General features: G+C 64.6%; 101 protein-coding genes and 2 pseudogenes (2 of these 103 only partly in view). 41 read left to right on the top strand and 62 right to left on the bottom strand.

What is annotated here, in order from left to right; all coding sequences use genetic code 11:
* Positions 1–1,462 (bottom strand): annotated as a pseudogene (locus tag CIT39_RS11320) (acyl-CoA synthetase); it reaches 82 nt to the left of the window's first position.
* 140 nt (positions 1,463–1,602) lie between these two features.
* Complete coding sequence (locus CIT39_RS11315; protein WP_094975277.1) at positions 1,603–2,412, bottom strand: crotonase/enoyl-CoA hydratase family protein; 810 nt, start codon at positions 2,410–2,412, stop codon at positions 1,603–1,605.
* Between the two features lie 106 nt (positions 2,413–2,518).
* On the opposite strand from CIT39_RS11315, the gene CIT39_RS11310 reads away from it, so the two are divergent.
* Both CIT39_RS11310 and CIT39_RS11305 read left to right on the top strand, forming a co-directional pair.
* On the top strand, positions 2,519–3,391 hold the full coding sequence (locus tag CIT39_RS11310; protein ID WP_094975278.1) for an SDR family oxidoreductase: 873 nt from the start codon (positions 2,519–2,521) through the stop codon (positions 3,389–3,391).
* A gap of 80 nt (positions 3,392–3,471) precedes the next feature.
* Complete coding sequence (locus CIT39_RS11305; protein ID WP_094975279.1) at positions 3,472–5,049, top strand: fatty acid--CoA ligase; 1,578 nt, start codon at positions 3,472–3,474, stop codon at positions 5,047–5,049.
* 136 nt (positions 5,050–5,185) lie between these two features.
* Here CIT39_RS11305 and CIT39_RS11300 read toward each other — a convergent pair whose 3' ends face one another.
* Positions 5,186–6,460 carry an acyl-CoA dehydrogenase family protein gene (locus tag CIT39_RS11300; RefSeq protein ID WP_094975280.1) on the bottom strand — a complete coding sequence of 425 codons (1,275 nt, stop codon included), beginning with the start codon at positions 6,458–6,460 and terminating at the stop codon, positions 5,186–5,188.
* Between the two features lie 213 nt (positions 6,461–6,673).
* Between CIT39_RS11300 and CIT39_RS11295 the strand changes: the two genes are divergently transcribed.
* Positions 6,674–7,453, top strand: coding sequence for an enoyl-CoA hydratase-related protein (locus CIT39_RS11295; RefSeq protein WP_094975281.1), 780 nt, complete (start codon positions 6,674–6,676; stop codon positions 7,451–7,453).
* 157 nt (positions 7,454–7,610) lie between these two features.
* On the opposite strand, the gene CIT39_RS11290 is transcribed toward CIT39_RS11295, so the two are convergent.
* From CIT39_RS11290 to CIT39_RS11280, 3 genes are read right to left on the bottom strand one after another with little or no spacing between them, the layout of a single operon-like run.
* Positions 7,611–7,988 (bottom strand): DUF6285 domain-containing protein, encoded by a 378-nt coding sequence (locus tag CIT39_RS11290; protein WP_094975282.1) that lies wholly within the window; start codon positions 7,986–7,988, stop codon positions 7,611–7,613.
* Between the two features lie 3 nt (positions 7,989–7,991).
* A complete protein-coding gene (locus CIT39_RS11285) occupies positions 7,992–8,978 on the bottom strand; it encodes a phosphotransferase family protein (protein WP_094975283.1) in 987 nt (328 codons plus the stop codon).
* Positions 8,975–9,763 carry an enoyl-CoA hydratase/isomerase gene (locus tag CIT39_RS11280; protein WP_094975828.1) on the bottom strand — a complete coding sequence of 263 codons (789 nt, stop codon included), beginning with the start codon at positions 9,761–9,763 and terminating at the stop codon, positions 8,975–8,977. The genes CIT39_RS11285 and CIT39_RS11280 overlap by 4 nt, the downstream gene beginning before the upstream one ends.
* Positions 9,764–9,930: 167 nt before the next feature.
* Here CIT39_RS11280 and CIT39_RS11275 point away from each other — a divergent pair, with 167 nt between their 5' ends.
* The 6 genes and pseudogenes from CIT39_RS11275 (at position 9,931) to CIT39_RS11250 (ending at position 14,288) form a co-directional block, all read left to right on the top strand.
* Entirely contained in the window at positions 9,931–10,710 is a 780-nt protein-coding gene (locus CIT39_RS11275) for an SDR family NAD(P)-dependent oxidoreductase (protein WP_094975284.1), read from the top strand.
* Between the two features lie 133 nt (positions 10,711–10,843).
* Positions 10,844–11,224 (top strand): VOC family protein, encoded by a 381-nt coding sequence (locus CIT39_RS11270; RefSeq protein WP_094975285.1) that lies wholly within the window; start codon positions 10,844–10,846, stop codon positions 11,222–11,224.
* A gap of 290 nt (positions 11,225–11,514) precedes the next feature.
* Complete coding sequence (locus CIT39_RS11265) at positions 11,515–12,792, top strand: acyl-CoA dehydrogenase family protein (RefSeq protein ID WP_094975286.1); 1,278 nt, start codon at positions 11,515–11,517, stop codon at positions 12,790–12,792.
* 132 nt (positions 12,793–12,924) lie between these two features.
* The gene (locus tag CIT39_RS11260; RefSeq protein WP_094975287.1) at positions 12,925–13,542 is read left to right on the top strand and encodes a flavin reductase family protein; all 618 of its coding nucleotides are present in this window, start codon (positions 12,925–12,927) and stop codon (positions 13,540–13,542) included.
* Positions 13,543–13,559: 17 nt separating this feature from the next.
* A pseudogene (locus tag CIT39_RS11255) lies at positions 13,560–13,769 on the top strand (GNAT family N-acetyltransferase); the annotation flags it as partial.
* A gap of 156 nt (positions 13,770–13,925) precedes the next feature.
* Complete coding sequence (locus CIT39_RS11250) at positions 13,926–14,288, top strand: GFA family protein (protein ID WP_244607620.1); 363 nt, start codon at positions 13,926–13,928, stop codon at positions 14,286–14,288.
* Positions 14,289–14,518: 230 nt separating this feature from the next.
* Here CIT39_RS11250 and yghU read toward each other — a convergent pair whose 3' ends face one another.
* On the bottom strand, positions 14,519–15,394 hold the full coding sequence (yghU, locus tag CIT39_RS11245; protein WP_094975288.1) for a glutathione-dependent disulfide-bond oxidoreductase: 876 nt from the start codon (positions 15,392–15,394) through the stop codon (positions 14,519–14,521).
* A gap of 263 nt (positions 15,395–15,657) precedes the next feature.
* Between yghU and CIT39_RS11240 the strand changes: the two genes are divergently transcribed.
* The gene (locus CIT39_RS11240; RefSeq protein WP_094975289.1) at positions 15,658–16,791 is read left to right on the top strand and encodes a nitronate monooxygenase; all 1,134 of its coding nucleotides are present in this window, start codon (positions 15,658–15,660) and stop codon (positions 16,789–16,791) included.
* Between the two features lie 139 nt (positions 16,792–16,930).
* A complete protein-coding gene (locus CIT39_RS11235; RefSeq protein ID WP_094975290.1) occupies positions 16,931–18,439 on the top strand; it encodes an acetyl-CoA acetyltransferase in 1,509 nt (502 codons plus the stop codon).
* Between the two features lie 123 nt (positions 18,440–18,562).
* Here the strand turns inward: CIT39_RS11235 and CIT39_RS11230 are convergent, their stop codons facing one another.
* The 8 genes from CIT39_RS11230 to ltnD all read right to left on the bottom strand — a co-directional run bounded on the left by CIT39_RS11230 (position 18,563) and on the right by ltnD (position 31,979).
* Entirely contained in the window at positions 18,563–19,759 is a 1,197-nt protein-coding gene (locus CIT39_RS11230; RefSeq protein ID WP_094975291.1) for an efflux RND transporter periplasmic adaptor subunit, read from the bottom strand.
* On the bottom strand, positions 19,746–22,925 hold the full coding sequence (locus CIT39_RS11225; RefSeq protein WP_094975292.1) for an efflux RND transporter permease subunit: 3,180 nt from the start codon (positions 22,923–22,925) through the stop codon (positions 19,746–19,748). Before CIT39_RS11225 ends, CIT39_RS11230 begins: the two co-directional genes overlap by 14 nt.
* A gap of 226 nt (positions 22,926–23,151) precedes the next feature.
* Positions 23,152–24,846: a methyl-accepting chemotaxis protein gene (locus CIT39_RS11220; RefSeq protein ID WP_094975293.1), complete on the bottom strand. Its 1,695-nt coding sequence runs from the start codon at positions 24,844–24,846 to the stop codon at positions 23,152–23,154.
* Between the two features lie 245 nt (positions 24,847–25,091).
* Positions 25,092–26,780, bottom strand: a complete 1,689-nt coding sequence (locus CIT39_RS11215; RefSeq protein WP_094975294.1) for a methyl-accepting chemotaxis protein — start codon at positions 26,778–26,780, stop codon at positions 25,092–25,094.
* A 341-nt stretch (positions 26,781–27,121) separates the two neighbouring features.
* Complete coding sequence (locus CIT39_RS11210) at positions 27,122–28,813, bottom strand: methyl-accepting chemotaxis protein (protein WP_094975295.1); 1,692 nt, start codon at positions 28,811–28,813, stop codon at positions 27,122–27,124.
* A gap of 169 nt (positions 28,814–28,982) precedes the next feature.
* Entirely contained in the window at positions 28,983–30,269 is a 1,287-nt protein-coding gene (otnK, locus tag CIT39_RS11205) for a 3-oxo-tetronate kinase (RefSeq protein ID WP_094975296.1), read from the bottom strand.
* Positions 30,266–31,048 (bottom strand): 2-oxo-tetronate isomerase, encoded by a 783-nt coding sequence (otnI, locus tag CIT39_RS11200; RefSeq protein WP_094975297.1) that lies wholly within the window; start codon positions 31,046–31,048, stop codon positions 30,266–30,268. Before otnI ends, otnK begins: the two co-directional genes overlap by 4 nt.
* 13 nt (positions 31,049–31,061) lie before the next feature.
* A complete protein-coding gene (ltnD, locus tag CIT39_RS11195; protein ID WP_094975298.1) occupies positions 31,062–31,979 on the bottom strand; it encodes an L-threonate dehydrogenase in 918 nt (305 codons plus the stop codon).
* A 104-nt stretch (positions 31,980–32,083) separates the two neighbouring features.
* Here ltnD and otnC point away from each other — a divergent pair, with 104 nt between their 5' ends.
* The gene (otnC, locus tag CIT39_RS11190) at positions 32,084–32,770 is read left to right on the top strand and encodes a 3-oxo-tetronate 4-phosphate decarboxylase (RefSeq protein ID WP_162308448.1); all 687 of its coding nucleotides are present in this window, start codon (positions 32,084–32,086) and stop codon (positions 32,768–32,770) included.
* 179 nt (positions 32,771–32,949) lie between these two features.
* On the opposite strand, the gene CIT39_RS11185 is transcribed toward otnC, so the two are convergent.
* The 6 genes from CIT39_RS11185 to CIT39_RS11160 form a co-directional block, all read right to left on the bottom strand.
* Positions 32,950–33,654 carry an ABC transporter ATP-binding protein gene (locus CIT39_RS11185; RefSeq protein ID WP_094975300.1) on the bottom strand — a complete coding sequence of 235 codons (705 nt, stop codon included), beginning with the start codon at positions 33,652–33,654 and terminating at the stop codon, positions 32,950–32,952.
* Entirely contained in the window at positions 33,638–34,369 is a 732-nt protein-coding gene (locus CIT39_RS11180; protein WP_094975301.1) for an ABC transporter ATP-binding protein, read from the bottom strand. Before CIT39_RS11180 ends, CIT39_RS11185 begins: the two co-directional genes overlap by 17 nt.
* Positions 34,366–35,349 (bottom strand): branched-chain amino acid ABC transporter permease, encoded by a 984-nt coding sequence (locus CIT39_RS11175; RefSeq protein WP_094975302.1) that lies wholly within the window; start codon positions 35,347–35,349, stop codon positions 34,366–34,368. Before CIT39_RS11175 ends, CIT39_RS11180 begins: the two co-directional genes overlap by 4 nt.
* The gene (locus tag CIT39_RS11170; protein WP_244607619.1) at positions 35,349–36,182 is read right to left on the bottom strand and encodes a branched-chain amino acid ABC transporter permease; all 834 of its coding nucleotides are present in this window, start codon (positions 36,180–36,182) and stop codon (positions 35,349–35,351) included. The genes CIT39_RS11175 and CIT39_RS11170 overlap by 1 nt, the downstream gene beginning before the upstream one ends.
* 197 nt (positions 36,183–36,379) lie before the next feature.
* Positions 36,380–37,624 carry an ABC transporter substrate-binding protein gene (locus CIT39_RS11165; protein WP_094975304.1) on the bottom strand — a complete coding sequence of 415 codons (1,245 nt, stop codon included), beginning with the start codon at positions 37,622–37,624 and terminating at the stop codon, positions 36,380–36,382.
* Between the two features lie 89 nt (positions 37,625–37,713).
* Positions 37,714–38,529, bottom strand: a complete 816-nt coding sequence (locus CIT39_RS11160; protein ID WP_094975305.1) for a putative hydro-lyase — start codon at positions 38,527–38,529, stop codon at positions 37,714–37,716.
* A gap of 119 nt (positions 38,530–38,648) precedes the next feature.
* On the opposite strand from CIT39_RS11160, the gene CIT39_RS11155 reads away from it, so the two are divergent.
* From CIT39_RS11155 to CIT39_RS11140, 4 genes are read left to right on the top strand one after another with little or no spacing between them, the layout of a single operon-like run.
* A complete protein-coding gene (locus tag CIT39_RS11155) occupies positions 38,649–39,566 on the top strand; it encodes a LysR family transcriptional regulator (protein WP_094975306.1) in 918 nt (305 codons plus the stop codon).
* A gap of 32 nt (positions 39,567–39,598) precedes the next feature.
* On the top strand, positions 39,599–40,849 hold the full coding sequence (locus CIT39_RS11150) for a Zn-dependent hydrolase (protein WP_094975307.1): 1,251 nt from the start codon (positions 39,599–39,601) through the stop codon (positions 40,847–40,849).
* 12 nt (positions 40,850–40,861) lie between these two features.
* Positions 40,862–41,773 (top strand): NAD(P)-dependent oxidoreductase, encoded by a 912-nt coding sequence (locus tag CIT39_RS11145; RefSeq protein ID WP_094975308.1) that lies wholly within the window; start codon positions 40,862–40,864, stop codon positions 41,771–41,773.
* A gap of 11 nt (positions 41,774–41,784) precedes the next feature.
* Entirely contained in the window at positions 41,785–42,858 is a 1,074-nt protein-coding gene (locus tag CIT39_RS11140) for a malate/lactate/ureidoglycolate dehydrogenase (RefSeq protein ID WP_094975309.1), read from the top strand.
* Between the two features lie 118 nt (positions 42,859–42,976).
* On the opposite strand, the gene CIT39_RS11135 is transcribed toward CIT39_RS11140, so the two are convergent.
* Positions 42,977–44,050 (bottom strand): tartrate dehydrogenase, encoded by a 1,074-nt coding sequence (locus CIT39_RS11135; RefSeq protein ID WP_094975310.1) that lies wholly within the window; start codon positions 44,048–44,050, stop codon positions 42,977–42,979.
* Between the two features lie 156 nt (positions 44,051–44,206).
* On the opposite strand from CIT39_RS11135, the gene CIT39_RS11130 reads away from it, so the two are divergent.
* On the top strand, positions 44,207–44,983 hold the full coding sequence (locus CIT39_RS11130; RefSeq protein ID WP_094975311.1) for an SDR family oxidoreductase: 777 nt from the start codon (positions 44,207–44,209) through the stop codon (positions 44,981–44,983).
* A 121-nt stretch (positions 44,984–45,104) separates the two neighbouring features.
* Positions 45,105–46,523: an amidase gene (locus CIT39_RS11125; protein WP_094975312.1), complete on the top strand. Its 1,419-nt coding sequence runs from the start codon at positions 45,105–45,107 to the stop codon at positions 46,521–46,523.
* Between the two features lie 150 nt (positions 46,524–46,673).
* Here the strand turns inward: CIT39_RS11125 and CIT39_RS11120 are convergent, their stop codons facing one another.
* Together CIT39_RS11120 and CIT39_RS11115 are read right to left on the bottom strand one after the other, a co-directional pair.
* Positions 46,674–47,780, bottom strand: a complete 1,107-nt coding sequence (locus CIT39_RS11120) for an amino acid ABC transporter permease (RefSeq protein ID WP_094975313.1) — start codon at positions 47,778–47,780, stop codon at positions 46,674–46,676.
* 2 nt (positions 47,781–47,782) lie between these two features.
* Positions 47,783–48,970: an amino acid ABC transporter permease gene (locus CIT39_RS11115; protein WP_094975830.1), complete on the bottom strand. Its 1,188-nt coding sequence runs from the start codon at positions 48,968–48,970 to the stop codon at positions 47,783–47,785.
* An 89-nt stretch (positions 48,971–49,059) separates the two neighbouring features.
* Between CIT39_RS11115 and CIT39_RS11110 the strand changes: the two genes are divergently transcribed.
* The 4 genes from CIT39_RS11110 to CIT39_RS11095 all read left to right on the top strand — a co-directional run bounded on the left by CIT39_RS11110 (position 49,060) and on the right by CIT39_RS11095 (position 53,129).
* Entirely contained in the window at positions 49,060–49,932 is an 873-nt protein-coding gene (locus tag CIT39_RS11110; RefSeq protein ID WP_094975314.1) for a MurR/RpiR family transcriptional regulator, read from the top strand.
* A 3-nt stretch (positions 49,933–49,935) separates the two neighbouring features.
* The gene (locus tag CIT39_RS11105; protein WP_094975315.1) at positions 49,936–51,285 is read left to right on the top strand and encodes an aspartate aminotransferase family protein; all 1,350 of its coding nucleotides are present in this window, start codon (positions 49,936–49,938) and stop codon (positions 51,283–51,285) included.
* 10 nt (positions 51,286–51,295) lie between these two features.
* The gene (locus tag CIT39_RS11100) at positions 51,296–52,309 is read left to right on the top strand and encodes an amino acid ABC transporter substrate-binding protein (protein WP_094975316.1); all 1,014 of its coding nucleotides are present in this window, start codon (positions 51,296–51,298) and stop codon (positions 52,307–52,309) included.
* Positions 52,310–52,478: 169 nt separating this feature from the next.
* On the top strand, positions 52,479–53,129 hold the full coding sequence (locus CIT39_RS11095) for an aspartate/glutamate racemase family protein (RefSeq protein ID WP_094975317.1): 651 nt from the start codon (positions 52,479–52,481) through the stop codon (positions 53,127–53,129).
* Here CIT39_RS11095 and CIT39_RS11090 read toward each other — a convergent pair.
* Positions 53,126–53,773, bottom strand: coding sequence for a TetR/AcrR family transcriptional regulator (locus CIT39_RS11090; RefSeq protein ID WP_094975318.1), 648 nt, complete (start codon positions 53,771–53,773; stop codon positions 53,126–53,128). The two genes, CIT39_RS11095 and CIT39_RS11090, sit on opposite strands and share 4 nt — an antisense overlap.
* Before the next feature lie 159 nt (positions 53,774–53,932).
* Between CIT39_RS11090 and CIT39_RS11085 the strand changes: the two genes are divergently transcribed.
* The 5 genes from CIT39_RS11085 to CIT39_RS11065 all read left to right on the top strand — a co-directional run bounded on the left by CIT39_RS11085 (position 53,933) and on the right by CIT39_RS11065 (position 58,712).
* Positions 53,933–54,142, top strand: a complete 210-nt coding sequence (locus CIT39_RS11085; protein WP_007607931.1) for a ferredoxin — start codon at positions 53,933–53,935, stop codon at positions 54,140–54,142.
* 79 nt (positions 54,143–54,221) lie between these two features.
* Positions 54,222–55,442 carry a cytochrome P450 gene (locus tag CIT39_RS11080; protein WP_094975319.1) on the top strand — a complete coding sequence of 407 codons (1,221 nt, stop codon included), beginning with the start codon at positions 54,222–54,224 and terminating at the stop codon, positions 55,440–55,442.
* A gap of 33 nt (positions 55,443–55,475) precedes the next feature.
* Entirely contained in the window at positions 55,476–56,798 is a 1,323-nt protein-coding gene (locus tag CIT39_RS11075; protein ID WP_094975320.1) for an MFS transporter, read from the top strand.
* Between the two features lie 3 nt (positions 56,799–56,801).
* Positions 56,802–57,461, top strand: coding sequence for a sulfite oxidase-like oxidoreductase (locus tag CIT39_RS11070; protein WP_094975321.1), 660 nt, complete (start codon positions 56,802–56,804; stop codon positions 57,459–57,461).
* 27 nt (positions 57,462–57,488) lie between these two features.
* Complete coding sequence (locus CIT39_RS11065; RefSeq protein WP_094975322.1) at positions 57,489–58,712, top strand: bifunctional alpha/beta hydrolase/OsmC family protein; 1,224 nt, start codon at positions 57,489–57,491, stop codon at positions 58,710–58,712.
* Here the strand turns inward: CIT39_RS11065 and CIT39_RS11060 are convergent, their stop codons facing one another.
* The 16 genes from CIT39_RS11060 to CIT39_RS10985 all read right to left on the bottom strand — a co-directional run bounded on the left by CIT39_RS11060 (position 58,713) and on the right by CIT39_RS10985 (position 72,825).
* Positions 58,713–59,792 carry a YeeE/YedE family protein gene (locus CIT39_RS11060; protein ID WP_094975323.1) on the bottom strand — a complete coding sequence of 360 codons (1,080 nt, stop codon included), beginning with the start codon at positions 59,790–59,792 and terminating at the stop codon, positions 58,713–58,715.
* Between the two features lie 2 nt (positions 59,793–59,794).
* Positions 59,795–60,799 (bottom strand): quinone oxidoreductase family protein, encoded by a 1,005-nt coding sequence (locus CIT39_RS11055; protein WP_094975324.1) that lies wholly within the window; start codon positions 60,797–60,799, stop codon positions 59,795–59,797.
* A 64-nt stretch (positions 60,800–60,863) separates the two neighbouring features.
* A complete protein-coding gene (gene paaK, locus CIT39_RS11050) occupies positions 60,864–62,195 on the bottom strand; it encodes a phenylacetate--CoA ligase PaaK (protein WP_094975325.1) in 1,332 nt (443 codons plus the stop codon).
* Positions 62,196–62,224: 29 nt separating this feature from the next.
* Positions 62,225–62,674, bottom strand: coding sequence for a hydroxyphenylacetyl-CoA thioesterase PaaI (gene paaI / locus CIT39_RS11045; protein ID WP_094975326.1), 450 nt, complete (start codon positions 62,672–62,674; stop codon positions 62,225–62,227).
* A gap of 101 nt (positions 62,675–62,775) precedes the next feature.
* Positions 62,776–63,858, bottom strand: coding sequence for a 1,2-phenylacetyl-CoA epoxidase subunit PaaE (gene paaE / locus CIT39_RS11040; protein ID WP_162308447.1), 1,083 nt, complete (start codon positions 63,856–63,858; stop codon positions 62,776–62,778).
* 2 nt (positions 63,859–63,860) lie between these two features.
* Positions 63,861–64,364, bottom strand: a complete 504-nt coding sequence (gene paaD, locus CIT39_RS11035; protein ID WP_094975328.1) for a 1,2-phenylacetyl-CoA epoxidase subunit PaaD — start codon at positions 64,362–64,364, stop codon at positions 63,861–63,863.
* Positions 64,358–65,134 carry a 1,2-phenylacetyl-CoA epoxidase subunit PaaC gene (gene paaC / locus CIT39_RS11030; RefSeq protein WP_162308446.1) on the bottom strand — a complete coding sequence of 259 codons (777 nt, stop codon included), beginning with the start codon at positions 65,132–65,134 and terminating at the stop codon, positions 64,358–64,360. Before paaC ends, paaD begins: the two co-directional genes overlap by 7 nt.
* A complete protein-coding gene (paaB, locus tag CIT39_RS11025) occupies positions 65,134–65,421 on the bottom strand; it encodes a 1,2-phenylacetyl-CoA epoxidase subunit PaaB (RefSeq protein ID WP_015687593.1) in 288 nt (95 codons plus the stop codon). Before paaB ends, paaC begins: the two co-directional genes overlap by 1 nt.
* A 9-nt stretch (positions 65,422–65,430) precedes the next feature.
* A complete protein-coding gene (gene paaA, locus CIT39_RS11020; protein ID WP_094975330.1) occupies positions 65,431–66,423 on the bottom strand; it encodes a 1,2-phenylacetyl-CoA epoxidase subunit PaaA in 993 nt (330 codons plus the stop codon).
* A gap of 76 nt (positions 66,424–66,499) precedes the next feature.
* Positions 66,500–67,366: a phenylacetic acid degradation operon negative regulatory protein PaaX gene (gene paaX, locus CIT39_RS11015; protein ID WP_094975331.1), complete on the bottom strand. Its 867-nt coding sequence runs from the start codon at positions 67,364–67,366 to the stop codon at positions 66,500–66,502.
* Positions 67,367–67,663: 297 nt separating this feature from the next.
* The gene (locus tag CIT39_RS11010; RefSeq protein WP_094975332.1) at positions 67,664–68,434 is read right to left on the bottom strand and encodes an esterase/lipase family protein; all 771 of its coding nucleotides are present in this window, start codon (positions 68,432–68,434) and stop codon (positions 67,664–67,666) included.
* Positions 68,435–68,623: 189 nt separating this feature from the next.
* Positions 68,624–69,907 (bottom strand): DUF445 domain-containing protein, encoded by a 1,284-nt coding sequence (locus CIT39_RS11005; RefSeq protein WP_094975333.1) that lies wholly within the window; start codon positions 69,905–69,907, stop codon positions 68,624–68,626.
* Between the two features lie 224 nt (positions 69,908–70,131).
* The gene (locus CIT39_RS11000; RefSeq protein ID WP_094975334.1) at positions 70,132–70,587 is read right to left on the bottom strand and encodes a phasin; all 456 of its coding nucleotides are present in this window, start codon (positions 70,585–70,587) and stop codon (positions 70,132–70,134) included.
* Between the two features lie 188 nt (positions 70,588–70,775).
* Positions 70,776–71,369 (bottom strand): GNAT family N-acetyltransferase, encoded by a 594-nt coding sequence (locus tag CIT39_RS10995; protein WP_162308445.1) that lies wholly within the window; start codon positions 71,367–71,369, stop codon positions 70,776–70,778.
* On the bottom strand, positions 71,366–72,448 hold the full coding sequence (locus tag CIT39_RS10990) for a PHA/PHB synthase family protein (RefSeq protein WP_094975336.1): 1,083 nt from the start codon (positions 72,446–72,448) through the stop codon (positions 71,366–71,368). Before CIT39_RS10990 ends, CIT39_RS10995 begins: the two co-directional genes overlap by 4 nt.
* The gene (locus tag CIT39_RS10985) at positions 72,445–72,825 is read right to left on the bottom strand and encodes a hypothetical protein (RefSeq protein WP_094975337.1); all 381 of its coding nucleotides are present in this window, start codon (positions 72,823–72,825) and stop codon (positions 72,445–72,447) included. Before CIT39_RS10985 ends, CIT39_RS10990 begins: the two co-directional genes overlap by 4 nt.
* A 163-nt stretch (positions 72,826–72,988) precedes the next feature.
* Here CIT39_RS10985 and CIT39_RS10980 point away from each other — a divergent pair, with 163 nt between their 5' ends.
* Entirely contained in the window at positions 72,989–73,903 is a 915-nt protein-coding gene (locus CIT39_RS10980; RefSeq protein WP_094975338.1) for an alpha/beta fold hydrolase, read from the top strand.
* Here CIT39_RS10980 and CIT39_RS10975 read toward each other — a convergent pair.
* From CIT39_RS10975 to CIT39_RS10950, 6 genes are all read right to left on the bottom strand, one after another.
* The gene (locus tag CIT39_RS10975) at positions 73,900–74,574 is read right to left on the bottom strand and encodes a spermidine synthase (protein ID WP_094975339.1); all 675 of its coding nucleotides are present in this window, start codon (positions 74,572–74,574) and stop codon (positions 73,900–73,902) included. The genes CIT39_RS10980 and CIT39_RS10975 overlap by 4 nt on opposite strands.
* A gap of 119 nt (positions 74,575–74,693) precedes the next feature.
* Positions 74,694–77,930 (bottom strand): bifunctional cytochrome P450/NADPH--P450 reductase, encoded by a 3,237-nt coding sequence (locus CIT39_RS10970; RefSeq protein ID WP_094975340.1) that lies wholly within the window; start codon positions 77,928–77,930, stop codon positions 74,694–74,696.
* A 34-nt stretch (positions 77,931–77,964) separates the two neighbouring features.
* Positions 77,965–78,960, bottom strand: a complete 996-nt coding sequence (locus tag CIT39_RS10965) for an alpha/beta fold hydrolase (RefSeq protein ID WP_094975341.1) — start codon at positions 78,958–78,960, stop codon at positions 77,965–77,967.
* A gap of 10 nt (positions 78,961–78,970) precedes the next feature.
* A complete protein-coding gene (locus tag CIT39_RS10960; RefSeq protein WP_094975342.1) occupies positions 78,971–80,521 on the bottom strand; it encodes a WS/DGAT/MGAT family O-acyltransferase in 1,551 nt (516 codons plus the stop codon).
* Between the two features lie 46 nt (positions 80,522–80,567).
* Positions 80,568–81,368: an alpha/beta hydrolase family protein gene (locus CIT39_RS10955; RefSeq protein ID WP_094975343.1), complete on the bottom strand. Its 801-nt coding sequence runs from the start codon at positions 81,366–81,368 to the stop codon at positions 80,568–80,570.
* Positions 81,368–81,625 carry a DUF6489 family protein gene (locus tag CIT39_RS10950; protein WP_094975344.1) on the bottom strand — a complete coding sequence of 86 codons (258 nt, stop codon included), beginning with the start codon at positions 81,623–81,625 and terminating at the stop codon, positions 81,368–81,370. The genes CIT39_RS10955 and CIT39_RS10950 overlap by 1 nt, the downstream gene beginning before the upstream one ends.
* A 374-nt stretch (positions 81,626–81,999) precedes the next feature.
* Between CIT39_RS10950 and CIT39_RS10945 the strand changes: the two genes are divergently transcribed.
* The 12 genes from CIT39_RS10945 (at position 82,000) to CIT39_RS10890 (ending at position 95,767) form a co-directional block, all read left to right on the top strand.
* Complete coding sequence (locus CIT39_RS10945) at positions 82,000–83,595, top strand: ABC transporter substrate-binding protein (RefSeq protein WP_094975345.1); 1,596 nt, start codon at positions 82,000–82,002, stop codon at positions 83,593–83,595.
* Positions 83,596–83,698: 103 nt separating this feature from the next.
* A complete protein-coding gene (locus CIT39_RS10940) occupies positions 83,699–84,679 on the top strand; it encodes an ABC transporter permease (protein WP_094975346.1) in 981 nt (326 codons plus the stop codon).
* 9 nt (positions 84,680–84,688) lie between these two features.
* Entirely contained in the window at positions 84,689–85,660 is a 972-nt protein-coding gene (locus tag CIT39_RS10935; protein WP_094975347.1) for an ABC transporter permease, read from the top strand.
* A gap of 28 nt (positions 85,661–85,688) precedes the next feature.
* Complete coding sequence (locus CIT39_RS10930) at positions 85,689–86,675, top strand: ABC transporter ATP-binding protein (protein WP_094975348.1); 987 nt, start codon at positions 85,689–85,691, stop codon at positions 86,673–86,675.
* Positions 86,672–87,661 carry an ABC transporter ATP-binding protein gene (locus tag CIT39_RS10925; RefSeq protein WP_094975349.1) on the top strand — a complete coding sequence of 330 codons (990 nt, stop codon included), beginning with the start codon at positions 86,672–86,674 and terminating at the stop codon, positions 87,659–87,661. Before CIT39_RS10930 ends, CIT39_RS10925 begins: the two co-directional genes overlap by 4 nt.
* Before the next feature lie 82 nt (positions 87,662–87,743).
* Positions 87,744–89,549 carry a gamma-glutamyltransferase family protein gene (locus CIT39_RS10920; RefSeq protein WP_094975350.1) on the top strand — a complete coding sequence of 602 codons (1,806 nt, stop codon included), beginning with the start codon at positions 87,744–87,746 and terminating at the stop codon, positions 89,547–89,549.
* A 10-nt stretch (positions 89,550–89,559) separates the two neighbouring features.
* Positions 89,560–90,270, top strand: a complete 711-nt coding sequence (locus tag CIT39_RS10915) for a DUF1028 domain-containing protein (RefSeq protein ID WP_094975351.1) — start codon at positions 89,560–89,562, stop codon at positions 90,268–90,270.
* Positions 90,267–91,256 carry an ABC transporter ATP-binding protein gene (locus tag CIT39_RS10910; protein WP_094975352.1) on the top strand — a complete coding sequence of 330 codons (990 nt, stop codon included), beginning with the start codon at positions 90,267–90,269 and terminating at the stop codon, positions 91,254–91,256. The genes CIT39_RS10915 and CIT39_RS10910 overlap by 4 nt, the downstream gene beginning before the upstream one ends.
* Positions 91,256–92,356, top strand: coding sequence for an ABC transporter ATP-binding protein (locus CIT39_RS10905; protein WP_162308444.1), 1,101 nt, complete (start codon positions 91,256–91,258; stop codon positions 92,354–92,356). Before CIT39_RS10910 ends, CIT39_RS10905 begins: the two co-directional genes overlap by 1 nt.
* Before the next feature lie 23 nt (positions 92,357–92,379).
* Positions 92,380–93,903, top strand: a complete 1,524-nt coding sequence (locus tag CIT39_RS10900) for an ABC transporter substrate-binding protein (RefSeq protein ID WP_094975354.1) — start codon at positions 92,380–92,382, stop codon at positions 93,901–93,903.
* Between the two features lie 31 nt (positions 93,904–93,934).
* Entirely contained in the window at positions 93,935–94,876 is a 942-nt protein-coding gene (locus tag CIT39_RS10895) for an ABC transporter permease (RefSeq protein WP_094975355.1), read from the top strand.
* Between the two features lie 3 nt (positions 94,877–94,879).
* Complete coding sequence (locus tag CIT39_RS10890; RefSeq protein ID WP_094975356.1) at positions 94,880–95,767, top strand: ABC transporter permease; 888 nt, start codon at positions 94,880–94,882, stop codon at positions 95,765–95,767.
* On the opposite strand, the gene cnbZ is transcribed toward CIT39_RS10890, so the two are convergent.
* The 9 genes from cnbZ to CIT39_RS10845 form a co-directional block, all read right to left on the bottom strand.
* The gene (cnbZ, locus tag CIT39_RS10885; RefSeq protein WP_094975357.1) at positions 95,764–96,510 is read right to left on the bottom strand and encodes a 2-amino-5-chloromuconate deaminase CnbZ; all 747 of its coding nucleotides are present in this window, start codon (positions 96,508–96,510) and stop codon (positions 95,764–95,766) included. The genes CIT39_RS10890 and cnbZ overlap by 4 nt on opposite strands.
* 9 nt (positions 96,511–96,519) lie before the next feature.
* The gene (locus CIT39_RS10880; protein WP_094975358.1) at positions 96,520–97,770 is read right to left on the bottom strand and encodes an adenylate/guanylate cyclase domain-containing protein; all 1,251 of its coding nucleotides are present in this window, start codon (positions 97,768–97,770) and stop codon (positions 96,520–96,522) included.
* Entirely contained in the window at positions 97,767–98,156 is a 390-nt protein-coding gene (locus CIT39_RS10875) for a response regulator (RefSeq protein WP_018315558.1), read from the bottom strand. The genes CIT39_RS10880 and CIT39_RS10875 overlap by 4 nt, the downstream gene beginning before the upstream one ends.
* Entirely contained in the window at positions 98,153–100,735 is a 2,583-nt protein-coding gene (locus tag CIT39_RS10870) for a sensor histidine kinase (RefSeq protein WP_094975359.1), read from the bottom strand. Before CIT39_RS10870 ends, CIT39_RS10875 begins: the two co-directional genes overlap by 4 nt.
* 154 nt (positions 100,736–100,889) lie before the next feature.
* The gene (locus tag CIT39_RS10865; RefSeq protein WP_094975360.1) at positions 100,890–103,985 is read right to left on the bottom strand and encodes a MexW/MexI family multidrug efflux RND transporter permease subunit; all 3,096 of its coding nucleotides are present in this window, start codon (positions 103,983–103,985) and stop codon (positions 100,890–100,892) included.
* Positions 103,986–104,053: 68 nt separating this feature from the next.
* Positions 104,054–105,247: an efflux RND transporter periplasmic adaptor subunit gene (locus CIT39_RS10860; RefSeq protein WP_162308443.1), complete on the bottom strand. Its 1,194-nt coding sequence runs from the start codon at positions 105,245–105,247 to the stop codon at positions 104,054–104,056.
* A 1-nt stretch (position 105,248) separates the two neighbouring features.
* The gene (locus CIT39_RS10855) at positions 105,249–105,950 is read right to left on the bottom strand and encodes a TetR/AcrR family transcriptional regulator (RefSeq protein WP_094975362.1); all 702 of its coding nucleotides are present in this window, start codon (positions 105,948–105,950) and stop codon (positions 105,249–105,251) included.
* 146 nt (positions 105,951–106,096) lie between these two features.
* Entirely contained in the window at positions 106,097–106,687 is a 591-nt protein-coding gene (locus tag CIT39_RS10850; RefSeq protein ID WP_094975363.1) for a thiamine pyrophosphate-dependent enzyme, read from the bottom strand.
* Positions 106,684–107,226 carry a phosphonopyruvate decarboxylase gene (locus CIT39_RS10845; RefSeq protein WP_162308442.1) on the bottom strand — a complete coding sequence of 181 codons (543 nt, stop codon included), beginning with the start codon at positions 107,224–107,226 and terminating at the stop codon, positions 106,684–106,686. The genes CIT39_RS10850 and CIT39_RS10845 overlap by 4 nt, the downstream gene beginning before the upstream one ends.
* 105 nt (positions 107,227–107,331) lie before the next feature.
* Between CIT39_RS10845 and CIT39_RS10840 the strand changes: the two genes are divergently transcribed.
* Positions 107,332–108,552 carry a cytochrome P450 gene (locus CIT39_RS10840; RefSeq protein ID WP_094975365.1) on the top strand — a complete coding sequence of 407 codons (1,221 nt, stop codon included), beginning with the start codon at positions 107,332–107,334 and terminating at the stop codon, positions 108,550–108,552.
* Between the two features lie 102 nt (positions 108,553–108,654).
* Here CIT39_RS10840 and CIT39_RS10835 read toward each other — a convergent pair whose 3' ends face one another.
* The 6 genes from CIT39_RS10835 to CIT39_RS10810 form a co-directional block, all read right to left on the bottom strand.
* Positions 108,655–109,518 (bottom strand): sugar phosphate isomerase/epimerase family protein, encoded by an 864-nt coding sequence (locus CIT39_RS10835; RefSeq protein WP_094975366.1) that lies wholly within the window; start codon positions 109,516–109,518, stop codon positions 108,655–108,657.
* Positions 109,518–110,708, bottom strand: coding sequence for a dihydrodipicolinate synthase family protein (locus tag CIT39_RS10830; protein ID WP_094975367.1), 1,191 nt, complete (start codon positions 110,706–110,708; stop codon positions 109,518–109,520). Before CIT39_RS10830 ends, CIT39_RS10835 begins: the two co-directional genes overlap by 1 nt.
* Positions 110,709–110,718: 10 nt before the next feature.
* The gene (locus tag CIT39_RS10825) at positions 110,719–111,870 is read right to left on the bottom strand and encodes a Gfo/Idh/MocA family protein (protein WP_094975368.1); all 1,152 of its coding nucleotides are present in this window, start codon (positions 111,868–111,870) and stop codon (positions 110,719–110,721) included.
* On the bottom strand, positions 111,867–113,264 hold the full coding sequence (locus tag CIT39_RS10820) for an enolase-like domain-containing protein (protein WP_094975831.1): 1,398 nt from the start codon (positions 113,262–113,264) through the stop codon (positions 111,867–111,869). Before CIT39_RS10820 ends, CIT39_RS10825 begins: the two co-directional genes overlap by 4 nt.
* Positions 113,265–113,507: 243 nt before the next feature.
* A complete protein-coding gene (locus tag CIT39_RS10815) occupies positions 113,508–114,338 on the bottom strand; it encodes an ABC transporter ATP-binding protein (protein ID WP_162308880.1) in 831 nt (276 codons plus the stop codon).
* Positions 114,339–114,352: 14 nt separating this feature from the next.
* Positions 114,353–115,343, bottom strand: partial view of an ABC transporter substrate-binding protein gene (locus tag CIT39_RS10810; RefSeq protein WP_162308441.1) — the 3' portion only. 2 nt of this gene lie beyond the right edge of the window; only the last 991 of its 993 coding nucleotides appear in the window; the start codon is cut by the window's right edge — 1 of its three bases falls inside, at position 115,343; the stop codon is at positions 114,353–114,355.

Genomic DNA, 115,343 nt, shown 5'->3' with positions numbered 1-115,343 from the left:
CCGCTGCGGATCTCGATGTGTTTTGGAACTTTGTAATCGGCGAGCGAGCTCTTCAGCCTTGCGCGGATGCCGGCGGCATCGAGCGTGATTCCGGCTTGCGGCTCCACCACGGCCATCAGCGCCTCGCCGAACTCGGCATCGGGGATGCCGAACACCGCGCAATCGTGCACGCCCGGCACGGCATGCAGGACGGACTCTATTTCGGCCGGGTAGATGTTGACGCCGCCCGAGATCACCATGTCGCGCTTGCGGTCGCAGATGAAGACGTAGCCGTCCTCGTCGATGTAGCCGACGTCGCCCGAGGTGATGAAACCGTCGCGGTCGATCTCGGCGCGTTTCTCCGGCTTGTTGTGGTAGGTGAAATCGGCCATTGCAGGCATGCGGGAATAGATCTCGCCGATCTCGCCGGCCGGCAGCACGCGGCCGTCCTCGCCGAGGAAGCGCAGCTCCGCACCGGGCGAAATCTTGCCGACGGTGCCGGGCTTCTTCAGCGCGTCCTCCGAGGTGGCGAAGGTGACCGCGCTGGATTCGGTCGAGCCGTAGAATTCGTAGATCACCGGCCCCACCATTCGATCATGGCGCGCTTGACGTCGGCCGGGCACGGCGCGGCGGCGTGGATGACGTGGCGCAGCGAGGAGACGTCGTACGTCTTGCGCACCGCCTCCGGCAGCTTCATCAGGCGGATGAACATGGTCGGCACCATGAAGATGGTGTCGATCTTGTATCGCTCTATCAGCTCCAGGAACTCCTCGGCTTCGAAGCGCGGCATCAGCACCAGCGCGCCACCGAGCTTGCCGGCGCGAATACCGAACGAGTTCGGTGCGGAATGATACAGCGGTCCCGGCAGGATCGCGCGGGCGCCGGGCTTGAGGCCATAGATCATCGCACGCATGCGCTCGCCGGCCGCCTGCTGCTCCGGCGTCGGCGCGTTGCGGCGGACGCCCTTGGGATGGCCCGTGGTGCCCGAGGTGTAGATCATGTTCATCGGCTGCGGCACGACCGGCCCGTCATAGGGCTGGAATTGCTCGAGCCAGGATTCGAAATCGATGGCGAAGTCCGGCGTCGTCAGATGATCGGGATCGATCCTGTAATTGGACAGGATCTCCGGCGGCGTCGGCACGCTGAGCACGGTGACGCCTGCCGGAATCGCGTCGCGCAGGGCGTGCAGCATGTCGGCATGTCCGATCAGCACGGACGTGCCGGTGTCGTTCAGGATGTAGTTGATCTCTTCCGGCTTGAAGTGCCAGTTGATCGGCACGCCATAGGCCCCGAGCCGCATCGCGGCATAGGCGGCCTCGAGGAAGGCGATGTCGTTGCGCATTAGCATGCAAACGCAATCGCCCTGGCGGACGCCGATCCTGGCGAGGCCGGACGCAATGCGGTCGGCGCGGGTTGCGACCTCGGTGTGGGAGCGGCGGCGATCGCCGGAGACGATGCCGAGGAAGCTGGACGTTTCGCTCATTGTTATTTTTCTTTGTTGTTTGGCGACGGTCTTAGCTAGTCGTCATCACCGGGCTTGTCCCGGTGATCCACGTTCTTGCTTCGTCGCCTCGACCAAGAACGTGGATCACCGGGACAAGCCCGGCCATGACGGAGAGACAATCAATCCGCATAGTTCGCTGCGCGCTTCTCCAGATTGGAGCGCACCGCCTCGGTCTGGTTCGCGCTGCCGATCAGCTTCTGCTGCTCGACGGACTCAGCCAGCAGCGCCGGACCCGGATCGACCGAGAGATTGTTCAGCAGCCGCTTGGCGGCACGGATCGCATCGGGGCTCTTGCCGGCGATCTCGCGCGCGACCTCCAGCGCGGTCGCGCGCGGATCGTCGCAGATGCGCGTGGCGAGGCCATAGGACATCGCCTCCTGCGCGGAGAAGATGCGACCGGTGTAAGTGAGATCGCGCAGGATGTCGTCGCGCACCAGCGAAGCCAGGATCGGCGTGCCCGCCATGTCGGGCACGAGGCCCCATTTGATCTCCATGATCGACATCCGCGCATCGGGCGTGAGGAAGCGCATGTCAGCACCGAGTGCGAGCTGGAAGCCACCGCCGAACGCAACGCCCTGGATCGCGGCGATCACCGGAACCGGAAGCTGGCGCCAGCCCCACACCGCCTGTTGCGGGAAGTTCGCCTGTCCGTGCGTCCGCTTGGTGAGATCGCGATTTTCGCCACCCGGAATTCCGTTGCCGCCCTTCTCCTTCATGGCGGCAAAACGTCCCATGTCGAGCCCGGCACAGAAGGCACGGCCATCGCCGGAGAGCACGGCCGCGCGCACGCTCTTGTCCTTCGAAAGCCGGTCGGTCGCGGCGACAAGGGCCTCGAACATCGCCTGATCCAGCGCGTTCATCTTGTCGGCGCGCACCAGGCGCACCTCGGCCACGCCTTCCGAGATCGAGATCGAGACGCGATCTTCCATGGACGAATTCTCCCCTGTTCGTGACCGGTTGCGACTTTACAGGACGCCGCCAGCCGGTTTTAGTCAATCGACCAATTAACTGACAATCCGTACGGGAGAAACAGCCATGTTCAAGGAAAATCTTCTGGCCGGGCGGCGCATTCTCGTAACCGGCGGCGGCACGGGTCTCGGCAAGTCGATGGCGGCGCGCTTCCTCCAGCTCGGCGCCGAAGTGCATATCTGCGGCCGGCGCAAGATCGTGTGCGACGAGACCGCGACCGAGCTGATGGCCGAGTACGGCGGCCGCGTCACCAGCCACGGCGTCGACATCCGCAACGCGCTCGCGGTCGAAGAGATGGTCGAGACCATCTTCCGCGACGGCGGCCTCACCGACCTCATCAACAACGCCGCCGGCAATTTCATCTCGCGCACCGAGGAGCTGTCGCCACGCGGCTTCGATGCAGTCGCCAACATCGTCATGCACGGCACGTTCTACGTGACGCAGGCCGTCGGCAAGCGCTGGATCGCGGACAAGCAACCGGGCAACGTCGTCTCCATCACCGTGACCTGGGTGCGCAACGGCTCGCCTTACGTGGTGCCGTCGGCGATGAGCAAGTCGGCGATCCACGCCATGACGATGTCGCTCGCCACCGAATGGGGCCGCTACGGCATCCGCCTCAACACCATCGCGCCCGGCGAAATCCCGACCGAGGGCATGAGCAAGCGCATCAAGCCGGGCGACGAGGCCGGCGCGCGCACCAAGGCGATGAACCCGATGGGCCGCGTCGGCTCCATGGAGGAGTTGCAGAACCTCGCGGTGTTCCTGATCTCCGGCGGCTGCGACTGGATCAACGGCGAGACTATCGCCATGGACGGCGCCCAGGCGCTCGCCATGGGCGGCAATTTCTACCAGCTCCGCGACTGGAGCGACGACGACTGGAAGACCGCGCGCGAGAGCATCATGGCGCAGAACGAGAAGGATCGCGCGAAGCGGGGGTAGCGCGCCCTCCCCCGTATTGTCTTTGGCCCCGGATGACGCCACACTCCCAAGCATAAAAACAAAACGCCCACGGGAGAAACATGTCCACACAGCCATTGGCAACTCTCGCCGACATGGTGCGCGAGCGCGCCGGGAGCCGCGGCGATGCCATCGCCTATGAATTCGAAGGCCGTGCCACCAGCTTTGCCGAATTCGACGTCAAGACGAACAAGGTCGCGAACGCCCTGATTGCGATGGGCGTCAGACACGGCGACCGCATCGCCTATCTCGGCAAGAACAGCGATCTCTATTTCGAGCTGCTGATGGGCGCGATGAAGGCCGGCGTGGTGATGGCCCCGGTGAACTGGCGGCTCGCCGGGCCCGAGGTCGCCTTCATCGTTACGGATTGCAAGGCGCCTGTGCTGTTCGTCGGGCCGGAGTTCGTCACCCAGGTCCGCCAGATCAAGGATCAGCTGCCGGGCGTACGCACCGTCATCACCACCGAAGGCGGCGCGCCGGAATGGCAGGATTATTCAGCCTGGCGCGATGCGCGGAGCAGCGACGATCCCAGGGTGCCGATCGACACAAGCGACATCGCGATCCAGCTCTACACGTCGGGCACCACCGGCAAGCCGAAGGGCGCGATGTTGAGCCACGCGAACTTCCTCAACCTGGTGCAGACAGGCAATGCCGAAGACAAGCCGGAGTGGAACCGGTGGTCGACCGACGACGTGTCGCTGGTGGCGATGCCGATCTTCCATATCGGCGGCTCCGGCTGGGGCGTGATGGGGCTCTACCACGGCGCCCGCGGCGTGATCGCGCGCGAGTTCGACCCGACCAAGGTGCTGGATTTCTTCGAGCAATCGGGCATCACGAAACTGTTCATGGTGCCGGCGGCGATGCAGTTCGTGGTACGGCAGCCGCGCGCCAGGACCGTGGACTTTTCACGATTGAAATACATGCTGTACGGCGCTTCGCCGATACCGGCGGCGCTGCTGAAGGAGTGCATCGAGGTCTTCAAATGCGGCTTCGTGCAGATGTACGGCATGACCGAGACCACCGGCACGATCGTCGCGCTGCCGCCGGAGGATCACGTCGAGGGGCTGGAGCGGATGCGCTCGGCGGGCAAGGCGCTGCCCGGCATCGAGCTGGCAATCCTGGATGTGGACGGCAAGCCGCTGCCGCCGCGCGAGGTCGGCGAGATCGCCACGCGCTCGGGCTCCAACATGGCGGGCTATTGGAACCTGCCGGAGGCGACCGCCGCGACGCTGCGCAGTGACGGCTGGCTGCGCACCGGCGATGCCGGCTACATGGACGAGGACGGCTATCTCTACATCCACGACCGCATCAAGGACATGATCATCTCCGGCGGCGAGAACATCTATCCCGCCGAGGTCGAGAGCGCGCTGTGCGATCATCCCGACGTTGCCGAGGCCGCCGTGATCGGCGTGCCCGATGACAAATGGGGCGAGGCCGTGAAGGCGGTCGTGGTGATGAAGCCGGGCAAGGAAGCGACTGCTACCGACATCATCAGCTTCGCCCGGACGCGCATCGCCGGGTTCAAGACGCCGAAGAGCGTGGAGTTTCTGCCGGCGCTGCCGAGAAATCCGTCGGGCAAGATTTTGCGGCGGCAGCTACGCGAGCCGTATTGGGCGGGGAAAGACCGACGGGTGAATTGATCGCGTAGGGTGGGTTAGCCGTAGGCGTAACCCACCGCTTTGCTATCCACGCGGGTGAAGGTTGGTGGGTTACGCCCTGCGATCGCGCTTCGCGCAATCGCAGCGCTAACCCACCCTACGACAACGGTGCAAGCCGTCAGTGCTTCCCCGGCCCCATATACCCGAACAAGAATCCCGCCACCTTGCGCATCTGGATCTCCTCGCTCCCTTCGGTGATGCGATAGCGGCGGTGATGGCGGTAGATATGCTCGAACGGCTTGTGGCGTGAGTAGCCCATGCCGCCATGGACCTGCATGGCGCGATCGGCGGATTCGCAGCAGAGGCGGTTTGCCCAGTAATTGCACATCGAGACGCGGTCGGAGAGCGTGCGCTCGACCTGCTCCTCAGTGAGTTGATCCATCTCCCAGGCGGTCTTGCGGATCAGAAGGCGCAGCATCTCGGCCTGCGTGGCGAGTTCGACCAGCGGGAATTGGATCGCCTGATTCTCGGCGAGCGCCCGGCCGAACGGCTTCCGCTCACGCGCATACTTCACGCTTTCGTTGATGCAGTAGACGGCGGCGCCGAGCGAGCTCGCGGCCTGCCTGATGCGGTTCTGATGGACAAAACATTGCGCCAGCGACAGGCCGCGGCCGACCTCGCCGAACAGCGCATCTTCCGGGACGAACACATCCGTAAAACTGACGCGCGGATGGTCGGTCGGCATGTTGAAGGTCCACATGTACTCCTCGACCTTGACGCCGTGGCTCTTGGCCGGCACCAGGAAGCAGGTAATGCCGCGCGCATCGCCGTCATTGCCGCTGGTGCGCGCGAACAGCGCGCAATGCGTGGCGACGTGCATGCCTGTCGTCCACATCTTCTCGCCGTTGATGATCCAGCCCTTGACGTTGTCGCGGGTCGCAGGCACCGCGCGCGTCTCCATGTGGGTGGCGTCGGAGCCGTGATTGGGCTCGGTCAGACCAAAGGTGATGCGGTACTTGCCCTTGATCGAGCCGTCGATCATCGCCTTCTGGTCGTCGCGGCCGTAGCGGTCGAGCATGGTCGCCACGGGAAAATTTCCGACGATGGAATGCTCGTTCTGGAGGTCGTTGTGCAGGCCAAGACCCTTTGCGGCAAAATGCTCGCGGATCACGGCCATCCAGAGGTTCGAGCCGTCCTTGCCGCCATATTGCTTCGGCACGGGAAAGCGCAGATGACCGGCGGCATCCGCCAGGTCCTTGGCCTTGCGCAGCAGCTGCTCCCATTCGTGCCGCGGCAGGCCGCCGTTCTCGAAATCGGTGCGCGCCCATTCGCGGCGATGATCGAAGAAGCGGATATTGTCGTCGACCTGTTCCAGCGGCTTGATCTCGCGTTCGATGAAACGGTCGAGCTCTCCGAGATAGGCGACGAGATCGGCAGGCAGTGAGAAATCCACAGGTTCTCTCCCGGATTGATTTTGTCGTTTTGCGTTAAGGCGCTAGGCGCGTTTCCGCTTCGTGCGATTAAGCTGAGAAGAGCGCGCGCAAGTCAAGCGAAGCGAGACGTGTGGCACACGCAAGGCCCGTCGGCGCAATTCGATAGTGCGCAGGCATTGGCGCGCGGTAGTATGACGTCAATATTCCTTCACGAGAAAATGCGGGAGCGCGCGATGGAGCTGAAATTTTCGAAGGTGGAACGCAAGGGGCCGATCACGATCGTGACGCTGTCGCGGCCCGAGGTCTACAACGCGCTGCACACCGATGCGCATTTCGAGCTGCAGAAAGTGTTCGACGATTTCTCTGGAGATCCCGAGCAATGGATCGCTGTTATCACCGGCGCCGGCGACAAGGCGTTCTGTGCCGGCAACGACCTGAAATGGCAGGCGGCCGGCGGCAAGCGCGGCTGGGACAAGGGCGGCTTTGCCGGCCTTACCTCGCGGTTCGACTGCGACAAGCCGATCATCGCCGCTGTGAACGGCGTCGCCATGGGCGGCGGCTTCGAGATCGCGCTCGCCTGTGATCTCATCATTGCCTCGGAGAATGCGACCTTCGCCCTGCCCGAGCCGCGCGTGGGCCTTGCCGCACTCGCCGGCGGCCTGCACCGGCTGCCGCGGCAGATCGGCCTGAAGCGCGCCATGGGCATGATCCTCACGGCGCGCCACGTCAGCGCCAAGGAGGGTCTCGAGCTCGGCTTCGTCAACGAGGTGGTGCCGCAGGGCGAGGCGCTGTCGGGCGCGCTGCGCTGGGCGGAGATGATCACCAAGAACTCGCCGATGTCGATCCGGGCCTCGAAGCAGGCGATCCAGAAGGGGCTCGGCGTCTCGCTGGAGCAGGCGATCGCGGAGCAGCGGGACTATCCGGCGGTGCAGGCGATGGTGGCGTCGCAGGATTACATCGAAGGTCCGAAGGCGTTCTCGGAGAAGCGGTCGCCGAAATGGGTGGGGAAGTAGGCCAGGCTGTCATTCCGGGGCGCGCCCTCTTGGGCGCGAGCTACGATGCGCAATTGCGCATCTGAGAATCCATTGGGCCACAGAAATCGTAGATGAATGGATTCCGGGCTCGTCGCTACGCGACGCCCCGGAATGACAGCGGAAGATGTGGCCGCGCCTACCCGCCTCGCCCCAACTCGCGCTTGTACGACGCGTAATTCGGCTGATCGACTGCGAGTTTGTCCATCGTTGTCGCCCACAGATGCTCGGCAAGGCCCGGCGTTGCGAGGTCGACTTCGCCCTTCGCTATTCGCTGGGCGAGCGCGCGGTTGAGGTCGGTGACCGAGCCGTCCATCCCGAGCAGCGCGCGCAGACGCGCCACTTCCGCAGCATCGCTCCCCTCCTCCCGCGTCAGCTGCCGCGTGACGAGGTCGAGGATGTTGATGGCGACGCGCAGCTTGAAGGCCTGGTGGCCGGAGATCAACGGCGCGATGTCGTTGCGCAAGAAATCGGCGACTGATTTGGTCAGCTCGATCGGGGTCGGCTCGTCCTGCATGTGTCAGCTCCCGCGCGGCGCCAAGAGCCGCAACAGATCGATCTCGGTTTCGCTGGCGCGGCGGCCGATCATGGCGCGTTCCATGGAATGGTCGGGCCCCTCGCGAAACCGCTGCATCATGCCGCCGCACATGATGCCCCAGCGCAGCGTGCCCATTACTTCCCAGAATTTGACGCGTTCCGGATCGACCTTGCGGCCTGCCGCTTCATAACCCGCGAACAATTCCTCGCGCGTGCCAAAACCGCCGACGGGCCTGTCGATCTCGCCGAAGCGCCAGGAATTGACGCAGACCCAGCCGAGATCCTCCATGGGATCGCCGAGATGGGCAAGCTCCCAGTCCAGCACAGCGCGAACGCCGTCGGCGCCGATGATGAGATTGCCGTTGCGGAAATCGCCGTGCACCAGCGTGGTCTCGGTTGACGGGCCGGGATCGTGGTCGCGCAGCCAGCGCAGCGCCAGCTCGAACACGGGCTTGGGCCAGTTCAGGCTGCGATAATCGCGCTCGAACTCGGAAATCTCCTGCGTGGCGCCGCGGCTGCGCAGCTCCGGCAGCCGGTTTTTTGGCAGTCGATGGAGACCTGCGAGAATGCCGCCGATCTGCCGCGCCAGATGCGGCCGCGCCGCCTTATATTGGTCATCGCGAAGAATCTTGCGCGCGATGGTCTCGCCCTCGACCCTTTGCATGATGAAACCGGTGCCGAGATCATCCTCCGGCACCAGCACATGCATCACGCGCGGCGACGGCACGCCGGCCTCGAAGGCGAGCTGCATCAGCTGCGCTTCGGCCGCAAGACCCGCCGCGCGCGTGGGCGCCGCGCCATATCCCTTCGGCGAGCGGCGCAGGATCGCGCCGATCTCACCATCGGGATGCGTAATGTCGAAGCGCCAGGTTTCCTGGCTGGCGCCGCCCGACAGCTTGGCCGCGCCGGTGACGCCGGTCGCGCCCTTGCACCAGCGCCGGACGCTGCGTGAAAGCTCGGCCTCGATCATTTGCCTTTGAACTGCGCGGGCCGCTTCTCCAGGAACGCGCCGACGCCCTCTCGGAAATCCTGGGTGTCGCCGGCGCGGAGCTGGCACTGGAATTCCAGGTTGAGCTGATCCTCGAAGGAATTCTCCGGGCTGTCCCAATAGAGCTTGCGGATCAGCGACAGCGCCACCGTCGGGCCGCTGGCGAGATCGCGCGCGAGCTTCATCGCTTCCTCCATCAGCGCGCCGTCGTCATAGACGCGGTTGACGAGGCCCCATTCCAGCGCCTTCTCAGCCGGCAGCCGCTCGCCCATCAGCGACAATTCGATCGAACGGGCGCGGCCGACGAGGCGCGGCAACAGCCAGGTCGAGCCGCAATCCGGCACGAGACCGATGCGGCGGAAAGCCTGCAGGAAGTAGGAGGACCGCGCGCACAGGATCATGTCGCCGAGCAGCGCGAAGCTCATGCCGGCGCCTGCGGCCGGGCCGTTGACGGCGGTGACGATCGGGCAGTGCAGATTGCGGATGCGGCGCAGGAAGGGATGAAAGCCGGTCTCGAGCGTCATTCCGGCCTTGGTCTTCTTCGACTGGTTGTTACGGCCTTGCAGGTTGGCACCGGTGCAGAAGGCGCGACCCGCGCCTGTCAGCACGACGCAGCGCACCTCGTCCTTCTTCTCCTCGATCGCATCGAGTGCTTCGGAAAGGCCGCCCAGCATGTCCACGGAGACCGCATTCATCACCTCCTGATGGTCGAGCTTGAGGATCGCGACCGCGCCATCGAAATCGAGCGTGACGTGTTTGAACTGCATGGTTTCCTCGTGCGTTGCGGCCCGCGTCAGTTTCGCAGACCGGAATTCCTTTTGCCGGGGCGCATATTTGATTTTTGGCGCGGTCTTGTCCATGGTGATCAGAGCATAGCAAGCAATCTTGCGCGCAGCGGCTGATGCGCCGCAGACGTAAAGACAGGAAACGCGCCATGAACCTTTTCGACCTCTCCGGCCGCGTGGCCGTGATCACTGGCGGCAATGGCGGGATCGGCCTCGGCATCGCGCAGGCGCTCGCCGCCCAGGGCTGCAATGTCTCGATCTGGGGCCGCAATGCGGACAAGAACAAGGCGGCTGCCGCAAGCATGGCTGGCCTGTCGGGCAAGGTCGATGCCCGCGTCTGCGACGTCACCGATCCGGCTTCGGTCAATACCGCGATGAAGGCGACGCTCGACACCTTCGGCCGGGTCGATGGCTGCTTCGCCAATGCCGGCATCGGCGGCGGCGGCCGCAGGTCCTTCATCGAGCGCACCGAGGAGGAATGGCGCACGATGTTCGCGACCAATCTCGACGGCGTGTTCCACGCGTTCCAGGCCGCGGCCAAGCACATGACCGAGCGCGCCAATGCCGGAGATCCCTTCGGCCGGCTGGTCGCGACCTCGAGCCTGGCGTCGATCTTCGGCACCGCCCGCAACGAGCATTATGCGGCGACCAAGGCCGCGATCAACGCGCTGGTCCGCGCGCTCGGCGTCGAGCTGGCGCGCCACGGCGTCACCGCGAATGCGATCCTGCCCGGCTGGATCAAGAGCGACATGACGTCAGGCCTGATGGCCAACGAAAAATTCGTCGCCAACGTGATGCCGCGGATACCGATGCGGCGCTTCGGCGAGGCGTCCGATTTCGGCGGCATCGCCGTGTATCTGATGAGCAAGGCGTCGTCGTATCACACCGCCGATACGTTCGTGATCGACGGCGGCTATACCGCGTTCTGAGGCTTCGTAGGGTGGGCAAAGGCGCGCTTGCGCCGTGCCCACCTTGAGCACTTTTCGAATGTCGTGGTGGGCACGCTGCGCTTTGCCCACCCTACGGCTTCTCGTTTTGTCAGCGCAGAAGGGAAATGGGCAAATGTTCTCGCACATCATGATCGGCACCAACGATCTCGACAAGGCCAAGACGTTCTACGACAATCTGCTGAGCACGATCGAGGTTCGTCCGGCCAGGGTCGACGGCCACCGCATCTTCTACATCACCAAGACCGGCGTGTTCTCGGTGTCGAAGCCGATCAACGGCGAGCCGGCGACCTGCGCGAATGGCGGCACCATCGGCTTTGCGTGCAATTCGCCCGAGCAGGTCGATGCGTGGCACGCGGCTGGCCTCGCGGCCGGCGCAAAATCGATCGAGGATCCGCCGGGCGTGCGCCAGGGTCCCGGCGGCAAGCTCTATCTCGCTTATCTGCGCGACCTCGACGGCAACAAGATCTGCGCGATGCATCGGATGGCGAACTGACGTAACCACCGCTGTCATTCCCCGCGCAAGCGGGGAATCCAGTACGCCGCGGGCTCTCGGTTCAATCACGACCTTCTCGGAGTACTGGATCGCCCGCCTTCGCGGGCGATGACAGCTGAGAGTGGGCGTGCCGTCAGCGAATCCTCACACCGCCATTCAAACAACATTTCAAACACCTCGCGATATTCCATCGCGTGGCATGGCTGCGCGTGAAAAATGCGCGCTCGCACTTTGGCCGGGCTGCGACTATTCTCCCGACCAGAACGATCTCAGCGTCCCCGGGAGGAACAATGACAAAACACAGCTACATTCCCCGTACCACCAACTACACCCTCAATCCCGGCGACGAGCTGAACGACCTCCGCATGTCGGACCAGGTCCGGCCGCTCTATGACCACGTCAGGAAATTCATCCGCGACACCGTCGAGCCGATGTCGATCGAGTTCGCCAAGGCCGGCGAGGGCAAGGAGGACCGCTGGAGCTTCACTCCGAAGCAGCTCGAGGTGCTGGAGAAGGCCAAGAACAAGGCCAAGCAGGAAGGCCTCTGGAACTTCTTCCTGCCCGACGACGAGACCGGACAGGGCCTGAAGAACCTCGACTACGCCTATATCGCATCCGAGCTCGGCAAGAGCCCGCTGGCATCCGAGACCATGAACTGCTCGGCGCCTGATACCGGCAACATGGAGGTGCTGGAGCGCGTCGGGACCAAGGAGCAGAAGGAGAAGTGGCTGAAGCCGCTGATGAACGGCGAGATCCGCTCGGCCTATGTCATGACCGAGCCGAACGTCGCCTCCTCCGACGCCAAGAACATCTCGACGACCGCGAAACTGGTCGGCGACGAATGGGTGATCAACGGCGAGAAGTACTACATTTCCGGCGTCGGCGATCCCCGCTGCAAGATCCTCATCGTGATGGTGAAGACCAATCCGGACGCGGCGCCGAGCAAGCAGCAGTCGCAGATCCTGGTGCCGCGCGACACGCCCGGCGTTGAGGTGCTCGGGCCCATGTATGTGTTCGGCCAGGACCACGCCCCGCGCGGCCACATGCACATGCGCTTCAACAATGTCCGCGTCCCCAAGGAGAACATCTTGCTCGGCGAAGGCCGCGGCTTCGAGATCTCCCAGCTCCGCCTCGGCCCGGGCCGTATCCATCACTGCATGCGCACCATCGGCAAGGCCGAGAAGGCGCTCGATTTGATGGTGCAGCGCGGCCTCACCCGCGAGGCCTTCGGCAAGAAGATCGCACATCTCGGCGGCAACATGCAGATCATCGCGCAGGCGCGCTGCGAGATCGAGGCGATGCGGCTGATGGTGCTGAAGGCGGCCAAGGCGATGGACGTGCTCGGCAACAAGGAGGCCCGCGTCTGGGTTTCCATGGTCAAGGCCATGGTGCCCGAGCGCGCCTGCAAGATCATCGACCAGTCGATCCAGATGCACGGCGCCACCGGCATCTCGCACTGGACCCCGCTCGCCGAGATGTACCAGGACGTGCGCCATTTGCGCTTCGCGGATGGTCCGGACGAGGTGCATTGGATGGTGGTCGGACGCCACGAGCTGAGCATGGCATGAACCACGAGATGCCGTAGGGTGGGCAAAGGCGCGCTCTTCGCGCGCCGTGCCCACCATCGCGGCTTCGCAAGGAATGGTGGGCACGCTTTCGCTTTGCCCACCCTACGAAGCTTTCCTACCCAAGGAGCCTTCATGGAGTACGCCACCAGCGACCTGACGCCACGCGAGCGCTACAAGGTGCTGACGTCCTTCATCCTGCCGCGGCCGATCGCGTGGGTAACCTCGATCGGGCCAACCGGCGTGGTCAACGCCGCCCCGTTCAGCTTCTTCAACGCCTTCTGCGAGGATCCGCCGCTCTGCATGTTCGCGGCCAACCGCAAGCCCGATGGCCAGGACAAGGACACGTTTCTCAACATCCAGCGAACCGGCGAGTTCGTGGTCAACATCGCCGACGAGCCGCTGGCGAAAGCGATGCACGACAGCAGCGGCGATTTTCCGCCCGAGATCGGTGAGCCCGATTATCTCGGCCTCAAGCTTGCTCCCTCCGCGAAGATTGTGGTGCCGCGGCTCGCCGACGCGCCCTGGGCGATGGAGTGCAAGCTCTGGAAACTGATCGACGTCAACGACGATCGCCGGTTGATCATGGGGGAAGGCATCCATTTCCACATCCGCGACGAGCTCTGGGACGACAAGGCCATGCGGGTGCACATGGACCGCTATCACCCGATCGGCCGCATGTTCGCCGATCGCTACTGCCGCACCGATGACCGCGTGGTGTTTCCAGCGGCGGAAGGTGTGAAGACCAAATAGCCGAACCAGGGAGCGAGATGATGCCCGAAGCCTTTCGCGACAACGAGGAACGCAGCCGGTTCGAACTCGACGTCGACGGGCCCATCGCCTTGGTCACATACCGCAAGACCGATGGCGCGATCACGCTGGTGCATACCGAGGTGCCGCCGGAGCTCGGCGGCCGCGGCATCGGCTCGAAGCTCGGCCGCGCCACGCTGGATGCGGTACGGGCGCAGGGGCGCAGGCTCTCGGTCGAGTGCGACTTCATCCGCAACTTCATGCGCAAGAATCCGGAATACGACGATCTCCTCGCCGCGGGTGAGAACGCCCATGCGGAGCCGCAGGCGAGCTATCGCGCCGGCTGCTTCTGCGGAGCCGTCGAGGTCGAGGTCACGGGCAAGCCCATGTTTTCAGGCTATTGCCATTGCGCCGACTGCCAGGCGTGGTCGGCGGCGCCGATCAACGCCTTCAGCCTGTGGAAGTCGGACAGTGTGCGCATCATCAGGGGCGAGGCAGAACTCGGGACGTTCAACAAGACGGAGCATTCCTACCGAAAGTTCTGCAAACGCTGCGGCGGCCACGTCATGACCGAGCATCCGCGGATGCGACTGATCGACGTCTACGCCAATCTGCTCAGGGGTTACCGGCACCAACCGACGCTGCATGCGAACTACGCGAGCAAGATGGTGTCGGTCCGTGATGGCTTGCCGAAATATTCGGACCTGCCGGCGGAGCTCGGCGGCTCCGGCGAGATGCTGCCGGATTGAGGCGAAGCTCGCCGCGCCAACTCCTACTCGCCCCGCTTGCGACTGGGCTAAGGCATATGACTCGTTGCAGCGGTCTGCGCACACGCCTCGTCCTTCGAGACGGCGCTTACGCGCCTTCTCAGGATGAGGCTCATCAGCGTCGCGCCCGTTGAAACTGCATCTGCGCACTCCTCACCTCATCCTGAGGAGCCCGCCGAAGGCGGGCGTCTCGAAGGATGGCCGCAGAGAAATCAGGTCGCCGGCGCGATCTTGTCCTGCGTCTTCGTGTCGAAATCGCCGGCGTCGTGGCGCTCGTGGAGCTGGCTGGCAGGATCGCCGGAGACGCGGTTGACCATGCGGCCGCGCTTCACGGCGGGGCGCTGCGCGATCTGGTCGGTCCAGCGCTGCACGTTCTTGTAGTCCTGCACCGAGAGAAATTCGCCGGCGCCATACACCAGCCCCTTGGCGAGCGCGCCGTACCAGGGCCACACCGCCATGTCGGCGATCGTGTATTCCTTGCCCGCGAGATATTCGTTGTCGGCAAGGCGCCGGTCGAGCACGTCGAGCTGGCGCTTGACCTCCATCGCGAAACGATCGATGGCGTATTCGATCTTGAACGGCGCGTAGGCGTAGAAATGGCCAAAGCCGCCGCCGAGATAGGGCGCGCTGCCCATCTGCCAGAACAGCCAGGACATCGCCTCGGTACGGGCCTTGATGTCCTTCGGCAGGAAGGCGCCGAACTTCTCGGCGAGGTAAAAAAGGATCGAGCCGGATTCGAACACGCGGACCGGCTCGGGCCCGGAACGATCCATCAGCGCAGGAATTTTGGAGTTCGGGTTGATATCGACGAAACCGCTGCCGAACTGGTCGCCATTGCCGATCTTGATCAGCCAGGCGTCATATTCGGCGCCCTTGTGGCCGAGCGCCAGAAGCTCCTCCAGCATCACCGTGACCTTCACCCCGTTCGGCGTCGCCAGCGAATAGAGCTGGAAGGGATGCTTGCCGACCGGGAGCTCCTTGTCGTGGGTGGGACCGGCGATCGGACGATTGATGTTGGCGAACTGCCCGCCATTTTCCTTGTTCCAGGTCCAGACTTTGGGCGGCACGTAGGCGGGGGTGTCGGTCATGAGAGGGGGCTCCGGCGGAAAGATGCGCCTGCATTAATTAGCCCTGGGATGGCCGATGACAAGGGCGCCCAGCGCATTGACCGGCGCGACAACGCCACTTTTTCGTCATGGCAGCCCCTCACCCGGGGCGCCGCGACCCGTGGGCAGCGCGCGACGCCTACACACAAGATGCCTTGCCGAATCCGGCATGTCATCGATCGGCCAGCGCCACTTTGCTTCGCCAGCGAAAGCAACGAGAACGCGGAGGCCGCCGGGAGAGAGCCATGAAATCGCCGATCTGCGACATGCTGGGCATAGAGTTCCCGCTGCTGGCTTTCAGCCATTGCCGCGATGTCGTCGCCGCCGTCAGCCGCGCGGGCGGCTTTGGCGTGCTGGGCGCCACCGTGCACACACCCGATACGCTCGAGCGCGAGCTGAAATGGATCGACGACCACGTCGACGGCAGGCCATATGGCATCGACGTGCTCATTCCGGAAAACATCTCGACCTCGGGCGAGAAGGACGTCACCTGGAAGAGCCTGGAAGCGCGCGTGCCGCAGGAGCATCGCACCTATACGCGCGAGCTCCTGAAGAAATACGATATCGAGCTGACGACCACGGAGGTCGCGGCCGATCAGCCGCAGCCGTTCGACGGAAAGACAGCGCTGCAATTGCTCGAGGTCGCCTTCAATCATCCGATCCGCCTGATCGCCAATGCGCTGGGCGTACCGCCGAAGGCCATGATCGAGATGGGCAAGACACACGGTGTGCCCGTGGCCGCCCTCGTCGGCGCCAAGGAGCACGCGCTGCGTCAGGTCGCAGCCGGCATCGACATTCTCGTGGTGCAGGGCACCGAGGCCGGTGGCCATTGCGGCGAGGTCTCGACCATGGTGCTGGTGCCCGAGGTGATCAAGGCGATCAAGCCGATCCGCGACGTCCCGGTGCTGGCGGCCGGCGGCATCATGACGGGGCGGCAGATGGCGGCCTGCATGGCGATGGGCGCGGCCGGCGCCTGGACCGGTTCGGTGTGGCTTGCGACGGTGGAAGCCGAGACCAGCGAGATTTTTCGCGAGAAGATGATCGCGGCGTCCTCGCGCGACGCGGTGCGCTCGAAGGGGCGCACCGGCAAGCCGGCCCGGCAGCTTCGCTCGGTCTGGACCGATGCCTGGGACCGCGCAGCCGAAAGCCCGGGCGCGCTGCCGATGCCGCTGCAAAGCATCATCAGCCGCGACGCCTTCAACTCGATCGATCGTGCGGCTGCAACGGGCAACGCCAAGGCGCGCGATCTCGTCAGCTATTTCGTCGGCCAGGGCGTGGGCCTGATCGACAGCGTGAAGTCGGCGGGCGCCGTGGTGCAGGAGTTCAAGGAAGAGTTCGCCGAAGCCGTCGAGCACATGAATGCGCTGGTGGCGGATTAGGTGTAGACCCTCATGGTGAGGAGGCGCGCAAGCGCCGCCTCGAACCATGAGAGCCCGCGGCCCATCCTTCGAGACGCCTGCTTCGCAGGCTCCTCAGGATGAGGTCGGAGATATCCGAGAGAGCAAAGAAGCAAGAAAAATGACGACCGTTTCCCCTGACCGCATCCCCGTCATCGTCGGCATCGGCGAGATCGTCGATCGCCCAAATGAAATCACCGAGGGCCTCGAGCCGCTCGATCTGCTCGAACACGCGCTGCGGCGCGCCGAGCAGGACGCCGGGGCCAAGCTGCTCAGTGAGGTGCAATCGCTCGACGTCGTCAACTTCCTGAGCTGGCGCTATCGCGATCCCGAGAAGCTGTTGGCGCAGCGCTTCGGCATCACGCCCGTGCATTGCTATTACGGCCCGGTCGGCGGCGAGAGCCCGATCCGCTACATCCACGAAGCCGCCAAGCGCATTGCGCGCGGCGAATGCACCGTCGCTGCCGTGTGCGGTGCCGAGGCGCAGTCGACCGCGACCAAGGCGGAGCGCGCCGGTGTCACGCTGCCATGGACGCCGTTCGCCCATGACGTGGAGGAGCCCAAGCGCGGCGCGGCGTTCCAGAAGCCGCTGGCCGTGAAGCTCGGCGTGTTCCGGCCTGTTACGGTCTATCCGTTCTACGAGGCGGCCTCCTCCGCGCATTGGGGCCAGACGCCGCGGGAGGCGATGGCGGAATCAGGCACCTTGTGGGCGCGCTATTCCGAAGCCGCCGCGCAAAATCCCAATGCCTGGCTGAAGCGGCGCTATGCGCCGGACGAGATCACGACGCCGACGGCCGACAACCGTCTGATCGCGTGGCCGTACAACAAGCTGATGGTCGCGAATCCTAGCGTCAACATGGGCGGCGCGCTGCTGCTCACGAGCCTTGCCAAGGCACGTGCGGCCGGGATCGCGGAGGACAAATTAGTCTATCCGCTCGGCGGCGCCTCGGCGGAAGAACCGCGCGACTATCTCTTGCGCGACCAGTTCTACGAAAGCCATCCGCAGAACGCCGTGCTCAGAAGGGTGATGGATCTCGCCGGCGGCGACGGCAAGAAGTTTGACGCGATCGAACTCTACAGCTGCTTCCCCTGCGTGCCCAAGATGGCGCGGCGAACGCTGGGCCTTGGCGCCGACGTGCAGCCGACGGTGACCGGCGGCCTCACGTTCTTCGGCGCACCGCTCAACACCTACATGACGCATGCGGCCTGCGCGATGGTGCGGCGGGTGCGCGACGGCGCGAAGCTCGGCCTGCTCTACGGCCAGGGCGGCTTCGTCACCAAGCATCACGCGCTGGTGGTGGCGAAGGTGCCGCCGCGCGAGACGATGGCGCAGGAGACGAGCGTGCAAGCAGAGGCCGACCGCAACAAGCACGCGGTGCCGGAGTTCACCGCGGAGGCCTCGGGCAAGGGCAAGGTCGAGAGTTTTACGGTGCTCTATGGCCGCGGCGGCGAGGTCGAGCATGGCGTGGTGATGCTGCGCACGGCGGATGACCGGCGCACATTGGCGCGGATTGCGGCAAGCGATAGCGCGACGCTGGCGCATCTGCTCAGCATGGATCGCACGCCGGTGGGTTCGATTGGCGAGATCGCGATGGCCGCGGATGGCGTGCCGGAGTGGCGGGTCGCGTGATCTCGTAGGGTGGGCAAAGCGAAGCGTGCCCACCATCTTCATGTGATCCGGAAAGATTCGTGGGCACGGCGCAAGAGCGCCTTTGCCCACCCTACGAGACCGGCGTCGTGGCGAGAGACCGCCTCACCCCTTCGGCGGCTGCTTCTCCGACGCGGTCGCCGGCTTGGCCTTGGCGCCGACCACGCGCACCGCATCGCCGTCCGACAGACCGTCCGGCGGTGCGGTGATGACGCGATCGTCCGCTGCGATCCCCGAGGCCAGCTCGATCTCGCGGCCGAGGTCGCGGGCAATCGTCACCGGCTTGAACAGCACCTTGTCATCGGCACCGACGGTCGCGACACGCAGGCCGTTGCTGTTGAAGATCAAGGCGCTGGCGGGAATGCTGAGCGGGGCGGAATCGCGCTGCAGGTTGAGCTTCACGCTGGCATAGCCGCCGGGCATCAGCTCGCCTGAGGAATTGTCGAGCCCGAGCTGCATGCGCGTGGTGCCCGAGGCGACGTCGACGGCCTGCGAGGAGGCCTCCACCGTCGCCTGGAAGGTCCGGTTCGGATATTCCGGCATCACGAGGGTGGCCTTGGCGCCGATCTTGATCGCCGGCACGTAATTCTGGGGCACGTTGACATAGACACGCAGCTTGGTGATGTCGGAGACCACGAACATCGCAGGTCCCGAGCCGCCGCCGGCATTGATCAGCGCGCCAACATCGGTATCGCGCGCGGTGACGACCCCGTCGAACGGAGCCGTGATCTTCTTGTAGCCGGCAAGCGCTTCCAGCCGCTCGACATTGGCCTGGCCCGAGCGAACCGCCGCGTTCTTGTTGGAGAGATCGGCGGTGCGCTCGTCGATTTCCTGCGCGGAGACGAAGTTGGAGGCGACCAGGGTCTTGCGGCGATTGAGAGTCGCTTCCGACAACCTCGCACTGGCCTGCTGGCTGGCGAGGTCGGCTCTAGCCTGCAGCAGTTGCTGGTCGAGGTCGGGCGCCTCGATCTCGGCGATCACTTGACCGGCCTTCACGCGCGCACCGATATCGGCGCTCCAGCTCTTGAGATAGCCGGGGACGCGGGCAAAGATCGGAGCGCGATAATAGGCTTCCAGCCGGCCCGGCAGATCGAGGGTGGCGTTGAGTGCCTTGGCGCTGGGCTGGGTCACCGCGACGCTGGGAACGGCCTGATCATCGGTCCATTCCTTCAATTTGGAGTCCTGCTCCTCGCGGGCGCGGATGCCGGTGCCGACGACGAGGCCGGCCGCGATCAGCGCCACCACGCCGAAGATGCCCAGTTTCCGGTGCGACACCGGCGAGCGGGGTTCAGTGGGCGACATGCGGGGTCTCCGAGGAGGCGGCGACTTTGGCGCCTTGTTTCTTGTGGACCATGCTGAATACCACGGGAACGAACATCAGCGTGGCAAAGGTTGCAAAGATCAGGCCGCCGATCACGGCGCGGCCGAGTGGCGCATTCTGCTCGCCGCCCTCGCCCAGGCCCAGCGCCATCGGCGCCATGCCGATGATCATGGCGAGCGCGGTCATCAGCACCGGGCGGAACCGGACGAAGCCCGCTTCCAGCGCCGCCGCGACGGGATCGCCGAGCTCCTCGTAGCGCTCGCGCGCGAACGAGATCACCAGCACGCTGTTGGCGGTGGCAACACCCATGCACATGATGGCGCCGGTGAGCGCGGGGACCGACAGCGTGGTCCCGGTCGCGAACAGCATCCAGACGATGCCGGCGAGCGCGGCCGGGAGCGCCGTGATGATCACGAACGGATCGGACCAGGACTGGAAGTTCACCACGATCAGGAAATAGATCAGCACGACAGCGCCAAGCAGGCCGAACAACAGGCCGGTGAAGGCGCTGTTCATGGTCTGCACCTGGCCGAGCAGCACCACGGAGGAACCCTTCGGCACCTCCTTGGCGGTGTCGGCGATCACCTGTCGGATGTCGGCCGCGACTGCGCCGAGATCGCGGCCCGAGGTCGTCGCAAAGATCTGCACCATCGACTGGATGTCGTATTGCGAGACCACAGCGCTCGAGCTCGATCGCCTGATGTCGGCGATGCCGCCGAGGATCGGCGACTGCCCATTGCCGGCCGCGGTGATCGGCAGCGTCTGCAGCGCACTGAGCGAATCCATCTGGTACTGCGGCGTCTGCATCACGATCGAATAGGACACGCCGTTGTCGGGGTTGAGATAATAGGTCGGCGCGACCTGCGAAGAGCCGGCGAGATTGACCACGAGGCTGTTGGTGACGTCGCGCTCGGTCAGGCCGACATATTGCGCGCGGGTGCGGTCGACGTCGATGTTGAAGGTCGGAGCGTTCGGCGATTGCTGGATGCGCGCATCGGCAACGCCGGGAATCCGGCGGACCTTGGCCAGCAGATTGTTGGCGTAGACGAAATTCGCACTGAGATTGGCGCCGCGGATCTGCAGGTCGATCGGCGCGGGCGCGCCGAAATTCAGGATCTGACTGACGATGTCGGCGGGGAGGAAGGCGAAGCTGACGCCGGGGAACAACCGCGGCAGCTGCTCGCGCAGCACCTTCACGTGCTCCTCGGTCGGCTTGTGGCTCTCTTTCAGCTTGATCTGGATGTCGCCGTCCTGCGGGCCGATCACGCCGGTGTTGTTGTAGGTCATGTTGATGCCGGAGATCGGCATGCCGATGTTGTCGGTCATGGTCTCGATCTCGCCGGGAATCAGCTTGCGGACCGCCTTCTGCACGTCGGCGAGCTGATTGGCGGTCTCCTCGACACGGGTTCCGACCTGGGTGCGGACATGCATCAGGATATTGCCCGCGTCGACGGCGGGAAAGAAGTTGCGTCCCAGGAACGGCACCAGCGCGAAGGATACGCCGACCACGCAGATGAAGCCGATCACGAACACGGCGCGATGCGCCAGCGCCAGCCCGAGGAAGCCATGGTAGCCGCCGCGGACGCGCTCGAACCGCGCCTCGAAACCACGCTGGAACCAGACCAGCGGATTGCGCGATTTCGGTGGCCCGCCTTCGTGATGGACATGCGCCTGCAGCAGATAGTTCGCCATGGTCGGCACCAGCGTGCGCGACAGGATGAAGGACCAGATCATCGCGAACATCACGGCTTCCGCCATCGGCACGAACAGGAAGCGCGCGACGCCCGAGAGGAAGAACATCGGCACGAACACGATGCAGATGCACAGCAGCGACACGAAGGCCGGCGTCACGATCTGGTTGGCGCCGTCGAGGATCGACTGCTCGACCGGCTTGCCTTGCTCCAGATGGTAATTGATGTTCTCGATGGTCACGGTGGCGTCGTCGACCAGGATGCCGACCGCGAGCGCAAGGCCGCCGAGCGTCATGATGTTGAGCGTCTCGCCGATCGCCGACAGCATGATGATGGCGCCCAGCACCGACAGCGGGATCGAGACCGCGATGATGACGGTCGAGCGCCAGCTGCCGAGGAACAACAGGATCATGACACTGGTGAGCAGCGCGGCGATCACGCCCTCGACGGCGACGCCCTGGATCGCGCCGCGGACGAACACCGACTGATCGCCGATGAAGCCGATCTTGAGCGCGTCGGGGAGCTGGTCCTTGACGTCGATGACCTTCTGCTTGATGCCGGCGATGATGTCGAGGGTCGAGGTCGCGCCCGCCTTCAGCACCATCATCAGCACCGAGCGGTTGCCGTCGACATGGACGATGTTGGTCTGCGGCGGATTGCCGTCTCTGACGGTTGCGACGTCGCGCACGTAGACCATGGCGCCGTTGACGGTCTTGATCGGGAGGTTGCCGAGCTCGTCGATCCTGAGCGGCGAGTTGTTGAGCTGGATGTTGTACTCGAATTGGCCGATCTTCTGGGTGCCGACCGGCGTGATCAGGTTCTGCGCGGCGAGCGCATTGGCGACGTCCTGGCCGGACAGGCCGCGGGCCTGGAGCGCGGTGGGATCGAGGTCGATCTGGACCTGGCGCAGCTTGCCACCGAAGGGGTATGGGATCGCCGCGCCGGGCACGGTGACCAGCGGCGTACGCAGATTGTTGATGCCGATGTCGGCGAGGTTCTGCTCGGTCAGGCCATCGCCCGACAGCGCCACCTGGATGATCGGCACGGTCGAGGCGGAGTAGTTCAGGATCAAGGGCGGCGTCGCGCCGGGCGGCATCTGCTTGATCAGCGTCTGCGAGATCGCGGTGACTTGCGCGTTGGCGGTGCGGATATCGACGTTGGGCTGGAAGAAGATCTTGATGATGCCAAAACCGTTGTAGGAATTGGCCGTGATGTGCTCGATGTCATTGACCGTCGTCGTCAGCGCGCGCTGGAACGGCGTGGTGATGCGGCCGGACATCTGGTCCGGCGGCAGGCCGGTGTACTGCCAGACCACGCCGATCACGGGGATGCGGATGTCCGGGAAGATGTCGGTCGGGGTCCGCAGCGCCGCAAGCGGTCCGATGATCAGCAGCAGGATCGCGAGCACGACAAACGTGTAGGGCCGGCTCAGGGCAATACGAACCAGAGCAATCATTCTTCGGGTAATTCCAGATCCGGGGCAAGGGAACACGCCCCCCGCGGTTCCCCTCTCTGATTACCCCAACACCGCTCAAATGGCCAACGACGGCGCGTCGCAGGCGGTCAATTCCCTGCTACCGCACAGCGAATTCGCATTCCAGATATGCAGCCTCTGCCCGAACATTGCAGAAACAGCCGAAAGCGGCGCCCCGAAGGGCGCCGCTTTCGAAATGGCCTTGGAGCTAGGCAGCGCGGACAGAACCGAGGAACTTGCTGACTTCGAGCCTCAGCCGGTTCGAGTCGCGCGACAGCATCTGCGCGGCCGACAACACCTGGGTGGAGGCCGAGCCGGTCTCGACAGCGCCACGCTGGACGTCACCGACATTGGACGAGACCTGTTGGGTACCCTGAGCGGCCTGCTGCACGTTGCGGGCGATTTCCTGCGTCGCTGCGCCCTGCTCTTCCACGGCCGCAGCGATCGCCGAAGATATTTCGGAGAGGCGTGCAATGGTGCCGCTGATGCCGCTGATGGCGCTGACCGACTCCTGGGTTGCGGCCTGGATGCCGCCGATCTGCTGGCCGATTTCTCCGGTCGCCTTGGCTGTCTGCTCCGCCAACGCCTTCACCTCGGATGCCACCACGGCGAAGCCGCGGCCGGCTTCACCGGCCCGCGCCGCCTCGATGGTGGCATTCAGCGCCAGCAGGTTGGTCTGGCCGGCGATGGCGTTGATGAGCTCGACGACATCGCCGATCCGCGACGCGGCCCGCGACAACTCGCCGACGCGCTCGGTGGTGGCCTGAGCCTGGGTAACCGCCTCGCGAGCGATCCTGGAGGAGTCCTGCACCTGCCGGCTAATCTCCCGCACTGATGACGACATCTCTTCGGCGGCAGACGCCACCGAATGGACATTGGCCGACGCTTCCTCGGAACCGCTGGCGACGACCGTGGCCAATTCCTGGGACCGGCCGGCGGTCGAGGACAATGTCGAGGCCGAAGCCTCGAGCTCGGTCGCAGCCGACGAGACAGTCTCGACGATCTCGCCGATCGCAGCCTCGAAGCCATCGGCAAGCTTGGTCATGTCGGACTTGCGCTGCGTCTCCGCGCGGCGCTGCACGGCCTGCACCTCATCGCGGCTGAAGCGGATGATGGTCTGCACGGTCTGGAGATTGCGCAGCGCCTCGCCGATCTCGTCATCGCGCTCGATCACGATGCGGTTGTCGAATTTGTCCTGCACGAGGTTGACCAGGGTGTCGTTGAGCTGCTGCATCGGCCCTTGGATCGCGCGCATGGTCGCAAGACCCGCGAAGCCGACGACGACTGCCCCGACGACGGCCAGTGCCGACAGCATCAGGCTGGCCGAACCGCCGGAGGCGAGCGCACCATAAATGCCGAGCGCGAGCATGAAAAACGCCTGGAGCACCATCGTCGTGACAAGGCGCGCCTTCAGCGTGCCAGTGAAGACGCTGAAGCGGTCGAGCCACGAGCGGCGGCGGATGATGCCAGCATCGACGCGATAGCCATGCGACTTCTTTTCGCGGATCGCGGCGTAGACCTCCTCGGCGAGCTTGCGCTGGTCGGCCGGCAGTTTCGTGCGGATCGAGGTGTAACCGTTGACCTGGCCATTCTCCCGGATCGGCGAGGCCGTCGCCAGCACCCAGTAGAAGTCGCCGTTCTTGCGGCGGTTCTTCACCGCGCCGAGCCAGGGCTTGCCGGCCTTCAGCGTATCCCAGAGATTGTCGAACGCCTCCGGCGGCATATCGGGATGGCGGACGATATTGTGTGGCTGGCCCATCAGCTCGGCCGATGTGAAGCCGGCCGCGGCGAGAAAGTCTTCGTTGAAGTAGGTGAGCTTGCCCTTGAGATCTGTCCGCGAAACGATCAGCGTCTCGTCGCTGACCGGATATTCGACATCAGTGACCGGAAAATTCTTGCGCATGGAGCCCCCAAGAAATCAAATAGAGTATAGGTCAATTTCAATCGGGAACCGCCCGCACTGGCACTGCCCTCCAAGGGGCTGCTCTGCGCAAATTCTCGTAAATCCGACTTAACCATCCGTGAAACGCCTCGCCCGTAGCACTACGGGAAGTTCATCAAGTCACTACTTGTAAGCGACATCATGCTACCGGCCAAACGAAACGAGCGGCGCTTTTGACGCCGCTCGTCATTCGATCGGATGAAAGATCAGGCCGCGCGGACGTTGGTCAGGAACTTGCTGACTTCGCTCTTCAACCGGCCCGAGTCGTTCGACAGCATTTGCGCAGCCGACAGCACCTGCGAGGAGGCCGAGCCGGTCTCGGTCGCGCCGCGCTGCACGTCGGTGATGTTGGAGGAGACCTGCTGGGTACCCTGCGCGGCCTGCTGCACGTTGCGAGCGATCTCCTGCGTCGCTGCGCCCTGCTCTTCCACCGCGGCTGCAATCGCCGACGAAATCTCCGACAGGCGCTCGATGGTCGAGGAGATCTCCTTGATGGCGCCGACCGAGTCGTTGGTCGCCGCCTGGATGCCGGAGATCTGTTGGCCGATCTCGCCGGTCGCCTTCGCGGTCTGCTCGGCGAGCGCCTTCACCTCGGAGGCGACGACCGCGAAACCGCGGCCGGCTTCACCCGCACGTGCCGCTTCGATAGTCGCGTTCAGCGCCAGCAGGTTGGTCTGGCCGGCGATGGTGTTGATCAGTTCGACGACGTCGCCGATGCGGGACGCCGCTTTGGAAAGCTCGCTGACGCGCTCAGTGGTGGCACGGGCCTGGCCGACAGCATCGCCTGCCATCCGCGCCGATTCCTGCACCTGACGGCTGATCTCGCCGACCGACGAGGCCATCTCTTCGGTCGCCGAGGCCACCGACTGCACATTGGTCGAGGCTTCTTCCGAAGCACCGGCAACGGTGGTAGCGAGCCTCTGGGAGCGTTCGGCCGTGCCCGTCAGAGTGGTGGCCGATGCCTCGAGCTGGGTCGAGGCGGAGGACACCGTGCCGATGATCTCACCCACGGCTCCCTCGAAGTCGTCGGCAAGCTTCAGCATGTCCGCCTTGCGCTGCTCAGCGTTGCGGCGCTCGGCTTCGACCTGTTCCGCCTTCAGGCGTTCCACTTCGATCGCATTGGTCTTGAAGACCTGGACCGCATTGGCCATCTGGCCGATTTCGTCCTTCCGTTCGGTGGACGATATCGCCACGGACGTATCGCCCTTGGCGAGAACGCCCATCTCGGTCGTGATGCGCTGAATGGGGCGGGTGACCACGACGGCGACGCCAAAAGCGCCGGCCAGCGAGAGCAGCAAGGTGACGATACCGCCAACCAGCATGGCCATCGTCGCGTTGGCCGATGCGGCGTCGGAAGCCACAGCACGCGTCGTCAGCAGCGACCGCTCTTCTGCATCCATCTCCTGCACGACGGCGCGCAATCCATCCATGGACTTCTTGCCGGCGCCGGATGCCTCTAATTCCCGCGCCTTGGACTGCGTTGCAGGATCCTTCATCAGCGCGATTTCGCGCTGCGCGACATTGGCCGTCCAGTCGCTGGCGAACGCCTTCACGCGTTCGAGGCGCTTCTGCTGAACCGCGTTATCCGATGTCAGACTGCCGACCTTGGCCGCGGCGGCCTGAAACTGCTTCTGGCCGGATTCGTAAGGTCCGAGAAAGGCGCTGTCCGCAGAAACGAGGTAGCCGCGCACACCCGTCTCCGAATTGACCATGGCTCCGACGAGGTCGGAGAGCTGCTCCAGCACCTGATATGTATGCACCGTCATCTTCGACGTGGAGTTCATCACGCTCAGCGAATTGTAGATCGCAGCGGTGCTGCCGGCGACGACGAGACAGATCGCCGCGAACACCGCAGAAACCTTCATCGAAATGCGAACGTTGTTGATCCAAGACATCAAATTTCCTCAGTATTTCCGGTTGAAATGCTCATCAGGCGGCCAGGCCGCCTAACTCGGCAAGTTCTGACTTGAGGATTATACCGTCCGCGAGATCGTTCACCCTTAACGGAACTGCGTAGTCATACTGAGCCAGCATCATAAAACATCCCGGACTTTTGCGGGCATATTCAAGAACGCGCGCGGAGGAGCGTCTCGTGGTGTTGCAATTGCCGCTCTCGTCGGCACTGCGGCCGGCATTGCCCGGAAAGGCGAAGCAGTTTCGCCCTTCGCCAGATGCCCGAAAACAAAAGAGCGGCGCACAGCGCCGCTCTTGATTGACGCAGGATGCGCGCCTGCCTCTAAGCCGCGCGGACGTTGGTCAGGAACTTGCTGACTTCGCTCTTCAGCCGGCCCGAGTCGTTCGACAGCATTTGCGCAGCCGACAGCACCTGCGAGGAGGCCGAACCGGTCTCGGTCGCACCGCGCTGCACGTCGGTGATGTTGGAGGAGACCTGCTGGGTGCCCTGCGCGGCCTGCTGCACGTTGCGGGCGATCTCCTGGGTCGCTGCGCCCTGCTCTTCCACCGCGGCTGCAATCGCCGACGAGATCTCCGACAGGCGCTCGATGGTCGAGGAGATCTCCTTGATGGCGCCGACGGAGTCGTTGGTCGCCGCCTGGATGCCGGAGATCTGCTGGCCGATCTCGCCGGTCGCTTTCGCAGTCTGCTCGGCGAGCGCCTTCACCTCGGAGGCGACGACCGCGAAACCGCGGCCGGCTTCACCCGCACGTGCCGCTTCGATGGTCGCGTTCAGGGCGAGCAGGTTGGTCTGGCCGGCGATGGTGTTGATCAGTTCGACGACGTCGCCGATGCGGGACGCTGCCTTGGAAAGCTCGCTGACGCGCTCGGTGGTGGCACGGGCCTGGCCGACAGCATCGCCCGCCATCCGCGCCGATTCCTGCACCTGACGGCTGATCTCGCCGACCGACGAGGCCATCTCTTCGGTCGCCGAGGCTACCGACTGCACATTGGTCGAGGCTTCTTCCGAAGCACCGGCAACGGTGGTCGCCAGTCTCTGGGAGCGTTCGGCAGTCGAGGTCAGCGTCGACGCCGAGGCCTCCAACTGGGTCGAGGCCGACGATACGGTCTGGACGATCTCGCCGATCATGGCTTCGAATTCGCGGGTGACGTTGTCGACGCGGCGGCCACGCTCGATCTTGGCTTCGGCATCCGCGGCCGCAGCCTCATCGGCAGCCTTCTTGGCGATCAGCGCCTCCTTGAATATCTGAAGCACGTCGGCCATGGCACCGATCTCGGTCTTCTCGCCGCGATGCGGCACGTCGGCAGAGAGGTCGCCGCGGCCGAGCGCCTGCATCGGCTCGATGATCGAGTTGATGCCGCGCGAGACGTCCTGGACGAGATAGAAGCCGACGCCAAGGCCGGCGATGACCGCAGCACCGAGGATGATCGCAACCAGCATGAAGGCGTAGTAGAAGGTATCGGCGGCATCCGCGGCGGCGGCCTCACCGCCCTTGGTGTTGAGCTCGATGTCCCTGGTCAGGACCTCATCCGCCGCAAGACCGATCTTGTTGACGGTCTTGGAGTTCAGCTCCTGCGCATCGTGCGGGACCTTGCCGACCTCCTTGCGAGAGAGCTCGAAGACATCCTGGGTGCCCTTCTTGTAGTCGTCCCAGAGCCTGGACCAATCGTTGTAGAGCTTCCGCTCCTCCGCCGAGGAGATCATCGCCTCGTATTTCGCGCGGATCTTGGCGAGCGCCTCGATCACGGTCGCCGCGGTCTTCTCCGTCGCGAGCTTATCCTCGAGCGTCTCGGCCAGCATGTGCTGGCGGACCACGTTGCGGTAGGTGATGACGCTGGCGCGCAGGTCGCCGATCACGCGCACGCTGGGCATCCAGTTGGTGGTGATGTCGACGGTGTTGGCGTTGATCGTCCGCATCTTCATGACGGCCAGGAGACCCATGCCGGCCATTGCCACCAGCAGGAATGCCACGACGCTGATGATCTTGGCGCGAATGGAAACGGTGGCAAGCATAATCGGGTCTCTTTGTGCTGGCGCGGTGCGCGTCCGGAGGTTCTTCCGAATCAACCAAAAGGAGCAGCACCAACATCCAACACCAGAGCACTTGCGCAGATGTTAACTACGACTCCGTACGAGTACGAAGCCCGAAAGAAATGAACAGGCCGCTAAAAATGCCCTGCTCTCAGCGCATGAGCCTAAGCGCATCGGCGAAAAACTCGGCGCCTCCGAAGTTTCCGGACTTCAGAGCGAGCAGCATGTCGGCTTTGCCGCCCACCGAATGAAGCACCGGGACGCCTGCCGCGATCTCGACCCCGACGAGAAATCCGGGAATCTTCAGCCGATCGACCACCGCGCCGGACGTCTCTCCGCCGGCGACGATCAGGCGCTGAACCCCTGATTTTACGAGATTTTCGGCAATATCGGCCATGGCCTGCTCGATCGCGTGGCCGGCCGCGTCGCGACCGTGCCGCGCCTGCAATGCGGCGACCTGGTCGGGTGTCGCGCTCGAGGCGATCAGCACCGGGCCCTCCGCAAGCCGCGGCCTCGCCCAATCCAGCGCGCGCTGTGCTTCGCCGCCCCCCGTAATGATACGGTCCGGATCGAGGTGTAGCACCGGCATGACCCGTTCGGCGTTGGCGATCTGCTGAAGCGTCGCCTGGGAGCAGCTCCCGGCGAGGCAGGCCGCCGGTCCGCCGACGGCCGTGCCGGTCTCGCTGCTCGCCCTGGCTGGTTTGACTTTACCCGTCGACACCAGGGCCCGCGCGAGCCCGAGGCCGATGCCGGAGGCGCCGACCGACAGGCGGTGCTCGAGGGCGACGAGGCCGATGGCCTCGAGGTCGCGGTCGAAGACCGCGTCGATGATGGCGGCACCGATGCCCTTGGCCGCCAGCTCGACCAGCCGCGCCCGCACGGCATCCGGGCCGCGCGTGACGGTGGCGAGGTCGACGAGACCGATCTGCGTCCTGCTCTGGCGCGCCAGCACGCGCACCAGATTGGAATCATGCATCGGGTTGAGCGGATGATCCTTCAGCGGGCTCTCGTTGAGCGGCACCGCACCGACGAACAGGTTGCCCTGGTAGACGGTGCGGCCCGTCTCCGGGAACGCCGGCGTCACCAGCACGGCGCCCTCGCCGGCGTCGGCGCGCAGCGCGTCCATCACCGGACCGATATTGCCTGAAACGGTGGAATCGAAGGTCGAGCAGATCTTGAACAGCACATGGCCCGCGCCGCGGCCGCGCAGCCATTGATCCGCCGCGCGCGAACGCGACACGGCAAGGCCGGCCTCGATCGAGCGGCTCTTCAGCGACACCACGACGGCATCGACCTCGGGCAGTGCGAGATCGTCCGCGGGCACGCCGATGGTCTGCACGGTGCGCAGGCCCGCGCGCGTCAAGGTGTTGGCGAGATCGGATGCGCCGGTGTAGTCGTCGGCGATGCAGCCAAGAGAGATTTTCGCTGCAAGTGTCACGGCTTCACTCCCGCATAGGGCTCGAACCAGGCAAGACCGTCGGTGGTCTTGCCGCGCGGATTGTATTCGCAGCCGACGAAGCCGGCATAGCCGAGGCGGTCGAGTTCTTCGAACAGGAACGGATAGTTCAGCTCCTCGCCGTCGGGCTCGTTGCGTGAGGGGATGCTGGCGATCTGGACGTGGCCGATGATCGGCATCATCTCGCGCAGGCGCATGGTGACGTCGCCATGGATGATCTGGCAGTGATAGATGTCGAACTGCAGCTTCAGGTTCGGAAGCCTCAGCTCCTGGATCAGATCGCGCGCGAAGCCGAAATCGTTGAGGAAGTAGCCGGGCACGTTGCGCGCATTGATCGGCTCGAGCACGATGTCGATGCCGTGCGGGGCGAAGAACTCCGCAGCCCATGCCACCGATTTGTAGAACGCCTCGATCGCGACGCGCTCGCCGCGATTGGCGATGCCGGCCATCAAATGCAGCCGTTTGACGCCGGTCGCCTTGGCGTAAGGCAGCGCCGTCTCCAGGCCCGCCTTGAATTCGGAGAAGCGCGAGGGGAGCGCGGCAAAACCCTTCTCGCCGGCGTTCCAGTCGCCCGGCGGCAGGTTGAACAGCGCCTGGGTCAGCCCGTTGCGCTTGAGGCGCTCGCCGACCGCCTCGGCAGGGTGCTCATAGGGAAAGAGAAACTCCACCGCGGTGAAGCCGGCTTGCGCAGCGGCATCGAAGCGATCGAGGAACGGCACCTCGGTGAACATCATCGAGAGATTGGCGGCAAAACGGGGCATTGGAATCTCTTCTTTACTTGTTGCCGGGAAGCTTGACGCCGGTGACCTGCGCATACATCCGCGCCACCGAGGCGTCGTCGTCGCGACCCATGCCGGCGGCCGATGTCATCAGGAACATCTGGAGTGCGGCGGCGGAGACCGGCACCGGGAATCTCGCGCTGCGCGCCATGTCCTGGATGATGCCGAGATCCTTGACGAAGATCTCGACCGCGCTACGCGGCGTATAATCGCCGTCCAGCACGTGCGGCATGCGGTTCTCGAACATCCATGAATTGCCGGCGGAGGCCGTGATCACCTCGTAGACCTTGCGGATGTCGAGGCCCTGCTTGGCCGCGAACGCGATCGCTTCGGAGGCTGCGGCGATGTGCACGCCGGCGAGCAGCTGGTTGATCATCTTGAAGGCGGCACCCTGGCCGGCGGCATCGCCGAGCTCGTAGAGCTTTGCGGCCATGGCATCGAGCGCGGGCCGTGCTTTCGCGAATGCAGCCGAGCTGCCGGAGGCGAGGATCGTCAGCTCGCCCTGCGCGGCGCGCTGCGCGCCGCCGGAAATCGGTGCGTCCAGATAATGCCTGCCGGTCGCCTCCAGCTGCTTGGCAAGGCGTCGTGCCACATCGGGGTCCATCGTGGCGGAGGATACGAAGACGCTGCCTTCCGGCATGGTCTCGGCGACGCCGTCCTTGCCGAACAGGATCGTTTCGGTCTGCGCGGCGTTGACGACGACACTGACGACGATATCGGCGCCCTTGGCCGCCTCGGCCGGTGTCTTGGCACCCGCACCACCATCCTTCACGAAACGCGCCACCGCCTCGGCCGACACGTCGCAGCCCGCGACGGCGTGGCCGGCGCGCTTCAGCGAGGTCGCCATGCCAAACCCCATCGAGCCGAGCCCGATGACCGCGATGCGCTGATTCTGTGAAATGGAGGCGGACATGCAACTAACCCTTGCGAACGTTTCCCGGACGGCCGGCTTTTGCGGCGGCTCGACGAACCGATATCACGGCTTGGCCGCGCTGCCAAAGCGTGAGACAAGCGGGCATGACGGCCATGAGACCTGAAGCGAGCAACGAGACGCGGCTGCGCGAGGACATCTGCCGCTTCGGACGGTCGCTGTTCGAGCGCGGGCTGACGCCCGGCTCCTCCGGCAATATCAGCGTCAGGCTGGACGGCGGCGGCTGGCTGGTGACGCCGACCAATGCCTCGCTCGGCTTCCTCGATCCTGCAAAGCTGTCGCGGCTCGACGAAAGAGGTCGGCTGGTGTCGGGCGATGCCCCGACCAAGGAAGTTCCGCTGCACACCGCGCTCTACGACACGCGCGGCAGTGCACGCGCCATCGTGCATCTGCATTCGACACACTCGGTCGCGCTCTCGATGCTGCCCGAGATCGACCCGCGCGCCGCGCTGCCGCCGATGACGGCCTATTATCTGATGAAATGCGGCGCCACCGCGCTCGTGCCGTACTACCGCCCCGGCGATCCCGCGGTTGCGGATGCGATCAAGGGCCTGGCGGGGAGATATTCATCGGTGCTGCTCGCCAATCACGGCCCGGTCGTTGCCGGCGACACGCTGGAGGCCGCAGTGTTTGCGACCGAGGAGTTGGAGGAAACGGCGAAGCTGTACCTGCTGCTGCGCGGGATGAACCCGCGCTATCTGTCACCGGAGCAGGTGAACGATCTGGTGAAGGTGTTCGGGGTGGCCTTGCCGGAGCATGGCCACGGGCATTAGCGCCGTGCGTTGCGAGTGAACGGTCGGCGCCTCACCCACGGCTGTCATTCCCCGCGGAAGCGGGGAATCCAGTACGCCGCAGCTTACCCGTATATCTCTACCATCTCGGAGTACGGGATCCCCCGCCTTCGCGAGCGACGACGCCGAGAGTGTGGGACAAGCAGCCCAACACTTTCGCCTTACAGCCCCAGATACGCCTTACGCACATCCGGATTGCCTCTGATCTCAGCCGCGGGACCCTGCATCAGCACGCGGCCGGTTTGCAGGATGTAGGCGCGATCGGCGATCTCGAGGCACTCGGCCATGCGCTGCTCGACGATCAGCACTGTCATGCCGGCGTCGCGGATGCGCAGGACCGCCTGGAAGATCTCGTCCACCAGCTTCGGCATGATGCCCTGCGAGGGTTCGTCGAGCATCAACAGCCTTGGGCGCGTCATCAGCGCGCGGCCGATCGCGAGCATCTGCTGCTCGCCGCCGCTGAGCGTCTCCGCGCGCTGCTCCAGACGTTCAGCCAGGCGCGGAAACAGCGTGAAGACGAGATCGAGCGGCGCTTCGCGGTCGGCTTCGCCGCGGTAGAGATAGCTGCCGAGACGGAGATTGTCACGCACGGACAGGCGCGGGAACAGACGGCGGTTCTCCGGCACGTAGGCGATGCCTGCCGCCGTGATGTGGTGCTGCGCCATGCCGTTGATCTGCTTGCCGTCGAAGGTGACGTTGCCAGAGCGCGGACGCTCGGCACCGGCGATCGACTTCAGCAGCGTCGACTTGCCCGCGCCGTTGGCACCGGCGACGCAGACGATCTCGCCCTTCTGAACCTCGATCGAGACCGAGGAGATCGCGACTAAGCCCTGATAGGCGGTCGTGATTTCATGCACTGACAGCATGACGATCTCCCAGATATGCGCTGATCACCTTGGGATCGCGAACGACGTCGGCGGGTTTGCCCTCGACCAGCACCTTGCCGAGGTCGAGCACGATGGCGCGGTCGACCAGCGGCATCACGATCTCCATGACATGCTCGACCATCAACACGGTGATGCCGGTATCGCGCACCTTGCGCACCAGCGCGACACCGGTCTGCGCCTCGGTCGGCGTCAGGCCGGTGAGGACTTCGTCGAGCAGCAGAAGCTTCGGCTCGGTTGCGAGCGCGCGGGCAACTTCGAGACGACGCTTCTCGGCCGGCACGAGGTCGCTGGCGAGCACGTGGGCGCGCGTGGCAAGGCCGGTAAACTCCAGCACCTCGTGCGCCTTGCGACGGGCCTCACGCATCACCGTGTTGCGCACCAGCGCACCGACGATGACGTTGTCGATGACGGTCATGGTCTCGAAGCTCTTGACCACCTGGAAGGTTCGCCCGACACCGCGTTGGCAACGTTCCGCCGCCGGCATGTGGGTGACGTCCTCGCCGTCGAACCAGATTGATCCTTGCGTCGGCGGCAAGACGCCGGCGATGAGGTTGAACAGCGTCGATTTGCCGGCACCGTTCGGGCCGATCAGGCCGACGATCTCGCCGCGACCGACCGAGATCGAGACGTCGCTGTTGGCGACGAGGCCGCCGAACCGCTGCCAGACGCCGCGGGTTTCAAGGAGCGCGGTCATCGCGTGGCTCCTTTCGCTTTCGAACGGGAGAACAGGCTCACCAGGCCCTGCGGCAGGGCCAGCGAGATCGCCACGATCAGTGCGCCATAGACGATGAGGTCGACGCCACGGCCGGAGCCGCCGATATAGGAGCGCGTCAGCTCCGTCATCGGGATCAGGATGGCGGCGCCGAGCACCGGGCCCCAGAGGGTGCCGATGCCGCCGAGCACGGCCGGCAGCGCCATCAAGAGCGAAAACTGGAAGCCCATCACGCTCTCGGGATCGATATAGGCAAGAAACTGCGCATAGAAGGCGCCGCCGAGGGCAACGAGAAAAGCGGAGACGGCAGCCGCGCCCATCTTGGAGTTGAACACGACGACGCCGAGGCTTTCGGCTGCTTCCGGATTGTCCTTCACCGCGCGCCACCAGAAGCCCCATTTGGAGTCTTCGAGCCACCAGGTGACGAACCAGGCGAGACAGCACAGCGCCAGCGCGAAATAGAAGTACGGCAGCTTGCTGCGCATGAACTGGAATTTCAGCCAGCTGTCGCCGCGCACGGGAATGGTGATGCCCATCGCAGCTCCCGCCCATTCCCAGTTCTGGAACAGTAGCAGCCCGATCTCGGCGATGACGATGGTCGCGATGACGAAGTAATGGCCGCGCAGGCGGAAGAAGGGATAGCCAAGCCCCATCGCGATCACGGCAGCGATCACGCCGCCAGCGAGCATGCCGAACCAGGGCAGCACGCCGAATTTGGTGAACAGGAGTTCGGTGGTGTAGGCGCCGATGCCGAAATAGAGCGCGTGGCCCAGCGAGATCTGCCCGCAATAGCCGGAGAGGATGTTCCAGCTCTGCGACAGCGCTGCGTACATCAAGGTCAGGATCAGGATGTTCTGGACGTAGACATCCTTGATGACCAGCGGCGCGAGCGCTGCGAGCCCGGCCAGAGCCGCGGCGATGATGAGGTCGCGGCGGCGCCGCGCGGCAAATGTCTTGTCCATCACATCGACCCGAACAGGCCACGCGGCCGGATGAATACGACGAGCAGATAGACCGCGTAGATGCCGACCGATTTCAGGGAAGGAGGCAGCACCAGGGCGGTGGTCGCTTCGACGAGGCCGACGATGATGCCACCGGCGAAGGCGCCGAACACGCTGCCGAAGCCGCCGAGCGCCACCGTGACATAGGCGATCAGGGCGAAGGACGCGCCGACGTCCGGATAGATGTAGAAGAACACCGCCATGATCGCACCGGCGAGGCCGACCAGCGCGGCGCCGAGACCCCAACCGAACGCGAACACGCGGTTCTTGTCGATGCCGACCAGTGCGACCGCACCGGGATCCTCGCGGGTCGCCTCCAGCGCGCGGCCGAAGTCGGTGCGGTGAATGAAGAAATAGAGGGCGGCAAAGGCCGCGATCGAGACCGCAGCACCGATCAATTGCGGTTCCGGCAGGAAGATGCCGGCGACCGAGATGGTTTTGCCACCGGCCCAGGACTGCGGAATGCTGCGATAGTCCGGCGTGAAGAAGAACTGCGCGAGGCCGCGCATGAGGATGGCAAGGCCGAAGGTAGTGAAGATCTGCACCATACCGGCATTGGCCTTGGCCCGCATGGCGAAGCGTACAACGAGGAGATAGACCACTGCTCCGAACACGAACATGGCCGCAGCGACCAATGGCGCCGAGAGCAACGGGTCGATCGCGAAGAATGCGAACAGGAAGAAGGACAGGTACATCGCGATCATCAGGAACTCGCCATGGGCGAAGTTCGTGACGTCCATCAGGCCGAAGATCAGCGCGAGGCCGACTGCGATCAGTCCGTAGAGCAGACCCATGAGCAGGCCGCTCGCGAGACTCTGGATAATGGCTTGGGCTGTCAAAAGTCTGTCCCCCGAAATAGATCCTCATCCTGAGGAGCGCGCACAAGCGCGCGTCTCGAAGGATGGCCCAGCCCTCGTCCTTCGAGACGCGGGCTACGCCCGCTCCTCAGGATGAGGGCGGGAGCTGCGTCTGAGCCCCCGCGTTCGTAATCTTACTTCATCGGCCAGACCGCCTCGGCGATCGCGGCCTGCGGCGGGAAGATGGTGACGAACTTGCCGCCGATATATTGCAGCAGCACCGGGTCGGCGTCGTTGTTCTGGCCCATCTCGTCGAACTTGACGCGCTTCCAGGGCATGATGGTCTGCTCGCCCGGGATGTCGGTCGCCGCCAGTGCATCGCGGATCTTCTCGCCGTCGGTCGACTTGGCGCGGTTGATGGCGTCGGCGAGGATGATCAGGCCCATGAACTGGCGCGAGGTGAGGTCGTTGAAATCCTTGCCCGACCGCGTCTTGAACATGTCGTTGATCTTGCCGACCATCGGGCGCTTCTGCGCGAGATCGAGCGAGAAGGTGCCGCGCGAGATCACGCCTTCGAGCTTGTCGCCGACGGCATCATAGAGCGCCTTCTCGGAGAAACCGGCGTCCTGCGCCACGATCGCGTTCGGCTTGTAGCCGAGTTCGGCCATGGTCTTGACCAGCAGGATGCCGTCGGTGGTGTAGCTCGAGGGCATCAGCACGTCGGCATTGGCGGACTTGAGCTGCTGCACCTCGGCCGAGAGCGAGGGCGAATTGGCGCGATACTTGATGTCGGTGACGATCTTGTAGCCGCGCTCGCCGGCGATCTTGGCCTGGGCGTTGCCGGAATCGGTGCCGAAGATGGTGTCCTCGTGGAACAGCGACAGCGTCTCGATCTTGGTGCCCTTCTTCTTCAAGGCGTCGAAGAAGTCGAACATCGCGGCCGAATACATCTCGTCATGCGGCGCGGCACGGAAATAATACTTCAGGCCGCGGCGATGCAGGCTGGGCGAGGAATTGTCGGCGGAGACGAACGGGACCTGGTAGCGCTCGCAGATTTGGCTGACGGTAACGGCGACCGCGCTCTGATAGGTGCCGATGATGGCGGAGACCTTCTCCTGCGTGATCAGGCGCTCGGCCTCGGCGCGGCCCTTCTGCGGATCGGCCTGGTGATCGGCGAACACGAGACGGACCTTGGCGCCGCCGAGGCCCGGCAGGCCTTCGCCCTTCGCCAGCGGCAGGTCGAAATCGGTTTTCTTGTTGATGACCTCGAGCGCGGTCTCATAGGCTTTCTGCGCATCGACACCCTGCTGCGCGCTGCCGCCGGAGAACGGATAGATCACGCCGATCACGACTTCCGAAGTCTGTGCGCGTGCAGCCAGCGGCACCAGCGCTGCAGTGGCGGTGGCACCCAACAATACGTCGCGGCGAGTGATCGTCATGGCAGAGTCCTCTTTGACTGAATTTCAGCTGATCGAATGAAGCGATTGATGGATGCGGTAAAGCTCGAAGAAGCAGCAAATGCTGCCCACTAAATCACGGCCATGGTCCTGTTCTTGAGATCCGTCACCAGCATCAGGCCGGGCGAATGCGTGATCGCGAACGGGAGCTTGGCTGCATTGATCACCGATTGCGGTGTCACGCCGCAGGCCCAGAACACCGGAATCTCGTCGTCGGCGACCGGTACCGGATCGCCATAGTCCGGCTTGGCGATGTCCTTGATGCCGATCAGATGCGGATGGCCGAGATGCACGGGCGCGCCGTGCACGGCGGGATAGCGCGAGGTGATCTGCACCGCGCGGATCGCATCCGCCGGCTTGAACGGACGCATCGACACCACCATGGGACCGGCGAACGGACCGGCCTCGCCGCAGGCGATGTTGGTGCGGTACATCGGGACGCGCACATTGCGCTCGATGTGGCGGATCGGCATGCCTTCGTCGAGCAAGGCTTCTTCGAACGAGAACGAGCAGCCGAGCACGAAGGTCACGAGATCGTCGCGCCAATGCCTGGTCACGTCGGTCGGCTCGTCGACGACCTCGCCGTCGCGCCAGACGCGGTAGCGCGGCACGTCGGTGCGGATGTCGAGATCGGCGCCGAGCGAAGGAATGTGCGGGCTGCCGACATCGGACATGCCGATGATCGGGCACGGCTTCGGATTGAGCTGGCAGAAGCGATGAAAGGCGCTGGCATATTCCGCCGGCAGGATCGCCAGATTGCCCTGGACGAAGCCGGGAGCGACGCCGGCGGTGGAAGCGACCAGCCCTTGCCGGTAGGCAAGCCGCGCCTCGCGGCTCGGAAGGGCGTCGGGCGTTTCGGTTTGCTGCGCTGCCGCCAAAACAGTCATGTGATCGACCTGCCTATAAACTCAACAAAGACAGCCAACACCAAGCGTGCTATAAAGTCTAATCGTCCTTTCTAATCGATATCGATAAATTTATTTTATCGATGAGGAAAATCCTTCCAATGCTGGACTTCAGGTCGATCGAGACTTTTCTCTGGGTCGTAAAGCTCGGCAGCTTCCGCGGCGCCGCAGCACGGCTCAATACGACCCAGCCGGCGATCTCCCAGCGCATCGCCCAGCTCGAGCGAGAGATGGGCGTCAAGCTCCTCAACCGCGATCATCGCGTGGCATCACCGACACCGAGCGGCCGGCAGATGATGGTCTATGCGGAGAAGCTGATCGGCCTGCGTGCTCAGATGATGGCCGAGGTCGGCGACCGCTCCGCGATGCGCGGCGTGATGCGGCTCGGCGTCGCCGAGACCATCGTGCACACTTGGCTGCCGCGACTCGTGAAGAGCGTGAATCAGGTCTATCCGAACCTGTCACTGGAGATCGAGGTCGACATCACGCCGAACCTCACCGCGCGCCTGCTGGCGCAGGAGATCGAGCTTGCCTTCGTGGTCGGACCGCTATCGGCGTCCGGCGTGCATAATCGCGTGCTCGCCGATTACCCGATCGGCTTCCTCGCAAGCCCTTCGCTCGGCCTCGGCAAAGGCCGGGTGACGCCGGCGGAGCTCGCGCGCTTTCCGATCATCACTTTCCCGCGCAAGACCAAGCCTTACGAGGTCGTACGCGAGGTGTTCGACCGGCCAGAGCTGCCGCCGATCCGGCTGCACGCCTCCGCGTCGCTCGCGACCGTCATCCACATGGCAGTCGAAGGCCTCGGCGTCGCCGTGATCCCCGACGCGATCGTCGAGAACGAGCTCGCCGACGGGCGGCTGCAGCTGCTCGATACCGATCTCGCCATCGCACCGCTGACCTTCACCGCAAGCTGGCTCGCCTCGCCCGACGTCGTCGCCGTGGAGCGCGTCGCCGAGCTTGCACGGCAGATTGCGCAGAGCAGCCTCGCAGTTGACGCGCCCGCGCTGGCGCGGCATTGAAAAAGGCGCCGGACGAAAGAGAGAACGACCGCATGAGCCGAGCCGCTACCAATCTGCAAATCGATTCCGCCCGCCTCTGGGGCTCCATCCACGAGACCGCGCAATTCGGCGCGACGGCCAAGGGCGGCGTGCGGCGGCTGACACTGAGCAGCGAAGACAAGCAGGTGCGCGACTGGTTCCGCAGGGCATGCGAGGACGCGGGTCTCGAAGTGCACACCGACGCGCTCGGATCGCAATTCGGCCTGCGCAAGGGCCGCGACATGTCGAAACCGCCTGTCGGCATCGGCTCGCATCTCGACACCCAGCCGACCGGCGGCAAGTATGACGGCATCCTGGGCACGCTCGGCGCGCTGGAGGTGATCCGCACGTTGAACGACGCCGGCATCGAGACCGAAGCGCCGATCTGCATCGTCAACTGGACCAACGAGGAAGGCTCGCGCTTCGCGCCTGCGATGATGGCCTCGGCGGCCTACGTCGGCGATTTCACCACCGACGACATTTTGTCGCGCAAGGACGCCGAGGGCACGACCGTCGGCCAGGCGCTGGACAGCATCGGCTATCGCGGCGACAAGCCGGTCGGCTTCCAGAAGCTCGGCTGCTTCGTCGAGCTGCATATCGAGCAGGGCCCGATCCTGGAGGCCGAGGGCAAGACCATCGGCGTGGTCGATTCCGGCCAGGGCGTGCTCTGGTACGACGGCAAGATTTCAGGCTTCGAAAGCCATGCGGGCTCCACGCCGATGCCGCTGCGCCGCGACGCGCTGGCGACCCTGTCGGAGATCGTGCTGGCGATGGAGTCCATCGCGAAGAAGCTCGGACCGAACGCGGTCGGCACCATCGGCGAGGCCGTGATCGCAAACCCCTCGCGCAACGTCATCCCCGGCGAGATCGCCTTCACCATGGACTGCCGTAGCGCGGACGGCGCCATCATGGATGCGCTCGATCGCGATCTGCGCGCCGCGATTGCGGAGATCGCCGCACGCCGCAGGGTCGAGGTCAAGATCGATCTGGTCTGGCGCAAGCCGCCGACGCATTTCGATCCCAAGCTGATCGCAGCGGTCGAGAACGCAGCCAAGACGCTCGGCTATTCCTCGCGCCGCATCACCTCCGGCGCCGGCCACGACGCCTGCAACCTCAACACCGTGATGCCGGCGGCGATGGTGTTCGTGCCCTGCAAGGACGGCATCAGCCACAACGAGCTGGAAGACGCGACGCAGCCCGATTGCGCCGCGGGCACCAACGTTCTCATGCATACCGTGCTGGCGATCGCCGGCGTCGCATCCTGACCGGAGAGAGACATGCGCGGAGTTTTCGTCGACGCCAATGAAGCGCTTGCCGTGATCATGGAGCGGCTTGAGAAGCCCGGCGATCCCAAGGTTCGGATCCACAGGGATCCTGATATCAAGCCCGAGCAATACCCTGACATCCTCGACGGCGCCGAGATAGCGATCGTCGATCACACCGCGCTGCCGACCGAGGTGGCGAAGAAGTGCACGGGGCTGAAGCACGTCGTGTTCCTCGGCACCGGCGCGCGCAGCTATATGAACCCGGAGGAGCTGGCAGAACTCGGCATCTCCGTGCATCTGATCAAGGGCTATGGCGACACCGCGGTCGCCGAATCCGCGATCGCGCTGATGTGGGCCTCGGCCCGCGGCATCGCCATGATGGATCGCGAGATGCGCGGCGGCAACTGGCTGCGCGAAGACGGCATGCAGCTCACCGGCAAGACGCTCGGCCTGATCGGCTTCGGCGGCATCGCCGCCGAAGTCGCGCGCATTGCGTCCGGCAGCGGCATGAAGGTGATCGCCTGGAACCGCTCGCCGAAGAGCCATCCGGGTGTCGAATTCACCGATCTCGACGGCGTGCTGGCAAGGAGCGACGTCGTATCGCTGCATCTGCTGCTCAACGACGAGACGCGCGGCATGATCACGCGCGAGAAGATCGCTAGAATGAAGCCGGGCGTCATCCTCATCAACACCGCCCGTGCCGCTATTGTCGACGAGGCCGCCATGATCGATGCGCTGAAGTCAGGTCACATCCGCCATGCCGGGCTCGACGTCTTCAACATCGAACCGCTGCCCGGCGATCATCCGTTGACGAAGATTCCCAACGTGACGCTGTCGGCGCATTCGGCGTTCCGTACGCCGGAGGCGAGCGAGAACCTGATTGGCGCGGCGTGGGAGCACTGCCGCCGGATCGTAAGAGGATAAGAAGAGCAACAATGGCCGACTATCGCACCATCAAGGCAGAACCGCTCACCAACGCCATCCGCGCCATCGTCAAGGCCGGCGGCTCCTCGGACCGCGAGGCCGAGCTGGTGTCCACTAATCTGGTCGAGGCCAACCTCAAGGGCCACGACTCCCACGGCGTCGGCATGATCCCGCGCTATGTCCAGAGCGTCACCAACGGCGGCCTCGCCGTGAACGCGCACGTCAAGGTGGTGCTCGACACCGGGCCGCTGCTCACGCTCGACGGCCTCACCGGCTACGGCCAGGTGATCGGCCACGAGGCGATGGAGCTGGCGGCCGAGCGCGCCAAGAAAAACGGCGTGTGCCTCGTCGGCCTCTCCAACTCGCACCATATCGGCCGCATCGGCCACTGGGCCGAGCAGTGCATCGACCACGGGCTGGTCTCGATCCACTTCGTCAACGTCATTTCCCGCCCGATCGTGGCACCCTGGGGCGGCAGCGATGCGCGCCACGGCACCAACCCGTTCTGTGTCGGCATCCCGCGCAGGGGCAAGGACCCGATCGTGCTCGACTTCGCCACCAGCAGGATCGCGCAAGGAAAGACCCGCGTCGCCCACAACAAGGGCGTCGGACTAGAGCCGGGCACCATCATCGACAACGAGGGCAAGCCCACCACCAACCCGCGCTACACCGTGATCCCGCCGCACGGCGCCATCCTGCCGTTCGGCGAGCACAAGGGCTCCGGCCTCGCGCTGGTGTGCGAAATCCTCGGCGGCGCGCTCTCCGGCGGGCAGGTGGTCAAGGGCCCGTCCGACGGCAAGCACAACGTCCTCAACGGCATGCTCTCGATCGTTATCGACCCCGGCAAGCTTGGCACCGGCGAGAACCTCGCCCATGAAGTCGAGAGCTTCGTCGCCTGGCACACCGGCTCGCCGCCTGCCGCCGGCGTCGACAAGGTCAAGATCGCCGGCGAGCCCGAGCGCGAGACCAAGAAGAAGCGCCTGGCTGAGGGCATTCCGGTCGATCCGACCACCTGGCAGGAGATCATCGAGGCGGGGAAGAAGTTCGGGCTGGATCAGGCGGCGATCGAGAAGATCGCGGGTTGATTGACCTAACGCGGATTGTAGGGTGGGCAAAGCAAAGCGTGCCCACCACTTCCGATCAAATGTTCCGCGATGGAAGAGGTGGGCACGGCGCTTCGCGCCTTTGCCCACCCTACGAAGGTCAATCCACCATATCCGCAACCGCCTTGCCGCACGCCGTCGTGTCGGCGTTGCCGCCGAGGTCCTTGGTGCGGAGCGTGCGTTCGGCCAGCGTGCGCTCGATCGCGTCGACGATCGACTTGCCGGCGACTTTCTCGCCGAGATGATCGAGCATCATGGCGCCCGACCAGATCGCGCCGATCGGGTTGGCGATACCCTGCCCCGCGATATCAGGCGCCGAACCGTGCACCGGCTCGAACACCGAGGGGAAATCGCCCTCGGGGTTGATGTTGCCTGACGGCGCGATGCCGATGGTGCCGGTGCAGGCCGGACCAAGGTCGGAGAGGATGTCGCCGAACAGATTGGAGCCGACCACCACGTCGAACCAGTCCGGATGCAGCACGAAGTTCGCGGTCAGGATGTCGATGTGGTACTTGTCCCACTTCACGCCGGGAAACTTCTTCGCCATCGCCTCAACGCGCTCGTCCCAATAGGGCATGGTGATGGAGATGCCGTTGGACTTGGTCGCGGAGGTCAGGTGCTTCTTCGGCCGCGATTGCGCGAGCTCGAAGGCGAACTTCAGGATGCGGTCGACGCCGGTGCGGGTCATCACCGTCTGCTGCGTCACGAACTCGCGGTCGGTGTCCGGGAACATGCGGCCCCCGACGGAGGAATATTCACCTTCAGTGTTCTCGCGCACCACCCAAAAATCTATGTCGCCGGGCTTGCGGTTGGCCAGGGGGCACGGCACGCCGGGCATCAGCCGCACCGGGCGGAGGTTCACGTACTGGTCGAACTCGCGGCGAAACTTGATCAGCGAGCCCCACAGCGAGACGTGGTCGGGAATCTTGGCCGGCCAACCGACCGCGCCGAAATAGATCGCGTCGTGCTTGCCGATCTTCTCCTTCCAGTCATCAGGCATCATCTGGCCGTGCTTCTCGTAATAGTCCCACGACGAGAAGTCGAAATGGTCGAAATGCAGCGAGACCCCGTGCTTCTTCGCCGCCGTCTCCAGGACGCGCAGGCCCTCCGGCATCACTTCCTTGCCGATGCCGTCGCCGGGAATGACCGCGATCCGGTATTGTTTCTTGCTCATCGAGAACGTCCCTCTTTGGTCCGGCAGCCGCCGCCTTTTTGACCGCACTGCAATGGACCAAACGCGGCGGCAGTGCAACGCTGCACTGCAATGTTGACCATGGCGCGGCCAAGCGCCTACTGATTTCATCCAGTTCCCCACCGAGCGAGTAACCTCATGGATCTGCATCTGCGTGGCAAGCGCGTCCTGATCACGGGCGCGTCCAAGGGCATTGGCGCCGCCGCCGCCGAAGCCTTTGCCGAGGAAGGCGCAAACCTTCTGCTCGCCGCGCGCAGCGGCGATCAGCTCAAGGCGCTGGCGGACCGCCTGCGCTCCGCCCACCAGATCGATGCCGCGACGAGCGTCGTAGACCTGCGCAAGCCTGAGGATCTGGCGCGGCTCGCCGGCGAAGCCGCCGACATCGACGTGCTCGTCAACAATGCCGGCGACATCCCCGGCGGCTCGATCGACAAGATCGACGAGGCGACCTGGCGGGACGCCTGGGATTTGAAAGTGTTCGGCTACATCAACCTGACGCGGCAGATCTACGCGCAGATGAAGGCCAAGAGCGGCGGCGTCATCGTCAACGACATCGGGGCGGCCGGTGAGAAATTCGACGCCAACTACATCTGCGGCAGCGCCGGCAATGCCGCGCTGATGGCCTTCACCCGCGCGCTCGGGGGAAAAAGTCTCGCCGACAACATACGCGTGGTCGGCATCAATCCCGGCCCCGTCGGCACCGATCGCCACGTCACCCTGCTCAAGACGCGGGCCAAGCACCAGTTCGGCGACGAGAGCCGCTACAAGGAATTCCAGAAGAGCCTGCCGCTCGGTCGCCCCGCACATGCGCGCGAGATTGGTGACCTCATGGCGTTCCTGGCTTCGGACCGCGCGGGATATACGTCGGGCGTGATCTACACGGTCGACGGCGGCATCAGCGCTGGCTGGAGCTAACTCTGTCCACGTCATTGCGAGCGAAGCGAAGCAATCCAGACTGTTGCCAAGGAGGGACTCTGGATTGCTTCGTCGCTTTGCTCCTCGGAGTGACGAACACAATAAGCATAGGAGTAAGTCGTTGTCTCAAGACCTGATCCGCGAAAACGCCTGCGCCGTCGTCGACAAGCTGCGGTCCGGCGATGTCTCGCCGCTCGAACTGCTGGATGTGCTGGAGAAGCGCATCAGTGAGGTCGACGGCACGGTCAACGCGCTGCCGATCCTGTGCTTCGATCGCGCGCGCGACAACGCCAAGGCGCTGATGCGGAAGCCCGCCGGCGCGCGGGGGCTGCTCGCTGGCCTTCCGGTGCCGATCAAGGATCTGACCGACGTTGCAGGCGTGTTGAGCACGCAGGGCTCGCCAATCTTCAGGGACAATATCCCCGCGAAGTCCGACCTCATGGTCGAGAATCTCGAAGCCAACGGCGCGGTCGTCTACGCCAAATCCAACACGCCGGAATTCGGCGCCGGCGCCAACACCTTCAACGAGGTGTTTGGCGCGACCCTCAATCCCTGGGATACTTCGAAATCCGCGGCGGGCTCTTCCGGCGGCGCGGCGGTGGCGCTCGCGACCGGCATGGCCTGGCTGGCGCAGGGCTCCGACATGGGTGGCAGCTTGCGCAGCCCCGCCGCGTTCTGCGGCGTCGTCGGCATGCGCCCGAGTATCGGCCGCGTCGCACATACCCCGAAATCCGGCATCGACCGCAATCTCGGCGTCGTCGGTCCGATGGCGCGCAACGTCGAGGATCTCGCGCTGCTGCTGGATGCCATGAGCGGCGACTACGCGGATGATCCGCTATCGCTGCCGACGCCCACGACCTCGTTCCTGTCGGCGGCTCAGTCCGGCAAGAAGCCGAAGCGCATCGCCTATTCGCCCGATCTCGGCATCACGCCTGTCGATCCCGAGGTCAAGGCGATCACGCGCAAGGCGGCGGAACGCTTTGCCGAGGCCGGCGCCATCGTCGAGGAGGCGCATCCGGATTGGCGCGAGGCGCATGAATGCTTCCACGTTCTGCGCGCCTTCGATTTCGCGATCACCAAGGCCAATCTGCTGCGCACCAAGCGCGACCTGCTCAAGCCCGAGGTGATCTGGAACATCGAGGAAGGCCTCAAGCTCACGGTGGAACAGCTCGCACGCGCCGAGGCCCAGCGCGTCGGCATGACCGCGCGGGCGGTCGAGTTCTTCAAGACCTACGATTTATTGCTGACGCCGACCACGATCGTGCCCCCCTTCCCGATCGAGCACCGCTATGTCGCCGAATGCGCCGGCAAGAGATTCGACAATTACGTCGAGTGGCTCGGCATCGTCTACGCCATCACGCTCGCATGCTGCCCCTCGCTGTCGCTGCCATGCGGCTTCACGGCCTCGGGCCTGCCGGTCGGCGTGCAGGTCGTCGGCGCGCCGCGCGCGGACGCGCAGGTGATTGCCGGGGCGAAAGTGCTGGAGGATATTCTGGGCGTGCGCGGGACGACGCCGATCGATCCCAAGGTGAACAAATAACCGTCTCGTGCCCCGGACGCAGCGCAGCGCTTCTTCAGCGGTGCGCTGCAGAGCCGGGGCCCATCCATCCGCGATCTCGCTTATATCTCTGGGTTCCGGCTCTGCGGCGCAGCGATTACGCGCTGCACCTTGTCCGGGACACGAGATGCCTCATCTTCCGCTCGTTGCCTCCAGGCTTCTGCTGTACCGCGACATCGCAAAGCAAAAGACAAAATAGATCGCGGCGACGAAGATATAGACCTCGACCGAGAATTGCTGCCAGGCGGGGTCGATGATCGCCGTCTTGGCCGTCGTCAGCAGATCGAAGATGCCGATGATGAGGACGAGGCTGGTGTCCTTGAAGAAGGCGATGAAGGTGTTGACCAGCGGCGGGATGACATGGCGGATCGCCTGCGGCAGCACGATCAGCCGGTGCTTGCGCCAGTAGGACAGCCCGAGCGCGTCGGCCGCTTCATATTGCCCGCGCGGCACGGCCTGAAGACCGCCGCGGATGACCTCGGCGAGATAGGCGCCCGCAAACAGGATGATCGCGATCTGCGCGCGCAAGAGCTTGTCGATGTTGAATCCAGCGGGCATGAACAACGGAAACATCACGCTCGCCATGAACAACAGGCTCACCAGCGGCACGCCACGGATCAGTTCGACATAGAGCACGCTGAGAGAGCGGATCGCCGGCAGCTTCGAGCGCCGGCCGAGCGCGACGAGAATGCCGAGCGGAAAGCCGAATGCAAGCCCGAACGTCGCGAGGATCAGCGTGACCGGCAAACCACCCCAACGGTCCTGCGAGACGAAGGAGAGCCCGAGCACGCCGCCCCACATCAGCACGCTGATCAGCGCGAGCGCGCCGATCCAGAGATAGATGAGTTCGCGCCGCCAGAAGGCGCGGCGAGTCGAGAGAAAATACAGCGCGATGAACAGCACTACCGACAGCGCCGGGCGCCACTGCTCGTCGAACGGATAGGTGCCGAACAGGATGAAGCGGTACTTTTCGGGAATGATCGCCCAACATGCGCCGAGGCCGCGCACCGCGCGGCAGGCACTGGAATCATTCGCCGGAGTCAGCCACACCGCATTCGCGATGCCCCACTGAACGAAACTGAAAATGCCCTTGGTGAGCACCGCCAACAGCACGATCGATAGAATGCCATTCGAGATCGACGAGAACAGATTGGCGCGCAGCCAGCGCAACACGGGGTTGCCGATCTGCGAACGACGGGCGGCGCGCGGCGCGTCCGGGATATCGGCGATCACTGTCATGCTCAGCGCTCCACCAGCGCGATGCGCGAATTGTACCAGTTCATGAAGAAGCTGATGGAAAGGCTGATGGTCAAAAACACCGCCATGATCAGCGCGATCGCTTCGATCGCCTGCCCGGTCTGGTTCAGCGTGGTGTTGGCGATCGAGACCACGTCCTGGTAGCCGATCGCGACCGCAAGCGAGGAGTTCTTGGTCAGGTTGAGATATTGGCTGGTCATCGGCGGCACGATCACGCGCAGCGCCTGCGGCAGGATGATCTGCCGCAGCATGAAGCTGCGGCGGAGGCCGAGCGCATTGGCGGCGTCCCACTGCCCGCGCGGCACGGACTGGATGCCGCTACGCACGATCTCGGCAATGAAGGCCGAGGTGTAGGTGACAAGCGCGATCAGAAGCGCGAAATATTCCGGAGCGAGCGTCAGCCCGCCGACGAAGTTGAAGCCGCGCAGCTCCGGCCACTCGATTGTCCAGGACACGCGAAGCAGTAGGGATACCAGCACGGGCAGCGCGAGGACGAAGCTCACCGCAAAGGGCCATACCGGCCGCGGCTTGCCGTCGCGCATCTGCTGCGCAACCAGCCATCGGCGGATGAGATAGACCACGGCAAGGCCGAACGCCGCCGTGCCGAGCACCCAAAGCTGCGGCGGGCCAAGCGGAATTGCCGGCACGATCAGGCCGCGATTGGACAGGAACACTCCGTCGATCGGCCGCCATGCCGCGCGCGCGGCCGGCAGCGCCTGCATCAGCACGTACCAGAACAGAAGCTGAAGCAGCAGCGGGATGTCGCGAAGCGTTTCGACATAGACGGCGGCAAGTCGTGACAGCAGCCAGTTGGCCGACAATCGCGAAATGCCGATCAGCGTGCCCAGGATGGTCGCGAGCACGATGCCGATCACGGCGACGCGCAAGGTGTTGCCGACGCCGACAACGAAGGCCCAGAGATAGGTGTCTCTCGGATTATAGGCGAGCAAACTGTCGGCGATGGGCATGCCGGCCTCACGGCCGAGGAAGGCAAACCCGGTCGTGATGCGGCGCGCCGAAAGGTTGGTGACGGTGTTGGACCAGAGGAAACCGACAACGCCGACAACGATCGCGACCACCAGAACCTGCCAGAACAGGCCCTTCAGCTCACTGGGCCCCCATGCGCTGAAAAAGCGGGGGCGCGGCGGCGGTCTCGGCGTGTCCGTGGTCACAGCGCAAAAATCCTTCTCGAGAGGCAGCGATTTCCGGCAGCGGCACGTCAACTGTTGCACCATTATAAAAATCGTGCAACAAATGTTTCATGGCCGAGCCCGCGAAATCCTCGCCGCTGAGCGAACTGCGCATTGCATTGCCATCGCTGCCGATGCGGCTGCAGGAAGTCGGACGCTTCGTCGCTGCCAACGATTACGACGCCACCACCCGGTCGATGCGCGACCTCGCCGCAGTTGCCGGCGCCGATCCCGCCGCGTTCACGCGCCTCGCCAAGGCTATCGGCTATTCCGGCTGGGACGAATTACGCGCAGCGCTGACCGAGGCGCGGCGACCCTCGCAGACGTCGCCCTTCTCTGGCCGCGCCAGAAGCCGCCGGCCCGGCCCGAATGCCGATGTCGCACTGGTCACCGACAAGCTCGAGGCAGAGGCCGCCGGACTTCCGCGGATCCCCGCCCAGCCGATTGTGGAAGCCGCACGCGCCCTGCATGAGGCCAAGCGGATCTGGATCGCAGGTTATCGCAGTTGCCGGAGCGTGGCCGAGCTGTTGAACTACGAGCTGCGGCTGTTCCGTCCCGAACAGGTGCAGCTCATCGGCGTGTCCGGCCCCGACGATCTCGATCTCGGCGCCTTCCGCCCTGGCGAGGCCGTCATCGTCATCGGCTTCCTGCCCTACACGCATGCGAGCGTCCGCGTCGCGCAAGCTGCCCATCGCAGCGGCGCAACGCTGATTGCCGTCGCGGACAGCCTCTCGGCACCGATGGCCGAGGGGGCCGACCATGTCCTGCTGTTCGAGGCGGCCTCCTCTCCCGGCTTCTTCCCGAGTCTCACGGGCGCGATCGCGATCGCGCAGTCGCTGGCGGCAGTGACGTTCGCGCTCGGCGGCGTCGCCGCGAAGAAACGCCTGGAGCATACCGAGGCGCGGCTCGCTGCTGCCTCCACCTACGTTTCGGAGAAAGGTTGACCCATGGCCCCTCGCACCAGCCGCGTGCTGCACCGCTCGTTGCGCGAGACGCCGCCCAAGGCGATCGGCGGCGAAGGCGTCTATCTCTTTGCGGAGGACGGACGGCGCGTGCTCGACGCCTCCGGCGGCGCGGCGGTCTCCTGTCTCGGCCACCAGCATCCACGCGTGATCACGGCGATGGCGAAGCAGGCCTCGACGCTGGCCTATGCGCACACCGCCTTCTTCTCGTCCGAGCCCGCCGAAGCCCTCGCCGAGACGCTGGTCGGCCATGAACCCGGCGGCCTCGCATATGCCTATTTCGTCAGCGGCGGATCGGAGGCGATCGAGGCCAGCATCAAGCTCGCGCGGCAATATTTCATCGAGCGCGGCGAGCCACAGCGTCAGCATTTCATCGCGCGGCGACAGAGCTACCACGGCAACACGCTGGGCGCCCTCGCCGCCGGCGGCAACGCCTGGCGGCGCGCGCCCTATGCGCCGCTGCTCTCGGCCGCCTTCAGCCACGTGACGCCGGCATTCGCCTATCATGAACAGCGCGACGGTGAATCCGATACACAGTTCGTTGCGCGGCTCGCGGCGGAGCTCGAAGCGGAGTTTCAGCGGCTCGGTCCCAACACCGTCGCGGCGTTCCTTGCCGAGCCCGTCGTCGGCGCCACCGCCGGCGCGGTGACGGCACCGGACGGCTATTTCAGGGCGGTGCGCGAGATCTGCGACCGGCACGGCGCGCTGCTCGTCCTCGACGAGGTCATGTGCGGCATGGGCCGCACCGGCACCACGCACGCCTGGGAGCAGGAAGGCGTCGCGCCGGACATCCAGGCGATCGCAAAGGGGCTCGGCGGCGGCTACCAGCCGATCGGGGCAATGCTCGCGAGCGGCAAGATCATCGACACCATCCGCGCCGGCTCGGGCGCCTTCCAGCACGGCCATACTTATCTCGCGCATCCCCTCGCCTGCGCCGCCGCACTGGCCGTGCAGGAGGTGATCCGCGAGGACGGCCTGCTCGAGCGCGTCAAGGAGCGCGGCAGGCAGCTCGAACAGCGCCTGACCGAGCGCTTCGGCAATCACCGCCATGTCGGCGACATCAGGGGCCGTGGCCTGTTCTGGGCGATCGAGCTGGTCTCTGATCGCGCCAGTCGTACCTCGTTCGATCCCGCGCTCAAGCTCAATCAGAAAATCAAGGCGGAGGCCTTCGCCAATGGGCTCGGCTGTTATCCCGGCGGCGGCACCGTGGATGGCGTTCGCGGCGACCATGTGCTGCTGGCGCCGCCCTATATCGCCTCCGCCGACGAAATCGACCAGATCGTCGACAAGCTCGGCACGGCCGTCGACAACGTGTTGCGTAGTGTCAATCACTGAGGGGAGTAGCATGATGAGGAAAGTGGTTATCGCGGCGGGCGTGCTCGCTGCATCGACAATTGTCGCATCCGCCGCGACGCTCGACACGGTGAAGAGCCGCGGCACGTTGGTGTGCGGCGTCAGCGCCGGCTTTGCCGGCTTCTCGGCGCCGGACTCGCAAGGCAACTACAAGGGCCTCGACGTCGATTATTGCCGCGCGCTCGCAGCCGGCGTGCTGGGGGATGCCAGCAAGGTGCGCTACGTCTCCCTGACCGCGCAGAACCGTTTCACTGCGCTGCAATCGGGCGAGATCGACGTGCTCTACCGCAATTCGACGCAGACTTACTTGCGCGGTGTGACGCTTGGCCTGCGCCAGGGTCCGATCAACTTCTACGACGGCCAGGGCTTTGTCGTGAAGAAGGACCTCGGCGTGAAGGAGATCAAGGACTTGAAGGGCGCCACCGTCTGCGTGGCGCAGGGCACCACGCATGAGGTCACGCTCGGCGATTACGGCCGCGCCAACGGCATCGACTGGAAGCCGCTGGTGTTCGACCGCGTCGACACCATGTACCAGACCTTCTTCGGTGGCCGCTGTGACGCCATGACCCAGGACGCCTCCGCGCTCGCGGGCGCGGTGACGACCGCCGCGCCGAACCCGGCCGACTACGTCGTGCTGCCGCAAACCATCAGCAAGGAGCCGCTCGGGCCCTTCACCCGCAACGGCGACGAGGTCTGGAGCGACATCATCACCTGGCTGCATTACGGCCTGATCGAGGCCGAGGAGCTCGGCGTCACGCAAGGCAATGTCGACGAAATGGCGAAGTCGCAGACGCCTGCGATCCAGCGCCTGCTGGGGGCCTCCGGCGATCTCGGTTCGCGGCTCGGGCTCGACAACAAATGGCTGGTCACCGCGCTCAAGGCCACCGGCAATTACGGCGAGATCTACGAGCGCAATGTCGGCAAGGCGAGCCCGCTCAAGCTCGATCGCGGCCTCAACGGCCTCTGGAGCAAGGGCGGCTTGATGTACGCATTGCCGTTCAAGTAAACGTCTCTCGTGTCCCGGACGCGCTGCGGCGTGCAACGCCGCTGCGCAGAGCCGGGACCCAGGAAGCCACGGCTTCTGACACACCAAAGGAATGGGCCCCGGCTCAGCAGCGCATCACTACGTGCTGCTCTGCGTCCGGAGCGCGAGACCTCTCAGGTAGCCACGTTGAATGACGACGCCCCCTCGCATCGCCCTGATCCACGCCCTCAAGCATTCCATCGCGCCGATCGAAGCGGCGTTCGCCAAGGCTTGGCCGGAGGCGCGGCTGATGAACCTGCTCGACGACAGTCTGTCGGCGGATCTGGCCCGAGACGGCGTGCTCAACGACGCCATGACCGAGCGCTTCCTCGCGCTCGGCGATTATGCGGCGGCGACCGGGGCGAACGGGATCCTGTTCACCTGCTCGGCCTTCGGCCCCTGTATCGAGGCGGTGGCACGCGCGCATGCGCCGATGCCGGTACTGAAGCCGAACGAAGCCATGATCGCGCGCGCGGTGACGATGGGCAAGCGGATCGGCCTGCTCTCGACCTTCCCGCCGACGCTGGCCTCGATGCCGCCGGAATTTCCGGCCTCGGTCGAGATCGTGCCGAAGCTCGCCGAGGGCGCGCTGGCCGCACTCGACCGCGGCGACCGCGCCATGCACGACCGGCTAATCGTGGAAGCATCGAAGGATCTGCGCGATTGCGACATCATCGCGCTGGCGCAGTTCAGCATCGCGGCAGCCGCGCCGCTGGTCGCGGAAGCCACCGGCCGTCCCGTCGTGACCACGCCGGACAGCGCGGTCGATAGGCTGATGACCCTCTTGAGGGTAAAAGCTTAGGTACCAGCCGCCTTCCCACGCCGCGCGCCCTTGATCGCGGCCGCGAGCGCGACCTTCGTTTCGCTGACGAAATCCTCGACCAGCTCCTCGCGCGTGGCGTGCGCGGCCTCGCCGGTGAACAGGCCCTGCTCGGCCAGCATCACCACGCCGTGCAAAGCCGCCCAGATCTTGAGCGCCTGGCGTTCGCGCAAATAACCGACGGCGGGCGCTTCCAGCGCCTCGATCACGAGTGCAAACGTCTCGCGCGTCGCCTCGTGCAATTCGCTGCCCTTGGCAGCGCACGACACTGTGCGCGAGGCGAACATCAATCGGTAGATGCCGTTGCGGCGCAAACCGAAATCGAGCGTCGCCTGCGCCAGCCGCGACAGTTTCGATTGCCTCGACGGCTTGGCCATTGCCTCGCGCAGAAGTGCACTGAGCTGCCGGAACGCCTCCGCCGTCACCGCCGTTAGCAGCGCATCACGGTCGACAAAGTGCCGGTATGGCGCTGGCTGCGAGACGCCAAGTTGCTTGGCCAGCGCCTTGATGCTGATCGCCTCGGCCCCGCCCTGCTCCGCCTCGCGCAACGCGGCCTTGATCAGCGCGTCGCGGAGATCGCCATGGTGGTAGGTGTTGGCAGGCTTGCGGGCGAGTTGTGAGCGCATGTTGTGGCGAAGCCTATAAGTTTGCGCTTGACAGGGGAAGCCTGCCGCGAATGTAATAGCATATAACTTAAAGCCCGCGACAAACGTCGCGGATAAAGACCACCCTGAGGAACGCGCCGCCCTGCGGGTCCCGGCGCGCATGCGACCAAGGATGCCGCCATGACAGAGCGACTGAGGGTTCACGTCGATCCCGACAAATGCCAGGGCCACGCGCGCTGCAAGGCGCTCGCGCCGGAATTGTTCGAACTGGACGAATATGGCAACGCCCACGAAGCCGGCGACGGCACGGTCCCGCCGGGGCTCGAGGACAAGGCCTGGCTTGCCAAATCCAATTGCCCCGAAATCGCGATCGATGTGATCGAGGAGTAGCCTCGATGTGATCGAGGAGTAGCGCGGCCTCGTCCGCCCCGCGTCCTATCAGCGAACACGAGCCAAGGGATTCCCTGCCATGTCCGACGCCAGTCCGCCCGCCGCCCATCCGCCCGTCACCGACTGGGTCCATGATTTCGATCATACCGATCCGCAATGGACGGAAGATCCCTTCCCGATCTGGGAGGAGCTGCGCGCCGCAAGTCCGGTCGTGCGCACCGAGCGTTTCCTCGGCTGCTACATGCCGACGACCTATGAAGCGGTGCGCGAGATCGCCAACGACACCGAGCATTTCTCCTCGCGCCGCATCATCGTGCGCGACGTCCGTCCCGAGGTCGCGAGGAACGCCGCGCCGCCGATCACTTCGGATCCGCCCGTGCACAAGCCGGCCAAGCAGCTTTTGCTGCCTCCCTTCACGCCGGACGCGATGAAGAAGCTGGAGCCGCGGATGCGCGCGATCTGCAACGAGCTGATCGACGGCTTCATCGCCGACGACAAGGTCGACGCCGCCGCGCGCTACGCCAAGTATATCCCGGTTCGGGCCATCGCCCACATGCTCGGCATTCCCGAGAGCGACAGCGATCTCTTCATCAACTGGATCCACATGATCCTGGAGCTCGGCATCAAGGACGAGAGCAAGCTGCTCCAGGCCGTACAGGAGATGAGCGCCTATTTCAGGACGCATATCGAGGAGCGCAGATCCAAGCCGACCGACGATCTCATCTCCTATCTGATGAATGCCAAGGACAAGGAGGGCCAGCCGCTGGAAGAGTCCCACGTCCTCGGCTCGCTGCGCCTGCTCCTGATCGCCGGCATCGACACCACCTGGAGCGCGATCGGCTCCTCGCTCTGGCACCTCGCCCGGACGCCCGCCGACCGCGAGCGCCTGATCGCCGAGCCCGGGTTGATCCCGATAGCGGTGGAGGAACTGCTGCGGGCCTATTCGCCGGTGACGATGGCGCGCGAGGTCGTCAAGGAGACCACGATCTCGGGATGCCCGGTCAAGGCGGGCAACATGGTGCTGCTGTCGTTCCCCGCCGCGAACCGCGATCCCAAGGTGTTTCCGGACGCTGACAAAGTCGTGATCGACCGCCGCGAGAATCGCCACGCCGCTTTCGGCCTCGGCATTCACCGCTGCGTCGGTTCCAACCTTGCGCGCATGGAGATGCAGGTTGCGCTGGAGGAATGGCTGAAGCGGATTCCTGGCTTCCGGCTCGATCCGGCAGGCACCGTGACTTGGTCGCAGGGCACGGTGAGAGGCCCCCGCCAGTTGCCATTTCTGTTTGGAAAGGTGATGTAGGCCTTTCCAAACAGCGATACGGAAAGGCCGGACGTGACTGAGCAAGCTATCAAACCGGCCTCCGACCACATCGACATCGCCGACGCCAGGCGGCGGATCAAGGCGATCTTCATCGGCTCCATCGGCAATCTCGTCGAGTGGTACGACTTCTACGCCTACACGGCGTTCGCGCTCTATTTTGCTCCCGCCTTCTTCCCTGGCAGCGACCCCGTCGTGCAGCAATTGAACGTTGCCGTCGTCTTTGCGGCGACGTTCCTGATGCGACCCCTGGGCGGCTGGTTGTTCGGCTATCTCGCCGACCATTTCGGACGGCGCATCTCGCTGACCTTGTCGGTCGTCTTCATGTGCTTTGGCTCGCTGATCATTGCGCTGACGCCGACCTATGCCACGATCGGGTTCGCCGCGCCTGTCATCCTCGCGCTTGCCCGGGTCATCGAGGGCCTGAGCCTCGGCGGCGAATATGGCGCCAGCGCCACCTATCTCAGCGAGGTCGCCGATCCCAAGCACCGTGGCTTCTATTCGAGCTTCCAATACGTCACCCTGATCGGCGGCCAGCTCACCGCGATCATCGTGCTGCTGCTCCTGCAGAAAGTGTTCCTGACGCCGGAGGAACTGAAGGCATGGGGCTGGCGCATCCCCTTTGCGATCGGCGCGCTGCTGGCGATCTTTGCCGCGGTGATGCGGCGCGGCCTGCACGAGACGGAGGCGTTCGAGGAAGCCAGGAAGGTGGTGAAGCCGACCGGTTCGATCACCAATTTGCTGCGTTATCCGCGCGAGCTCCTCCTGGTGGTCGGCCTCACCGCCGGCGGCACCGCGGCGTTCTACACCTTCACCACCTACATGCAGACCTTCGTCAAGCTTTCGGTCGGGCTGACGGAGGACCAGACCACTTTCGTGATCTTCGGCACGTTGATCTTCGCGACCATCCTCCAGCCGATCTACGGCGCGATCTCCGACAAGATCGGGCGCAAGCCGCTGCTGATCTTCTTCGGTGTCGCCGGCACGCTCGCGACGGTGCCGCTGTTGATGACGCTGAAGGAGACCAAGTCGCCCTTCGTCGCGTTCGTCCTGATCTGCTGTGCCTGGCTGTTCGTCGCCGGGTACACCTCGATCAACGCGGTGGTGAAGGCCGAGCTGTTCCCGACCAATGTCCGCGCGCTCGGCGTCGGCCTGCCCTATGCCATCACCGTGTCGGTCTTCGGCGGCACGGCGCCTGCGATCGCGCTCTATTTCAAGAGCATCGGCCACGAGGAATGGTTCTATTTCTACCTCAGCGGCATCATCTGCCTGTCCCTCGTCATCTATGCTACCATGCGCGACACCAAGCACACTTCGGCAATGCACCGGCACGAGTAGATCATGGCTGACGAGACACCATCCGACAGCAAGCTGACGCGCACCAAGGAAAAATGGGCGCGCGAGGGCCGCTTTCTCACAGGGAAGATCACGCGGCCGGAGGACCAAAGACTGCCGCCCGGCCAGCACCTCACCAAGGACTGGCCGGTGCTCGATCTCGGGGTGGTGCCGCCGGTCTCGCGCGACCGCTGGCGGCTCGACGTCTACGGCGCGGTCGAGAGCCCCGTGTTCTGGACCTTCGTCGAATTCACCGCGCAGAAGCAGGCGCGGTTCACCTCCGACATTCATTGCGTCACCACCTGGTCGCGCTACGACAACGAGTGGGAAGGGCTTGCCACACGCGAGCTGCTCGCGGCCTGCCAGCCGCGCGAGGATGCACGCTTCGTGACACTGCATTCCCATGACGGCTACACCACCAACCTCGCGCTGGAAGACTTTGCCGCCGAGGATGCGTTGCTCGCCCATAGCTGGTCCGGCAAGCCGCTGACGGAGGAGCATGGCGGCCCGGTGCGGCTGGTCGTGCCGCATCTGTATTTCTGGAAGAGCGCGAAATGGCTCCAGTCCATCGAATTCCTGACCGAGGACGCGCCGGGCTTCTGGGAAGTCCGCGGCTATCATAACCGGGGCGATCCCTGGGCCGAGCAGCGCTATTCCGACGATTAGAATTCAAGCAGGAACGAGGGGAAGCCCATGCCGACGGAACGCTTTCAATTCACGGGCGAAGGCGGCCATCAGCTTGCAGCCGCGCTGGAACTGCCGGACGGCGAGCCCGCGGCCTATGCGCTGTTTGCGCACTGCTTCACTTGCGGAAAGGATACGCTCGCCGCCAAGCGCATCTCGGTCGCGCTGGCCGCCAGAGGCATCGCGGTGCTGCGCTTCGACTTCACCGGGATCGGCTCGAGCGAAGGCGATTTCGCCAATTCGACGTTTTCGTCCAACGTGGCCGATCTCGTGCGCGCAGCCGACCATCTGCGCGACGCCCGCAAGGCGCCGTCGCTCCTGATCGGCCACAGCCTCGGCGGCGCCGCGATCCTCGCAGCCGCCGGAAGAATTCCCGAGGCCACGGCTGTCGTGACCATCGCGGCCCCATCCGATCCGGCGCACGTGACCGGCCTCTTCAAGGAGCATCTCGACAACATCCGCGCACAGGGCGAGGGCGAGGTCTCGCTTGCAGGACGCCCATTCCGGATCAAGCGGGAATTCCTCGACGACGTGGCCGAGCACGAACTGATGAAAGACATCACGGGGCTGCACAAGGCGCTGCTGGTAATGCACTCGCCGGTCGATGACACCGTCGGGATCGAGAATGCAACGAAGATCTTTGTCGCGGCAAAGCACCCCAAGAGCTTCGTCTCGCTCGACCATGCCGATCATCTGCTCGCCAAACCCGCCGACGCGCTCTATGCCGCCGACATGATCGCGGCCTGGGCCAGCCGCTATATCGACACGGCGCGACGGGCGAAGACGATGGACCGCCCGGAGGAGCCGCGGAAGGTCCTGGTGCAGGAGACTCGCAAGAGCAAATTCAACCAGATCATCACCGTCGGGCCGCATCGCCTCGTGGCGGACGAGCCGGTGTCAGCTGGCGGCGAGGACGCCGGCCCGGGGCCCTACGATTTCCTGCTCGCTGGCCTCGGCGCGTGCACCTCCATGACCATGCGGCTCTATGCCGACCGCAAGTCGCTGCCGCTCGATCGGGTCACGGTCACGCTGAAGCACTCGAAAATCTATGCCAAGGATTGCGAGGAGTGCGAGACGCGGGAGGGCATGCTCGACCAGATCGAGCGCGACATCGCGATCGACGGCGCGCTGGATGCCGAGCAACGCAAGAAGCTGATGGAGATCGCAGACAAGTGCCCGGTGCACCGGACACTGACGTCGGAGATCCGCATCGTGACGAAGGCCGTGGACTAGCTAAGCGGCCGGCGAGCCAGCCCCGGCTGCCTTGAGCGGCTGAACCCGCAGCACGCCACGCAAACCTGCGGTCGTGCCGAGCAGGATGCCGGCGAGCGCGACGAACGATCCTAGCGCCAGGGTCGACACACCCGTGAGCCCCTGCCCGATCGAGCAGCCGAACGCCATCACGCCGCCGATGCCCATCAGCGCGGCGCCGCTGCCCGAGCGCAGCATGTGGCGCGGCGAGGAATAGCCTTCAAGCTTGAATCGGCCCGTGGCAAGTGCAGTGATCAGGCTGCCGGCGAACACGCCGGCGACCGTCGCAATGCCGAAGTTGAGCGTCAAGCCTGTCGAGAGCATGGCGTATTGCAAGCTATCGGCGATCGGCGCGATGAAAGTGAGCGAGGTCACCGGCACCGGATTGAAGTCGTCGGCACCGAGATAGCCGGTGACGAACCAGCCGGCGGCGACAAGCAGGCCGACAATAATGCCTGCCGCGATCTGGCCCGGCGAGCGCCGGAACATCGGATGCGCGAAGGCAAACAGGATCAGCACGAGGACGAGCACGGCGGCAGCCAGCGTGCGCGACAGAGCTTCAGTTGGGCCAAGTCTCGCCAGCAGCGACGGCAGCGAATTGACGCTGACGGTGGTTTGCGAGGCCTGAACCAGCGCGATTCGCGCCGGTGCGATCAGCCCCTTGAGCGTCATCTGCGCGGCGATGGCGAGTACGGTCACGACGACGAAGGAGCGGAGGTTGCCGCGGCCAAGCAACACCAGGGCGCGCGAGCCGCAGCCGTTCGACAGCACCATGCCGTAACCGAACAGCAGTCCGCCGAAGAACAGCACCGGCACCGAGAAGGTCTGCTGCAGGTAGATCGACTTGCCGAGATCGGCCATGCCGTTGCCCGCAAGGAACTGGCTGGCGGCGATCGCAACCGCGATCGCCAGCGCATATGTCCGCACCAGCCGCCCGTCTCCCTCCGCAAGCCAGCCGCGCATGCTGCTCATCAGGCAAAAGCCACTGAGAAGGCCGACGGCGCCGTAGACAACGCCGATGGCGAGGCCGGCGACAATGACGAGTGCTGCGGACGAGTCCATGACTACGGCTTCAGGACCACGCGGTCACGCGAGGAACCGGCGACCGCGACATACGCCTCCTTGGCGCGCTCCAGCGGATAGACGGCATGCGCCTTGATCGGGAACGGCTTCAGCTGGCCGCTCGCAAAGCCCGGGCTGAGATCGCGCAGCACCGCGCCTGTGGCGGCCGACGACAGGCCGAGCGTATCGATGCCGACATAGGTGTGCTGGCCGCGGTAGAATTCGAGAATGTTGAACTGCACGATGCGCTCGATCGCGGCGATCAGGATCTGGCGGCCGCGCAAGGCGAGCGATTTGTGCGCGGCCTGGAAATAGGGATCGCCGACCGTGTTGAAGACGATGTCGGCGCCCTTGCCGCCGGTCAATTCGCGCACGCGCGTGGCGACGTCGGTCGCGGACGCGTCGATCACCTCGACGGGGGCATTGGTGTGGCCTTCGTAGGCCTCCGCCTTGCGCACCACGCCGATGACGCGCGCGCCCTGCCAGGTCGCGATCTGCACCGCGGCCTGGCCCACCTTGCCGTTGACGCCGAATACCAGGATGGTCTCACCGTACTTCGGTACGCCGGCGCGACGAAAGCCTTCCATCGCGGTGACAAAGGGCACGCCGATGCCGGCGGCCTCCTCCCACGACACCGTCTTCGGCTTCTCCACCACCGCGTCGGCTTCGACGACGAGATGGGTTGCATGGGTGCCGTCACGGCGGATGCCGAGATCGCCGGAGGAGCCGAACACCTCGCGGCCGACGGTGCCAGCCGGCCCCTCGGTCACCACGCCGGCATAGTCGCGGCCCGGTGTGCGCGGGAATACGGCGTAGGGCATCAATCCGGTTGCTGCCTTGACATCCGAGGGGTTGACGGCGGCGGCCTTCACCTCGATCAGGACATCGTTCGGACCGCGCGTCAGCGTATGACGCTCGACCACCGGCGCGACCGCGGCAGCGTTCTCGGCCTTGGCATTGAGGCGCACGCAGCGCGCTTCGACGGTTTTGGTATCGGCTGGCGACATGAAAAGACCCGCGATTTCTCGCGGGCCTTGTCGCCTTTGGGGCCGATCAAGTCAATCGGTCGAATCAGTCCTTGGGCCGCTTGTCGTAGAGGCGTTTGGCCTTGCCGAGCGAGCGTTCCAGCGTGGCGGGCGCGACCACCTGCACCCTGGAGCTGATGCCGATGGTGTTCTTGATGTGGCTCGATATCCGGTCGGCATGGTCGAGCAGACCGCGCCCGTCCCAGCTCTCGGATCGCGCTTCCGCGATGATGGTGAGCTCGTCCATACGGCCTTCACGGGTCAGTTCCAGGATGAAGTGGCCGCCGCACCAGTCGGTCGCGAGCAGCACCTCCTCGATCTGGGTCGGGAACAGGTTGACACCTCGCAGGATGATCATGTCGTCGGAGCGCCCGGTCACCTTCTCCATGCGACGCATGCCCGGCCGCGCCGTGCCCGGCAGCAGCCGCGTCAGGTCGCGGGTGCGATACCGGATCACGGGAAAGGCTTCCTTGGTGAGCGAGGTGAAGACCAGTTCGCCCTTCTCGCCGTCGGGCAGCACCGCACCCGTTTCAGGGTCGATGACCTCAGGATAGAAATGGTCCTCCCAGATGTGCAGGCCGTCCTTGGTCTCGATGCATTCCTGGGCGACGCCGGGGCCGATCACTTCGGAGAGACCGTAGATGTCGGTCGCGTCCATATCGAAGGCCTCCTCGATCTCCCCGCGCATCGCATTGGTCCAGGGCTCGGCGCCGAAGATGCCGACCTTGAGCGAGCATTGGCGCGGGTCGAGCTTCTGCCGCTTGAACTCGTCGAGGATCGCCAGCATGTAGCTCGGCGTCACCGTGATGATGTCGGGCCGGAAATCGTTGATGAGCTGCACCTGCCGCTCGGTCATGCCGCCCGAGATCGGCACCACGGTGCAGCCGAGTTTTTCGGCGCCGTAATGCACGCCGAGCCCGCCGGTGAAGAGGCCGTAGCCGTAAGCATTGTGGATGATCATGCCGGTGCGGCCGCCGGCGGCGCGGATCGAGCGCGCCATCACGTCCGACCAGGTATCGATATCACGTTGCGTGTAGCCCACCACGATCGGCTTGCCGGTCGTGCCGGAGGACGCATGCACGCGCACCAGCTTTTCGCGTGGCACGGCGAACATGTTGAAGGGATAATTATCGCGCAAATCCGTCTTCACCGTGAACGGGAATTTCGCGAGATCGGAGAGCTCGCGAAAATCTGACGGATGCACGCCGGCCTCGTCGAAGGCCTTGCGATAATGCGCGACGTTGTCATAGGCGTGCTTCAGCGACCAGGCCAGCCGCTGCTTCTGCAGCGCCATGATCTCATCACGCGAGGCGCGCTCATGCACGTCCATCTCGGCGCTATAGGCGCTGCCGCCTTCCTTGAGCCTCGTCAGAGCCATCCTTGCTTCCCCACGTTGTTTCGTTCTTTTTATTTGTCCTGCTCCGGCAGCCATGTGCCGGGAATGACACGCGAGTGCCCGCGGAATTCTGCGATGATGGTCTCGCCTGCGGTAACACGCACGTCATAGATGCCGGAGCGGCCGCCGCGCGTGACCTCGCGTGCCTTCGCAACAAGGCGATCCCCGAGTTTACCCGGCTTGATGAAGGTGATCTGGCCTTGCGCGGCAACGACGCGGTCGTTGTGCGAGTTGCAGGCAAAGGCAAAGGCGGAATCGGCGAGCGTGAAGATGAAGCCGCCATGGGCGATGCGCTGGCCGTTGACCATGTCCGGCCGCACATTCATCGCGAGCGTTGCGAAGCCGGGGCCAATCTCGACGATCTCCATGCCGAGCCCCTTGGAGGCATCGTCCTCCGCCCACATCGCCTCAGCGCAGGCGCGGGCAATATCCTCAGGCGACAGAGCAGCTTTGACGTTCACGCGCTCCTCCCGGCGAAATGTTTGCCCATGATGTTCTGCTGGTTGGCCGAAACTGTCAAATAATGCGACGCATTTGCATTGGCGGGACCTGATACGCCTGCTCAGACGTGGTCGTAATCGACGACGACCCGCTCCGACGACGGCTTGGCCTGGCAAGTCAGGATGAACCCTGCCTTCAGTTCCCACGGCTCCAGCGAATAATTGATGTCCATCGGCGCCTCGCCTTCGACCAGCTTGGCGCGGCAGGTCGAGCACATGCCGCCCTTGCAGGCGAAGGGCAGATCGACGCCGGCGCGCAACGCGGCATCGAGGATCGCCTCGTCCTCCGCCACCGGAACGTCGCGACGCTTGCCGTCGATGATCAGCGAGGCGATCGCCTTCGGCGGCGCGTCGGGCGCAACCGCCTTTTTCGGCCGCGGCTTGCCGCCGAATTCGGAGACGAAGCGCTCGACATGGATGCGGTCTTGCGCGACGCCGAGCTCGCGGCAGGTCGCCTCGATGTCCTCGCTCATGCCGGACGGACCGCAGATGAAGACGTGATCGACGCTTGCCGCCGGCACCAGCGAGCGCAGCAGCACCCTCACCTTGTCGCCGTCGAGCCGGCCATGCAGGATCGGGATGTCCTGCTCTTCGCCGGAGATGACGTGAAAGATCGAGAGGCGGTCGATGAAGCGATCCTTCAGCTCTTCGAGCGGCTCGAGGAACATGATGTTGTCGCTCGATCGGTTGCCGTAGAATAGGAAGAAGCGGTTGTCCGGCTCGCGTGCGAGGATGCCCTTGACGATCGACAGGATCGGCGTAATGCCGGAGCCTGCGGCAAAGCCGACATGGATCCGCCCCGTATCGGCCGGCGCGACCGCGCCGAAGCGGCCGGTCGGCGTCATTACGTCGAGTTCGTCGCCGCATTTGAGTTCATCGGCGGCCCAGTTCGAGAACGCACCGCCATCGACCTTCTTCACGGCGATGCGGATCTCGCCGTCGTCGGGGCCGGAACAGATCGAATAGGAGCGGCGCACCTCCTCACCGTCCAGCATCGTGCGAAGCGTGAGATACTGCCCGGGCGTGAAGGCGTAATCGCGAGCGAGTTCGCCCGGGATGGCGAAGGTCATCGAGACGGCGTCGGCCGCCTCGCGGCGAAGGCCGCTGACGGCCAGACGATGAAAGCGCGGTGCGGCTGCGGACATGGTCAATGACACTTGAAGTAATCGAAGGGTTCGCGGCAGGACTTGCAGCGCCACAGCGCCTTGCAGGAGGTCGATCCGAATTCGGACAGCAGCTCGGTGTTCTCGGAGCCACATTGCGGGCAGGCGACGGCCTGGGCGCCGAACAATGCCCGGCGCGAGTTCGAGGCCTGCGGCGGCGCGATGCCGTAGGCGCGCAGCTTTTGGCGGCCCTCCTCGCTCATCCAATCGGTGGTCCAGGCCGGCGACAGCACCGTGCGGACCTTTGAGCCACGGAATCCAGCGCGCTCCAGCGCGACCTCGATTTCCAGCGCGATCATGTTCATCGCCGGGCAGCCGGAATAGGTCGGCGTGATCGCGACATCGACATGATCGCCGTCGAGCGCAACCTCGCGGAGCACGCCGAGGTCGGCGATGGTCAGCACCGGAATTTCGGGATCGACCACGCTCGCCGCGGCGTCCCAGGCGCGCCGGCGCAGCTCGCTGTCGCGGTCGAGCACGCTCACCATGTCAGCCCCGGGAACGTGCGCTGCATCGATTGCAGCTCGGACAGGAGATGGCCGAGATGTTCGCTGTGCCGGCCCGCGCGGCCGCCTTGCTGCATCCAGTCGTTTTGCGGCAAGACCAGTGTGGCTTCGCTGGCGACGTTGGAAAGCGTCTGCAACCAGCGACCGCGCAAGGTGCCGGGATCGATCGCAATACCCGCATGGATCAGGGCGCGCTCGCCGTCATCGACGGCAAACATCTCGCCGGTGAAGGCCCAGAGGTGATCGACCGCGGCTTGCGCGCGGGCATGACTCTCATCGGTACCGTCGCCGAGCCGGATGAGCCACTCCGAAGCGTGGCGCACATGATAGGCGCTCTCCTTCTCCGACTTGGCGGCAATGGCCGCGAGCGTCGTATCGCGCGAATCCATCATCGCGCGCCAGTAGAGATCCGCGAAAGCCGAATAGAAGAACTGCCGCACCAGCGTCTGGGAAAAATCGCCGTTGGGCTGCTCCACCAGCAGCAAATTGCGGTATTGCCTGACGTCGCGCAAGTAAGCGAGCTTGTCCTCGTCGTTGTCCCTCCCCTCGACCTTGCTCGCATAGGTATAGAGCTCGCGCGCCTGGCCGATCAGGTCGAGCGCGATGTTGGAGAGGGCCATGTCCTCTTCCAGCATCGGCGCATGCCCGCACCATTCCGACAGCCGGTGGCCGAGGATCAACGCATCGTCGGCACGGCGCAGCGCGTAGAGCACCAACGGCGTTTCGGAGACCTGGATGTTGGCGGTCGCCATCACATATGCCCCACTTCCTCGGGCACCTCGTAGAAGGTCGGATGCCGGTAGATCTTCGATTCCGCCGGCTCGAACATCATGCCCTTCTCAGCAGGATCGCTGGCGGTGATCGCGCTCGACGGCACGACCCAGATCGACAGGCCCTCGCCGCGGCGGGTGTAGATGTCGCGGGCGGCCTGCAGGGCCATGGTGGCGTCACTCGCATGCAGCGATCCCACATGCTTGTGCGCGAGCCCGTTGCGACTGCGAATGAAGACTTCCCACAGCGGCGTGTTCGGCGTGGCCATATTGATCTCCTATTCCGCGGCTTGTGCGGTCTGGCGCTGCGCGCGCTTCACCGCAAAGGCGGCGGCGGCTTCGCGTACCCATGCGCCCTCGTCGTGCGCCTTGCGGCGCGCGGCCATGCGGTCGCGATTGCAGGGGCCGTTACCGGCGAGCACCTGCTTGAACTCGGTCCAGTCGATCTCGCTGTAGCGCCAATGCCCCTCGGCATCCTGCGTCATACCGGGATCGGGAATGGTGAGGCCGAGATAGTGCGCCTGCGGCACGGTGGCATCGACGAACTTCTGGCGCAGTTCGTCATTGGAGAAGCGCTTGATCTTCCACTTCGTCGAGGTGTCGCTGTGCTGGCTCGTGGCGTCGGGCGGGCCGAACATCATCAGCACCGGCCACCACCATCGGTTCAGCGCATCCTGCGCCATCGCCTTCTGCTCGTCCGAGCCGCGGCACAGCGTCAGCATGATCTCGTAGCCCTGACGCTGGTGGAACGATTCCTCCTTGCAGACCCGGATCATCGCGCGGGCATAGGGGCCGTAGGAGCAGCGGCACAGCGGGATCTGGTTCATGATCGCGGCGCCGTCGACCAGCCAGCCGATGGTGCCGATGTCGGCCCAGGTCAGCGTCGGGTAGTTGAAGATCGAGGAATATTTGGCTTTGCCCGCGAGCATGGCGTCGACCAGCTCTTCGCGCGAGGAGCCGAGCGTCTCGGCGGCGGCATAGAGATAGAGCCCGTGGCCGCACTCGTCCTGCACCTTGGCGAGCAGCGCGGCCTTGCGGCGCAGGGTCGGCGCACGGGTGACCCAGTTGCCCTCCGGTAGCATACCGACGATCTCGGAATGGGCGTGCTGGGAGATTTGGCGAGTGAGCGTCTTGCGATAGGCCGCTGGCATCCAGTCGTTCGGCTCGATGCGTTCCTCGGCATCGATCCGGGCCTGGAATAGCGCAGCCTTGGCCGCGTCCTCAAGACCGCGATCATCGGTCTCGGCCGTGTTCAGCGCCTGGGTATACATGCGCGGTCCTCCCATTTATTGGGAGACAATATATAACAAGAACTAAGTCATGCAAGATATTTCTGTAACATAAAAATCAGCCTCCGAACCTCCTTTCCAGCAGCTTTCGGGCCGGTGGCAATGGCCCCTTCTCGTTGGTTCCATGTCCATCAAGCCATTGTTCGGAGGAAGGAAGCAGCGCGCGATAGACTTCGCCGCACAGCTCCCGTGCGGCCCTGCCCGGCCAGTTCGTCGGCAGCAGGCTTTCGGGCAACAGCGGATCGCGCAGCACGACGCGGCGGTAGTGGTGGATCAAGAGGATGCGTGCGGTGAAGGCGTCGGCCTCGGACAGCTCCGAGCCACGCGCAAGTGCGGCACGTAGCGGCTCGAACGTCTTCATGAATTTCAGATAGGCATCCGCGGTGCGATCCAGCGGCCAGCTCGCACTGAGCAGACGACGGCCGCTGTCGTCCTCTGCCGAGACTTCGAGGCGGATCGCGCCTGCGGCTTCATCCGGCACCGGCACGCCCGACGGCGCGACCCACACGCCCGGCAGCGGACTGCCGAAACCGGCATTACGGAGCGCTTCGCGCGAAGCGTCACGATCCTCCCCGCTGCCGATCAGCAGCAGCTCGAAGCGCCCGGTCCAATCGGATGGTGGCGGATCGTAGATGTGCCGCGTCGCAGCCTCAAACGTCTGGCGCCCCTTGTCGGCCAGGCGATAGAAGCTGTTGCGGCCGACCTTTTCGCGGGTGAGCCAGCCGTCGGCGGCAAGGCGCGACATCGCGGTGCGCACCACGCCGGCATCGATGTCCAGACTTTCGAAGAATTCCAGCAGCGTACCGAGCCACACCGAACCGCCGCGCGGCACGATGGCGTCGCCGAACACGGTGATGACGATGGAGCCGGTGCGCGACGGCTCGCGCTTGAGCTGGTCGATGATGCGGGAGAGCGGATGCGCCATGCGCGAGGCATAGCGCGTTTGATGCGGGCGCGACAATGGACGGGTGCGACGCTGTCAGTATCCCCATATCGCATATGACTTGAGGAGAGATTTGAGCGCACGCCTCGTCCTTCGAGACGGCCGCTTCGCGGTCTCCTCAGGATGAGGCTATGCAGCATTGGAGCTCGTTGAAACTGATGCCGCGCACGAGGGTCCTCATCCTGAGGGCCCGCCAACGGCGGGCGTCTCGAAGGATGGCCACAGGCGAGGTCGCTCCCATATGCGATTGCCCTGCCGTAGGCGGGAGAGGTGAAGAACCTACCGATGCGGATCGGGATACGCCAGGCCACGCCAGCCGCTGCGGTCGAAGGGGCGCCACTGGCCCTCCTTCTGCGCGAGGCGGTCGGCGACCGCATAGACCACGGCCGGATGGTGCCCCATGCCGCAATGGCTGCTCTCGACCTCGATGCTCTCCGTCTGCGCACCCTTCTTCTCCATGCAGCCCTGCCAGGCGCAGACGCCGTCGGTGCGGCTGAAGATGGCCGTGGTCGGTACCGGCGGCGGAGCGGCAAGCTCGCCGCCGAACTCGGGATCGACCTCGTCGGACTTCTGCCCGCTCGCCCATTCATAGACGCGCCAGGCATTGGTCGAACGGGGATTGCCCGCAAAAGGACTGCCGAGCGTGATCACCTGACGGACGCGCTCGGGCATCATCTTGGCGAGCTGACGCGCATAGAGGCCACCGAGGCTCCAGCCGACCAGGCTGATCTTGCGGCCATGGGTGTCGTTGAGCTCCTCGACCAGATCGACCATCGCGTGCTGTACACCGTCACGCAGGCCGTAATTGCGGCCCTGGCGCCAGCCGCTCACCGGATAGCCTTTGCTGCCCAGGAACGTGCGTAGCGCGCCCGTGGAGGCGTCCGAGGCCACGAGGCCCGGCAGCACGAGCACCGGATGCCCGTCGCCACGCGGCGCAAGACTCAACAGAGGTAGTGCGCCCAGGAACGCGCCGAACTCATGGATCGCACGCCCTTCCAAAAACATCAGAGTTTTGGACGGCGCACGCAGCGTCTGGGCAGAAGCGGTCATCACTGTTTCCCCTGAGAAGGGCCGGTCGAGAGGCCGGCAAAATGGGCATGAATTTCCAACACGCCGGCTTCTGGATCGTTCCGCAGCGCAACATGAATCAGCTAGGCGGCCGGTTCCCGACATTCAAGCGGGAGAGTGGCGGGGCGACAATAGGCCCGCGTGTTAATGCTAACGTCCGTGACGCAAAAGTCACAGCCATCGAAGCAGGAATTCTACGGAGTAGAGCGCGAGCCCGGCGAGGCCGCCGATCAGCGAGCCGTTGAAGCGGATGTATTGCAGGTCACGCCCGATGTTGATTTCGATCAGCGAAATCAACTGCGCCATGTCCCACGCCTTGACCTGGTCGGAGATGAAGATCGAAACGCCGCTCTTCTGGTCGGCGACGAAGCTGCGCAGCACCGTGACCAGCCCCTTGTTGATCTCGCCGCGCAGCTCAACATCGCCCGCGAGGGCTTCACCGGCAGCCGCGAACATTCCGGCGAGATGATGCTGAAGCACCTGTGTCTCGCCACTCGCGCTGCGTTCAATGAAGGTGCGCGTGTTGGCCCAGACGGTGCGGGCGAGATCGGCAAGCTCGGGCCGCGCCAGCAGATCGCGCTTCAGCCCGTCGATCCGGTCGATATACGCCTGGTCGGTGCCGAGCCGGTCGACGAAGCTCAGCACCATACGATCGAACTCGCCGCGGAACGGATGCTTGGGATCGCTGCGCACCTCGTTGAAGAAGGCGGTGGCGGAGGCCACGATCTTGTTCACCAGAAACTTGTCGGCACGATAAAGCCTGAGCAGGGTCGGCAATTCCGCGCGCACCTTCTCGCGGATCATCCCCATCGTCTCTGTCTGGTTCAGCGTCTCGTGCATCACGCGCAGGAGATCGTCGAACAGGATCTGGTGGCGCCCCTCCGCCACGAAGCCACGCAGCGTGCCGGCCGCAAGCGGCGCAAGGTCGATCGCCTGCAGCTGCGAAGACATGCGGCGAATGATGAAGGTCATCAGGCCCGAGCTCTCGGTTGCCGAGACGGCTTCCGGCAACAAGCGCAGCGCGAAGCGCGCCAAATCATCGCTGCGCTTACGATCGCGCAGCCAGTCGGCGACGAAGGAGCCGAAATCGATCTCCTTCAGCTTGGCCTCTACGGGATCTGCCGAGAGGAAATGCACCTGGATGAACTCGCCGAGCTTGTCGGCGATGCGGGCCTGGTTGCTCTGGATGATCGCGGTATGCGGGATAGGCAAGCCAAGCGGCCGCTTGAACAGCGCGACGACGGCATACCAGTCGGCGAGGCCGCCGATGGTTGCCGCTTCCGCGAAGGCCGCGATGAAGCCGAACACGGGGTGCACGGGAAGCAGCAACTTCGCGGCGACGAACAGGGCAAGCGTCGAAGCCAGCACCATTGTCGCCAGCGTCTTGACGCGGCGCAGTTCGGCCGCGCGTTCGGCATCGCCTGGGGTGTCGAAGGAGAAAGTGCGTGGTGTCATTGTGAATACTTAGCGTGTAGATCTCCGCGTGTCCCGGGCGCGGTGCAGCGCGAAGCGATGCGCCGCAGAACCGGGGCACAGCGTCCAAGGCAGCATGGACCCCGATCAGCAGAGCACCACGCCGCAAGAACGGCGCGCTGCGCTGCATCCGGGGAACGCAGCAGACAAAAACAAAAGGCCCGCCGAAGCGGGCCTCAAATTCAGTTTGGTCTCAGGGCGCCGGATCAGGCGGTCTTGTTGTAGACCTTGGCAAAATTGTCCTGAGCGGACTTGGCACTGTTGGCCGCGAGCTGGCCGACGTAGTCCGCGGTCGCCTTGGCGCGCGAGACGAACACTTCGCCGCGGGAGCGGAGCAAGCTCGACTGGATCTCGACGGCCTCGCTGAACGACTTGGCGGACGCAAGCTTGTCGATGCCGGCGAAGAACGCCTGGGCGTCGTCATAGATCGCCTGCTGGATGTTGCGGCTGATCTTGCCGGCCTCGGTGACCGATTCGGTCACAGCGTTCTCGACGGCGGCGGTCACGCGCTCGGAGCCAGCGAACACCTCGGCAGCACGGTCCTTGGCGGTGTTGGCGGACTTCTTGACGAACTCGCGGGCAGCCTCGGGAACTTCCAGGTTCTGGATGTTCTTGAAAGCGTCCTTGAAGCCCTCGAAAGCGGTGTTGGTTTCAGTGGTCATGGGGTTTCTCCATCCTCATTGCTTTGAGCTATGGGCTCACCCCGTCCTCATTGGCCCGGGGCACTTCCTATATGGCATAGTTAATGGTGCGCTGCAACATTCATATTGCGGTGCGATATCACGATTTCGTGAACAGCTTCAATCGGAGGCAATCTGGCGCCTCTCTGACCGGCCCAGTCCGTCCGAACCTAGTGCTGGACGGCGCCCGGCAGGCCATAAGCCTCCATCTGGGCCTGGACCTGCGCGATGTTGTGGCCGAGCACGACGATGTCGTGGGTCTTGCCGTCGATGTCCCGGACGTGGTCTCGCAGCAATGCTTCTGCCTTGAAACCGAGGCTCTCGAAAACGGCGATCGCGGCCTGCTGGTCGACCGTCATCTGGACCGAGAGTTTTTCCAGGCCCGCGCCGAGCGCGAGCGCGAAGGTCTCCTGCGACAGCGCCCGCCCCACCCCCTTCCCGCGAACGTGGAGCGAGACCACCATGCGGATCTCGCCGACATGGGGCGACCACGAGTGCGGATCGCGCACCAGCGTGCCGCAGCCGACGACCTTGCCGTCCCTGACCGCAAGCAGGCTCGTGATCGCGCCCCGCTCAATCTCCTTGACCCAGGCCGACAGCACCTTCGGCTCGCTGATGTTGCGCGGAAGAAACAACAAATCGTGGGTCGGCAGGCCTTTGCCGAAGGCGAGCACCGCGGCTTCGTCCGCGGGCGACATCAGGCGAATCTCGATATCGCCGGCGTCGGTCTTGACGTGACGCGGATAGGAACGCTGCTCGCTCATGTCGATCTCTTTCCCAGCCAGGAATCCAGTTTCGGCCACAGCCGCTTCACGGCGTTGGCGCCGGCGACGAGCGAGACGTGACCGCCCTTCAGCATCACCTCTTCCTTGTCCGCAGATCCAATCTTCGCGATCAGGTGCTTGGCGGCCTCATACGGCACGATGTGATCGTGCTCGGCGACCGCGTGCAGGAACGGCACCTTGATATCCTCGAGCTTGGCGGCGCGGCCGCCGACCGACATGGTGTTGTTCAACAGCTTGTTGTCCCACATCAGGTCTTTGGTGATGGTGCGAAAATACTCGCCGGCCAGCGGCAGCGTGTCGGTCGCCCAACGGTCGAACATGCGGTAGGATTTGACGAACTCGTCGTTCCAGATGTTCTCCCAGAGCTGAATTTGGCTGACGGTGCGCGAGGCCGGGCGCAGCATCTCGAACGAGGACAGGATCATCTCCGGCGGCACGTTGCCGACACTGTCGACGAGGCGGTCGACGTCGAAATAGCGGCGGTCGGAGAAATTCGAGAACAGCTTCATCTCGCGGAAGTCGATCGGCGTGGTGAAGCAGATCAAATTCTTCATCGGCCCGTCCGCGTGGATCGCGCCGTACAGCAGCGACAGCACGCCGCCGAAGCAATAGCCGACGACGGAAACGTCCTGCTCGCCGGAATCGGCTTGCACGCGGCGAACGCAATCCGGGATGAAGTCGAGGACGTAGTCCTCCATCCGCAGGCTCTTCTCCTCCGGCCGCGGCGCGCTCCAGTCGAGCATGTAGACGTCGTAACCGCGCTTGAGCAGGAACTCGATGAAGCTCTGCCCGGGCACGAGGTCGAGGATGTAGCCGCGGTTGGTGGTGGCCATCACGATCAGCACCGGCACGCGATAGATCTCGTCCGACATCGGCCGATAGTGATAGAGATTCATGGTGCCGCGTGAATGCAGCACATCCTTCGGCGTCGAACCCAGCGACGGGCCCGAGGTCGAGAAATATTCTACGCCCTTGATGCTGCGCTGGATCGCGCGCTGGACCTCGCTCTGGATGCGCTCCGGGATGGATGCGAAATCGAGTCCCGTCGGCGCGTTCACGTCTGCTCTCCTTCGGAGGGCGGACGCTTCGTCCGCGGCGGCCGCGGGGCAGCGTCCACGCCTTGCGGGCTCCCGGAACCCGCCGCCATCCGACTGAGCATGGACTTGATCTCGCCGATCTGGGCTTCGACCGACTGCAGCCGTTCCGCAAGACCCGTGACCTGTTCCCGGCTCGGCAAGTTCATCGTGACCAGATACTTCTCCATGAGCTCGCCGAGCTGCTTCTGAGCACCTGCAGCAACGCCGCCGGCCCGGTTCACGGCTTGCGAAAACTCGGGCGACGCCATGGCCTGATTTGCAAAGGAGTTGAACCCCTTCTCCATCTCGCCCACCATCTTCTGCCACATGGCGACTGGGTCATGGGTCTTGTCGGTCATCGGCGTCCTCCTGTGATCGAGAGCTGCGATGCCCTTCTTTGTTCGCCATACCACACCGTCGCGAGATGCCGGTCAACCGGCAAGGTGCCCCGGCGCGCGCGGCTTCATCGCGAGAGAAAAGCGTGCGATACAGCATTGGTCAAAAGGGAAAGGGAACGCCGCCGTGAACGCCCATCAGCCGCCTCAGACCGTCCGCGCCAACGGCATCGACATCTGCTACGAGATCTTTGGCAACGACAATGCGGAACCGCTGCTGCTGATCATGGGGCTCGGGGCGCAGATGATCCATTGGGACGATGCGTTCTGCGTGCAGCTTGCCGCACGCGGCTTCCGCGTGATCCGCTTCGACAATCGCGACATCGGCAAGTCGAGCCATCTGACGGGCGGCAAGCGGTTGACGCCGCTCGAGCTGCTGAAGCTGCGCTTCCTCAGGATTCCCGTCGCCGCAACGTACAAGCTGATCGACATGGCGAAAGACACGGTCGGGCTGATGGATGCGCTCAGCATCAGATCGGCGCATCTGGTCGGGGCGTCCATGGGAGGCATGATCGCGCAGGAGGTCACGTTGTCGTTTCCCCACCGTGTCCGCTCACTGACATCGATCATGTCGACGACAGGCAATCCGCGCGTGCCGCCGCCGACGCGCGAGGCCGCCGCAATGCTGATGGCGCCGCCACCGCGCAGCAAGGAGGAGTTCATCGTCCGCTACGGCCAGACCTGGAAGGTGTTGCGCGCCGGACATTTCCCGGAGGAGGAAGCGCTCGACCCTGAACGCGCCGAGCGCGTGTTCGCGCGCGGGCTCAATCCGGCCGGCGTCGGCCGCCAGCTCCGCGCCGTGCTCGCCTCCGGCAGCCGCAAGGAGCGGCTGCATGCCGTGCAGACGCCGACACTCGTCATTCACGGCACCGTCGATCCGCTGGTGCGGCCGGAGGGCGGCAAGGACACGGCGGCGTCAATTCCGAACGCAAAGCTGCTGATGATCGACGGCATGGGCCACGCGCTTCCGATGCGGTTCTGGCCGGAGATCATCGGCGCCATCGACAAGCACGCGCATGGCGCGGCGGCGCAGGCGGCCTAGCTCTTCTTCGCCATCCAGATCACGTGTCGCGCGCCACCGCCCCTGCCGGTGGCGCGGACCGTGACTTCATTGACATCAAAGCCGGCGCGCTTGAGGCGCTTGTTGAAGGCGGGATTGGGTCCCGACGACCAGACGGCGAGCACCCCGCCCGGCCGTAACGCCATCTTCGCCGCGCCCAGCCCGCTCGCGCTGTAGAGCGCATCATTGCCCTTCCGGGTCAGCCCCTCCGGCCCGTTGTCAACGTCGAGGAGAATGGCGTCGAAGGCCGAACTCTTGGCACGGATGACTTCGCCGACATCGATCTCGCGGATGCTGACCCTGGCATCATCAAGGCTATCGCCGAAGACCTCAGCCATCGGGCCTCGCGCCCAGGCGACCACTGCGGGCACGAGCTCCGAGACCACGATCTTCGCCTTGGGCCCGAGCACGGTCAGCGCTGCACGCAGCGTAAAGCCCATGCCGAGGCCGCCGATCAGGACGACAGGCTTTGCGACCTTCTCGATCTGCTTCGCCGCGAGCGTTGCGAGTGCAGCCTCCGAGCCCGACAGCCGGTTGTTCATCAGCTCGTTGGTGCCGAGCTTGATGGAGAACTCCTTGCCCCGCTGCATCAAGCGAAGCTCTTCGTCGGAGCCGGGAATTTTGGCGGTGTCGATTTTTTTCCAGGGAATCATGGAAGACGTTTAGCATGAATACTTCGTAGCCCGGGTGAGCGACGCGATACCCGGGACCGCTCGTGCCGCGAGATCCCGGATGTCGCTTTGCTCATCCGGGCTACGAGGGTCATCTTCGCCTATCCGCCCGCCCAGACGTCCAGCACATAGCGGTTCGTCGTGCCCATCTCCTCGATCCAGCGCGCACTGGCTGCCGCATCGCCGCCGCTCTTCTCGCGATGGATCGCGACCAGTGCCGCCTTCACGTCAGGCTCCATCCTGCCGCCGTCGCCGCAGACATAGACGATTGCGCCCTGCTCGATCAGCGGCCAGACCTTGTCCTTCTGCGCGGCAAGCACATGCTGCACATAGGTCTTCGGACCGTCCGCGCGCGAGAAAGCCGTGAACAGCTCGGTGATGCCCCCCGCCGCCAGCGCCTTCAGTTCGTCCGCATAGAGGAAATCCTGATCGGGATGGCGGCAACCGAAGAACAGAATCGCGGGTCCGAGGGTGGCGCCCTTCGCCTTGCGCGCGGCGCGCTCCTGGAGGAAGCCGCGGAACGGCGCAAGGCCGGTGCCCGGGCCGATCATGATGATCGGCACCGACGGATCATCCGGCAGGCGGAAACCGGCCTTGGTCTCGCGCACGGTGGCGTAGATCGCATCGCCCGCACGCCGATTGGCGAGATAGTTCGAGCAGATGCCTTTGTAGACACCGCGCCCCGAGGCGGCTGGACTTTCGACCACGCCGACCGTGACGCTGCATCGCGCCGGGTCGACCGACGGCGAGGACGAGATCGAGTAATAGCGCGGCGCCAGCAGCGAGAGCATTTCCAGATAGACATGGAACGGCAATTCGCAGGCGGGATGTTCGAGCAGCAGGTCGAACACCGATTTGCGCCTGGCCAGGATCTCGGCGCGGTAACGCTCGAGCGGCTCAGCCTCCTCGCCGACGAAAGCCAGCAGCTTCGGCTTGGTGACGGGGCAGCGGGTGTGCTCGGCCATGATCTGGATCTGCTTGCGCGTCGCAACCTGCTGCAGTTCGACGAACTCGCTGAGCAGGCGGCCGACTGACACGGCATCTCCCACCGGCAGCTGTGCGCGGCGGCCCTCGGCAACCTGCAGCCTGATCTGGTCGGCCGGCAGGAAGCCGAAGCGGCGGGCGACTGAATCCACCTGCGTCGGATCGTTGCGGGGGACGACGCTTAAATGATCACCGACCCGGTAGCTGACGTTGGAGGGCAGCTGCACTTCGATATGGCGCGTCGAGCGCTCCGACGGATTGGACCCTGCCTTGTTCTGGAGCTCATCGTTGGCGAGCACCTTCATCGCGACGGCACCGCCTTGGGCCACAATGGTGTTGACGGCGGTCGCCGCCACCGGCTCGATCGCATAGAGCGGGTCGTCCTCGGCGGTACGGGTGAAATTCCAGTCGATACCAAATTCCTTGGTCGCGACCTGCGCGGCCGCCGGGAACCATTTCTGGAACTGGCCGTCGAGATCGCTGCGCGCGTCGCCCTCGCCGCGCGGATACACCGCGCGCGCGCCATGCGCCGACAATTGCTCGTCGATCAGGCGCGGCACCGATTGATAGGTCGCAGCCCAGTCGCTGTTGCCGCAGCCGAATACGGCATAGCGCACGCCGGCAAAAGCGTCCTTCGGCATGTCGCTGCCGAGCCATTTGACGAACTGCGTCGCGTTGTCGGGCGGCGCGCCGTTGTAGGACGCGCAGATGATCAGCACGCCGCCCTCCTGCGGCAGCTTGCCGACGTAATCGTCGAGCGGCCCGAGATGCACGGCAAAGCCGTTGATCTCGGCGAGATCGGCCATGCGCGTCGCGAGTTCTTCCGCCGTGCCGAGATTGGAGCCGTACAGCACCAGCATCGGCGTGTTGTGGCCGGGCCGCGCCGTCGGCTGGCGCGGCGCCTTCGGCGCTGAGCTGGATGCCGCAATCGGCCCGCCATAAGCTCCGCGCTCGCGATCGGCGCGCGGACGGACCTTGATCTTGAAGCCTTCCGGCTTCATCGTCAGCGTTTCCTTCAAATGCATCTGATAGCGCTGATGGTCGATCAGCTTGAAGCGCTGCAGGATCATGCCGAGCGCCAGTGCCGCCTCGTGCATGGCAAAGCCACGGCCGATGCAGGCGCGCTGGCCGTTGCCGAACGGCTTCCAGGCATTGACCGGCCGCTTGGCTTCCGCCTCGCGGCTGAAATTCTCGGGATCGAATGCATCCGGATTCGGCCCCCAGACGCTGGGATCGCGATGCAGCGCCGTCACCAGGATGGTGGTGAAGGTTCCCTTCCGGAGCTTGTACTTGCCGCCACCGAACGTCTCGTCGTTCAGCGGCGAGATGCCATAGGCCGGCGCCGGCGGCCATAGCCGCAGCGCCTCTTTCAGGATCTGCGTGATGTAGGTGAGCTGCGTCACCTGCTGGTAGGTCGGCTTGGCGTTGACGTCGGGGCCGAAGACGCGATCGACCTCGTCATAGGCCTTCTTGAGGATCTCCGGATGCTTGAGCAGCGCATAGAGCGTGTAGGACAGCAGCCCGCTGGTGGTCTCGTGCCCCGCGATCAGGAAGGTGTTGATCTGATAGCGGATGTTGACGTCGTCGAGCTGCTCGCCGGTCGAGCGGTCGACGCCGGTCATCATCGCCGCCAGCATGTCCTTCTTGTCGTCGATCGCCTCTGCGCTCTTGCGCCGTTCGGCGATGATCTCGTCGACCATCTTGTTCATGAAAGCGACGTCTTCGACGAGGGTCTTGCGCCGCTTCTGCATCCAGATCTGCTCGAACGGCAGGCCGCGCGTCATCATGATGGTTTCGAGCGAGCGCACCAGCGACTCGACGTAGGGGTGATAGTCGCTCCGGTAGAAGGAGTTGAAGCGGTAGTCGAAACCGCACAGGCCGATCGTGTCCAGCGTCAGCGCGGTCATGTCATGAACGACGTCGATCTCGTCGTCGGCGTTGAGCCGCTCCCATTTCTGGACGAGCTGCTCGGCGATATCGACCATGCTCGGGTGATAGGACTGCATGGCGCGGTTGCCGAACGGCTGCAGCAGAATGTTGTGCGCCTTGCTCCAGTTCGGCTCGCGGGTATCGGCCGTGAACAGGCCGTCGCCGCCGACCGCGCGCACCCTCCGCAGCGCGCCGCGCACCGTCTTGTCGAAGCGCTTCTCGTCGGAGAGTTCGTCGACGAGATCATGGCCGGAGACAACAACGATCGGCGAGCCCATCATGTCGAGCCAGAAGATCGGACCGAGCTCCTTGGCGAGCCGCGTCAAGTGCTGCACGGGGGCGGCCGAATCCAGCGACAGCATGTTTCCGACCACCGGCTTGGTCGGTGGATGCGGGATCGGGTCCAGACGGTTCTTGGATGACATTTAACTACGCTTCCCCCTGCGCTGGCCGTCAACGCTAGCCAAACCGCCTTCTACGCCATTCGATCAGCTTGGCGCTGACCTCTTCCGGCTTCTCCTGCTGCGTCCAATGGCCGCTATCCTTCACCAGATACTTTTCGAGATCGCCGATCAGCTTCTCCATGCCGTCGGCCGCCGACGGCGGTAGCACCGCATCGTTCTCGGCCATGATCATCAACGACGGCACATGGATGTGATGATCCAGCCCGTTCGCGCGTTCCCAGTTGCGGGTGAAGTTGCGATACCAGTTGATCCCGCCGGTGAAGCCCGTCTTCGTAAACGTGTCGACGAACACCTTCTTCTCGTCGGCCGACAGGATCGGCGTGCGAGGATCGGCCTTGGCGTCATAGGCCGCGATCATCTGAGGGAAGGCGAGATTGGTCTTGGACGAAGCGCCGACGCCTGCAATCGGCGGCTCGTCCGGCTTCGCCGCCGGCCGCGGCATCGGCTTGCGCATGAAGGCGTCGAATGTCTGCTCGACGCGACTGCCGAAGATCCTGTCCGGCTCGCGCGCGGGATCCTGGAACTGGACGATGTACATCTGGTCGCCGAAGCGCTGGCGGAACAGCGCAATGGGGTCGATCGGCGCGCGGTCCCAATGCGGGGTGTTGACGCCGACGACACCGGCGACACGCGAGGGGTGCCGCAGCGGCATCTGCCAGACCACGAAGCCGCCCCAGTCGTGGCCGACGAAGATCGCCTTGTCGATCCCGAGATGATCGAGCAGCCCGACCAGATCGCCGGTCAGATGCTCCATGTCGTAATCTTCGACAGCCTCGGGCCGGTCGGTTGCGCCATAGCCGCGCTGGTCCGGCGCGATCACGCGAATGCCGGCCTCGCTCAGCGCCTTGATCTGGTGGCGCCAGGAGAAAGCGAGCTCGGGCCAGCCGTGACACAGCACGACCGGCGGCTTGTCGGTGACAGGGCCCGCCTCGTAATAGCCCATGCGGATTCCGTTCGTCGTCGCGAACTTGAGCGGCGGCATTTCGATCATTGAGACATTCCTATTCGGCAGCGCCCTTGATATCCGCCACCGGCGGCGCGTGGGCCGCCTCCAGCGCGGCAAACTCTTCCGGCAACATGTCGCACATCACCTGCACATGCGGAATGATGTTGGCGCCGACGATGAAGCCGAAATCGAGCTGGTCGCGGTAGCTCTGCACGGTGATGTTGAGCGCCTGCCCGTGCGTCGAGATCGACACCGGGAAGATGTGCAATAGCTCCGCGCCGGCCGCATAAAGCGTCTGGCGCGGCCCCGGCACGTTGGACACGGTGATGTTGGCTGCCGGCGGCAGCACGTCCGACAGGTTCGAGCGGCTGTAGAGCAGCGCCAGGATCTGCACCATCATCGGCGCGCCCAGCATCGAGATGTTGGAGACCTGAGGCATCAGCGCACGCAGGGGATGCGACATCTCCTTGGACTTGGTCGACTGCGCGATGATGGCCTCAAGCCGCGCCTTGGGATCTTCGATGTTGGTCGCGATCGCGCAGATCATGCCGAACACCTGGTTGTTGGCCTCGGTGTTACCCTCCTCGCGCAGCGAGATCGGCACCGCCGCCGTCAGCGATTTCGCCGGCAACGTGCTATATTGCTGAAGGTAGCGCCGGACCACGCCGGAGGCGAGCGCCAGCACGACGTCGTTGAGCTTGCCGCCGGCCTGCTTGGCCAGCGCCTTCGCCCGCGACAGCGGGATCGACACGCCGGCGAAGCTCCGCTCCGAGGAGATGGTCTTGTTGAGCATGGTCGGCGGCGACACCATGCTGGCGAGACTCTCGCGCGATTTGGGATCGGCGACCTTGCCGAGGACGTCGGACACGCTCTTGAGCACGGTCGGGATGTTGCCGGCGAAGCGCACCGCGCTCTCGATTTGGTACATCGCATTGTCGAACAGGATCGAGCCGATGTCGCTCTTGCCGGTGCGCGGCAGTTGCAGGTTCTTCGCGGCCGCCGAAGCATCGAGCGGCTGGGTAAAGAGCTGCTGATAGGAATCGAGCAGGTTGGCGGCGATGTCGCGCGGCTCCTGTCCGGACTTGGTGCCTGCCGCCGGCGGCTCGACCTTCCGCGGGATCGGCGAGATGTCGTAGATCATGTTGGTGAGCGCCGCACCGGCGCCGCCGTCGATGGCGGCATGGTGCATCTTCGAATAGAGCCCGACCTCGTTGTCCTTCATGCCCTCGAACACGTAGAATTCCCAGAGGGGGCGCGCGCGGTTCAGCAGCTTGGCGTGCATCCAGCCGACGATGCGCTCCAACGTGGCGCGGTCGCGCGGCTGAGGCAGGCTGGCGCGGAAGATATGGCGGTCGATGTCGAACTGATCGTCCTCGACCCAGGAGGGATGATCGATGTCGAGCGGCGCCTTCTCAAGGCGTGCCTTGAGGATCGGCGCGATGTGCAGGCGCGAGACGATCATCGCCTTGAAGTCTTCGAAGAAGTCGCCCTTGTAGTCGTCGGGCAGGCGAAAGATCGCCATGCTGCCGACATGCATCGGCATCTCCGGCGTTTCCAGATAGAGAAACGACGCGTCCAGCGACGACAGCTTCTTACCGTCAGCCATAGTTCCCTCCCGCAAATCTGACGGGCGCCTTGGCCGGCGCTTCTCGTCAGGCCGATATTGCCTGTTCCGGCGGGGCATATGCAATGGCAAACGGCCCGGCCCGGTCAAATGGCGAGAATTCCCCTTCCGGTTGCGCCAGGCGGTCGGCTACGGCCCACAGCGCCGCCGGGTTAACGCCGAGCCCGAGATGGCTCGCCAGGTGAATTTCGATGTTCTCGGCGCGGTCTGACGGACGCAGCAAGCAGGTCCGCCAGTTCACGACACCGTCGGCACGCGAATAGATCGACGTCGCCGGCACCGGAAGATCGCCGGCGATCGCCTCGCGCAGTTCGGCGAAATCCTCGACCCGTTCGCCGGACAACGCCTCGTAGAGCCGCGTGGCGTTGGTCGCCCGCACGTCATTGGCAAACGGGCTGCCGAGCGTGATGACATAGCGGACCATGTCGGGCGCCTGGAGCGCGAGATCGCGGGCATAGACGCCGCCAAGGCTCCATCCCACCAGGCTGACCTTGCGTCCGCTCGCAGCATGGATTTCGGCCAGACGCGCCCGCAGCGACTCCCGCATCCGGCCGAGACCGCCGAGATTGCGGCCCATCCGCCAGGCATGTGCCTCATGGCCGAGCTCACCGAGGTAGCGCCGCATCGGAACCATCGAGAGATCACTGGCCAGGAATCCCGGCAGCGCCAGCACCGGATGACCGTCGCCCCTGGGCGCGCGCATCAGGACCGGCGACAGCAGCAGGCTCGCATTGAATTCGAACAGGCCGCGCGCTTCTGCAAGCAACAGGGCGAGGCCCGGCGGACGAAGCCCGCCCGGCGCCTGCCGCCCGTCCGGCCCGGACGGCATTATTTCTTCTTGTCGCTGCTGCGCGTGCCGCCAAGGCCCGCCATCGTCACGAACATGTCCTGAAACCGCTCGGCGATCTTGGGATCGAAGGTGAACCAGCTCTGGATCAGGGATTCCGGCGAGACCTTGTCGATATTGGACATCATCTGCTGCTGCAGCTTGTCCATCACGGCGGTCTGCATCGGCATCACGTCGGGCAGTCCGAAGAACTGGCGGGCCTCGAGGGGGGTGCAGTCGATTTCGATATTAACTTTCATGTCCCCTCCAGATGAGATTCGAGTAGCCTGGCGGAGTATCGCCGCGACAAGGCGTGCAACGCAAGCGACCTGAGGCGGACGGCAGGGCGCCGGCTTCTGCAATCGAGGTTATGGTCAATCAAACCGCTTGGCGAAGCCCCCCGCGGCGGAGGCGTTGCCACACCGATCCGGCGAATTCACAGGTCGAAGGTCGAATATCGCCCACGAAGCTTTCACCCTCAAACTGCTGGTCAGCATTGCTGCACAGCGGTGCAACTTGGCGCGTTCCTTGCTGGAATGGCGCTTGCACGGGCCGAGAACTCTGGGCAACATGGATTGATCAGCCGGCCGAACAATCAAAAATCACCGGCACGGCGGTGTGGAGAGGGTCAAGAATGTCAGTTAGTCGAAGTCTGTTTGCGGCGACGCTCGCCGGTATGCTTGCGTTGACGGTCTCCCCGGCGTCGAGCCAGACGCTGCGCTATGCCAACCAGGGTGACCTGAAGTCGCTTGACCCATACTCGCTGAACGAGTCCACAACCCACGCCCATCTCGGTCACGTCTATCAGGGCCTGACCGCGCGCGACAAGGATCTCAAGATCATCCCGGCTCTGGCGGAAAGCTGGGAGACGCCGGAGCCGACCCGCTGGCGCTTCCATCTGCGCAAGGGGGTCAAATTCCACAATGGTGATCCCTTCACCGCCGACGACGTCGTGTTCTCCGCCGACCGTGTCCGCAACAAGAACTCCAACATGCAGACCCGCCTCGCGCCAGGCGTCAAGGTCGTCAAGGTCGACGACTACACCGTCGATTTCGTCCTGCCCTCGCCCAATCCCATCCTGCATTCGTCATGGGACGTCTGGTACATCATGGACAAGAAGTGGGCCGAGGCGAACAACGCCGTCGAGCCGACTCCGGTGTCCGCGACATCGCCGAGCTACGCGGCGCTGCACGAGAACGGCACGGGTCCCTTCATCATCGAGAGCCACCAGCCCGGCGTGAAGACCGTGTTCAAGGCCAACCCCAATTACTGGGGCAAGATGGAAGGCAATCTGAAGGAGATCATCTTCACCCCGATTGCCTCGGATGCCACCCGTGTCGCCGCGCTGCTCTCGGGCGAGGTCGACGTCATCGAGCCGGTGCCGATCCAGGATATCGCTCGCGTCGATGCGAGCCCGAACGCCCAGGTGCTGAAGGGGCCGGAGCTGCGCACCATCTTCATCGGCTTCGACCAGACCCGCGACGACCTGCTCTATTCCAACATCAAGGGCAAGAACCCGTTCAAGGACGCCCGCGTCCGCGAAGCCTTCTACAAGGGGATCGACATCGAGCTGATCAAGACGCGCGTGATGCGCGGGCTGTCGACGCCGTCGGCGCTGATGATCGCCCCGGAGTTGTTCGCGCTCTCAAAGGACTTCACGCGGCCGAAATTCGATCCTGATGGCGCCAAGAAGCTCCTGGCCGAGGCCGGTTACCCCGACGGCTTCGAGGTCACCATGGACTGTCCGAACGATCGCTACGTCAACGATGCCGCGATCTGCCAGGCCGTGGTCGGCATGCTTGCCCGCATCGGCGTCAAGATCAACCTGCTGGCCCAGCCCAAGGCGCAGTATTTCGCCAAGGTGCTGAAACAGGGCGGCTACCAGACCTCGTTCTACTTGCTGGGCTGGACGCCGAGCACGATGGACTCCCATAACGTGCTCTATGACATCATGGGCTGCCGAACCGATCCGAAATCCTCGCGCGGCGAGGCCAATCTCGGCGGTTACTGCAACAAGGATTTCGACGCGATCACCGACAAGGTGCTGGTCGAAACCGACACCGCCAAGCGCAATCAGCTGATCAAGCAGGCCTATGAGATCAGCATCAAGGACTGGGCGTACATCCCGCTGCACCAGCAGGCTCTGGCCTGGGGTGTTTCCAAGAAGGTGAACCTGCCGCAGCGTGCCGACAACCTCGTCATGTTCCAAGGGGCCACCAAGAAGGACTAACGTCGTTTGAACACAGGGTCCCGGCGGCATCAGGCTTCCGGGACCTTTCCTTTTCCGGCCGGCAACGACGTCGACCGGACGCTCCGCTAAGGAAGTGGAAGGAATGCTCGCTTTCACACTTCGCCGTGCCGTGCAGGCCATCGGCGTCATGTTCGCCGTCGGCATCATCGCGTTCTCGATGTTCCGTTTCGCCGGCGACCCCATCAACCAGATCGTCTCGCTGGATACGCCTGCGGCCGAGCGCGAAGCCGTGCGCAAATCGCTCGGCCTCGACGATCCCGTGCCGGTGCAGTTCATCCGCTATTTCGGCGATGCCGCGCAATTCAAGTTCGGCGTCTCCTATCAGTTTCGCCAGCCGGTCTCGGCGCTGCTGATGGAGCGCCTGCCCGCAACGCTGGAGCTTGCGATCTGCGCAACCGTATTTGCGATGGTCTGCGGCATCCTGATGGGCGTGTACTCGGCGCTGAGACGCGACACCGTGCTCGCCAAGTTGTTCCAGGCGGTTTCGCTTGTAGGCATCTCACTGCCGACCTTCCTGATCGGCATCCTGCTGATATATCTGTTCGCCGTGACATTGGGCTGGTTGCCCTCGTTCGGCCGCGGCGAGGTGGTCAAGCTCGGCTGGTGGACGACGGGCCTGCTCACGCTGTCGGGGCTGAAGGCATTGATCATGCCCTCGATCACCCTCGGCCTGTTCCAGATGACCCTGATCATGCGGCTGGTACGCGCGGAGATGCTTGAAGTGCTGCGAACCGACTATATCCGCTTCGCCCGCGCCCGCGGACTGACCACTCGCGCCATCCATTTCGGCCACGCGCTGAAGAACACGCTGATCCCCGTGATCACGGTGGCCGGACTTCAGTTTGGCTCGGTTATTGCATTTTCGATCATCACCGAAACTGTGTTCCAGTGGCCGGGCATGGGTCTCCTGTTCGTGCAGGCCGTGCAGAACGTCGATATCCCGATCATGGCCGCCTACCTGCTCATGGTCTCGCTGATCTTCGTCACCATCAATCTGGTGGTCGACATCCTCTACACCGTGGTCGATCCGCGCCTGCGCGCGACCGTCGGCCGCGCTACATAAGGCCCTTGCATGTCCGACGCCGTCGCCTCCAATTCCGACAAGCAGAGCGCGCCGCCCCCGCATGCCGGTCGCAGCTGGCTCAGCCGCGCCCTCGACAGCGACATCTTCTATTCGTTCCGCCAATCCAAGCTGACCATGGTGGCGGCGGCCATCACCGCGCTGCTCTTCCTGCTCGCGATCTTTGCATCCGTGCTTGCGGTGCAGAACCCGTTCGATCCGGCGCAGCTTCAGTTGATGAACTCGCGCATCTCACCGCTCTGGACCGCCGACGGCCAGAGCCCGTTCCTGCTCGGCACCGACGAGCAGGGCCGCGACGTGTTCTCCGCCATTCTCTACGGAATGCGCATCTCGCTCGCCGTCGGCGTGGCCGGCGTGATCTTCGCCGGCGCGCTCGGGATCGCGCTCGGGCTGATCGCCGGCTATTTCGGCGGCGCGATCGACGGCGTGATCATGCGGATCGCCGACGTGCAACTGACCTTTCCCGCCATTCTGATCGCTCTGCTGGTCAACGGCATCGCGAAATCGATCCTCGGCAACCGCCTGGATGCCACCAGCATGCTGGTGGTGCTGGTGATCTCGATCGGCCTGAGTTTCTGGGTCGGATATGCAAGGACGGTGCGCGGCTCCGTGATGGTCGAGAAGAACAAGGACTATGTGGCCGCCGCGCAGCTGATCGGCCTGCCTGCGCCGAAGATCATGCTGCGGCACGTGCTGCCGAACACGATGGGCCCGATCCTGGTCATCGCCACCATCAACCTCGCGCTGGCGATCATCACCGAGGCGACGCTGTCCTTCCTCGGCGTCGGCCTGCCCGACACCATGCCTTCGCTCGGCACGCTGATCCGCATCGGCAACAATTATCTGTTCGCGGGCGAATGGTGGATCGTCGCATTCCCCGGCATCGCGCTGGCGGGCCTGATCCTGTCGATCAACCTGCTCGGCGACTGGCTGCGCGACGCGCTCAACCCGAAGCTCCGATGAGCAAAATCTCGACAAGAGCGCCTCACTCATGACCGAGCCCATCCTGTCCGTCCGCAACCTTCAGGTGGAGTTCGCCTCCCGCCGCGGCACGCTGCGCGCCATCGACGGCGTCTCCTTCGACATCGCCAAGGGCGAGGTGCTGGGCGTGGTCGGCGAATCCGGCGCCGGCAAGTCCGTCACCGGCCTCGCCGTGATCGGCCTGATCGACCCGCCCGGCCGCATCGCCGGCGGCGAGATTCATCTCGCCGGGCTGCGCATCGACAATCTGCCGCCCGAGGAGATGCGCCGCATCCGTGGAAAACGGATCGGCATGATCTTCCAGGACCCCCTCACCTCGCTCAATCCGCTCTACCGGGTCGGCGACCAGATCGTCGAGACGATCAGAACCCACCTGAACCTGTCCGAGACGGCCGCCCGCCGCCGCGCCATCGACCTGCTCGCCGAGGTCGGCATTCCCGCCCCGGAAAAGCGCATCGACGGCTACCCGCACGAATTCTCCGGCGGCATGCGCCAGCGCGTCGTGATTGCGCTCGCGATCTGCGCCGAGCCCGAGCTGATCATCGCGGACGAGCCGACCACCGCGCTCGACGTCTCCGTGCAGGCGCAGATCATCTCGCTGATCAAGCGGCTCGGACGCGACCACGGCACCGCCGTGATGCTGGTGACGCACGACATGGGCGTGATCGCGGAGACCTCCGACCGCGTCGCCGTGATGTATGCCGGCCGTGTCGCCGAGATCGGTCCGGTCCAGGATGTCGTGAAGAATCCGCTGCATCCCTATGCCAAGGGCTTGATGGGCGCGATCCCGACGCTTGCCGGCGACGACAAGCGTCTCATGCAGATTCCCGGCTCGATGCCGCGGTTGTCGGCGATCCCGCGCGGCTGCTCGTTCAATCCACGCTGCGCGTTCGCGTTCGACCGCTGTCGTGTCGATCGACCCGAACCGCTGCCGCGCGGTGCGCAATCGGTCGCCTGCCATCTCTATGACGACGTGCCGGCGGAGAGCGCGGCATGAGCGCGCCCTTCGTCCAGGCCACAAATCTGCGCCGGGTGTTCGACGTTTCAAAACCCTGGCTCAACCGCATGCTCGAAGGCGGGCATCTCGAATATCTCAAGGCGGTCGATCACGTCACCTTCGACATCAGGAAGGGCGAGACGTTTGCGTTGGTCGGCGAATCCGGTTCGGGCAAGACCACCGTGGCGCGGATGGTCGTCGGCTTGTTGCCCCCGAGCTCAGGCGACGTGCTGATCGACGGCGTCTCGATGACAGATCCGCGGCAGGCGCCGGCGCGCCGCAAGCTGCGCCGACGCATCCAGATGATCTTCCAGGATCCCTATGCGAGCCTGAACCCGCGCTTTCGGGTGGATGCCATCATCTCCGAGCCGATCCGCGCCTTCGACCTGATCCAGGGCGAGCGCGACATCCAGGCCCGTGTCGGCGAGTTGCTCAGCCTGGTCGGCCTGCATCCCGACGACCGGCTCAAGTTTCCGCACGAATTCTCCGGCGGCCAGCGCCAGCGCATCGCAATCGCCCGGGCGCTTGCATCGGATGCCGAGTTCATCGTTTGCGACGAGCCGACCTCGGCGCTCGACGTCTCCGTGCAGGCGCAGATCCTGAACCTGATGCGCGACCTCCAGGACAAGTTCGGCCTGACCTACATGTTCATCAGCCACAACCTTGCCGTGGTCCGCCACATGGCGAGCCGCGTCGGCGTGATGTATCTCGGCCGCATCGTCGAGATCGCGGAAGGCAAGGAATTGTTCGCCCGCCCGCGCATGCCCTACACCAAGATGCTGCTGGGTGCCGTGCCCGACCTCACCATGAGCGGCCGCCAGCGCATTCCGGTGAAAGGCGAGATCCCGAACCCCATCAATCCGCCGCCCGGCTGCGCCTTCAATCCGCGCTGTCCGCTGGCGTTCGATCTCTGCCGTAAGGAGACGCCGGAACTGATCGACGGCGTCGCCTGTCACGCGGTGAACACCGCGCCGGTCCCGGCGTGACGCACGCGTGCCATGCGGCCTGTGCATTTGGCATCCCAGCACGGGCTGTGATCAATTGCGCGCGTCGCAAATGAGGTAACCTATGGCCAGCAACGTCAATCCCGATCCCTTCACGACGCGCCCCGAGATCGAGGGCACGTTCGGGGTGGTCGCCACCACGCACTGGATCGCGACCGCCGTCGGCATGGCCATCCTCGAAAAGGGTGGCAACGCCTTCGACGCCGGCGTTGCCACCGCCTTCACGCTCCAGGTGGTCGAGCCGCATCTGAACGGCCCCGGCGGCGATGTGCCCATCATCGTCCACGACGTCAAGCGCGGCCGCACCGAGGTGATCTGCGGCCAGGGTCCGGCGCCGGAACGCGCCACCATCGCGCATTACAGGAGCGAAGGCCTCGACATGGTGCCGGGCACCGGCCTGCTCGCGGCCTGCGTCCCCGGCACGTTTGAATCCTGGATGATGCTGCTGCGCGATTACGGCACGATTCGCGTGCGCGACGTGCTGGAGCCCGCGATCTCCTATGCGCGCGACGGCTATCCGCTGGTCGAGCGCGCCTGCGCCACGATCCAGACCGTCGAGCAGTTGTTCCGCAAGCATTGGCCGACCTCAGCCGCCGTCTACCTGCCGAACGGCGAAGTGCCGACGCCCGGCACGCTCTTCACCAACAAGACGCTGGCCGCAACCTACGCCCGCATTCTCAGCGAGGCCGAGAGCGGCGGCGGTGGCCGCGACGCCGAGATCGAGCGCGCGCGCAAAGCCTGGTCGCAAGGTTTTGTCGCGCAAGCCATCGACAAGTTCTGCCGGACGCAAGAGGTCATGGACGTCAGCGGCACACCGCATCGCGGCGTGCTCTCCGCCGACGACATGGCACGCTGGCAACCAACCGTCGAAGCGCCCCTCACCTACGATTACGGCCGCTATACCGTCTGCAAGGCCGGGGTCTGGAGCCAGGGCCCCGTCACGCTGCAGCAACTCGCGCTGCTGAAGGGCTTTGCGCTCGACGGGCTCGACCCGACCGGGCCCGAGTTCATCCACCTCCAGATCGAATGCGCCAAGCTCGCCTTTGCCGATCGCGAGAAATTTTACGGCGACCCCAAATTCAGCGAGATCCCGATCGCGACGCTGCTATCGGACGACTATAACGACGAGCGCCGCAAGCTGGTTACCGAGAAGGCTTCGCTCGATCTCCGGCCCGGCGCGATCGAGGGCCTTGGTGGTGTCGTCAAGCTGCGCCGCGCTGAAGGCCAGCGCGAGGCGGTTGGCGCGCTCGGCGCTGGTGAACCAACCGTCGGGCGCTTCGGCGAGGTGCGCGGCGACACCGTGCATTTCGACATCATCGACAAAACCGGCAACATGGTGTCCTCGACGCCTTCAGGGGGCTGGCTGCAATCCTCGCCTGTGATTCCCGAACTGGGTTTCTGCCTCGGCAGCCGCGCACAAATGTTCGATCTGGAGGAGAACCAACCCGGTTCGCTCGCACCGGGCAAGCGGCCACGCACCACGCTGTCGCCGACCATGGCGCTGCGCGACGGCGAGCCTTATCTCGCCTGGGGCTCGCCCGGCGGCGACCAGCAGGACCAGTGGATCACGCAGTTCTTTCTGCGCCACGTCCATTGCAACCTAAATCTTCAGGAATCAATCGACGCGCCGGCCTGGCACTCCGAGCATTTCCCGATCTCGTTCTGGCCGCGCACCGCGCGCCCCGGCGTGCTCGTGGTCGAGAACCGCGTGCCCAAGGCGACCATCGAGAATCTTCGCGAGCGAGGACACATCGTCGAGGTCGGACCGGACTGGTCGGAGGGGCGCCTCACCGCCGCCTCGCGCGTCGGCATGCGGCGGCGCGCCGCCGCCAATCCGCGCGGTATGCAAGGCTACGCGGCCGGACGCTGATGGGCAGAACATGACCTGGTCGATCATCGCGCGAGACTCCGCCACCGGCCAGTTCGGCATCGCGGTCGCGACCCGCTTCTTCGCCGTCGGCGCGCGTGTGCCCTATATTGCTGCCGGCCTCGGCGCCATCGCGACCCAGGCCTTCGTCAATCCGTATTACGGCATCGATGGCGTCAAGCTGCTGCGTGATGGCCTGAACGCGCATGACGTGCTCGCTACCCTGCTCGCCACCGACGACGGGCGCGAAAGCCGCCAGATCCACATCATGGATGAGAGCGGCGAGATCGCCGCACATACCGGGCGCGACTGCGTCGACTGGTGCGGGCACGTCGCAGGCAGCGGCTTCTCGATCGCAGGCAACATGCTGGCGGGCGCCGACGTCCTCGACGAGACCGCAAAGACCTATATCGCCAATGACAGCCTGCCCTTCCCGCGCCGTCTGCTCGCAGCGATGCGCGCGGGCGAAGCCGCCGGCGGCGACAAGCGCGGCAAGCAGTCCGCCGCGCTTCTGATCCACGGCGAGGAAGAATGGCCGGCGCTGGATATCCGCGCCGACGACCATCCCGATCCGCTCGGCGAGCTCGAACGGCTCGAACGCGTCAGCCAGGAGCTCTGGGTGCACTTCCGCCCCTCCATGCCGACGCGGCAGAATCCATCCGGCAACACCGATCGCAGCGTCATCGACGCCACCATCGCCGCGGCACAGGCAAGGCAGGCATGAGCGTAGGTCCTCTCATCGAGATCACGGATCTGCGTATCCGCTTTCACGGCGACGACGGCCGGATCACCCATGCCGTCGACGGCGTCGATCTCAGCGTCGCCAATGGCGCGACGCTCGGCCTCGTCGGCGAATCCGGCTGCGGCAAGAGCGTGACCTCCCTGGCCATCATGGGCCTGCTGCCGAAGCAGAGCGCGGAAATATCAGGCGCGATCCGCTTCGACGGCTTCGACCTGCTGAAGACCCCGGACCAGACGCTGCGCGACCTCCGCGGCAACCGGCTCGCGATGATCTTTCAGGAGCCGATGACTTCGCTCAACCCGAGCTTCACCATCGGCGACCAGATCGTCGAGACGATCCTGCGTCACCGTGGCGGCTCGCGGAAGAGCGCGCGCGAGCGGGCGATCGAGCTGTTGCGGCGCGTCCACATCCCTTCACCCGAGCGGCGCATCGACGAATATCCGCACAAGCTCTCCGGCGGGATGCGCCAGCGCGTGATGATCGCGATGGCGCTGGCCTGCGATCCGCGCCTGCTGATCGCGGATGAGCCGACGACCGCCCTCGACGTCACTCTGCAGGCCCAGATCCTGGAGCTGATGCGGGAGCTGAAGGCGGCAAGCGGCGCCGCCATCATCCTGATCACCCACGATCTCGGCGTCGTCGCCGAGGTCTGCGACGAGGTCGCGGTGATGTATGCCGGCGAAATCGTCGAGCGCGCGCCGGTGGACGAGTTGTTCTCGGCGCCGCAGCATCCCTACACCGTCGGCCTGCTCGGCTCGATCCCGCGGCTCGACCATCGCGCTGAACAGCTCGCAACGATCGAGGGCATGGTGCCGAACATGGCGCAGCCGCCTGACGGTTGCCGCTTCGCCGCACGCTGCCCGTTCGTGCTGGACGCCTGCACCAAGGCGCCGCCGCCATTGATCGAAGTCAGCCAAAACCACCTCTCGCGCTGCATCCGCGCGCCGCTCGAACGTCTGGTGTCGTGATGGCGCTGCTCGAGGTCACGGGCCTGGTCAAGCATTTCGTCGCCGAGCGCTCGCTGTTCGGCCGGGCGCTGGCGCATGTCAAGGCGGTCGATGGCGTCAGCTTCTCGCTAGAGGCCGGCAAGACCCTGGCGCTAGTCGGCGAATCCGGCTGCGGCAAATCCACCGTCAGCCGCCTGGTGCTGCGGCTGATCGAGCCGGATGCAGGCACAATCCGTTTCGAAGGCCGCGATCTGCTCTCGCTCGACGCGAGCGCACTGCGCGCCTTCCGCCGCGAAGCCCAGATCATCTTCCAAGACCCCTACGCCTCGCTCAATCCGCGCATGACGGTCGGCCAGATCCTGACCGAACCGCTGGCACTGCACGATCTCGTCCCGCCGGCAGAGCGGCGCGAGCGGGTCGCGGAAATCTTGCGGCTGGTCGGGCTGGAGCCGCGGCTGGCCCGGCGCTATCCGCACGAATTCTCCGGCGGCCAGCGCCAGCGCATCGCCATTGCCCGCGCCCTCGCGGTCGAGCCGAAGCTGATCATCTGCGACGAGCCGGTCTCGGCGCTCGACGTCTCGATCCGCTCGCAGATCCTCAATTTGCTGCGCGAACTGCAGGATCGGCTCGGCCTCGCCTACATTTTCGTCTCGCACGACCTCGCCGTGGTCAAGCACATCGCCGACCACGTCGCGGTCATGAATCTCGGCCAGATCGTCGAGACCGCAGAGGCTGATGCGCTGTTCGCAGCACCAAGCCATCCCTATAGCCGGGCGCTTTTGTCGGCGATCCCCGTGCCTAAACCGCAGGCAAAGCGCAGCCGGATTGTGCTGCAGGGAGAGATCCCCAGCGCGCTCAATCCGCCGCCGGGATGCCGCTTCCACACCCGCTGCCCCTACGTCGTCGAGCGCTGCCGCACTGAAATGCCGCAGCTGGTGCCGGATGGCATCGGACATGCAACGGCCTGTCACCGAACGTCGGAACTGCCGTCCTCAGCGGCGATCGTCCCGTCCGACGGCGGCTTTTCGCCGGTCCTTGAAAAATTGGTCGCCGCCTTCAGCGGCGGCCCGGAAGTAGTCCGCGGCAGCGGGGTTAGTTCATTGGGAACGGACCCGGCATAGTCGCAAAACCGAGGTTGAGAGCGATGAATTTCATGCGTTTGACAATCCTGGCGTCGGCTGTGCTGACGTCGCTCGCGGGCGCAGCCCAAAGCCAAGTTCAAGCTCAGACCACGCTTCGCATCGGCATCGCCGAGGACCCTGATATCCTCGATCCCAGCATCGGCCGCACCTATGTCGGCCGCATCGTGTTCTCCGCCTTCTGCGACAAGCTGTTCGACATCGACGAGAAGCTCAACATCGTGCCGCAGCTCGCGCTGTCCCACGAGACCTCGGCCGACGGCAAGGAGATGACGATCAAGCTCCGGCCGGGCGTCAAATTCCACGATGGCGAGCCGCTGGACGCGGAAGCCGCAAAATTCTCGATCGAGCGTCACATGACGCTGCCGACCTCGTTCCGCAAGTCGGAGCTTGCCAGCGTCGACCATGTCGAGGTGGTCGATCCCCTCACCATCAAGCTGGTGCTGAAAACCCCCTACTCGCCGCTGATCGCCCAGCTCACCGACCGCTCCGGCATGATGGTCTCGCCGAAGGCCGCGAAGGAGGCCGGCGACAAATTCGGCCTGCATCCGGTCTGCGCCGGCCCCTACAAGTTCGTCGAGCGCGTGCAGCAGGATCGCATCGTGTTCGAGAAATTCGCCGACTACTGGAACAAGGACAACATCCACATCGATCGCGTGGTGTTCCTGCCGATCGTCGATGCGACGGTGCGGCTCGCGAACCTGAAGTCAGGCGGTCTCGATCTGATCGAGCGCGTGCTCGCCACCGACATCAAGGACGTCCGAGCCGATCCCAAGCTGGTGCTGTCGACCGCGCCGGAGCTCGGCTATCTCGGCCTGACCGTCAATATCGGCAACGACAAGGCCAAGGGGCCGCTGAGCCAGTCGGCGAAGGTGCGCCAGGCGCTCGACCTCTCGATCGATCGCGAAGCGCTCAATCAGGTAGTCTTCAACGGCGAGTTCACGCCCGGCAATCAATGGGTCAGCCCGACGCATCCCTATTACCAGAAGGCATTCCCGATTCACGGCCGCGATATCGCGAAGGCCAAGGCGCTGTTGAAGGAAGCCGGCGTCACCACGCCGGTGACGGTGGATTACATGATCCCCAAGGGCGCGGAGAACGAAGCCGTGGCCCAGGTCGTCCAGTCCATGGCCGCCGAAGCCGGCTTCGACATCAAGATCCGCGCGGTCGAATTCGCCACGACCTTCAAGCAGGCCCAGGCCGGCGAGTTCCAGATCTTCCAGATCAACTGGAGCGGCCGCATCGACCCGGACGGCAATTCCTACATCTTCATGCGCAGCAAGGCACCGCAGAACGACGGCGGGTACGCCAATCCGGAAGCCGACAAGCTGATGGAAGACGGGCGGGCGACGTCCAATGTCGAGGAGCGCAAGGCGATCTACGCCAAGCTGACCAAGATTCTGCTGGACGATTTGCCGATCATCTACATCTATCACCGCACGCTCCTGATCGCACACACGACCAAGCTTCAGGGCTACAAGCAGATGCCGGACGGGCTGGTGCGCGTGGTCGGGTTGAAGTTCAAATGATCGCAGTAGCGCCCGGAACACGCGTGAGGCCATGCTGAACTTCCTCGCCCGCCGGATCGCGCAGATCGTGCCGACACTGTTCTTCGTGTCGGTGCTGATCTTCTCGCTCCAGCAATTGCTGCCGGGCGATCCGGCACTGGTGATGGCGGGCGAGGAGCGCGATCCCGCCGTGATCGAGCAGATCCGGCAGCAGTACAAGCTCGATCAGCCGATCCCCGTGCAATATGTGTACTGGCTCAAGGGAGTCCTCACCGGCAATTTCGGCGAGTCCTTGCGCAACAAGATGCCGGTGCGTGAGCTGATCGCGCAAAAATTGCCGGTCACGCTTCAACTCGGCTCGATGGCGATCCTGATCGCCTTCCTCATCGGTATTCCCGCAGGCATCGTCTCCGCGGTGAAGAAGGGCACGGCCTGGGACTATGGCGCCAACCTGTTCGCGCTGTGGGGGATCTCGACGCCGAATTTCTGGCTCGGGATCATGCTGATCTTCCTGTTCTCGATCAAGCTCGGCTGGCTGCCGGCATCGGGCTATGTCCCGCTCACCGAGGACTGGCGCGCGAGCCTTGCTGCCACCATCATGCCGGCTTTCGTGCTCGGCAATGCAATCTCCGCGGTCCTGATGCGGCATACCCGCAGCGCCATGCTTCAGGTGCTGGAGAGCGACTATGTCCGCACCGCGCGCGCGAAGGGGCTCTCCGAGCGCTCGGTGATCCTCAAGCACGCCATGCGCAATGCACTGACGCCCATCATCACGCTCGGCGCGCTGGAACTCGGCACGCTGCTGTCCGGCGCCGTCCTGACCGAGCAGATCTTCTCCATTCCCGGTTTTGGCAAGCTGATCGTGGATGCCGTCTTCAACCGCGACTACGCGGTGGTGCAGGGCGTCGTGCTGGTCACGGCCACGGTCTACATCACGCTGAACCTCGTCGCCGATATCGCCTATATCCTCGTCAATCCGCGGCTGAGGGGCTAGTCGATGACCGACGCTGCGCTGCCAGCCAGCCCTTCCATCCAAGCCTACGAGCTGGACAGCCCGGCACGCCGCGCCCGGCGGCGGCTGTTCAAGCGCAAGGCCGCCGTGTTCGGGCTCGTCGTGCTCACGGCGTTCATCCTGCTTGCTGCCTTCGCACCGCTCGTCGTGCCCTATGATCCCATCGCGACGAGCTGGAGCCTGGTGCGCAAGCCGCCCACCGCCGCGCACTGGTTCGGTACCGACGAGCTCGGCCGCGACATCCTGAGCCGCGTCGTTTACGGCGCCCGGGCATCGCTGCTCGCGGGTCTGATCTCGGTCGCGATCGCGCTCGGCATCGGGGTGCCGCTTGGCCTTCTCGCCGGCTATCGCGGCGGCTTCGTCGACGCGCTGATCAGCCGGATCACGGACGCGATGCTGGCCTGCCCGTTCCTGATCCTGGCGATCGCGCTGGCGGCATTCCTCGGGCCGAGTCTCGGCAATGCCATGATTGCGATCGGCATCTCCGCAACGCCGATCTTCATCCGCCTGACCCGCGGCCAGGTGCTCGTCGTCAAGGCCGAGGATTATGTCGAAGCCGCGCGCGCGCTCGGCAATCCGCCCTGGCGCATTGCGTTCTCGCATATCCTGCCGAACGTCCTGCCCACACTTCTGGTGCAGGCGACGCTGTCGATCGCCGCCGCCATCATCGCCGAGGCGGCGTTGTCGTTCCTCGGCCTCGGCCAGCAGCCGCCGGCGCCGTCATGGGGCAGCATGCTCAATGCGGCGCAGCGCTTCCTGACCCAGGCGCCGTGGATGGCGATCTGGCCGGGGCTCGCGATCTTCCTTGTGGTGCTGTCGCTGAATCTGCTCGGTGACGGCCTGCGCGATGCGCTCGACCCAAGGCAGCGTTAAATCACCACCTCGCGCAACACCCGGCGGCAATCCATCTCGTATTCGAGATCGACCACCGGCGGACGCGCAAAATGCCAGGTCAGGCCCGAGCGCAACGCGCCGCGACGGACCAGTTCGTCGACGAGTGCGTGGTGGAAATCGTGCACGGAATAGGCCTGCACCGCGGTCGTTTCGCTCCAGCCGAAGCCGAAGGCCGCCATCCGGCTTTCCATCTGCGACGTCGTGGTGAAGCGCACCTTCTCCCGCAGCCCCTCCGGGCTGAGGTCGCGATAGCGCACGGTGCGCTCGACATAGGTACCGCTGCCTTCGCGCGCCTCGGCACCGCCTGATATCACGAAGGACGGCGCCTTTGAGCGGGTCGGCCGCGTGAACGAGAACGCATAGAACGACGGCTCGGCCGGCGGATCGATCTCCGGACAGACATTGCTGCGCGCCACCGGATTGGTGGTGCCGTCGAAGATGCCCCATTCCGACAGCGTCTTCACATAATGCAGGTTGAAGGCGCGAAAGCCCTCTTCGCTGAAGGCCGCCGGTGAACGCAGCTCGCAGGCGCAGAACGCCGTCAGCGGCCGCCCGGCATCCTGGATGAACTTTGCAGCCAGCGCAAACCCCTCCGCAAGCGGCACCAGACGGTCGAAGCGAACGCGCTCGATCTCGTAGCCGTCATCCGCGACGGCACCTGCCGAATATTGAAACACGGACGGAATGAAGCGGTAATTGCCGGCAGAGAACTCGCGAACCATGACGAACTCCTATTCCAGTTGCATGCGAATGCCTTTGGCGCCGTTGAGCAGGCGCTTCAGGTGAAAGCCGGCCAGGGAATCGTCGGCGTGCATGCCGACCAGCGCGGCGAAGGCCGGCATGGCCGCGACATCACCGGCCTCCATCTTGGCGAAAGCCTCGGAATACAGAGCCGTTTCCGGCGCTTCGAATTTGGCCTGCAGCAGCGGCTCGAACGCGCGCAACGGCTCGCTGCGTCCGCGCAGCATCAGCTCCCCCACGGGGCGGCCTTGAAAATTCTCGGCCGCCTCGGCGATGCTGGCGCTGACGCAGATGCGGGTGCCCAGATGCTTGTTGGCGGCCTCCAGCCGTGCCGCAATGTTGATGGAGTCCCCATACGCGGTGTAGTCGAAGAAGCGATTGCCGCCGAAATTGCCGACCAGCGCGGAACCGGCGTGAATGCCGATGCGGGTGGCACCGAAGCTCACGCCCATGGCGCTCTGGCGCGCGCGAAAGTCCTGCGCCCAGGCGTCGAGCTCATGGGCGCAGGCGACCGCACGTGTGGCATAATCCGGCTGATCGCCGGGCGCGTTGAACAGCACCTGGATCGCATCGCCGATGATCTTCGCGACCGTGCCCTCATGTCCGAAGACGATTTCAGTCATGCCGCCGACATACTCGTTGAGCAGCTTGCCCAACGTCTCGGGCGACGCGGTCTCGACCAACGAAGTGAAGCCAGTAATATCGGTGAAGATGGTGGCGACATCGCGCCATTGAACTTCGATCCCATCGCCGTCACCGCTGGCGGCCAGACGCCTGGCAAGCTCGGGCGAGAAATGGCGCGATAACGCGGCGTGAGCGCGCTCGGCCTCCGCCTGCCGGCGCCGCACCTCGCGCAGCATCTCGATATGGCGGATGGTCTTCTCGATCGTGGCTTCCAGATCGGCGAAGTCGATCGGCTTGGTCAGGAAGTCAAACGCGCCGCGGTTCATGGCGGTGCGGATGTTGCTCATGTCGCCATAGGCCGAGACGATGATGGTCGACTTCTTGTCTTCGGCCTCCTGGAGTTTCGCGAGCAACGATAGCCCGTCCATCCTGGGCATGTTGATATCGGAGACCACCATATCGACTTGCGGATTCCGCTCGAGCGAGGCCAGCGCCTCGACACCGTCGCGGGCGAATATGATGGTGACCTGTCCGTCGCGGATCTGCCTGCGAAACTTTTGCAGGACCAGCGCTTCGAGATCCGGCTCGTCGTCGACGAAGAGGATGGTCGCGCTCATGCGGCTTGCTCGAGCCTCGTGTCGATCTCCTGCCGCAGCAGCGCGAAGTCGATCGGCTTGGTCAAGAGCCCGACGGCGCCGCGCTCGATCGCCTTTCGTCGCGTCTCGGCGTCGCCATAGGCCGTGATCATGATGACGGGAACGTCCGGATGTGCGGCACGTACTTTCGGCAGCATGTCGAGCCCACTCATGCCGGGCATGTTGATGTCGGACAGGATCAGGATCAACGAGGGATCGCGAACCTCGGCGGCCCGCTTGAGTGCATCAGGCGCGGAGGAGGCGAACTCCATCTGGAAGCGGCCGGCGCGCAGCTCGCGCCGGAATTGCTGCCGGAACAGCGCCTCGACGTCGGGCTCGTCGTCGACGACCAGGATATAAACGTTCACGACTTGCCTCCGGAGGTGCCCTCCGCCGCCATCGTGCGCGGCAGGGTGATGATGAACTCGGTGAATACACCTTGTATGGTGTTCACGTCGATGGTGCCGCCGTGCTGCTTCACGACGATATCGTGGCTCATGGACAGGCCGAGCCCGGTGCCCTCGCCGGCCGGCTTGGTGGTGAAGAAGGGATTGAACATCCTCTCCTTCACCTCGGGCGGAATTCCCGTGCCATTGTCGCGGATCCGGATTTCCACCCTGCCGCCGAGGTCCTTGGTTGCCGCGCTCAGGGTCGGCTCGAAGGTCTCACCCGCGCTCTCCCTCCGCTTGGCAGTGGCATAGAAGCCGTTCGAGATCAGGTTGAGGAAGACGCGCGTGATCTCCTGCGGATAAATGTCGACCATGCCGGCGGCGGGATCGAACGTGCGCTGGAGCGTGACGTTGAAGGAGGGATGTTCGGCGCGTGCGCCGTGATAGGCGAGATTGAGGCTCTCCTCCACGATCGCATTGATGTCGACGGCTCGATGCTCGCCGGAGCCCTCGCGCGAATGCAATAGCATGTTCCTGACGATGGAATCGGCCCGCTTGCCGTGCTGCACCACCTTCTCGAGGTTGCTCCTGAGCATGCCGGTCAGCTCGTCGATCTCCTCCCTGGTCTTGCCGTCAAGTGCGGCCGATTGCAGGGCCTCCTTGAGCTCGTCGATCAGCTCGGTCGAGACCGCGGAGAAATTGTTGACGAAGTTGAGCGGGTTCTTGATCTCGTGAGCGATGCCGGCGGTGAGCTGGCCGAGCGAGGCGAGCTTCTCGGTCTGGACCAAGCGGTCCTGGGCGGCGCGCAACTCGTCGAGCGATTGCGACAGTGCCTGGGTGCGTTCCTGGACCTCCTCGAACAATCGGACATTCTCGATCGCAATAAGGGCCTGATCCGCAAACGTGGTGGCGAGTTCGATCTGCTTCTTGCTGAAGGGACGCACCATATGTCGCGTCAAGACGAACACGCCTATTGGCGATCCTTCCCGAAGCAGGGGAACACCAAGCATCGTACGCACGTTCGAACGCCTTCGCGCGGACGACGGCGCAAATTCCGGGTCGGCCTGCACATCCGGGACATGAACCGTCCTGGCATCAAGCAGCGTACGCCCGACCACACTTCCCCGTTCGGGCACGGAAGCAAATGTACGAAGCTTGTTTTCCTGTTCCGCATCAAGCCCGAAGCTTGCCGCGAGGTAGAAGACGCCATCGCTCGGCCGAAAGATCGTCCCTTCGTCAGCGTCACACAAGCGGGCTGCCGATCCGACAAGCGTGTTCAGCACGGTTTGCAGATCGAACGCCGACCGGCTGATGACCTTCAGCACATCGGCGGTCGCCGTCTGCTGCTGCAGGGACTCGCTCAACTCGGCAGTTCGCCGTTCCACCTTGTTCTCGAGGTCCGCATAGGACTCCTGCAAGCGCGCGCCCATGTCGTTGAACTGGTTTGCGAGACCCTCGAGTTCGTCTCCCGTCTTGATCGAGATGCGCTGGGAGAAGTCGCCACCGCCGATCCGTTCGGCACCGCTGCGCAGCGCCTGGATCGGCCCGACCATGCGGCGCGCCAAAAATATCCCGGCGAGCACCGCGAAAATGGATGCTGCGAGCAGCACGATCGCGAGCCGCTGCAGCGAGGCATAAAGCGATGCATAGGCCTCCTCAACCGGGAGCTCGACGAACATGGTCCAGTGCAGCGGCTCGATTGGAGCCGATGCCGTCAAGACCTTCTGTCCCTGGATATTGCGCGCTTCCTCGAGCGCGCCCGGCATGGTGCCGCCGGCAGCCTGCGCGGCACGCACCTGGGCGAGCCCGGACATGTCGGTGTTGCGCAGCACGAGACTGATGTCGGGATGGGCGATCAGGCGGCCCTCCGGGCCGACCACATAAGCGTGCCCGCGCTGGCCGACCTTGATTTGCGAGACCACGTCCCAGATCAGCTTGAGATTGACCTCGGCGATGCTGACACCAGCATCCCTGCGGGCTCCGGCCAGCGCCAGCGTCATGTAGGGCTCGGACTCCCGGCGGAAATAGACCGGGCCGTAATAGATCTTGTGCGCGACCGCTTCGGTGAACTTCGGATCATTGGACAGGTCGATCCCGCTCTCGAGAGCGTCCATCGCCAGCCGCGAGACCCGCAACCGTTCCTTGCCGGTCGAATCGACCTGGGCAAGCTCGGTGATGGCGGGCACCTGGCGCAGCAGCCGCAGCGCGTCGAACCGGCGCTGCTCGATCGAGCCCGCCGACCACGGCAGCTGCGTGGTCCAGCCGAGCTGGCTCTCGATCTCCTTGACGAACTGGCCGATCTTGGCCGCGGCCGCCTCGGCCTGCTCATGCTGGACCCGGATCAAGGACGCCTTGTGCTCGCGATAATAGAAGAAGACCTCGAACAGACCGTTGGCGAGCAGCGCGATGGCGACGACGGCCACGAACAGCGCGACATATTTGGTGAACAGCCGGGTCCTGATTCGCCGCCCCGCAACCGCGCCGGAGTCAGCGCCAGCCGGAGTCGGGCTCGGCAGCGTCCTGGCTTGCGGGGTGTCGGGATGAAGGGACAGGCTCATCGCCCGGAACCTAGCAAGAAGACGCGGCCTTGTCTTTCGCAAGCGCGGGACAAGACCGGCCCAGTGGCGGCGACGCAGGCGCCCGAGCACAACGAAAAAGGGCGGCATCGGTCCCGCCGCTGCCGCCCTTTGGTTCGCTTGCCAACTGGCGACTTCAGGTCGGCCGGAGGGCCTTGGAGCCTAGGTCGAACTCGCTGACCTGCTTGTTCCGGTCGGAATCTGCCGCCGCGCGATGGTCAGTGGCCAGAACCACGTAGACGGCAGGCAGCACGAACAACGTGAACAGCGTGCCGATCGACATGCCGGCCACGACGACCAGGCCGATCGAGAAGCGGCTGGCCGCGCCGGCGCCGGTTGCGGTCAGCAGCGGAATCAGGCCGGTCACCATCGCAGCCGTGGTCATCAGGATCGGACGAAGACGAATGCGGGCCGACATCTCGATGGCCGAGCGGCGATCGAGGCGCTCGTTGACCTGGAGCTCGTTCGCGAATTCCACCATCAAGATGCCGTGCTTGGTGATCAGGCCGACCAGCGTAAGCAGACCGACCTGGGTGTAGATGTTCATCGTCGCCATGCCGAAGAACAGCGGGATCAGCGCACCCACGATCGCCATCGGGACCGAGATCATGATCACGAACGGGTCACGCAAGCTCTCGAACTGCGCCGCCAGCACCAGGAAGATGATGATCAGGGCAAAACCGAAGGTGATCGCGAGCTGGTTGCCTTCCTGCACGTACTGCCTGCTATCCGCGAGATAGTCGTGGCTGAAGCCGGCCGGCAGCTTCTTTGCCTCGCCCTCGAGGAAGTCCACTGCCGCACCGACGGTAACGCCGGGCATCGGCACGGCCGAGAACGTCGCCGAATTGAGCTGGTTATAGTGGGTCAGCGAATTCGGGGCGGTCTTGGTCCTGACCGAAACCACGGTCGACAGCGGAAGCTGCTGGCCCGTGTTGGTCGTCACGTAATAGCCACCGAGCGATTGCGGCGAGAGCCGGCTGCTGCGCGGCACCTGCGGGATCACCTGGTAGGAACGGCCTTCGAGATTGAAGCGGTTGATGTAGTTGCCGCCAAGCAGAATCGCGAGCGTGCTGCCGAGGTTCTGCATGTTGACACCGAGATCCTGCGCCTTGGTGCGGTCGATCGTGACCTCCACGGTGGGCTGGTTGTAGGCGAGGTCGCTGTCGGAGACGATGAACATGCCGCTCTTGCGCGCAGCGTCCTTCAGCTTCTCCATCTGCTCGAATACCGTCTGGAAACCGGCGGTGGAATTGATCACCATCTGCACCGGCAGGCCGCCCGGTCCGCCCGGCAGCGGCGGCAGGTTGAACGCGAACGCCTGCACGCCCTCGATCTTGGAGAGTTCGGCCTGCACCAGCGGCTTCAGCTGGATCGACGAGCGCTTGCGCTCGTCCCAAGGCTTGAGCAGCATGCCGGCGATGCCGCCCTGCGGACCGTTGATGCCGTTGAGCACGAAGCGCAGGTCGGTCTCGGGGAACTTCTCGAATTCCTTGTCGAGCTTTTCACCGTAGAAATCGACGTAGTCGATGTTTGCGTATTTCGGCGCCTTGGTCACCGCGAACACGATGCCCTGGTCTTCCTCGGGCGCCAACTCCTTCGAGGTGTGCATATAGAGGAAGCCGACGAGGCCGAGGATGGTGATCGCGAACAGGCCCGTAATCGCCTTGTAGTCGAGCGAGCGATCGAGCCTGCGGCCATACCAGCGCGTCAGCGCGCCGAACACCTTGTTGACGCCCTTGGCGAAGCGGCCCTCCTCGGTATTCTTGAGGAGCACCGAGCACATCATGGGCGACAGCGTCAGCGCTATCACACCCGACACGATCACCGAGCCGGCAAGCGTGAAGGCGAATTCGCGGAATAGCGAGCCGGTGAGACCACCGAGAAAGCCGATCGGCGCATAGACCGCCGCGAGCGTGATGGTCATCGAGATGACGGGACCCACGATTTCGCGCGCGCCCTCCACCGATGCCTGGACGGGCGTTTTGCCTTCCTCGAGATGTCGATGGATGTTCTCCACCACGACAATGGCGTCATCGACCACAAGGCCGATCGCGAGCACCATCGCCAGCAGCGTCAGCAGGTTGAAGCTGAAGCCCAGCGCCAGCATCAATGTGCAGACGCCGATCATCGACAGTGGAATTGTGACGACCGGAATGATGACCGAGCGGAGCGAGGCCAGGAACAGGAAGATGACCACGATCACGATGATTACGGCTTCACCCAGCGTCTTTTCCACCTCGTCGATCGAGGATTGGATGAACTTGGTCGAGTCATAGGCGACCTTCATCTTCATCGACGGCGGCAGATTGCGCTCGAGTTCCGGGAACAGCGCACGCACGCCCTTGACCAGCGTCAGCGGGTTGCCTTGCGGCGTCGCGTTCACACCGATGAAGATCGCATGCTCGCCATTGAAGGCGACGCTCGCATCCGTGCTCTGCGCGGCAAGCTCGACGGTGGCGATATCCTCCATCCGTACGAAACCGCCGTCCTTGGCCTTGACGATCATCTTCCTGAACTGGTTGACGTCGGTCAGGCTGGTGTTCGTCGAGATGTTGGAAACGATCAGATAGCCCTTGGTCTGGCCCGCCGCCGACTGGAAGTTGTTGGCTTGGATCGCCGCGGCGACGTCCGCCGACGAGACGTTGCGGCCGGCCATCTTCATGGGATCGAGCCACAGCCGCATCGCAAAGGTCTGGCCGCCCAGGATATCGGCCGAGGCGACCCCGTCGACGGTCGACAGCACAGGCTGCACCACGCGCGTCAGATAATCAGAGATCGCCGAGCCCGACAGCTCCTCGGAGGAGAAGCCGAGATACATCACGGCCGTGGTCTGGCCCGTCGTCTTGGTGACGATCGGGTCGTTGGATTCCTTCGGGATCAGATACTTGACCGAGTTCGTCTTGGCCAGCACCTCGGTGAGCGCCTGGTTCGGATCGAAGTTCAGCTTGATGTAGACCTGGATCGTCGAGGTGCCGAGCACCGAGGACGAGGTCATGTAGTCGACGCCTTCGGCGGAGGCGACCGCCTGCTCGATCGGCGTCGTGATGAAGCCCTGGATCAGGTCCGCGGACGCGCCGGGATAGACGGTCGTGATGTTGATGACAGTGTTCGAAAGCTTCGGATATTGCCGGATCGGCAGCACCATCGCCGCGCGCAGGCCGATCAGCAGGATCAACAGGCTGACGACGACCGACAGGACCGGTCGTTTGATGAAAATGTCGGTAAAGCGCATCGTGGCGATCTCGATTTTGATGTCTGAGCAGACGTGATCCGGCCGAGCCGGATCACGCGCTTGTATTGTCAGTAGCGCGGCGGCTGCGCCGGGATCTGCGGGCCAGGGTCGGCCGAAATCGCGACTGCGGCGCCCGATTGCAGCTTGAGCTGGCCGACCGCGACAACCTTGTCGCCCGCCTTCAAGCCCTTGACGATTTCGACACGGCCATCGACCCGGCTGCCGGTCTGCACGAAGGTGCGCACCGCGGAGAGGCTGGTCTTGCCGTCGTCTTCCTTCTTCTCGGTGATCACGAAGACGGAATCGCCGTACAGCGTGTAGTCGACCGCCGTCTCAGGCACGGTGATCACGGCCGGCTTGTCCGGCAGCACCACCGTGGTGGTCACGAACATGCCGGGCTTGAGGATCTTCTCCGGATTGGCGATCGTCGCCTGCACGCGGATGTTGCGGGTGTCGGTCGAGATTTGCGGTTCGATCGTGGTGATCTTGCCTTCGAAGATGCGACCCGGATAAGCGTCGACCTTGAGCCGCACCGTCTGGCCGACCTTTAGGCTGCCGGAATCCTTTTCGGTCACGGTGAAGTTGGCCCAAAGCTCCGACAGGTCGGTCAGCGACACGATCGCCGTACCTGCCGTCAGATACTGGCCGACCTCGACCTTGCGGACGCCGAGATCGCCGGCGAACGGTGCGCGTACCAGCTTCTGCGAGATCAAGGCTTCGGTCTTGGCGATGCCGGCCTGCGCCTGGTCATAGGCGGCCTGCGCGGTATCGACGGTCGCCTGCGGACCGAACTGGCGCGAAGCGAGCTGCTTGGCGCGATCGAGCGAGAGCTGCGCGACGGTCGCCTGAGCCTTGTAATTGGCGAGGTCGCCCTGCTCCGGCGCGTCGAACATTTGCACCAGCGGCGTGCCGGCTTCGACGCGGGTACCCGGTTGGAACTTGATCTCGGTGACGCGGCCGTTGACGTCGGCGCTGACGTCGACCTGATGCACGGCGACGAGGCCGCCGACCGCGGTGAGCAGGTTCGGCACCACCTCGGACTTGGCCTCTACCGCACTGACCGCGGTCGGCGGCGGCTTGTTGTTGGCGAAGAACTGCTTGATCATCTGGCCGCGGAAGAAATTGAACCAAACGAGGCCGCCCACCAGCGCCGCCAGGAGCGTGCCGACGATGATGAACCAGAGCACCGGCCGGACCGGACGCTTGGGAGCCTTGGTGTCGATCGGTTCGCCCGAAATCTTGTGTTCGGTTACGATGTTCATGTCATGCACTCTCTGCAATCGCCGTCTTGCCGGCATCCGCGGCCTGATTGTGGCCCAGATGCGAAGCAATTGCGGCGTCGTTAAGTCCGATACCCCTCAGGAGAAACTCACACAGCTGCCGCTCGAGGTCTTCAGCCTTGCCGTAAGCGAGGCAAGGCGTGGCCGGCAGCCTGGTCAGCGCCGCAGTCATCACCGTGTGATGTGCAAACCAGAACAGGTTGAGCGGGTCGCCGCTGAATGGCCGCGCGTCCCCCGCCGCAACAGCTCGCTCGAGCGAGGCGAGGAAGACCGCCCCGATCAGCGTCTCGATCTTGGCATATAGCAAACGGGCGAACTCGCCGTCATCCAAATGGCTGGTGGTCATCAGTCGCAGGCGCTGGGCCTCTTCCTGATCGGGCCCGTCGGCGATGTGGAGGAAATGCCCGACCATGCCGCGGATGACTTCAACCAGGGTGGCGGTCGAAGGCTCCCGTTCGAGCAGCTCCATCAGGGCCGGGTCCGCCTCGCATTCGTCGCTCAGGATCTCGGCGTAGAGCGCCGCCTTGGACGGGAAATGCTTGAACAGCAGCGCCTCGGAAATGGCAGCGGCGGCCGCCACGCTCTTGGTCGTGGTGCCGGTATAGCCGTGTCGGGAAAAGCAGCGCTTCGCGGCACCGAGGATCAATTGACGCCTCAGGTCGCTCGTCATACGCAATGAGCTCATGGCCGGTGAGTAACCACTCACCCACGTCAAAGTCAAGCACTATGTTGCATCGCAACCTGAGTGCGTTGTTACTTCAGTGGAAATTGGCCCCGACTGCACGGCCTCCGTGCAGGACCTTACGGCCGGTGGGAATGGACGGGCCCGCCCTAGATCGGCTGGAAGCCGAGGTCGCCGCGAATCCGGTTGAGGATGTAAGTCCCGTCCCGGGTCGGCAGGATCCGCTCCAGACTGGCGCTGTCGATCTTCATATTGGCAAAGCGCGGCCCGGCCGAGACGTCGTGGACGGCTTTGGCGAATGCCTCGACCTCGGCCATGGTCGTGATCGACTGGCTGTCCTTGATGCCGCAGGCCTTGGCGACGCCGACGAGATCGGCGGCGGCCGAGGTGTGGCTGGTCTGGCCGCCCGTTTCGCCATAGGCCTCGTTGTCGAGCACTGCGATCGACAGGTTCGCCGGTTTCTGCAGCCCGATGGTGGCCAGGCTGCCCAGGCCCATCAGCATTTCGCCGTCGCCGGTGATGACCAGCACCGGCAGCTTCGGCTGCGCCAGAGCGAGGCCCAGACCAATCATCGCGGCGCCGCCCATGCCGCCCCAGAGATAGAAATTGCGGGCGTGGTCGCCGGCTGCGCACATGTCGTTGGTCGAGGCACCGAGGCCGCCGATCGCCACGACGTCCTTGCGGTTCGCCAGCAGCGTGGACACCACCTGCCGGCGGTCGAGGAGATTGGCCTTGCTCATTTGGTGAAAACCTTGGCGCCGATCAGGCGCTGCGACAGGAGGACGGCGGTGGGCGTGAGCGCGTTGTAGGCTTGTGACGCAGCCGCTTCCAGCACGGCCGGCACCTCGGCAGCGTGCGAGGCGCGCAACACCTGGACACCCGACAGCTCGAACACGCCCTGCGTGGTCGAGCCCATCGGCACCTGCCACGGATTGAACTCGCCCCACTCGCCGCGCATGGTCACCAGCGTGAGGAAGGGGAAGCGCAGGATCGGGATCAGCGACAGCATGTTGATGCAATTGCCGACGCCGCTCGACTGCATCAGCAGGACGCCGCGCTGGCCGCCGGCCCAGGCGCCGGCGAGAAGCGCCACGCCCTCCTCCTCCGTGGTAAGCGGAATGCCGCGCATGGTAGAGGAGTCCAGCACGCGCTGGATCAGCTTCGAATGGCCGGCGTCGGGCACATACGGCACCTGCCTGACATCGAAGCGTTGCAGGGTCGCGAAAATATCATCCGGCCAGTTCGGGGCCGTGTCGGCGGCATCAGCGTGGGCGTGCATTTTCCTGTCCGGTCGGCTAGCAAGGTGCAGAGACTGTAGACGCATGCATGCGCCGACCAGAACAACAAAAACGGCATAACGGCTTTAACCGGCGAGTATAACGGGATGAACGCAGATGCGAAGGCGCTGGCGGCAGGCTTCGACCTCGAGAAGCTGACGCCGCAGTTTTACGACGACCCGTACCCGACCTATCGTGCACTGCGGGAGAACGAGCCGGTCAAGCGCCTGCGCAGCGGCACCGTGTTCCTGACCCGCTACGACGATCTCGTCACCACCTACAAGAACACCAAATCGTTCAGCTCGGACAAGAAGCGCGAGTTCGCGCCGAAATACGGCGACACCCCGCTCTACGAACATCACACCACCAGCCTCGTCTTCAACGATCCGCCGTCGCACACCCGTGTCCGCCGCCTGATCATGGGCGCGCTGTCGCCGCGGGCGATTGCCGGCATGGAATCCGACATCGTCAAGCTCGTCGACGGCCTGCTCGACGCCATTGCGGCCAAACGTGCTTGCGAGCTGATCGAGGACTTCGCCGCGTCCATTCCGATCGAAGTTGTCGGCAATCTGCTCGACGTACCTCATGAGGAACGCGGGCCGCTGCGCGACTGGTCGCTGGCGATCCTCGGCGCGCTCGAACCCGTGGTGTCGCCTGATGCCGCCACGCGCGGCAACAACGCTGTAAAAGACTTCCTTGCTTATCTCGATACGCTGGTCGCGCGCCGGCGCGCCAGGCCGGGCAATCCCGAACGCGATGTGCTGACGCGCCTGATCCAGGGGGAGGAGAGCGGCGAGCGACTGACCGAGAAGGAACTGCTGCACAATTGCATCTTCCTGCTCAATGCCGGCCACGAGACCACCACCAACCTGATCGGCAACGGCCTCGTGGCGCTGGACCGCAATCCCGACCAGAAGCGGCGCCTGATCGGCAATCCCGACCTGATCAAGACGACGGTCGAGGAGATACTGCGCTACGAGAGCTCGAACCAGCTCGGCAACCGCATGACCACCGAACCCGTCGAACTCGGCGGCGTCATGCTCGAGGCCGGTACGTCGGTGACGCTGTGCATTGGCGCGGCCAACCGCGATCCTGCGCAGTTTGCCGACCCTGAACGCTTCGACATCGCACGCACGCCGAACCGGCACCTTGCCTTCGCCACCGGCGCGCATCAATGCGCCGGCATGGCGCTGGCCCGATTGGAGGGGGCGATTGCGATCTCGCGCTTCCTGGCGCGCTTCCCGAACTATGCCGTGAGCGGCCAGCCGACGCGCGGCGGACGGGTGCGATTTCGTGGCTTTTTGAGCGTGCCGTGCGCGATCGGCTGAGGGCGCATACCAAAAAATGCGAAAACAACCCCATGCACAGTAGCCAACCTTTTGATTTTTCGGGGTAATCCCCGCCAGGCGACGACCAGCACTCCAATACCTCTAAACCACCGTCCTGTGCTTGGTAATGCAGCTGCGCAGCACCTTGTCCATCGGCTTGCCCCACCAGTCGTTGGAGAAGATCTCGATCTCGGAATAGCCGGCAAAGCCCTGCGCTTCGACGGCGGCACGCACCGATCGGATGTCGATGACGCCGTCGCCCATCATGCCGCGGTCGTTGAGGATGTCCCTGGTCGGCACCAGCCAGTCGCAGACGTGGAACGCCAGCAGCCGATCCTGGCCGGCCCGCGCGATCTGGTCCATCAGTTCCGGATCCCACCAGATGTGATAGACGTCGAGCGCGACGCCTAACATGCCGCTGCGAGCAGGATCGAGCCGATCGCAGATGTCGAGCGCGTGCTTCGTCGTGTTCACGCAGGCGCGGTCGGCCGCATAGGCTGGATGTAGCGGCTCGATGGCCAACGGCAGGTTTGCCTGTCTCGCATAGTCGAGCATCTCGGCCAGCGCCTCCTCGACCTGTCCGCGCGCTGCCGCGATGTCCTTCGACGCCTCGCTACCGGGCCGCGAATATTGCGGCAGGCCGCCGACGACGAGGACGATGCAGGGCGCGCCCAACGCCTTGGCTTCGTCGACACAACGACGGTTGTCGTCGCGCACCTCACTCCGGCGCGATGCGTCCGAGGTGAACATGCCGCCGCGGCAATAGCCTGACAGATCGAGACCGGCATCGCGCACCGCGCGCGCGGTACGGTCGAGACCGACGGCGGCGACCTGGTCGCGCCAGGGATCGATGGCGCGAATACCGTGCTTTGCACAGGCATCGATGATCGCGACGAGGTCACCCTGCTTGCGGACGGTCGCCGTGTTGAGCGACAGCCAGCGGTGGTCGGACGAGAAATCGCGCATCAGGATTCGATACCGTGGGTGGCGAGCACGGTCTTCATCCGCTGCGTCGCGAGTTCAGGATTGGCGAGCAGACCGGCCTTGTCGGCCAGACGGAACAGCTCGGCCAGATGCAGCGTGGAGCGCGTACTCTCCTGCCCGCCGACCATGGTGAAATGATCCTGATGGCCGTTGAGATAGGCCATGAAGACCACGCCGGTCTTGTAGAACCGCGTCGGCGCCTTAAAGATATGGCGCGACAGCGGCACGGTCGGCCCCAGCACGTCGTGGAAACCGGCCTCGTCGCCGGCCGCCAGCCGCGACAGCGCGTAGGATGCTGCCGGCGCGATCGCGTCGAAGATGCCGAGCAGCGCGTGGGAAAAGCCCTGCTCGTCCCCGGCGATCAGTTCCGCGTAATTGAAATCGTCGCCGGTGTACATCTTGATGCGCTTGTCGAGGCGGCGGCGCATGTCGATCTCGCGCTGCTTGTCGAGCAGCGAGACTTTTACACCGTCGACCTTGGCGGCGTTTCCGTTGATGATGGCGACGGCCGTATCCATCGCCCGGTCGAGATCCACGGTACCCCAATAGCCCGTCAGCGCGGGATCGAACATGTCGCCGAGCCAATGGATGATCACGGGCTCGCGGACTTGCGACAGCACGCGATCGTAGACCTTGGCATAGTCATCGGCGTTGCGGCCGAGCTTGGCCAGCGCGCGCGACGCCATCAGGATGATGCGGCCGCCGACTTTCTCCACCGCCGAGATCTGCTCCTCATAGGCGCGGATCACGTCGTCGATGGTCTTGGCATCCTCGACCGCGAGATGATCAGTGCCCGCCCCGGAGAACACCAGCGCGTTGCGGCGCTTGGCGGCGCCGACCGAGCGCGTGATCAGCTCCAGCGAGGTCGGCCAGTCCAGCCCCATGCCGCGCTGCGCGGTGTCCATGGCTTCGGCAACACCGAGTCCGAGGTCCCAGACATGCTCGCGGAAGGCGATGGTCTTGTCCCAGTCGACGGCGACGGAGAGCCAGGGATCGTTGTCGGCGAAGGGATCGACGACCGTGTGAACGGCCGAGAAGGCGATACGGTTCAGCGCGCCTTCGAGCCTGGCGGGAAAGGTGCGTGACGCCGCGAGCCGATAGGTCTCGATCGACCGGTCGGCCTTCGGCAGCTTGAGCGACAATGACGACATCGGCTGAACGGGCTTGTTCATGCGTCCCTCCTCACGCCTTGATCGGGGCGACGTCGATCCAGCGCCGCTCCTTCCAGCTCTTCAGCGCGCATTCGGCGAGCTGCACGCCCTTGACGCCTTCGAGCAGCGTGAACTTGTAGGGCGCATCCTCGTAGACGTGGCGGATGAACATCTCCCACTGTTCCTTGAAGCCGTTGTCGTAGCTGACGTTGTCGGGCAGCTTCTGCCAGTCGCCGTAGAAATCGTGCAGCCGCTTCTCGTCCGGATTCCAAACCGGCCTCGGGGTCGCCTGCCGCGCCTGAATCATGCAGTCGGTGAGGCCGGCGACCGCCGAGCCGAGCGTGCCGTCGACCTGGAAGGTGACGAGATCATCGCGATAGACGCGCGTCACCCAGGACATGTTGATGTGGGCGATGACGCCGCCCTTGAGCTGGAATGTCGCGTAGGCGGAATCGTCCGCGGTTGCCTTGTACTTCTTGCCCTGCTCGTCATAGCGCTCGGGAATGTCTGTCGTGCCGATGCACATTACGCTCTCGACCTCGCCGAACAGATTGTCGAGCACGTAGCGCCAGTGGCAGACCATGTCGAGGATGATGCCGCCGCCGTCCTCGTCGCGATAATTCCAGGACGGCCGCTGGGCCTCCTGCCAGCCGCCTTCGAACACCCAATAGCCGAACTCGCCGCGCACCGAGAGGATACGGCCGAAGAAGCCGGAATCGCGCAGGAAGGCGATCTTCTTCAGGCCCGGCAGGAACAGCTTGTCCTGCACCGTGCCGTGCTTGACACCCTTCGAATTGGCAAGCTTGACGACTTCGAGCGCCTCCTCGAAATTGGTCGCGATCGGCTTCTCGCAATAGACGTGCTTGCCGGCATTGATGGCTTGGGTGAGAAGACCCGGCCGTGCCTGCGTGGTCGCGGCATCGAAGAACATGGTGTCGTTCTTGTCGGCCAGCGCCGCGTCGAGGTCGGTGGTCCAGCGAGCGACGTTGAAGCGCTTGGCGAGCGCCTCGACCTTCTCCGCGCTGCGGCCGACCAGGATCGGATCGGGCATCACGCGGTCACCGTTCTTCAGGCGGACGCCGCCCTGATCGCGGATCGCGACGATCGAGCGGATCAGATGCTGGTTGAGCCCCATGCGGCCGGTGACGCCGTTCATGATGAGACCAAGGCGTTGGGTGGTCATGCCGGATACTCCTGAAGTGATTTCGGCTGTTCGAGCGGACGAAGCGCCGACCAGTCCGGATGGACCGACGTCGCAAAGCCCGTTGTGTTGAGCGATCCCGTCAGGAGATCGCCGTTGTGAATCGAGAGGCGGATGCCCTGCCCGGCATCGGCATAGAGATCGGGATGCGCGGCGGCGAAGGCCCGCGCCTCGGCGAGAGGCGTCTCGCCAAAGCCGTCGACATAGTGGTGGCCATTGCGTTCGGCGTGGGTGATGCCGAGAAAGGCGCCGAGCGCAAGGTCCTGCTGCACGGCAAGGCCTGCCTGGCAGGTGAGGTCCTCGCCGGTCACGAAGAATGTCTCTGCACCCGTCGTCCATCGTGCGGCGCGCGTCGCGTTGAGGATCGATTTGTAGAGACCCTTGCAGGATTTCGAGGAAATGCCGCGATAGCCGAGTGGCCTCATCTTCAGGAAGGCATCGTAGGAATCGTCCGCCTCGTCGATGATGAAAGCCCGCTCGGCGAGCGATCCGAGCGCGGTCTGCCACGTGATGTCCCGCGGCATCGGTTGCTCGATATAGAGGAGGCGGGCCGCGATCGGCCTCAGCGCTGCATCGCGATCGAGCTGGTCGATCAACGCGCGCAGGGCTGCCAGATCGGCGTATTGTTCATTGGCGTCCAGCGAGACGCTGTAGTCGTACCCGAGCGTGCCGAGCTCCTTTCCGATCTGCACCAACCGCGACGCGTCTGCTTCTGGATTGCCCGACAGCTTGAGCTTGAAGTAGCGAGCGCCGGCACTTTCGCGTGCGTCGGCCACGCCTCCCTCGCCTTCGATCTGGTCATCGAGGCCGACCGTGTGTCTGATGGCGACGCGCGGCAAGGGTGCACGCTCTTTCAGAAATGCCGCGATGTCGACGCCGGTCAGATCGAGCGACATGCGCCCGTCTATTCCCGCGATGTTGTCGGCCATTCCTTCGAAGAAGCTGGTGCCGACGGCGCGCAGCAGCGCGTCGAGGATCGCCTTGTCGATCTCCGCCGGACCATAGGCCGCAGCAAGTGCCGGAATGTTCTCATCCGCACATGCCTTGATTTGGGCACTGATGCACGAGGCATGCAGACCGAACGCGGGCCGAAAACCCGTCTCCGACAGATAGAGCTGCCTTGCGATCTGAAGCGATCGTCGCAACTCGTCCACCGTCTGCGCCGGCGACAGTTCCGGGCGCTTGTCGAACCATTTCGGCACCAGCAGCTCGGCGCTGGCGCCGACGGCAACGCCCTTCCCCTCGACCTCGATCTCGACCCGCACGAACAGCTGCGGTGTGGCGCTGATCGTGATGGCGCCAAAGCGGAACGGCCGCGCGAATGGCACGGGACGTTCGAAGAAGGCGATGTCTCGCAGCTTCAGGCGGGGCGGCATGGTCTTACAACGATATGAGATGAGCTTGGTGCGAGCAGTATGGCCGCGGGCGACTCGCCTCTCCCGCTTGCGGGAGAGGTCGGCAAGTTCCGGGCGATGCGAAGCATCGTCCCGTGCCGGGTGAGGGTTCTATCCTCTTGGAGGGTGTCCCATTGCGGAGACACCCTCTCCCCAACCCTCCCCCGCAGGCGGGGGAGGGAGCGCACCGTCCTTGTGGTTGCGCTCCGGAGTGATCGCATCGCCCTAATCCAATGCACCCTGCGAGAAGAAATGCTTACGGATGCGCTGCACGAGTTCGGTGAACACCGGGTCTGCCATCACATCCAGCGAGCGCGGGCGCGGCAGCGGCACGTCGTAGATCGCGGCGACCGCGCCGGGACGTTCGGTCATCACGAGCACGCGGTCGGCGAGGAACACGGCTTCCGGAATCGAATGCGTGATCAGCAGCACCGTCTTCCTGGTCTCGCGCTGAATCCGCATCAGCTCGACATTCATGCGCTCGCGCGTCAGCGCGTCGAGCGCGCCGAACGGCTCGTCCATCAGCATGATTTTTGGGTCATGCACCAGCGCGCGGCAGATCGAGGCGCGTTGCTGCATGCCGCCGGAGAGCTGCCAGGGCAGTTTCTTCTCGAAGCCTTCGAGCCCGACCATCTTCAACAGCGCCTTGGCGCGATCGAGATATTTTTGTCGCGGCAGCCGCTTCATGTCGATCGGCAGCATCACGTTGGACAGGATGTTGCGCCACGGCAGCAGCAGAGCGTTCTGGAAGACGATGCCGACATTGCCATGTGGCTTCGTCACCTTCTCGCCCTCGACCAGGATCTCGCCTGACGTCGGCGGCAGCAGACCGGAGATCAGCTTCAGCAGTGTGGACTTGCCGCAGCCGCTCGGCCCGACCACGACAAAGAACTCGCCGTCATTGATGTGGAAGTCGAGCGGACGCAGCGACGGCACGTCGCCGTCGCGCGTCCGGTAGGTCTTGGACACGCCGGATAGCTTGATGCCCGACGCCTCGCCGGCAGCCCGGTCGCTCACCAGTCTCAGATGGGCGGCCGGCTGCGCGGTTTCACTCATGGCTGTCGCAGGTTTCACGAGCCGCTCTTCGGCAGATAATCGTTGGTGTAGAAGGCCTTCGGGTTCTCCTTGGCCTTAGCATCGAGCCCGCCATATTCGACCAGCAGATTGACGGTATCGGTCATGTTCTGGTCGGTGACCTGGAACGGCCGCTTGCCCTTGGTCTCAGCGGTCCGGTACAGCGGAATGGTCAGCTCGAAGCCCTGCGTCAGCGTGTCGATCTTGCCGCCCTTGGGATTGGCATCGAGGATCGACTGCGCCGCGGCCTTCGGCTCCTTCTCCGCGGCTTCCACCGCCTTGGTCGTCGCCGACATAAAGCGGCGGACGAGGTCGGCATTGGCCTTTACATAGTCGGTGTTGGCGATGATGCCGGACGAAACCATGTTGATGCCGTAGTCGGCGAACTTGATCGGGTAGACGTCCTTGCCGGTGGCGTCCTTGATCTTCATCGACTGGTCCATGACATAGCCGAGCAGGAGATCAGCCTGGCCGTTGATGACGGCGTTGAGCTTGGTCTGGCCGTCGCCGGCAACGGTTTTGAAGTCGCTCTCCTTCAGCCCGGTCTTCTTCAGGAACAGCGGCCAGATCTGGGTCATGGAGTCCGCCGGCGTGATTGCCACCGTCTTGCCCTTGATGTCCTCGGGCTTCCTGATGTTCTTGTCGACGAAGCCCATGGCGGACATCGGGCTGGTTTGCAGCAGCACCCCGGTCGCAACCACGGGCGCGCCCTTGATCGCGGCGCGCATCATGGTGGGGACGTCGACATAGCCGAAATCGGCGGTCTTGGCGGCGACGGCCTGCGTGGTCGCAGCCGAGCCACGGCCTTCCTGGATCTCGAGGTCGATGCCCTCGGCCGCGTAGATGCCCTTGGCCTTGCCGTAATAGAACGGCGCGTGCTCGCCATAGACGTACCAGTTGAGCATCAGCACGACCTTGTCGGCCGCCTGCGCGGGCGCAATTGCAAACGCCATCAGCACCGCTGAGACAGCCCCGATTAACCGCTTC

Origin of the sequence: Bradyrhizobium symbiodeficiens (genome assembly GCF_002266465.3) — a bacterium.
In the GTDB taxonomy this organism is placed as follows: domain Bacteria; phylum Pseudomonadota; class Alphaproteobacteria; order Rhizobiales; family Xanthobacteraceae; genus Bradyrhizobium; species Bradyrhizobium symbiodeficiens.
This window is presented reverse-complemented; position numbering and strand designations above follow the sequence as displayed.

Coding starts and splice junctions, on each gene's coding strand:
- CIT39_RS11315 (WP_094975277.1), bottom strand. CDS start 2,412: ATGGAAGATCGCGTCTCGATCTCGATCTCGGAAGGCGTGGCCGAGGTG.
- CIT39_RS11310 (WP_094975278.1), top strand. CDS start 2,519: ATGTTCAAGGAAAATCTTCTGGCCGGGCGGCGCATTCTCGTAACCGGC.
- CIT39_RS11305 (WP_094975279.1), top strand. CDS start 3,472: ATGTCCACACAGCCATTGGCAACTCTCGCCGACATGGTGCGCGAGCGC.
- CIT39_RS11295 (WP_094975281.1), top strand. CDS start 6,674: ATGGAGCTGAAATTTTCGAAGGTGGAACGCAAGGGGCCGATCACGATC.
- CIT39_RS11290 (WP_094975282.1), bottom strand. CDS start 7,988: ATGCAGGACGAGCCGACCCCGATCGAGCTGACCAAATCAGTCGCCGAT.
- CIT39_RS11285 (WP_094975283.1), bottom strand. CDS start 8,978: ATGATCGAGGCCGAGCTTTCACGCAGCGTCCGGCGCTGGTGCAAGGGC.
- CIT39_RS11280 (WP_094975828.1), bottom strand. CDS start 9,763: ATGCAGTTCAAACACGTCACGCTCGATTTCGATGGCGCGGTCGCGATC.
- CIT39_RS11275 (WP_094975284.1), top strand. CDS start 9,931: ATGAACCTTTTCGACCTCTCCGGCCGCGTGGCCGTGATCACTGGCGGC.
- CIT39_RS11270 (WP_094975285.1), top strand. CDS start 10,844: ATGTTCTCGCACATCATGATCGGCACCAACGATCTCGACAAGGCCAAG.
- CIT39_RS11265 (WP_094975286.1), top strand. CDS start 11,515: ATGACAAAACACAGCTACATTCCCCGTACCACCAACTACACCCTCAAT.
- CIT39_RS11260 (WP_094975287.1), top strand. CDS start 12,925: ATGGAGTACGCCACCAGCGACCTGACGCCACGCGAGCGCTACAAGGTG.
- CIT39_RS11250 (WP_244607620.1), top strand. CDS start 13,926: ATGTTTTCAGGCTATTGCCATTGCGCCGACTGCCAGGCGTGGTCGGCG.
- yghU (WP_094975288.1), bottom strand. CDS start 15,394: ATGACCGACACCCCCGCCTACGTGCCGCCCAAAGTCTGGACCTGGAAC.
- CIT39_RS11240 (WP_094975289.1), top strand. CDS start 15,658: ATGAAATCGCCGATCTGCGACATGCTGGGCATAGAGTTCCCGCTGCTG.
- CIT39_RS11235 (WP_094975290.1), top strand. CDS start 16,931: ATGACGACCGTTTCCCCTGACCGCATCCCCGTCATCGTCGGCATCGGC.
- CIT39_RS11230 (WP_094975291.1), bottom strand. CDS start 19,759: ATGTCGCCCACTGAACCCCGCTCGCCGGTGTCGCACCGGAAACTGGGC.
- CIT39_RS11225 (WP_094975292.1), bottom strand. CDS start 22,925: ATGATTGCTCTGGTTCGTATTGCCCTGAGCCGGCCCTACACGTTTGTC.
- CIT39_RS11220 (WP_094975293.1), bottom strand. CDS start 24,846: ATGCGCAAGAATTTTCCGGTCACTGATGTCGAATATCCGGTCAGCGAC.
- CIT39_RS11215 (WP_094975294.1), bottom strand. CDS start 26,780: ATGTCTTGGATCAACAACGTTCGCATTTCGATGAAGGTTTCTGCGGTG.
- CIT39_RS11210 (WP_094975295.1), bottom strand. CDS start 28,813: ATGCTTGCCACCGTTTCCATTCGCGCCAAGATCATCAGCGTCGTGGCA.
- otnI (WP_094975297.1), bottom strand. CDS start 31,048: ATGCCCCGTTTTGCCGCCAATCTCTCGATGATGTTCACCGAGGTGCCG.
- ltnD (WP_094975298.1), bottom strand. CDS start 31,979: ATGTCCGCCTCCATTTCACAGAATCAGCGCATCGCGGTCATCGGGCTC.
- otnC (WP_162308448.1), top strand. CDS start 32,084: ATGACGGCCATGAGACCTGAAGCGAGCAACGAGACGCGGCTGCGCGAG.
- CIT39_RS11185 (WP_094975300.1), bottom strand. CDS start 33,654: ATGCTGTCAGTGCATGAAATCACGACCGCCTATCAGGGCTTAGTCGCG.
- CIT39_RS11180 (WP_094975301.1), bottom strand. CDS start 34,369: ATGACCGCGCTCCTTGAAACCCGCGGCGTCTGGCAGCGGTTCGGCGGC.
- CIT39_RS11175 (WP_094975302.1), bottom strand. CDS start 35,349: ATGGACAAGACATTTGCCGCGCGGCGCCGCCGCGACCTCATCATCGCC.
- CIT39_RS11170 (WP_244607619.1), bottom strand. CDS start 36,182: ATGGGTCTGCTCTACGGACTGATCGCAGTCGGCCTCGCGCTGATCTTC.
- CIT39_RS11165 (WP_094975304.1), bottom strand. CDS start 37,624: ATGACGATCACTCGCCGCGACGTATTGTTGGGTGCCACCGCCACTGCA.
- CIT39_RS11160 (WP_094975305.1), bottom strand. CDS start 38,529: ATGACTGTTTTGGCGGCAGCGCAGCAAACCGAAACGCCCGACGCCCTT.
- CIT39_RS11155 (WP_094975306.1), top strand. CDS start 38,649: ATGCTGGACTTCAGGTCGATCGAGACTTTTCTCTGGGTCGTAAAGCTC.
- CIT39_RS11150 (WP_094975307.1), top strand. CDS start 39,599: ATGAGCCGAGCCGCTACCAATCTGCAAATCGATTCCGCCCGCCTCTGG.
- CIT39_RS11145 (WP_094975308.1), top strand. CDS start 40,862: ATGCGCGGAGTTTTCGTCGACGCCAATGAAGCGCTTGCCGTGATCATG.
- CIT39_RS11140 (WP_094975309.1), top strand. CDS start 41,785: ATGGCCGACTATCGCACCATCAAGGCAGAACCGCTCACCAACGCCATC.
- CIT39_RS11135 (WP_094975310.1), bottom strand. CDS start 44,050: ATGAGCAAGAAACAATACCGGATCGCGGTCATTCCCGGCGACGGCATC.
- CIT39_RS11130 (WP_094975311.1), top strand. CDS start 44,207: ATGGATCTGCATCTGCGTGGCAAGCGCGTCCTGATCACGGGCGCGTCC.
- CIT39_RS11120 (WP_094975313.1), bottom strand. CDS start 47,780: ATGACAGTGATCGCCGATATCCCGGACGCGCCGCGCGCCGCCCGTCGT.
- CIT39_RS11110 (WP_094975314.1), top strand. CDS start 49,060: ATGGCCGAGCCCGCGAAATCCTCGCCGCTGAGCGAACTGCGCATTGCA.
- CIT39_RS11105 (WP_094975315.1), top strand. CDS start 49,936: ATGGCCCCTCGCACCAGCCGCGTGCTGCACCGCTCGTTGCGCGAGACG.
- CIT39_RS11100 (WP_094975316.1), top strand. CDS start 51,296: ATGATGAGGAAAGTGGTTATCGCGGCGGGCGTGCTCGCTGCATCGACA.
- CIT39_RS11095 (WP_094975317.1), top strand. CDS start 52,479: ATGACGACGCCCCCTCGCATCGCCCTGATCCACGCCCTCAAGCATTCC.
- CIT39_RS11090 (WP_094975318.1), bottom strand. CDS start 53,773: ATGCGCTCACAACTCGCCCGCAAGCCTGCCAACACCTACCACCATGGC.
- CIT39_RS11085 (WP_007607931.1), top strand. CDS start 53,933: ATGACAGAGCGACTGAGGGTTCACGTCGATCCCGACAAATGCCAGGGC.
- CIT39_RS11080 (WP_094975319.1), top strand. CDS start 54,222: ATGTCCGACGCCAGTCCGCCCGCCGCCCATCCGCCCGTCACCGACTGG.
- CIT39_RS11070 (WP_094975321.1), top strand. CDS start 56,802: ATGGCTGACGAGACACCATCCGACAGCAAGCTGACGCGCACCAAGGAA.
- CIT39_RS11065 (WP_094975322.1), top strand. CDS start 57,489: ATGCCGACGGAACGCTTTCAATTCACGGGCGAAGGCGGCCATCAGCTT.
- CIT39_RS11060 (WP_094975323.1), bottom strand. CDS start 59,792: ATGGACTCGTCCGCAGCACTCGTCATTGTCGCCGGCCTCGCCATCGGC.
- CIT39_RS11055 (WP_094975324.1), bottom strand. CDS start 60,799: ATGTCGCCAGCCGATACCAAAACCGTCGAAGCGCGCTGCGTGCGCCTC.
- paaK (WP_094975325.1), bottom strand. CDS start 62,195: ATGGCTCTGACGAGGCTCAAGGAAGGCGGCAGCGCCTATAGCGCCGAG.
- paaE (WP_162308447.1), bottom strand. CDS start 63,858: ATGTCCGCAGCCGCACCGCGCTTTCATCGTCTGGCCGTCAGCGGCCTT.
- paaD (WP_094975328.1), bottom strand. CDS start 64,364: ATGGTGAGCGTGCTCGACCGCGACAGCGAGCTGCGCCGGCGCGCCTGG.
- paaC (WP_162308446.1), bottom strand. CDS start 65,134: ATGGCGACCGCCAACATCCAGGTCTCCGAAACGCCGTTGGTGCTCTAC.
- paaB (WP_015687593.1), bottom strand. CDS start 65,421: ATGGCCACGCCGAACACGCCGCTGTGGGAAGTCTTCATTCGCAGTCGC.
- paaA (WP_094975330.1), bottom strand. CDS start 66,423: ATGTATACCCAGGCGCTGAACACGGCCGAGACCGATGATCGCGGTCTT.
- paaX (WP_094975331.1), bottom strand. CDS start 67,366: ATGGCGCATCCGCTCTCCCGCATCATCGACCAGCTCAAGCGCGAGCCG.
- CIT39_RS11010 (WP_094975332.1), bottom strand. CDS start 68,434: ATGACCGCTTCTGCCCAGACGCTGCGTGCGCCGTCCAAAACTCTGATG.
- CIT39_RS11005 (WP_094975333.1), bottom strand. CDS start 69,907: ATGACACCACGCACTTTCTCCTTCGACACCCCAGGCGATGCCGAACGC.
- CIT39_RS11000 (WP_094975334.1), bottom strand. CDS start 70,587: ATGACCACTGAAACCAACACCGCTTTCGAGGGCTTCAAGGACGCTTTC.
- CIT39_RS10995 (WP_162308445.1), bottom strand. CDS start 71,369: ATGAGCGAGCAGCGTTCCTATCCGCGTCACGTCAAGACCGACGCCGGC.
- CIT39_RS10985 (WP_094975337.1), bottom strand. CDS start 72,825: ATGACCGACAAGACCCATGACCCAGTCGCCATGTGGCAGAAGATGGTG.
- CIT39_RS10975 (WP_094975339.1), bottom strand. CDS start 74,574: ATGATTCCCTGGAAAAAAATCGACACCGCCAAAATTCCCGGCTCCGAC.
- CIT39_RS10970 (WP_094975340.1), bottom strand. CDS start 77,930: ATGTCATCCAAGAACCGTCTGGACCCGATCCCGCATCCACCGACCAAG.
- CIT39_RS10965 (WP_094975341.1), bottom strand. CDS start 78,960: ATGATCGAAATGCCGCCGCTCAAGTTCGCGACGACGAACGGAATCCGC.
- CIT39_RS10960 (WP_094975342.1), bottom strand. CDS start 80,521: ATGGCTGACGGTAAGAAGCTGTCGTCGCTGGACGCGTCGTTTCTCTAT.
- CIT39_RS10955 (WP_094975343.1), bottom strand. CDS start 81,368: ATGCCGTCCGGGCCGGACGGGCGGCAGGCGCCGGGCGGGCTTCGTCCG.
- CIT39_RS10950 (WP_094975344.1), bottom strand. CDS start 81,625: ATGAAAGTTAATATCGAAATCGACTGCACCCCCCTCGAGGCCCGCCAG.
- CIT39_RS10945 (WP_094975345.1), top strand. CDS start 82,000: ATGTCAGTTAGTCGAAGTCTGTTTGCGGCGACGCTCGCCGGTATGCTT.
- CIT39_RS10940 (WP_094975346.1), top strand. CDS start 83,699: ATGCTCGCTTTCACACTTCGCCGTGCCGTGCAGGCCATCGGCGTCATG.
- CIT39_RS10935 (WP_094975347.1), top strand. CDS start 84,689: ATGTCCGACGCCGTCGCCTCCAATTCCGACAAGCAGAGCGCGCCGCCC.
- CIT39_RS10930 (WP_094975348.1), top strand. CDS start 85,689: ATGACCGAGCCCATCCTGTCCGTCCGCAACCTTCAGGTGGAGTTCGCC.
- CIT39_RS10925 (WP_094975349.1), top strand. CDS start 86,672: ATGAGCGCGCCCTTCGTCCAGGCCACAAATCTGCGCCGGGTGTTCGAC.
- CIT39_RS10920 (WP_094975350.1), top strand. CDS start 87,744: ATGGCCAGCAACGTCAATCCCGATCCCTTCACGACGCGCCCCGAGATC.
- CIT39_RS10915 (WP_094975351.1), top strand. CDS start 89,560: ATGACCTGGTCGATCATCGCGCGAGACTCCGCCACCGGCCAGTTCGGC.
- CIT39_RS10910 (WP_094975352.1), top strand. CDS start 90,267: ATGAGCGTAGGTCCTCTCATCGAGATCACGGATCTGCGTATCCGCTTT.
- CIT39_RS10905 (WP_162308444.1), top strand. CDS start 91,256: ATGGCGCTGCTCGAGGTCACGGGCCTGGTCAAGCATTTCGTCGCCGAG.
- CIT39_RS10900 (WP_094975354.1), top strand. CDS start 92,380: ATGAATTTCATGCGTTTGACAATCCTGGCGTCGGCTGTGCTGACGTCG.
- CIT39_RS10895 (WP_094975355.1), top strand. CDS start 93,935: ATGCTGAACTTCCTCGCCCGCCGGATCGCGCAGATCGTGCCGACACTG.
- CIT39_RS10890 (WP_094975356.1), top strand. CDS start 94,880: ATGACCGACGCTGCGCTGCCAGCCAGCCCTTCCATCCAAGCCTACGAG.
- cnbZ (WP_094975357.1), bottom strand. CDS start 96,510: ATGGTTCGCGAGTTCTCTGCCGGCAATTACCGCTTCATTCCGTCCGTG.
- CIT39_RS10880 (WP_094975358.1), bottom strand. CDS start 97,770: ATGAGCGCGACCATCCTCTTCGTCGACGACGAGCCGGATCTCGAAGCG.
- CIT39_RS10870 (WP_094975359.1), bottom strand. CDS start 100,735: ATGAGCCTGTCCCTTCATCCCGACACCCCGCAAGCCAGGACGCTGCCG.
- CIT39_RS10865 (WP_094975360.1), bottom strand. CDS start 103,985: ATGCGCTTTACCGACATTTTCATCAAACGACCGGTCCTGTCGGTCGTC.
- CIT39_RS10860 (WP_162308443.1), bottom strand. CDS start 105,247: ATGAACATCGTAACCGAACACAAGATTTCGGGCGAACCGATCGACACC.
- CIT39_RS10855 (WP_094975362.1), bottom strand. CDS start 105,950: ATGAGCTCATTGCGTATGACGAGCGACCTGAGGCGTCAATTGATCCTC.
- CIT39_RS10850 (WP_094975363.1), bottom strand. CDS start 106,687: ATGAGCAAGGCCAATCTCCTCGACCGCCGGCAGGTGGTGTCCACGCTG.
- CIT39_RS10845 (WP_162308442.1), bottom strand. CDS start 107,226: ATGCACGCCCACGCTGATGCCGCCGACACGGCCCCGAACTGGCCGGAT.
- CIT39_RS10840 (WP_094975365.1), top strand. CDS start 107,332: ATGAACGCAGATGCGAAGGCGCTGGCGGCAGGCTTCGACCTCGAGAAG.
- CIT39_RS10835 (WP_094975366.1), bottom strand. CDS start 109,518: ATGCGCGATTTCTCGTCCGACCACCGCTGGCTGTCGCTCAACACGGCG.
- CIT39_RS10830 (WP_094975367.1), bottom strand. CDS start 110,708: ATGAACAAGCCCGTTCAGCCGATGTCGTCATTGTCGCTCAAGCTGCCG.
- CIT39_RS10825 (WP_094975368.1), bottom strand. CDS start 111,870: ATGACCACCCAACGCCTTGGTCTCATCATGAACGGCGTCACCGGCCGC.
- CIT39_RS10820 (WP_094975831.1), bottom strand. CDS start 113,264: ATGCCGCCCCGCCTGAAGCTGCGAGACATCGCCTTCTTCGAACGTCCC.
- CIT39_RS10815 (WP_162308880.1), bottom strand. CDS start 114,338: ATGAGTGAAACCGCGCAGCCGGCCGCCCATCTGAGACTGGTGAGCGAC.